General features: G+C 54.0%; 107 protein-coding genes, 4 tRNA genes, 2 other RNA genes, 1 pseudogene and 1 riboswitch (2 of these 115 cut by a window edge). Of the genes and pseudogenes, 70 read left to right on the top strand and 44 right to left on the bottom strand.

What is annotated here, in order from left to right; all coding sequences use genetic code 11:
• From ACZRKO_RS10680 to pnuC, 24 genes are all read left to right on the top strand, one after another.
• Positions 1–201: the final stretch of a succinate dehydrogenase iron-sulfur subunit gene (locus ACZRKO_RS10680; protein ID WP_140470472.1), read on the top strand. The gene continues 516 nt to the left of window position 1, outside the view; the window shows 201 of its 717 coding nt (coding positions 517–717); its start codon lies beyond the left edge, outside the window; the stop codon is at positions 199–201.
• A 333-nt stretch (positions 202–534) separates the two neighbouring features.
• Complete coding sequence (sucA, locus tag ACZRKO_RS10675; RefSeq protein WP_463737157.1) at positions 535–3342, top strand: 2-oxoglutarate dehydrogenase E1 component; 2808 nt, start codon at positions 535–537, stop codon at positions 3340–3342.
• 21 nt (positions 3343–3363) lie between these two features.
• Positions 3364–4599, top strand: coding sequence for a 2-oxoglutarate dehydrogenase complex dihydrolipoyllysine-residue succinyltransferase (odhB, locus tag ACZRKO_RS10670; RefSeq protein ID WP_463737156.1), 1236 nt, complete (start codon positions 3364–3366; stop codon positions 4597–4599).
• A 90-nt stretch (positions 4600–4689) separates the two neighbouring features.
• Positions 4690–5856 carry an ADP-forming succinate--CoA ligase subunit beta gene (gene sucC / locus ACZRKO_RS10665; protein WP_140470469.1) on the top strand — a complete coding sequence of 389 codons (1167 nt, stop codon included), beginning with the start codon at positions 4690–4692 and terminating at the stop codon, positions 5854–5856.
• Complete coding sequence (gene sucD / locus ACZRKO_RS10660) at positions 5856–6728, top strand: succinate--CoA ligase subunit alpha (RefSeq protein ID WP_463737155.1); 873 nt, start codon at positions 5856–5858, stop codon at positions 6726–6728. Before sucC ends, sucD begins: the two co-directional genes overlap by 1 nt.
• 710 nt (positions 6729–7438) lie before the next feature.
• Positions 7439–9007 carry a cytochrome ubiquinol oxidase subunit I gene (gene cydA, locus ACZRKO_RS10655; RefSeq protein WP_463737154.1) on the top strand — a complete coding sequence of 523 codons (1569 nt, stop codon included), beginning with the start codon at positions 7439–7441 and terminating at the stop codon, positions 9005–9007.
• Between the two features lie 14 nt (positions 9008–9021).
• The gene (gene cydB / locus ACZRKO_RS10650; protein WP_463737153.1) at positions 9022–10161 is read left to right on the top strand and encodes a cytochrome d ubiquinol oxidase subunit II; all 1140 of its coding nucleotides are present in this window, start codon (positions 9022–9024) and stop codon (positions 10159–10161) included.
• 27 nt (positions 10162–10188) lie between these two features.
• The gene (gene cydX, locus ACZRKO_RS10645; RefSeq protein WP_463737152.1) at positions 10189–10308 is read left to right on the top strand and encodes a cytochrome bd-I oxidase subunit CydX; all 120 of its coding nucleotides are present in this window, start codon (positions 10189–10191) and stop codon (positions 10306–10308) included.
• A complete protein-coding gene (ybgE, locus tag ACZRKO_RS10640) occupies positions 10308–10601 on the top strand; it encodes a cyd operon protein YbgE (protein WP_463737151.1) in 294 nt (97 codons plus the stop codon). The genes cydX and ybgE overlap by 1 nt, the downstream gene beginning before the upstream one ends.
• Positions 10602–10751: 150 nt before the next feature.
• On the top strand, positions 10752–11156 hold the full coding sequence (ybgC, locus tag ACZRKO_RS10635) for a tol-pal system-associated acyl-CoA thioesterase (RefSeq protein WP_463737150.1): 405 nt from the start codon (positions 10752–10754) through the stop codon (positions 11154–11156).
• On the top strand, positions 11153–11842 hold the full coding sequence (gene tolQ / locus ACZRKO_RS10630; RefSeq protein ID WP_463737149.1) for a Tol-Pal system protein TolQ: 690 nt from the start codon (positions 11153–11155) through the stop codon (positions 11840–11842). The genes ybgC and tolQ overlap by 4 nt, the downstream gene beginning before the upstream one ends.
• Positions 11843–11853: 11 nt before the next feature.
• Positions 11854–12285: a colicin uptake protein TolR gene (gene tolR, locus ACZRKO_RS10625; protein ID WP_140470461.1), complete on the top strand. Its 432-nt coding sequence runs from the start codon at positions 11854–11856 to the stop codon at positions 12283–12285.
• Positions 12286–12413: 128 nt separating this feature from the next.
• The gene (gene tolA / locus ACZRKO_RS10620) at positions 12414–13655 is read left to right on the top strand and encodes a cell envelope integrity protein TolA (RefSeq protein WP_463737148.1); all 1242 of its coding nucleotides are present in this window, start codon (positions 12414–12416) and stop codon (positions 13653–13655) included.
• Between the two features lie 132 nt (positions 13656–13787).
• Complete coding sequence (gene tolB, locus ACZRKO_RS10615) at positions 13788–15080, top strand: Tol-Pal system beta propeller repeat protein TolB (RefSeq protein ID WP_463737147.1); 1293 nt, start codon at positions 13788–13790, stop codon at positions 15078–15080.
• Positions 15081–15124: 44 nt separating this feature from the next.
• Positions 15125–15634, top strand: a complete 510-nt coding sequence (gene pal, locus ACZRKO_RS10610) for a peptidoglycan-associated lipoprotein Pal (protein ID WP_463737146.1) — start codon at positions 15125–15127, stop codon at positions 15632–15634.
• A gap of 9 nt (positions 15635–15643) precedes the next feature.
• Complete coding sequence (gene cpoB / locus ACZRKO_RS10605; RefSeq protein WP_463737145.1) at positions 15644–16441, top strand: cell division protein CpoB; 798 nt, start codon at positions 15644–15646, stop codon at positions 16439–16441.
• A gap of 181 nt (positions 16442–16622) precedes the next feature.
• Positions 16623–16698: transfer RNA gene (locus ACZRKO_RS10600), tRNA-Lys, on the top strand.
• A gap of 49 nt (positions 16699–16747) precedes the next feature.
• Positions 16748–16823, top strand: a tRNA-Lys gene (locus tag ACZRKO_RS10595).
• A 44-nt stretch (positions 16824–16867) separates the two neighbouring features.
• Positions 16868–16943, top strand: a tRNA-Lys gene (locus tag ACZRKO_RS10590).
• 13 nt (positions 16944–16956) lie between these two features.
• A non-coding RNA gene (locus tag ACZRKO_RS10585) (RtT sRNA) lies at positions 16957–17078 on the top strand.
• A gap of 57 nt (positions 17079–17135) precedes the next feature.
• Positions 17136–17211 (top strand) — tRNA-Lys (locus ACZRKO_RS10580).
• Between the two features lie 13 nt (positions 17212–17224).
• Positions 17225–17341, top strand: a non-coding RNA gene (locus tag ACZRKO_RS10575) — RtT sRNA.
• A gap of 244 nt (positions 17342–17585) precedes the next feature.
• Entirely contained in the window at positions 17586–18647 is a 1062-nt protein-coding gene (gene nadA / locus ACZRKO_RS10570) for a quinolinate synthase NadA (RefSeq protein WP_463737144.1), read from the top strand.
• Positions 18648–18697: 50 nt separating this feature from the next.
• Positions 18698–19420 carry a nicotinamide riboside transporter PnuC gene (gene pnuC, locus ACZRKO_RS10565; protein ID WP_463737143.1) on the top strand — a complete coding sequence of 241 codons (723 nt, stop codon included), beginning with the start codon at positions 18698–18700 and terminating at the stop codon, positions 19418–19420.
• A gap of 70 nt (positions 19421–19490) precedes the next feature.
• Here pnuC and zitB read toward each other — a convergent pair whose 3' ends face one another.
• The 4 genes from zitB to ACZRKO_RS10545 form a co-directional block, all read right to left on the bottom strand.
• Entirely contained in the window at positions 19491–20450 is a 960-nt protein-coding gene (zitB, locus tag ACZRKO_RS10560) for a CDF family zinc transporter ZitB (RefSeq protein ID WP_463737142.1), read from the bottom strand.
• Between the two features lie 12 nt (positions 20451–20462).
• Positions 20463–23663, bottom strand: coding sequence for an ATP-binding protein (locus ACZRKO_RS10555; protein ID WP_463737141.1), 3201 nt, complete (start codon positions 23661–23663; stop codon positions 20463–20465).
• On the bottom strand, positions 23660–24274 hold the full coding sequence (locus ACZRKO_RS10550) for a response regulator (RefSeq protein WP_463737140.1): 615 nt from the start codon (positions 24272–24274) through the stop codon (positions 23660–23662). Before ACZRKO_RS10550 ends, ACZRKO_RS10555 begins: the two co-directional genes overlap by 4 nt.
• A 142-nt stretch (positions 24275–24416) precedes the next feature.
• Positions 24417–24758 carry a protein YbgS gene (locus tag ACZRKO_RS10545; protein ID WP_463737139.1) on the bottom strand — a complete coding sequence of 114 codons (342 nt, stop codon included), beginning with the start codon at positions 24756–24758 and terminating at the stop codon, positions 24417–24419.
• Positions 24759–24981: 223 nt separating this feature from the next.
• Here ACZRKO_RS10545 and aroG point away from each other — a divergent pair, with 223 nt between their 5' ends.
• Entirely contained in the window at positions 24982–26034 is a 1053-nt protein-coding gene (gene aroG / locus ACZRKO_RS10540; protein WP_463737138.1) for a 3-deoxy-7-phosphoheptulonate synthase AroG, read from the top strand.
• Between the two features lie 49 nt (positions 26035–26083).
• On the opposite strand, the gene ACZRKO_RS10535 is transcribed toward aroG, so the two are convergent.
• The 9 genes from ACZRKO_RS10535 to modE all read right to left on the bottom strand — a co-directional run bounded on the left by ACZRKO_RS10535 (position 26084) and on the right by modE (position 36110).
• Positions 26084–27541, bottom strand: a complete 1458-nt coding sequence (locus tag ACZRKO_RS10535) for an MFS transporter (RefSeq protein WP_463737137.1) — start codon at positions 27539–27541, stop codon at positions 26084–26086.
• A gap of 115 nt (positions 27542–27656) precedes the next feature.
• Positions 27657–28409, bottom strand: a complete 753-nt coding sequence (gpmA, locus tag ACZRKO_RS10530) for a 2,3-diphosphoglycerate-dependent phosphoglycerate mutase (RefSeq protein WP_463737136.1) — start codon at positions 28407–28409, stop codon at positions 27657–27659.
• A gap of 153 nt (positions 28410–28562) precedes the next feature.
• A complete protein-coding gene (locus ACZRKO_RS10525) occupies positions 28563–28895 on the bottom strand; it encodes a PsiF family protein (protein WP_463737135.1) in 333 nt (110 codons plus the stop codon).
• 180 nt (positions 28896–29075) lie between these two features.
• A complete protein-coding gene (galM, locus tag ACZRKO_RS10520; protein ID WP_463737134.1) occupies positions 29076–30122 on the bottom strand; it encodes a galactose-1-epimerase in 1047 nt (348 codons plus the stop codon).
• A complete protein-coding gene (galK, locus tag ACZRKO_RS10515; RefSeq protein WP_463737133.1) occupies positions 30116–31267 on the bottom strand; it encodes a galactokinase in 1152 nt (383 codons plus the stop codon). The genes galM and galK overlap by 7 nt, the downstream gene beginning before the upstream one ends.
• Positions 31264–32313: a galactose-1-phosphate uridylyltransferase gene (gene galT, locus ACZRKO_RS10510; RefSeq protein ID WP_463737132.1), complete on the bottom strand. Its 1050-nt coding sequence runs from the start codon at positions 32311–32313 to the stop codon at positions 31264–31266. Before galT ends, galK begins: the two co-directional genes overlap by 4 nt.
• Before the next feature lie 33 nt (positions 32314–32346).
• Positions 32347–33363: a UDP-glucose 4-epimerase GalE gene (gene galE, locus ACZRKO_RS10505; protein WP_463737131.1), complete on the bottom strand. Its 1017-nt coding sequence runs from the start codon at positions 33361–33363 to the stop codon at positions 32347–32349.
• Positions 33364–33606: 243 nt separating this feature from the next.
• Positions 33607–35079 (bottom strand): molybdate ABC transporter ATP-binding protein ModF, encoded by a 1473-nt coding sequence (gene modF / locus ACZRKO_RS10500; protein ID WP_463737130.1) that lies wholly within the window; start codon positions 35077–35079, stop codon positions 33607–33609.
• 248 nt (positions 35080–35327) lie between these two features.
• The gene (modE, locus tag ACZRKO_RS10495; protein ID WP_463737129.1) at positions 35328–36110 is read right to left on the bottom strand and encodes a molybdenum-dependent transcriptional regulator; all 783 of its coding nucleotides are present in this window, start codon (positions 36108–36110) and stop codon (positions 35328–35330) included.
• Positions 36111–36301: 191 nt separating this feature from the next.
• Between modE and ACZRKO_RS10490 the strand changes: the two genes are divergently transcribed.
• The 4 genes from ACZRKO_RS10490 (at position 36302) to modC (ending at position 39381) form a co-directional block, all read left to right on the top strand.
• Positions 36302–36460, top strand: coding sequence for an AcrZ family multidrug efflux pump-associated protein (locus tag ACZRKO_RS10490; RefSeq protein WP_463737128.1), 159 nt, complete (start codon positions 36302–36304; stop codon positions 36458–36460).
• A gap of 171 nt (positions 36461–36631) precedes the next feature.
• Positions 36632–37405 (top strand): molybdate ABC transporter substrate-binding protein, encoded by a 774-nt coding sequence (gene modA / locus ACZRKO_RS10485; protein ID WP_463737127.1) that lies wholly within the window; start codon positions 36632–36634, stop codon positions 37403–37405.
• A 225-nt stretch (positions 37406–37630) separates the two neighbouring features.
• The gene (gene modB / locus ACZRKO_RS10480) at positions 37631–38320 is read left to right on the top strand and encodes a molybdate ABC transporter permease subunit (RefSeq protein WP_463737126.1); all 690 of its coding nucleotides are present in this window, start codon (positions 37631–37633) and stop codon (positions 38318–38320) included.
• Positions 38320–39381, top strand: coding sequence for a molybdenum ABC transporter ATP-binding protein ModC (gene modC / locus ACZRKO_RS10475; RefSeq protein WP_463737125.1), 1062 nt, complete (start codon positions 38320–38322; stop codon positions 39379–39381). Before modB ends, modC begins: the two co-directional genes overlap by 1 nt.
• Before the next feature lie 77 nt (positions 39382–39458).
• Here the strand turns inward: modC and ACZRKO_RS10470 are convergent, their stop codons facing one another.
• Positions 39459–40280 (bottom strand): pyridoxal phosphatase, encoded by an 822-nt coding sequence (locus ACZRKO_RS10470; protein WP_463737124.1) that lies wholly within the window; start codon positions 40278–40280, stop codon positions 39459–39461.
• A gap of 180 nt (positions 40281–40460) precedes the next feature.
• On the opposite strand from ACZRKO_RS10470, the gene pgl reads away from it, so the two are divergent.
• The gene (pgl, locus tag ACZRKO_RS10465) at positions 40461–41462 is read left to right on the top strand and encodes a 6-phosphogluconolactonase (RefSeq protein ID WP_463737123.1); all 1002 of its coding nucleotides are present in this window, start codon (positions 40461–40463) and stop codon (positions 41460–41462) included.
• A 220-nt stretch (positions 41463–41682) separates the two neighbouring features.
• On the top strand, positions 41683–43203 hold the full coding sequence (locus ACZRKO_RS10460; RefSeq protein ID WP_463737122.1) for a methyl-accepting chemotaxis protein: 1521 nt from the start codon (positions 41683–41685) through the stop codon (positions 43201–43203).
• An 81-nt stretch (positions 43204–43284) separates the two neighbouring features.
• On the opposite strand, the gene ACZRKO_RS10455 is transcribed toward ACZRKO_RS10460, so the two are convergent.
• From ACZRKO_RS10455 to ACZRKO_RS10430, 6 genes are all read right to left on the bottom strand, one after another.
• Complete coding sequence (locus ACZRKO_RS10455; RefSeq protein WP_463737121.1) at positions 43285–44595, bottom strand: putative acyl-CoA thioester hydrolase; 1311 nt, start codon at positions 44593–44595, stop codon at positions 43285–43287.
• A gap of 92 nt (positions 44596–44687) precedes the next feature.
• The gene (locus tag ACZRKO_RS10450) at positions 44688–45170 is read right to left on the bottom strand and encodes a kinase inhibitor (protein ID WP_463737120.1); all 483 of its coding nucleotides are present in this window, start codon (positions 45168–45170) and stop codon (positions 44688–44690) included.
• Positions 45171–45211: 41 nt separating this feature from the next.
• On the bottom strand, positions 45212–45907 hold the full coding sequence (locus ACZRKO_RS10445; protein ID WP_463737119.1) for a type 1 glutamine amidotransferase domain-containing protein: 696 nt from the start codon (positions 45905–45907) through the stop codon (positions 45212–45214).
• Between the two features lie 42 nt (positions 45908–45949).
• Complete coding sequence (locus ACZRKO_RS10440; RefSeq protein WP_463737118.1) at positions 45950–46993, bottom strand: NADP-dependent oxidoreductase; 1044 nt, start codon at positions 46991–46993, stop codon at positions 45950–45952.
• 184 nt (positions 46994–47177) lie between these two features.
• Positions 47178–47957 (bottom strand): ABC transporter substrate-binding protein, encoded by a 780-nt coding sequence (locus tag ACZRKO_RS10435; RefSeq protein WP_463737528.1) that lies wholly within the window; start codon positions 47955–47957, stop codon positions 47178–47180.
• A gap of 40 nt (positions 47958–47997) precedes the next feature.
• Complete coding sequence (locus ACZRKO_RS10430) at positions 47998–49152, bottom strand: methionine aminotransferase (RefSeq protein WP_463737117.1); 1155 nt, start codon at positions 49150–49152, stop codon at positions 47998–48000.
• A 148-nt stretch (positions 49153–49300) separates the two neighbouring features.
• On the opposite strand from ACZRKO_RS10430, the gene ACZRKO_RS10425 reads away from it, so the two are divergent.
• Positions 49301–50263 (top strand): LysR substrate-binding domain-containing protein, encoded by a 963-nt coding sequence (locus ACZRKO_RS10425; RefSeq protein WP_463737116.1) that lies wholly within the window; start codon positions 49301–49303, stop codon positions 50261–50263.
• On the opposite strand, the gene bioA is transcribed toward ACZRKO_RS10425, so the two are convergent.
• Positions 50260–51537 (bottom strand): adenosylmethionine--8-amino-7-oxononanoate transaminase, encoded by a 1278-nt coding sequence (bioA, locus tag ACZRKO_RS10420; RefSeq protein WP_463737115.1) that lies wholly within the window; start codon positions 51535–51537, stop codon positions 50260–50262. The genes ACZRKO_RS10425 and bioA overlap by 4 nt on opposite strands.
• Positions 51538–51653: 116 nt before the next feature.
• On the opposite strand from bioA, the gene bioB reads away from it, so the two are divergent.
• The 4 genes from bioB (at position 51654) to bioD (ending at position 55445) form a co-directional block, all read left to right on the top strand.
• A complete protein-coding gene (gene bioB, locus ACZRKO_RS10415) occupies positions 51654–52691 on the top strand; it encodes a biotin synthase BioB (RefSeq protein WP_463737114.1) in 1038 nt (345 codons plus the stop codon).
• A 3-nt stretch (positions 52692–52694) separates the two neighbouring features.
• Positions 52695–53846: an 8-amino-7-oxononanoate synthase gene (gene bioF / locus ACZRKO_RS10410; RefSeq protein ID WP_463737113.1), complete on the top strand. Its 1152-nt coding sequence runs from the start codon at positions 52695–52697 to the stop codon at positions 53844–53846.
• A complete protein-coding gene (gene bioC / locus ACZRKO_RS10405; protein ID WP_463737112.1) occupies positions 53830–54621 on the top strand; it encodes a malonyl-ACP O-methyltransferase BioC in 792 nt (263 codons plus the stop codon). The genes bioF and bioC overlap by 17 nt, the downstream gene beginning before the upstream one ends.
• A 143-nt stretch (positions 54622–54764) precedes the next feature.
• Positions 54765–55445: a dethiobiotin synthase gene (bioD, locus tag ACZRKO_RS10400; RefSeq protein WP_463737111.1), complete on the top strand. Its 681-nt coding sequence runs from the start codon at positions 54765–54767 to the stop codon at positions 55443–55445.
• On the opposite strand, the gene ACZRKO_RS10395 is transcribed toward bioD, so the two are convergent.
• Positions 55435–56145, bottom strand: a complete 711-nt coding sequence (locus tag ACZRKO_RS10395; protein ID WP_463737110.1) for an ABC transporter ATP-binding protein — start codon at positions 56143–56145, stop codon at positions 55435–55437. The two genes, bioD and ACZRKO_RS10395, sit on opposite strands and share 11 nt — an antisense overlap.
• Positions 56146–57125: 980 nt before the next feature.
• On the opposite strand from ACZRKO_RS10395, the gene uvrB reads away from it, so the two are divergent.
• Both uvrB and ACZRKO_RS10385 read left to right on the top strand, forming a co-directional pair.
• Positions 57126–59132, top strand: coding sequence for an excinuclease ABC subunit UvrB (uvrB, locus tag ACZRKO_RS10390; RefSeq protein WP_463737109.1), 2007 nt, complete (start codon positions 57126–57128; stop codon positions 59130–59132).
• A gap of 213 nt (positions 59133–59345) precedes the next feature.
• Complete coding sequence (locus tag ACZRKO_RS10385) at positions 59346–59720, top strand: VF530 family protein (RefSeq protein ID WP_463737108.1); 375 nt, start codon at positions 59346–59348, stop codon at positions 59718–59720.
• Here the strand turns inward: ACZRKO_RS10385 and yvcK are convergent.
• Positions 59717–60625 (bottom strand): uridine diphosphate-N-acetylglucosamine-binding protein YvcK, encoded by a 909-nt coding sequence (gene yvcK / locus ACZRKO_RS10380; protein WP_463737107.1) that lies wholly within the window; start codon positions 60623–60625, stop codon positions 59717–59719. The two genes, ACZRKO_RS10385 and yvcK, sit on opposite strands and share 4 nt — an antisense overlap.
• 314 nt (positions 60626–60939) lie before the next feature.
• A riboswitch (molybdenum cofactor riboswitch) is annotated at positions 60940–61080 on the top strand.
• Between yvcK and moaA the strand changes: the two genes are divergently transcribed.
• From moaA to ACZRKO_RS10350, 6 genes are all read left to right on the top strand, one after another.
• Positions 61070–62056, top strand: a complete 987-nt coding sequence (gene moaA, locus ACZRKO_RS10375; RefSeq protein ID WP_463737106.1) for a GTP 3',8-cyclase MoaA — start codon at positions 61070–61072, stop codon at positions 62054–62056. It overlaps the preceding riboswitch by 11 nt.
• Positions 62057–62114: 58 nt before the next feature.
• Positions 62115–62627: a molybdenum cofactor biosynthesis protein B gene (moaB, locus tag ACZRKO_RS10370; protein WP_463737105.1), complete on the top strand. Its 513-nt coding sequence runs from the start codon at positions 62115–62117 to the stop codon at positions 62625–62627.
• A gap of 7 nt (positions 62628–62634) precedes the next feature.
• Positions 62635–63114, top strand: coding sequence for a cyclic pyranopterin monophosphate synthase MoaC (moaC, locus tag ACZRKO_RS10365; RefSeq protein WP_463737104.1), 480 nt, complete (start codon positions 62635–62637; stop codon positions 63112–63114).
• The gene (gene moaD, locus ACZRKO_RS10360; protein WP_463737103.1) at positions 63111–63356 is read left to right on the top strand and encodes a molybdopterin synthase sulfur carrier subunit; all 246 of its coding nucleotides are present in this window, start codon (positions 63111–63113) and stop codon (positions 63354–63356) included. The genes moaC and moaD overlap by 4 nt, the downstream gene beginning before the upstream one ends.
• 1 nt (position 63357) lies before the next feature.
• Positions 63358–63810, top strand: coding sequence for a molybdopterin synthase catalytic subunit MoaE (moaE, locus tag ACZRKO_RS10355; RefSeq protein WP_463737102.1), 453 nt, complete (start codon positions 63358–63360; stop codon positions 63808–63810).
• A 119-nt stretch (positions 63811–63929) separates the two neighbouring features.
• The gene (locus ACZRKO_RS10350; RefSeq protein ID WP_463737101.1) at positions 63930–64640 is read left to right on the top strand and encodes a Bax inhibitor-1/YccA family protein; all 711 of its coding nucleotides are present in this window, start codon (positions 63930–63932) and stop codon (positions 64638–64640) included.
• 666 nt (positions 64641–65306) lie between these two features.
• Here ACZRKO_RS10350 and ACZRKO_RS10345 read toward each other — a convergent pair.
• On the bottom strand, positions 65307–66509 hold the full coding sequence (locus ACZRKO_RS10345; RefSeq protein ID WP_463737100.1) for a multidrug efflux MFS transporter: 1203 nt from the start codon (positions 66507–66509) through the stop codon (positions 65307–65309).
• 392 nt (positions 66510–66901) lie between these two features.
• Between ACZRKO_RS10345 and rhlE the strand changes: the two genes are divergently transcribed.
• Entirely contained in the window at positions 66902–68311 is a 1410-nt protein-coding gene (gene rhlE, locus ACZRKO_RS10340; protein ID WP_463737099.1) for an ATP-dependent RNA helicase RhlE, read from the top strand.
• 103 nt (positions 68312–68414) lie between these two features.
• On the opposite strand, the gene ACZRKO_RS10335 is transcribed toward rhlE, so the two are convergent.
• Complete coding sequence (locus ACZRKO_RS10335) at positions 68415–69080, bottom strand: helix-turn-helix transcriptional regulator (protein ID WP_463737098.1); 666 nt, start codon at positions 69078–69080, stop codon at positions 68415–68417.
• A 123-nt stretch (positions 69081–69203) separates the two neighbouring features.
• Between ACZRKO_RS10335 and ACZRKO_RS10330 the strand changes: the two genes are divergently transcribed.
• The 4 genes from ACZRKO_RS10330 (at position 69204) to pbpG (ending at position 73295) form a co-directional block, all read left to right on the top strand.
• Positions 69204–70640 carry an MFS transporter gene (locus ACZRKO_RS10330; RefSeq protein ID WP_463737097.1) on the top strand — a complete coding sequence of 479 codons (1437 nt, stop codon included), beginning with the start codon at positions 69204–69206 and terminating at the stop codon, positions 70638–70640.
• Between the two features lie 70 nt (positions 70641–70710).
• Complete coding sequence (gene dusC / locus ACZRKO_RS10325) at positions 70711–71640, top strand: tRNA dihydrouridine(16) synthase DusC (protein ID WP_463737096.1); 930 nt, start codon at positions 70711–70713, stop codon at positions 71638–71640.
• A 58-nt stretch (positions 71641–71698) separates the two neighbouring features.
• Positions 71699–72124, top strand: coding sequence for a VOC family protein (locus ACZRKO_RS10320; RefSeq protein ID WP_463737095.1), 426 nt, complete (start codon positions 71699–71701; stop codon positions 72122–72124).
• A gap of 229 nt (positions 72125–72353) precedes the next feature.
• Positions 72354–73295 (top strand): D-alanyl-D-alanine endopeptidase, encoded by a 942-nt coding sequence (gene pbpG / locus ACZRKO_RS10315; RefSeq protein ID WP_463737094.1) that lies wholly within the window; start codon positions 72354–72356, stop codon positions 73293–73295.
• Between the two features lie 129 nt (positions 73296–73424).
• Here pbpG and ACZRKO_RS10310 read toward each other — a convergent pair whose 3' ends face one another.
• Entirely contained in the window at positions 73425–73508 is an 84-nt protein-coding gene (locus ACZRKO_RS10310; protein ID WP_019105993.1) for a small membrane protein YohP, read from the bottom strand.
• Positions 73509–73585: 77 nt separating this feature from the next.
• Positions 73586–74260: an aspartate/glutamate racemase family protein gene (locus tag ACZRKO_RS10305; protein WP_463737093.1), complete on the bottom strand. Its 675-nt coding sequence runs from the start codon at positions 74258–74260 to the stop codon at positions 73586–73588.
• A 421-nt stretch (positions 74261–74681) separates the two neighbouring features.
• On the opposite strand from ACZRKO_RS10305, the gene ACZRKO_RS10300 reads away from it, so the two are divergent.
• The 4 genes from ACZRKO_RS10300 (at position 74682) to ACZRKO_RS10285 (ending at position 79339) form a co-directional block, all read left to right on the top strand.
• The gene (locus ACZRKO_RS10300) at positions 74682–75398 is read left to right on the top strand and encodes a gluconate 2-dehydrogenase subunit 3 family protein (RefSeq protein WP_463737092.1); all 717 of its coding nucleotides are present in this window, start codon (positions 74682–74684) and stop codon (positions 75396–75398) included.
• Between the two features lie 74 nt (positions 75399–75472).
• On the top strand, positions 75473–77245 hold the full coding sequence (locus ACZRKO_RS10295) for a GMC family oxidoreductase (protein WP_463737091.1): 1773 nt from the start codon (positions 75473–75475) through the stop codon (positions 77243–77245).
• Positions 77246–77247: 2 nt separating this feature from the next.
• Entirely contained in the window at positions 77248–78558 is a 1311-nt protein-coding gene (locus ACZRKO_RS10290) for a c-type cytochrome (protein ID WP_463737090.1), read from the top strand.
• 190 nt (positions 78559–78748) lie between these two features.
• Positions 78749–79339 (top strand): Yip1 family protein, encoded by a 591-nt coding sequence (locus ACZRKO_RS10285; protein WP_463737089.1) that lies wholly within the window; start codon positions 78749–78751, stop codon positions 79337–79339.
• Positions 79340–79395: 56 nt separating this feature from the next.
• Here the strand turns inward: ACZRKO_RS10285 and ACZRKO_RS10280 are convergent, their stop codons facing one another.
• The 4 genes from ACZRKO_RS10280 to rhaS (ACZRKO_RS10265) all read right to left on the bottom strand — a co-directional run bounded on the left by ACZRKO_RS10280 (position 79396) and on the right by rhaS (ACZRKO_RS10265) (position 83999).
• On the bottom strand, positions 79396–80340 hold the full coding sequence (locus tag ACZRKO_RS10280) for an ABC transporter permease (protein WP_463737527.1): 945 nt from the start codon (positions 80338–80340) through the stop codon (positions 79396–79398).
• Between the two features lie 74 nt (positions 80341–80414).
• Positions 80415–81428: an ABC transporter permease gene (locus tag ACZRKO_RS10275; RefSeq protein WP_463737526.1), complete on the bottom strand. Its 1014-nt coding sequence runs from the start codon at positions 81426–81428 to the stop codon at positions 80415–80417.
• A complete protein-coding gene (locus ACZRKO_RS10270) occupies positions 81425–82939 on the bottom strand; it encodes a sugar ABC transporter ATP-binding protein (RefSeq protein ID WP_463737088.1) in 1515 nt (504 codons plus the stop codon). Before ACZRKO_RS10270 ends, ACZRKO_RS10275 begins: the two co-directional genes overlap by 4 nt.
• Positions 82940–83006: 67 nt before the next feature.
• Positions 83007–83999, bottom strand: coding sequence for a rhamnose ABC transporter substrate-binding protein (gene rhaS, locus ACZRKO_RS10265; RefSeq protein WP_463737087.1), 993 nt, complete (start codon positions 83997–83999; stop codon positions 83007–83009).
• 400 nt (positions 84000–84399) lie between these two features.
• On the opposite strand from rhaS (ACZRKO_RS10265), the gene rhaS (ACZRKO_RS10260) reads away from it, so the two are divergent.
• Positions 84400–85218 (top strand): HTH-type transcriptional activator RhaS, encoded by an 819-nt coding sequence (gene rhaS / locus ACZRKO_RS10260; protein WP_463737086.1) that lies wholly within the window; start codon positions 84400–84402, stop codon positions 85216–85218.
• 210 nt (positions 85219–85428) lie between these two features.
• Complete coding sequence (aldA, locus tag ACZRKO_RS10255; protein WP_463737085.1) at positions 85429–86868, top strand: aldehyde dehydrogenase; 1440 nt, start codon at positions 85429–85431, stop codon at positions 86866–86868.
• 77 nt (positions 86869–86945) lie between these two features.
• Here the strand turns inward: aldA and ACZRKO_RS10250 are convergent, their stop codons facing one another.
• The gene (locus ACZRKO_RS10250; RefSeq protein WP_463737084.1) at positions 86946–87410 is read right to left on the bottom strand and encodes an acyltransferase; all 465 of its coding nucleotides are present in this window, start codon (positions 87408–87410) and stop codon (positions 86946–86948) included.
• Between the two features lie 166 nt (positions 87411–87576).
• Between ACZRKO_RS10250 and ACZRKO_RS10245 the strand changes: the two genes are divergently transcribed.
• Complete coding sequence (locus ACZRKO_RS10245; RefSeq protein WP_463737083.1) at positions 87577–88380, top strand: hypothetical protein; 804 nt, start codon at positions 87577–87579, stop codon at positions 88378–88380.
• Between the two features lie 129 nt (positions 88381–88509).
• Here the strand turns inward: ACZRKO_RS10245 and dld are convergent, their stop codons facing one another.
• Entirely contained in the window at positions 88510–90210 is a 1701-nt protein-coding gene (gene dld / locus ACZRKO_RS10240) for a D-lactate dehydrogenase (RefSeq protein ID WP_463737525.1), read from the bottom strand.
• Positions 90211–90375: 165 nt separating this feature from the next.
• Here dld and phnC point away from each other — a divergent pair, with 165 nt between their 5' ends.
• From phnC to phnE (ACZRKO_RS10220), 4 genes are all read left to right on the top strand, one after another.
• Positions 90376–91209, top strand: coding sequence for a phosphonate ABC transporter ATP-binding protein (gene phnC / locus ACZRKO_RS10235; RefSeq protein WP_463737082.1), 834 nt, complete (start codon positions 90376–90378; stop codon positions 91207–91209).
• An 87-nt stretch (positions 91210–91296) separates the two neighbouring features.
• Positions 91297–92229: a phosphonate ABC transporter substrate-binding protein gene (phnD, locus tag ACZRKO_RS10230; RefSeq protein ID WP_463737081.1), complete on the top strand. Its 933-nt coding sequence runs from the start codon at positions 91297–91299 to the stop codon at positions 92227–92229.
• Positions 92230–92380: 151 nt separating this feature from the next.
• The gene (gene phnE, locus ACZRKO_RS10225; protein WP_463737080.1) at positions 92381–93244 is read left to right on the top strand and encodes a phosphonate ABC transporter, permease protein PhnE; all 864 of its coding nucleotides are present in this window, start codon (positions 92381–92383) and stop codon (positions 93242–93244) included.
• Positions 93244–94164, top strand: a complete 921-nt coding sequence (gene phnE, locus ACZRKO_RS10220) for a phosphonate ABC transporter, permease protein PhnE (RefSeq protein ID WP_463737079.1) — start codon at positions 93244–93246, stop codon at positions 94162–94164. The genes phnE (ACZRKO_RS10225) and phnE (ACZRKO_RS10220) overlap by 1 nt, the downstream gene beginning before the upstream one ends.
• Positions 94165–94279: 115 nt before the next feature.
• On the opposite strand, the gene ACZRKO_RS10215 is transcribed toward phnE (ACZRKO_RS10220), so the two are convergent.
• Both ACZRKO_RS10215 and ACZRKO_RS10210 read right to left on the bottom strand, forming a co-directional pair.
• A complete protein-coding gene (locus ACZRKO_RS10215) occupies positions 94280–95401 on the bottom strand; it encodes a ribosomal protein uL16 3-hydroxylase (RefSeq protein WP_463737078.1) in 1122 nt (373 codons plus the stop codon).
• Between the two features lie 145 nt (positions 95402–95546).
• Positions 95547–96926, bottom strand: coding sequence for an NAD-dependent succinate-semialdehyde dehydrogenase (locus ACZRKO_RS10210; protein WP_463737077.1), 1380 nt, complete (start codon positions 96924–96926; stop codon positions 95547–95549).
• Positions 96927–97244: 318 nt separating this feature from the next.
• Here ACZRKO_RS10210 and ACZRKO_RS10205 point away from each other — a divergent pair, with 318 nt between their 5' ends.
• Both ACZRKO_RS10205 and ddlA read left to right on the top strand, forming a co-directional pair.
• Complete coding sequence (locus ACZRKO_RS10205) at positions 97245–97574, top strand: DHCW motif cupin fold protein (RefSeq protein WP_463737076.1); 330 nt, start codon at positions 97245–97247, stop codon at positions 97572–97574.
• A 65-nt stretch (positions 97575–97639) separates the two neighbouring features.
• On the top strand, positions 97640–98737 hold the full coding sequence (gene ddlA, locus ACZRKO_RS10200; RefSeq protein WP_463737075.1) for a D-alanine--D-alanine ligase: 1098 nt from the start codon (positions 97640–97642) through the stop codon (positions 98735–98737).
• Positions 98738–98868: 131 nt separating this feature from the next.
• Here ddlA and bhsA (ACZRKO_RS10195) read toward each other — a convergent pair whose 3' ends face one another.
• The 4 genes from bhsA (ACZRKO_RS10195) to ACZRKO_RS10180 all read right to left on the bottom strand — a co-directional run bounded on the left by bhsA (ACZRKO_RS10195) (position 98869) and on the right by ACZRKO_RS10180 (position 100626).
• The gene (gene bhsA / locus ACZRKO_RS10195; protein ID WP_463737074.1) at positions 98869–99126 is read right to left on the bottom strand and encodes a multiple stress resistance protein BhsA; all 258 of its coding nucleotides are present in this window, start codon (positions 99124–99126) and stop codon (positions 98869–98871) included.
• 140 nt (positions 99127–99266) lie between these two features.
• A complete protein-coding gene (bhsA, locus tag ACZRKO_RS10190; RefSeq protein ID WP_463737073.1) occupies positions 99267–99524 on the bottom strand; it encodes a multiple stress resistance protein BhsA in 258 nt (85 codons plus the stop codon).
• Between the two features lie 173 nt (positions 99525–99697).
• Entirely contained in the window at positions 99698–99955 is a 258-nt protein-coding gene (gene bhsA, locus ACZRKO_RS10185) for a multiple stress resistance protein BhsA (RefSeq protein WP_463737072.1), read from the bottom strand.
• Between the two features lie 416 nt (positions 99956–100371).
• Positions 100372–100626: a hypothetical protein gene (locus ACZRKO_RS10180; protein ID WP_463737071.1), complete on the bottom strand. Its 255-nt coding sequence runs from the start codon at positions 100624–100626 to the stop codon at positions 100372–100374.
• A gap of 178 nt (positions 100627–100804) precedes the next feature.
• Here ACZRKO_RS10180 and ACZRKO_RS10175 point away from each other — a divergent pair, with 178 nt between their 5' ends.
• Positions 100805–101464: a TetR/AcrR family transcriptional regulator gene (locus ACZRKO_RS10175; protein ID WP_463737070.1), complete on the top strand. Its 660-nt coding sequence runs from the start codon at positions 100805–100807 to the stop codon at positions 101462–101464.
• A 115-nt stretch (positions 101465–101579) separates the two neighbouring features.
• On the opposite strand, the gene abgT is transcribed toward ACZRKO_RS10175, so the two are convergent.
• The 3 genes from abgT to ACZRKO_RS10160 form a co-directional block, all read right to left on the bottom strand.
• On the bottom strand, positions 101580–103103 hold the full coding sequence (gene abgT / locus ACZRKO_RS10170) for a p-aminobenzoyl-glutamate transporter (protein ID WP_463737069.1): 1524 nt from the start codon (positions 103101–103103) through the stop codon (positions 101580–101582).
• A 105-nt stretch (positions 103104–103208) separates the two neighbouring features.
• On the bottom strand, positions 103209–104669 hold the full coding sequence (locus tag ACZRKO_RS10165) for a M20 family metallopeptidase (protein ID WP_463737068.1): 1461 nt from the start codon (positions 104667–104669) through the stop codon (positions 103209–103211).
• Positions 104669–105985 carry an amidohydrolase gene (locus ACZRKO_RS10160; RefSeq protein ID WP_463737067.1) on the bottom strand — a complete coding sequence of 439 codons (1317 nt, stop codon included), beginning with the start codon at positions 105983–105985 and terminating at the stop codon, positions 104669–104671. The genes ACZRKO_RS10165 and ACZRKO_RS10160 overlap by 1 nt, the downstream gene beginning before the upstream one ends.
• A gap of 270 nt (positions 105986–106255) precedes the next feature.
• Here ACZRKO_RS10160 and ACZRKO_RS10155 point away from each other — a divergent pair, with 270 nt between their 5' ends.
• On the top strand, positions 106256–107152 hold the full coding sequence (locus ACZRKO_RS10155) for a LysR family transcriptional regulator (protein ID WP_463737066.1): 897 nt from the start codon (positions 106256–106258) through the stop codon (positions 107150–107152).
• Positions 107153–107293: 141 nt separating this feature from the next.
• Positions 107294–108400 (top strand): suppressor of fused domain protein, encoded by a 1107-nt coding sequence (locus ACZRKO_RS10150; RefSeq protein WP_463737065.1) that lies wholly within the window; start codon positions 107294–107296, stop codon positions 108398–108400.
• Positions 108401–108575: 175 nt separating this feature from the next.
• Here ACZRKO_RS10150 and ACZRKO_RS10145 read toward each other — a convergent pair whose 3' ends face one another.
• Positions 108576–110048, bottom strand: a complete 1473-nt coding sequence (locus ACZRKO_RS10145) for an MFS transporter (RefSeq protein WP_463737064.1) — start codon at positions 110046–110048, stop codon at positions 108576–108578.
• 347 nt (positions 110049–110395) lie between these two features.
• Between ACZRKO_RS10145 and osmF the strand changes: the two genes are divergently transcribed.
• The 4 genes from osmF to ACZRKO_RS10125 all read left to right on the top strand — a co-directional run bounded on the left by osmF (position 110396) and on the right by ACZRKO_RS10125 (position 114282).
• The gene (gene osmF / locus ACZRKO_RS10140; protein WP_463737063.1) at positions 110396–111334 is read left to right on the top strand and encodes a glycine betaine ABC transporter substrate-binding protein OsmF; all 939 of its coding nucleotides are present in this window, start codon (positions 110396–110398) and stop codon (positions 111332–111334) included.
• A 91-nt stretch (positions 111335–111425) separates the two neighbouring features.
• Complete coding sequence (locus ACZRKO_RS10135) at positions 111426–112592, top strand: ABC transporter permease (RefSeq protein WP_463737062.1); 1167 nt, start codon at positions 111426–111428, stop codon at positions 112590–112592.
• A complete protein-coding gene (locus tag ACZRKO_RS10130) occupies positions 112589–113533 on the top strand; it encodes an ABC transporter ATP-binding protein (RefSeq protein ID WP_463737061.1) in 945 nt (314 codons plus the stop codon). The genes ACZRKO_RS10135 and ACZRKO_RS10130 overlap by 4 nt, the downstream gene beginning before the upstream one ends.
• Entirely contained in the window at positions 113530–114282 is a 753-nt protein-coding gene (locus ACZRKO_RS10125; protein WP_463737060.1) for an ABC transporter permease, read from the top strand. The genes ACZRKO_RS10130 and ACZRKO_RS10125 overlap by 4 nt, the downstream gene beginning before the upstream one ends.
• Before the next feature lie 115 nt (positions 114283–114397).
• Here the strand turns inward: ACZRKO_RS10125 and ACZRKO_RS10120 are convergent.
• A pseudogene (locus ACZRKO_RS10120) lies at positions 114398–114499 on the bottom strand (hypothetical protein); the annotation flags it as partial.
• Positions 114500–114724: 225 nt separating this feature from the next.
• On the opposite strand from ACZRKO_RS10120, the gene yedA reads away from it, so the two are divergent.
• A protein-coding gene (gene yedA / locus ACZRKO_RS10115; RefSeq protein ID WP_463737059.1) for a drug/metabolite exporter YedA crosses the window boundary here: on the top strand, positions 114725–114834 show its beginning. Its footprint extends 814 nt past the window's final position; the window shows 110 of its 924 coding nt (coding positions 1–110); its start codon is at positions 114725–114727; the stop codon falls past the right edge of the window.

The following is a 114834-nucleotide window of genomic DNA, read 5'->3' as shown; positions in this document are numbered from 1 at the left end:
GCCGGTTTACTGGCGGCCTACCGCTTCCTGATCGACAGCCGCGATACCGAAACTGAATCGCGCCTTGATGATCTGGACGACGCTTTCAGTGTATTCCGGTGCCACAGCATCATGAACTGTGTCAGCGTGTGTCCGAAGGGGTTGAACCCGACGAAAGCCATCGGCCATATCAAATCGATGCTGCTCCAGCGCGGTGCCTGAGTTCGAAAGCAGAGATATTCTAGCGGGAACAGGTGTTCCCGCTAGAATTAAGTGAGCTGTTGGTAACATATTCGCAACAAGGTGCAACAAAGTTGCTCCCAACTAGAGTAGGATAGCGTCAGGGAAGAAATAATAAGGTCAGAACCCGCAGGGTAGCGCCAAAAGCCAACATGTTATGCCATCAGCACGTTGTTTTTTGGAGGTTCCTTGATAGAGCCGCAGGCTCCAGACCAATGAACTGTTTTTGTATGGAAAACCGTCTTACCGCGGTGTATCACGGTCAATATTATTAACCACGGCGAAAACTAAAGCTTCAAAGCTTAAGGGATCACGATGCAGAACGGCGCAATGAAGGCCTGGCTGGATTCCTCCTATCTGGCGGGTGCAAACCAGTCTTACATAGAACAACTCTATGAAGACTACTTAACCGATCCTGGTTCCGTTGACGATAGCTGGCGTTCAATTTTTAAACAGCTTCCGACAGTGGGTGTTAAACCAGAGCAACTCCATTCTCAAACACGCGATTACTTCCGCCGTCTGGCGAAAGACGCATCACGGTATAACTCCGCCATCAGCGATCCGCAAACGGATGCCAAGCAAGTCAAGGTATTGCAGCTTATCAATGCCTTCCGCTTCCGTGGTCACCAGAATGCTAATCTCGATCCGCTCGGCTTGTGGAAACAAGACGACGTGGCGGATTTGGATCCTGCTTTCCACCATCTGACCGAAGCTGATTTCCAGGAAACCTTCAATGTCGGTTCTTTTGCCATAGGCAAAGAGACCATGCAGCTCGGCGAGCTGTATAAAGCACTGAAGCAAACCTATTGCGGTTCAATCGGTGCGGAGTACATGCACATCACCAATACCGATGAAAAACGCTGGATCCAACAGCGAATCGAATCCGTAGCGGGACGTGCCAATTTCACCGATACCGAGAAGAAAACGTTCCTGAAAGAGCTGACCGCAGCAGAAGGTCTGGAACGTTATCTCGGCGCGAAATTCCCGGGCGCCAAACGCTTCTCACTGGAAGGTGGTGATGCCCTGGTTCCGATGCTCAAAGATATGATCCGTCACGCCGGTAAAAACGGGACGCGTGAAGTGGTGCTGGGTATGGCGCACCGCGGGCGTTTAAACGTGCTGATCAACGTATTGGGTAAAAAACCGCAGGACCTGTTCGACGAGTTCTCCGGCAAGCATAAAGAACATCTGGGTACCGGTGATGTGAAATACCACATGGGCTACTCGTCTGATGTGGAAACCGAAGGCGGTATGGTTCACTTGGCGCTGGCGTTTAACCCGTCGCACCTTGAGATTGTAAGCCCGGTTGTTATCGGTTCTGTTCGTGCCCGTCGTGACCGTCTGGACGAAGCGCGCAGCAACATGGTGTTGCCAATCACCATTCATGGTGATGCGGCAATCACCGGGCAGGGCGTGGTTCAGGAAACCCTGAACATGTCGCTGGCACGGGGTTATGAAGTGGGCGGTACCGTGCGTATCGTCATTAATAACCAGGTCGGCTTCACAACCTCTAACCCGAAAGATGCGCGTTCAACCGAGTACTGTACTGACATCGCGAAAATGGTGCAGGCGCCGATTTTCCACGTCAATGCAGATGATCCGGAAGCGGTAGCTTTCGTGACCCGTCTGGCGCTGGATTTCCGCAACACCTTTAAACGTGACGTGATGATCGATCTGGTCTGTTACCGCCGCCACGGCCATAACGAGGCCGATGAGCCAAGTGCAACCCAGCCGCTGATGTACCAGAAAATCAAAAAGCATCCGACTCCGCGTAAACTCTATGCCGATATTCTGGCTGAACAGAATGTGGCGAATGCGGAAGATGCTACTGAGATGGTCAATCTGTACCGTGATGCGCTGGATGCCGGTGATTGCGTTGTTGAAGAATGGCGTGCGAACGACATGCATACCTTCACCTGGTCGCCGTACCTCAATCACGAATGGGATGAAGAGTACCCAAGCAAAGTTGAGCCGAAGCGTTTACAGGAACTGGCACGTCGCGTCAGCCACGTACCGGAAGCCATCGAAATGCAGGCCCGCGTTGCCAAGATTTACGCTGACCGTAATGAAATGGCCGAAGGCAACAAGAAGTTTGACTGGGGCGGCGCTGAAAACCTGGCCTACGCCACGCTGGTAGATGAAGGCATTCCGATTCGTCTGTCCGGTGAGGATATGGGGCGCGGTACTTTCTTCCACCGTCACGCTGTTGTCCACAACCAGAAAAACGGTTCGGTCTATGTGCCATTGTCGAACATTCACAACAGTCAGGGCATGTTTAATGTCTGGGACTCCGTGTTGTCCGAAGAGGCCGTTCTGGCGTTCGAATACGGTTATGCCACCGCAGAACCGCGCACCCTGACTATCTGGGAAGCGCAGTTTGGTGACTTCGCCAACGGCGCTCAGGTGGTTATCGACCAGTTCATCAGTTCCGGCGAGCAAAAATGGGGACGCATGTGTGGTCTGGTTATGCTGCTGCCACACGGTTATGAAGGGCAGGGGCCGGAGCACTCCTCCGCGCGTCTGGAGCGTTATCTGCAACTCTGCGCCGAGCAGAATATGCAGGTGTGCATCCCGTCTACCCCGGCGCAGGTGTACCACATGATTCGTCGTCAGGCACTGCGCGGTATGCGCCGTCCGCTGATTGTCATGTCACCGAAGTCTCTGTTGCGTCACCCTCTGGCGGTTTCTACGCTGGATGAGCTGGCCAACGGCAGCTTCTTGCCAGCGATTGGTGAAGTCGACGAACTGGATCCTAAACAGGTTAAGCGCGTCGTGATGTGTTCAGGCAAAGTCTATTATGACCTGCTGGAGCAACGTCGCAAAAACGAACAGACAGATGTGGCTATTGTTCGTATCGAACAGCTGTATCCGTTCCCGCACAAGGCCATTCAGGAAGTGCTTGAGAAGTTCTCACACGTTCATGATTTCGTCTGGTGTCAGGAAGAGCCGCTGAACCAGGGTGCATGGTACTGCAGCCAACACAATTTCCGTGAAGTGATTCCTTTCGGGGCTTCTTTACGTTACGCAGGACGTCCGGCGTCTGCCTCTCCGGCAGTGGGCTATATGTCTGTTCACCAGAAGCAGCAGCAAGATCTGGTTAATGATGCGTTGAACGTTAATTAACGATTTTAAGAAGGATTGAGAATGAGTAGCGTAGATATTTTGGTCCCTGACCTTCCTGAATCCGTTGCGGATGCGACGGTTGCCACCTGGCACAAAAAGCCTGGCGACAGTGTAGAGCGCGATGAAGTGCTGGTTGAGATCGAAACGGACAAAGTGGTGTTGGAAGTGCCGGCAAGCGAAGCCGGTATTCTGGACAGCATTCTGGAAGATGAAGGCGCGACCGTTATTTCACGCCAAATTTTGGCGCGTCTGCGTCCAGGCAACAGCACCGGCAAGCCAAGCCAGGAAAAGAACTCTGATAAAGAGTCTACCCCTTCTCAGCGCCACACTGCGGCACTGGAAGAAGAGAGCAGTGATGCACTCAGCCCGGCGATTCGCCGTCTGATCGCTGAACATTCTCTCGACGCCAGCGCCATTAAAGGCAGCGGTGTGGGTGGGCGTCTGACCCGCGAAGACATCGAAGCGCATATTGCCAAATCGGGCAAAGATGCCAAACCTGCGGCTGACGCGGCACCGGCTAAAGCGGTTACCGCTGCTGCTAGCCCGGCTATCGGCGCGCGCAGTGAAAAACGCGTTCCGATGACCCGTCTGCGCAAACGCGTGGCCGAGCGTCTGCTGGAAGCGAAAAACAGTACCGCCATGCTGACGACGTTCAACGAAATCAACATGAAGCCCATCATGGACATGCGTAAGCAGTACGGCGATGCGTTCGAAAAACGTCACGGTGTACGTCTGGGCTTTATGTCTTTCTACCTGAAAGCCGTAGTGGAAGCGCTGAAACGTTATCCGGAAGTGAACGCGTCTATTGATGGCGAAGATGTGGTGTATCACAACTACTTCGACGTCAGCATCGCGGTCTCTACTCCACGCGGTCTGGTTACGCCGGTTCTGCGCGATGTAGATACTTTGGGCATGGCCGACATTGAGAAGAACATTAAAGAGCTGGCAGTGAAAGGACGTGACGGCAAGCTGAAAGTTGAAGAGCTGACCGGCGGTAACTTCACCGTGACTAACGGCGGCGTATTTGGCTCGCTGATGTCCACGCCAATCATCAACCCACCACAGAGTGCGATCCTCGGCATGCATGCCATCAAAGATCGTCCGATGGCGGTGAACGGTCAGGTTGTTATCCTGCCGATGATGTATCTGGCACTCTCTTATGACCACCGCCTGGTTGACGGCCGTGAGTCTGTGGGCTTCCTGGTGACCATCAAAGAAATGCTGGAAGATCCGGCTCGTCTGCTGCTGGACGTTTAGTCCCGGCCCCGAGCAAAAGAGATCGTTAAAATCTGAGGCACGGTTCGCCGTGCCCAGATATGCCTTCCTACTAAGAATGGATAGAACATCATGAATTTACACGAGTATCAGGCGAAACAGCTATTCCTGCGCTACGGCCTGCCAGCGCCAACAGGTTTTGCCTGTTCCACTCCGCGTGAAGCGGAAGAAGCCGCATCGAAAATCGGTGCAGGTCCGTGGGTAGTAAAATGTCAGGTTCATGCCGGTGGCCGCGGTAAAGCGGGCGGCGTGAAAGTGGTTAAAAGCAAAGAAGAGATCCGTGCTTTTGCTGAAAACTGGTTGGGCAAGCGTCTGGTAACTTACCAGACAGATGCGCACGGCCAGCCGGTAAACCAGATCCTGGTTGAAGCAGCGACTGACATTGACAAAGAACTGTATCTCGGCGCTGTGGTTGACCGTAGCTCGCGTCGCGTCGTGTTTATGGCGTCTACTGAAGGCGGCGTGGAAATTGAAACAGTGGCGGAAGAAACCCCGCACCTGATCCACAAAGTGGCACTGGATCCCCTGACGGGGCCTCAGCCTTATCAGGGCCGTGAACTGGCTTTCAAACTAGGTCTGACCGGTAAGCAGGTTCAGCAGTTCACCAAAATCTTCATGGGTCTGGCCGCTATTTTCCTTGAGCGCGACCTGGCGATGATCGAAATTAACCCGTTGGTAGTGACGACAGCCGGTGACCTGATTTGCCTCGATGGCAAACTGGGTGCCGACGGCAACGCCCTGTTCCGTCAGCCAGAACTGCGCGAAATGCGCGACCACAGCCAGGAAGATGCCCGTGAATCTCAGGCGGCACAGTGGGAACTGAACTACGTTGCACTCGATGGCAACATTGGTTGCATGGTGAACGGTGCGGGTCTGGCGATGGGTACCATGGACATCGTTAAACTGCACGGCGGTGAACCGGCTAACTTCCTCGACGTTGGCGGCGGCGCAACCAAAGAACGCGTTACAGAAGCGTTCAAAATCATTCTGTCTGACGAAAAAGTGAAAGCGGTTTTCGTTAACATCTTTGGCGGCATCGTACGCTGCGACCTGATTGCCGACGGTATTATCGGCGCGGTAGCGGAAGTGGGCGTCAACGTACCAGTAGTGGTGCGTCTTGAAGGTAACAATGCCGAGCTGGGTGCCAAAAAACTGGCAGACAGTGGTTTGAATATCATTGCAGCGACCAGCCTGACCAATGCGGCTCAACAAGTCGTCGCGGCAGTGGAGGGGAAATAATGTCGATTTTAATCAACAAAAACACCAAAGTGATTTGCCAGGGTTTTACCGGCAGCCAGGGTACTTTCCACTCTGAACAAGCGATCGCCTACGGCACGCAAATGGTTGGCGGCGTTACGCCGGGCAAAGGCGGCACTCAGCATCTCGGCCTGCCTGTGTTCAACACCGTGCGTGAAGCGGTTGAAACCACCGGCGCAACGGCATCCGTGATTTATGTTCCAGCTCCTTTCTGTAAAGATTCGATCCTGGAAGCTATTGATGCTGGCATTAAGCTGATTATTTGCATCACAGAAGGTATCCCAACGCTGGATATGCTGATCGTGAAAGCCAAGCTTGAGCAAACTGACGTGGTGATGATCGGGCCAAACTGCCCGGGCGTTATCACCCCAGGCGAATGCAAAATCGGCATTATGCCAGGCCACATTCACAAGCCGGGCAAAGTGGGCATCGTTTCCCGCTCTGGTACCCTGACGTATGAAGCCGTTAAGCAGACGACAGACAACGGTTTCGGTCAGTCAAGCTGCGTCGGTATCGGCGGTGACCCAATCCCAGGCTCTAACTTCATCGATATCCTAAAGCTGTTCCAGGAAGACCCACAGACTGAAGTTATCGTGATGATTGGTGAGATCGGCGGTAATGCGGAAGAAGAAGCGGCGGCCTACATTAAAGCCCACGTGACGAAGCCGGTTGTCGGTTACATCGCGGGCGTTACGGCGCCAAAAGGCAAACGTATGGGCCATGCTGGCGCCATCATTGCCGGTGGCAAAGGCACGGCGGATGACAAGTTTGCTGCGCTTGAAGCGGCAGGCGTGAAAACCGTACGCAGCCTGGCTGATATCGGTGATGCTGTAAAAGCCGTTCTGCCACAATAAAATAACAGATCGTTATTTTTGCTTTTAAAGGTCACCTTCGGGTGGCCTTTTTTATTGCTGCTATAATATTTAACATTGCCACCTTTTAATCAAAATTTTTAACAGGCCATAAAGGTCACAAAGGAAATGGAAAGTTAATAATTAGATTTGCCACGTATCGATGGTGATATTAAATTCACTTTAAAGTCACAATAAATTAACATCGAGCACTTCAATAAAACCGTTTTAAACCAATAATTAACATTGTTTCGGATTTTTTTTAGAAAGCGTAAGAACAAGATAGAAATAAAGAGTGATATAGGCTTAAATTGCGGCAGATCAATTTCAGGGCATGATCATGATCTGGCTGCTAATTGACCTGTAGGTGGAAATCGGATTTCGGTCACGTAAAAACCTATTTATTGTGTGGGATTAGTGGCGTAACATTATGAACCTGTAACATGAGTATCCAAGAACAGGTCTAAGATTGTTAACTTTTCCCGGTCCTCACTACCGTTCGCTGCGGGTTGTCTTGCCGTTTTTCTGCGTCCGCGCGAAGTGAGGTTGGGTGTCAGGCGCATCATCTATTATTCATTGATAGAGGAATGCGTTTTAAGACAGGTTTTATTTGTTTAGCAGGTTTTTGAAAGTGGAAGTCATGAGGCGTTCCGGCAACCGGTTCGTCAGAGAGTCGCAAGTTGGAGTCTTCCTCCGAGGAGCAAGGGGTCAAGATGTTTGATATCGTTGAACTGTCGCGTTTACAGTTTGCTTTAACGGCCATGTACCATTTCCTGTTTGTCCCATTAACGCTTGGTATGGCGTTTCTGTTGGCAATTATGGAAACCGTTTATGTGCTTACCGGCAAACAAATCTATAAAGATATGACCAAATTCTGGGGCAAGTTATTTGCAGTTAACTTTGCTCTGGGTGTGGCCACAGGTTTGACCATGGAATTCCAATTCGGGACTAACTGGTCATATTTCTCACATTACGTCGGTGATATCTTTGGGGCCCCTCTGGCCATCGAAGGTTTGATGGCGTTCTTCCTGGAATCCACCTTAGTCGGCTTATTCTTCTTTGGTTGGGATCGTTTAACGAAAGTTCAGCACATGACGGTGACCTGGTTTGTTGCCCTGGGTTCTAATTTATCTGCACTTTGGATCCTGGTCGCCAACGGCTGGATGCAAAACCCGATTGCCTCGGACTTCAACTATGAAACCATGCGTATGGAAATGGTCAGCTTCTCCGAGCTGGTCCTTAACCCGGTTGCGCAGGTTAAATTCGTTCACACTGTGGCGGCAGGTTATGTCACTGGCGCGATGTTTATTCTGGCGATCAGCTCTTACTACCTACTGAAAGGGCGCGATGTTGGCTTTGCCAAACGTTCATTCGCCATTGCTGCAAGTTTCGGTCTGGCCGCTGTGTTGTCCGTTATCGTGCTGGGTGATGAATCCGGTTATGAAATGGGTGACGTACAGAAAACCAAACTGGCTGCTATTGAAGCTGAGTGGGATACCCAACCTGCACCGGCTAACTTCACGCTGATCGGCCTGCCAAATCAGGACAAAATGGAAAATGAATATTCCATTCAAATCCCATACCTGCTTGGTCTGATTGCTACCCGTTCGGTGGATACGCCAGTTACAGGTCTGAAAGATCTGATGGCGCAGCATGAAGTCCGTATCCGTAACGGTATGAAAGCTTACAACCTGCTGGAAGAGTTACGTTCAGGGAATACTGACCCTGTGGTTCGCAGTGACTTCGAAAAGGCTAAGCAAGATCTCGGCTACGGCATGTTGCTCAAACGCTATACGTCTAACGTCACCGACGCGACCGAAGCGCAAATCCAGCAGGCAACGAAAGATTCTATTCCTCGCGTTCTGCCACTGTACTTCGCCTTCCGTATCATGGTGGCCGCAGGCTTCCTGATGCTGGCGATCATTGGACTGTCATTCTTTGCGGTTCTTCGTGGCAAGATTGGTCAGAAACGCTGGTTACATCGTGCCGCACTCTGGGGACTACCATTGCCGTGGATTGCCATAGAAGCGGGCTGGTTTGTGGCGGAATACGGGCGTCAGCCTTGGGCGATTGGTGAAGTGTTACCGACTGCGGTGGCTAACTCATCACTGACGGCCGCTGACGTTCTGATGTCGATGGGGTTGATTTGCGGTCTGTACACCCTGTTCCTGGTCGCTGAAATGTTCCTGATGTTCAAGTTTGCCCGTCTGGGGCCAAGCAGCCTGAAAACTGGCCGCTATCACTTTGAACAACCTTCAGCGCCGCTTGAGCAAGCTCGGTAATAGGGAGTCCACATATGTTTGATTATGAAGTTTTACGGTTCATCTGGTGGGTATTGATCGGCGTCCTGTTTATCGGGTTCGCCGTCACCGATGGATTTGATATGGGCGTGGGTATCTTGCTGCGGATCATCGGTAAATCCGATACTGACCGCCGCGTGATGATCAACTCCATCGCCCCGCACTGGGACGGTAATCAGGTTTGGCTTATCACCGCAGGTGGCGCGCTGTTTGCCGCCTGGCCGATGGTCTATGCCGCTGCCTTCTCAGGCTTCTACGGCGCGATGATCCTGGTGCTGTGCGCCTTGTTCTTCCGTCCGTTAGGCTTTGACTACCGCTCAAAATTGGAAAGTCCACGCTGGCGTGGCATGTGGGACTGGGGCATCTTCATCGGTAGCTTCGTGCCTGCACTGGTGTTCGGTGTGGCGTTCGGTAACCTGCTGTTAGGCGTACCTTTCCACATCGATGAATACCTGCGCTTGTACTACACCGGCAGCCTGTTCCAGTTGCTCAATCCGTTTGGCCTGTTGGCCGGGATTGTCAGCCTGACCATGCTCATTACGCAGGGTGCAACTTACCTGCAAATGCGTACTACCGGTGAACTGCACCTGCGCAGCCGCGCTGCCTCGCAGATTTCTGCACTGGTGATGATGGTCTGCTTCCTGATTGCCGGCGTCTGGCTGGTCAAAGGGATCGATGGCTTCGTGGTGACCTCTGCTCTGGATACTGCAGGACAGTCTAACCCGCTGCGCAAAACGGTAGCGCATCAGGCTGGCGCGTGGTTGCTGAACTACAACAAAATGCCAGGCCTTTGGGCTGTTCCGGCATTGGGTGTGATTCTGCCGCTGCTGACTATCCTGTTCTCACGCATCAATAAAGGTGCACTGGCGTTTGTGTCATCTTCACTGACTATCGCCTGTGTGATCCTCACGGCCGGTATCACAATGTTCCCGTTCGTCATGCCATCAAGCACTACGCCTGATGTCAGCCTGACGATGTGGGACGCCACCTCCAGCCTGCTGACGTTGAAAGTGATGACCGTCGTGGCCTGTATCTTCGTGCCGATTATCCTGATCTACACCAGTTGGGCGTATTACAAGATGTTTGGTCGTCTCGACAAAACTTACATCGAAAACAACAAACACTCTTTGTACTAATCGTTCATCTGAACGGGAGATAACACTATGTGGTATTTTGCCTGGATACTTGGAACGTTGCTGGCTTGCTCGTTCGGCATCATCACGGCGCTGGCGTTCGAGAACGTTGAAGCGAACAAAGCTGCCGCAGAGAAAGATGGGCAATAATGAGTCTGCTTGCGGATAAATTATATGCCGTCACTGACAAGGGTCCCTTGCGGGCCCTTTCACTGGCAATGGCACTGGTACTGGCAGGTTGTGTATTCTGGCAACCTGCTCAGTTTGCGTCGTCAACCAGCAAGCTGGAAGTCTGGCATGGGATTATTCTGATTTGGGCCGTGTGCACCGGACTGATCCATGGTTTTGGATTTCGTCCTCACCGGTCTGTATGGAAAGCGTTATTTTCTCCCTTACCGGCGATGATTATCCTGCTCGCAGGCCTTCTTTACTTTTTTAGCTAGTTTGTTTATCTAATATTGATAGATATTTACACGACTTTTCCTATGGGCCATTCAGGCCCATAATTATTTGCATTCTCGTCTTGCAACCCATTCCCAACCAGAAAGCTCTTGCGTATAGTAGGCCCGTCAAATTGCATTACGGGATGTAGAGTGAGTAATTCGTTGTTCCGATGGCCGGTTCGTGTCTACTACGAGGACACAGACGCGGGAGGGGTGGTCTACCACGCCCGATACGTCGCCTTTTTTGAAAGGGCTCGCACAGAGATGTTGCGCCAACGCAATTTTCACCAGCAGCAGTTGCTGGCTGAACACGTCGCTTTTGCTGTCCGCCGCATGACGGTCGAATATTTGGCTCCGGCTCGTCTTGATGACCTGCTTGATGTCCAAAGTGAGATAACGTCTATCCGGGGGGCTTCTCTTACCTTTGCACAACGAATTCTTGATGCGAGTGGCAACGTTCTCTGTACTGCAGAGGTGTTAATTGCTTGTATCGATCCAAACCAAATGAAGCCTAAAGCGCTTCCTAAGTCTATTGTCGCGGAGTTTAAGCAGTGACTGACATGAACATGCTTGATTTGTTTTTAAAGGCCAGCATTCTGGTTAAGCTGATTATGCTTATTCTGGTGTGCTTCTCTGTCGCGTCTTGGGCGATCATCATTCAACGTACAAAAGTACTGAATGCCGCCACCCGTGAGGCAGAAGCCTTTGAAGATAAATTCTGGTCAGGTATTGAGCTTTCACGCCTCTACCAGGAAAGCCAGGGCCGCCGTGAAAACCTCACTGGCGCCGAACAGATCTTCCATTCAGGTTTCAAAGAGTTCGCTCGTTTGCACCGTGCAAACAGCCACGCGCCAGAGTCGGTTATTGAAGGCTCTTCCCGTGCAATGCGTATCTCTTTCAACCGTGAAATGGAATCTCTTGAAATGCACATTCCCTTCCTTGGTACCGTCGGTTCCATCAGCCCGTACATCGGTCTGTTTGGTACGGTCTGGGGGATCATGCACGCCTTCATCGGTTTGGGTTCTGTGAAACAGGCCACCTTACAGATGGTTGCACCCGGTATTGCCGAGGCATTGATTGCCACAGCAATCGGCCTTTTCGCCGCGATCCCTGCGGTTATGGCCTACAACCGTCTGAACCAGCGTGTGAACAAACTCGAACAAAATTACGATAACTTCATGGAAGAATTCACGGCTATCCTACACCGTCAGGCTTTCTCTCGCGAAAGCAGCAGTAACTAAAGGGGGATAGCATGGCTCGAGTTCGAGGTCGTCGTAACCGTCGCGAAGGTAAGTCGGAGATCAACATCGTTCCGTTGCTTGACGTGCTGTTGGTTCTGCTGCTGATTTTTATGGCGACAGCGCCGATCATTACGCAAAGCGTGGAAGTTGATCTTCCGGATGCGACAGACTCAAAAACAGTGTCCAGCGATGATAATCCGCCAGTCATTGTGGAAGTTTCCGGCGTAGGTCAATACACCATCGTGGTGGATCATCAGCGTATGGAACAGTTACCGGAACAGCAGGTTGTGGCGGAAGCCGCTAACCGTATCAAAGCGAATCCGAAGACAGTGTTCCTGATCGGCGGCGCAAAAGATGTGCCTTATGATGAAATCATCAAAGCACTGAATATGCTGCATCAGGCAGGTGTGAAATCTGTCGGCCTGATGACACAACCTATCTGACGATAGGCATTTGTAACACTTATTGGAAACCCGGCTTCTTCCTGGCCTGATAAAACGGTTATCTGCGTAGCGATAACCGGCTCTGAAGAAACTCGGGTTTTTGGCAATCCTGTGTTGGGAAATCTATTTTGGTAAAGGCAACTGCAACTGAACAAAACGCTAAGCTCAAACGCGCCGTTATTGTTTCGGTCGTTCTGCACGTCATCATTATAGCCCTGTTGATCTGGGGATCGCTGTCCGAAGACACCAGCATGAGTGGCGGTGGCGGCGGAAGTGATATCTCTGCTGTGATGGTAGATCCGAGTGCGGTGGTCGATCAGTACAACCGGCAACAGCAGCAATCGGCTGATGCTCAACGTGCCGCCCAATCGCGCCAGAAAAAGTCGGAACAGCAGGCTGAAGAACTTCAGCAGAAGCAGGCAGCAGAGCAGCAACGACTGAAAGAATTAGAGAAAGAGCGTTTGCAGGCGCAGGATGACGCCAAGCAGGCTCAGGAAGAAGCCAAGCAACAAAAACAAGTCGCCGATCAGCAAAAACAGGCGCAGGAACAACAGAAGCAAGCAGAAGACGCGGCAGCGAAAGCTAAAGCAGAGGCTGCGAAAGCTCAAGCTGATGCTGCTGCCAAGGCGAAAGCCGAAGCAGATAAAGCGGCGAAAACCGCCGCGGATGCTCAGAAAAAGGCTGCGACCGAAGCTAAGAAACAGGCTGAGGCCGAAGCTGCGGCTGCAGCCACGGCAGCTAAAAAACAAGCCGAAGCAGACGCGAAGAAAGAAGCGGCTGCTGAAGCGAAGAAACAAGCCGCCGCTGATGCCAAAGAAGCCGCCGCTGCGGCGGCTGCACAGGCTAAGGCTGATGCTGCCGCTGCGGCGGCTGCACAGGCTAAGGCTGATGCTGCCGCTGAGAAGAAAGCTGAAGCTGCCGCCGCTGCCAAAAAAGCTGCTGCGGATAAGAAAGCTGCAGCAGCCGCTGCGGCCAAGCAATCTGAATCGGTCGACGATCTCTTTGGGGGGCTTGCAGATTCTAAAAATGCTCCGAAAGGGGGCTCTGCGGGTGGTGCATCTGCTCCGGCAGGGAAAGGCACTCAGAAGAAAGCGGGCGCATCCGGTGCGGATATTGCTAACTACGGTAGCCAGATTAAGGCAGCCATTGAGAGTAAATTCTATGACGCGTCATCTTATGCAGGCAAAACCTGTACGTTACGCGTTAAAATGGCACCTGATGGTTTACTGATTGATGTGAAGGCGGAAGGCGGTGACCCTGCACTTTGCCAGGCAGCACTGGCTGCGGCAAGACAGGCGAAGTTCCCTAAACCTCCTTCAGAAGCGGTTTACGACGTGTTTAAGAATGCGCCATTAGACTTCAAGCCATAGTTATTGCTGAAAATAGTGAATTTTCAGACTTTTACTATGGTATGTAGGTTGAAATTCTAGTTTTGTGTGCGTTGGTTTGTTAAAATTCTGCTAAATTATCGCGGGCAGATTGGTCCAGATAAGGGAGATACAATGAAGCAGGCATTTCGAGTAGCGTTCGGCCTTTTGATACTGTGGGCATCTGTGTTACACGCAGAAGTTCGCATTGAAATTACCCAAGGGGTGGATTCCGCTCGCCCAATCGCAGTCGTCCCTTTTAAATGGGCTGGCCCAGGTGCTCCACCTGAAGATATTGGCGCCATTGTGGCAGCCGATTTACGTAACAGCGGTAAATTCAATCCGATTGATGCATCCCGTATGCCTCAGCAGCCGTCAAGTGCATCAGAAGTGACGCCTGCGGCCTGGACTGCACTGGGTATTGACGCGGTTGTCGTCGGTCAGGTTCAGCCAAGCGCGGATGGCAAATATTTGGTTTCTTACCAGTTAGTGGATACCGCCGGTTCTCCGGGTACCGTGCTGGCGCAAAACCAATACCAAATTACTAAGCAGTGGTTACGTTACTCCGCCCATACAGCCAGCGATGAAGTATTTGAAAAGCTGACCAGTATTAAAGGCGCGTTCCGTACCCGTATTGCTTATATCGTGCAGACTAACGGCGGCAAATTCCCGTATGAGCTGCGCGTTGCTGACTACGACGGCTACAACCAGTTTGTTGTACACCGTTCGCCTGAACCACTCATGTCTCCGGCATGGTCGCCAGACGGCAGCAAACTGGCTTACGTCACCTTTGAAAGCGGTCGTTCTGCACTGGTCGTTCAAACACTGGCTAATGGCGCGATCAAGCAAATTGCTTCGTTCCCACGTCATAACGGTGCGCCAGCCTTCTCACCAGACGGTAGCAAACTGGCCTTCGCGTTATCTAAAGGCGGCAGTCTGAACGTATATGTAATGAATCTGGGCTCTGGTCAAATCAGCCAGGTTACTGATGGACGTAGCAACAATACCGAACCAACCTGGTTCCCGGACAGCCAGAATCTGGCTTTCACCTCGGATCAGGGCGGTCGTCCTCAGTTGTATAAAGTGAATATTAATGGCGGTGCGCCTCAGCGTCTGACTTGGGAAGGTTCTCAGAATCAGGACTCTGATATAAGCACGGATGGTAAATTCTTGGTTATGGTAAGCACCAATGGTGGTTCCCAGCACATCGCCAAACAAGATCTGGAAACGGGAGCCGTTCAAGTTTTAACGGACACGTTCCTGGATGAGACGCCTAGTATCGCACCGAATGGCACCATGGTAATTTACAGCTCCTCTCAAGGACTGGGATCCGTGTTGCAGTTGGTCTCGACTGATGGGCGTTTCAAAGCGCGTCTTCCGGCAACTGATGGACAGGTAAAATTCCCTGCCTGGTCGCCGTACCTGTGATGCATATGTAACTATGTATGGCAAATTATAAAAGGATCAACGAGATGCAACTGAACAAAGTGCTTAAAGGGCTGCTGCTGGCTGTGCCTGTACTGGCTATCGCCGCGTGTAGTTCTCACAAAAGCGCAGACAATGGCCAATCTGGTATGGGCGCTGGCGCTAGCACTGGTGCAGAAAGCGGCAACATGTCTTCTGAAGAGCAAGCACGTCTGCAGATGCAAGAACTGCAAAAGAACAATATCGTTTACTTTGGCTTAGACAAGTACGATATCGCTTCTGACTTCGCTCAAATGCTGGACGCGCATGCAGCATTCCTGCGCAGTAACCCTTCATACAAAGTGACTGTTGAAGGTCATGCGGATGAACGTGGTACTCCGGAATACAACATCGCTCTGGGTGAGCGTCGTGCTACTGCAGTTAAAATGTACCTGCAAGGCAAAGGCGTTTCTGCTGACCAAATCTCTATCGTTTCTTACGGTAAAGAAAAACCAGCTGTACTGGGCCATGACGAAGCGGCTTACGCTAAAAACCGTCGTGCCGTACTGGTATACTAAGAGAGTCGCATGAGCAGTAACTTCAGAACTCACTTGTTGAGTCTGTCGTTACTGGTTGGCGTAGCGGTCCCATGGGCCGCTACTGCCCAAGCGCCAATCAGTGATGTCGGCTCAGGCTCGATTGAAGATCGAGTCACCTCTCTGGAGCGTATTTCTAACGCTCACAGCCAGTTATTAACTCAACTTCAGCAACAGCTCTCTGACTCCCAACGCGATATTGACTCTCTTCGAGGTCAAATTCAGGAAAACCAATATCAGTTAAGTCAGGTCGTTGATCGTCAAAAGCAAATCTATCAGCAGATGGACAGCCTTAGCAGCCAGGGTTCCGCGGGCAATGCGAATGCTGCCGCCTCAGGTGCTGCTGCCGGAGCTGCCGCTGGCGCGGCTACTGATTCATCCACCACAGCGCCTGCGCAGGCTCCTGCCAGCACGGGTGATGAAAACAGTGACTACAATGCTGCAGTTTCACTCGCTCTGGAAAAGAAACAGTATGATCAGGCTATTTCTGCCTTCCAGGCATTTATCAAGCAGTACCCAAAATCCACTTACTTGCCTAATGCCAACTACTGGTTAGGGCAGTTGTATTACAACAAAGGTAAGAAGGATGACGCTGCGTATTTTTATGCGGTTGTCGTGAAAAATTTTCCCAAATCTCCAAAAAGTTCGGACGCGATGTACAAGGTTGGGGTGATCATGCAAGAGAAAGGGCAGGTGGACAAAGCCAAAGCCGTCTATTCGCAGGTCGTAAAACAGTACCCCAATACCGATGCGGCCAAACAAGCTCAAAAACGTTTGTCTTCACAGTAATTCCTGTTCAGGCCCGGAAAACACCGATTTCGTCTGTTTTCTGGGCTTGAATGCGTGAAGAACAAGCAGTCGGATCGTTTTATTCAATTAAACGTTGCACTGAAAAGTTATATAAGTAATATATGCCGCCGTTGCCCAGGCAACTGTAAGACGTTAAAGCAGTGAGAGATTTAGCTTTTGCGGGCCGTTAGCTCAGTTGGTAGAGCAGTTGACTTTTAATCAATTGGTCGCTGGTTCGAATCCAGCACGGCCCACCACTCTTAGGTGGCACGCAAGCAAAGTAGAAAACATTGAGAAGTAGACCGTGGGCCGTTAGCTCAGTTGGTAGAGCAGTTGACTTTTAATCAATTGGTCGCTGGTTCGAATCCAGCACGGCCCACCACTTCTTAAGACTCATTGTTCGTCTGTAGTACCGCACCGTATTGCGGGCCGTTAGCTCAGTTGGTAGAGCAGTTGACTTTTAATCAATTGGTCGCTGGTTCGAATCCAGCACGGCCCACCACTCTTTGAATGGGATTACGGTAAAGCAGTGCAGGGTGAGAATCACGGGTTCGAGCCGAGCGAAGCGAGACGACAACGCGAATGCGTTGCCCGCAGGGTGAGGTCGAAGACCGAATCAATCCAGCACGGCCCACCACTTTTTGAGTGGTTTGTGGACTAAATCAGTCACAGTAGAAATATCGCGACATACCGCGGGCCGTTAGCTCAGTTGGTAGAGCAGTTGACTTTTAATCAATTGGTCGCTGGTTCGAATCCAGCACGGCCCACCACTTTTGAGCGGGACTCGCGGTAAAGCAGTGCAGGATGAGAACCACGGGTTCGAGCGAAGCGAGACGACAACGCAAACGCGTTGCCCGCAGGGTGAGGTCGAAGACCGAATCAATCCAGCACGGCCCACCACTTCTCTATATTGAGAAGCAGACTAAACGCCTCATGGCGTTTTTTTCGTTTATATCTCCTGAAAATCCATTCTACGGCCCTATCTTTTAAGTCCCTTAAACACTTTTCGTCTAAAGACTAAAATTTCAGCGACTTTTTCGTTCATCTGCGCTATTTTGTTTAGCATACAAAACAAACGGACGAATTTTCTCCGTTATGCTTCCTGAGTCCGGGCTGAGCCTCCGGCCACAAGAGATGATGAGCGATGAGCGAGACTTTAGATCTGAATGCAGCCGTGTATCCCTTTCCTCCTAAGCCGATCCCATTGAGCCAGGATGAAAAAGCGTTCTACAAAGCCAAAATCAAAACCCTGCTAAAGCAGCGCAATGCCGTGATGGTGGCGCACTATTACACCGACCCGGAAATTCAGGCGCTGACGGAAGAGACCGGCGGCTGCGTGGCGGACTCTCTGGAGATGGCGCGTTTCGGCAGTCAGCATCCGGCTTCAACACTGCTGGTCGCCGGCGTGCGCTTTATGGGGGAGACGGCCAAAATCCTCAGTCCTGAAAAAACCGTGCTCATGCCTACGCTCAATGCAGAATGCTCATTAGATCTGGGGTGCCCGGAGCAGGCATTCTCTGATTTTTGCGACAGCCATCCGGACCGCACCGTTGTGGTCTACGCTAATACTTCCGCTGCGGTGAAAGCACGCGCAGACTGGGTAGTCACGTCGAGTATTGCCGTCGAACTCATCGAACATCTCGATAGCCTGGGGCAGAAAATTCTCTGGGCACCGGACCGCCATTTAGGGAATTACGTCCGTAAGCAGACCGGCGCGGATATTCTCTGCTGGCAGGGCGCCTGTATCGTGCATGACGAATTTAAAACTCAGGCGCTGGAACGCATGAAAGCATTGTATCCGGATGCCGCCGTGCTGGTGCATCCGGAATCACCGCAGGCCATTGTCGATATGGCCGATGCCGTCGGTTCGACCAGCCAGCTGATTCAGGCGGCGAAAACCCTGCCAAACAGCAAACTGATTGTCGCCACCGATCGCGGTATCTTTTACAAAATGCAGCAGGCTGTACCGGACAAAGAGCTGTTCGAAGCGCCGACCGCGGGCGAGGGTGCCAGCTGCCGTACCTGCGCGCATTGCCCGTGGATGGCAATGAATGGTCTGAAGGCTATCGCTGAAGGCCTGGAGCTGGGTGGCGTTCAGCACGCAATAGAAGTGGATGAAGCGCTGCGAGTCAAATCGCTGATCCCATTGAACCGGATGCTGGAATTTGCCGCACAACTTAAATTGCGCGCGCAGGGTAAGGCGTAAACCGAGGGAGCACTGCTCCTGCCTGAATGATGCAACAGAAGGGAATCGTCATGGATTTTTTCAGTACCAGTAATATCTTGGTCCATATTCCGTTGGGTAAGGGCGGGTATGATCTCTCGTGGATTGAGGCGATTGGCACTCTGTTTGGCCTGTTGTGCATCTGGTACGCCAGCAAAGAGAAGATCATCAACTACCCGTTTGGCCTGATTAACGTCACGCTGTTCGCGATAATTTTCTTCCAGATCCAGCTTTACGCCAGCCTGTTGCTGCAAATATTCTTCTTTGCCGCCAACATTTACGGCTGGTATGCCTGGAGCCGTCAGACGGCAGACAAGCAGGCTGAATTGCAAATCCGCTGGCTGCCGCGTGGCAAGGCACTGGTGTGGGGTGTGGTTTGCGTCGCCGGTATCCTGTTGATGACCTTCAATATCGACCGGGTATTTGCTGCCCTGAGCCAAATTGCAGTGAATCTTATGCAGGCTTTTGGGCTGAATGTGCAGATGCCGGTGCTGCAACCGGACGCGTTCCCATTCTGGGACTCCTCCATGATGGTGCTGTCGATTATTGCGATGCTGCTGATGACCCGCAAATACGTGGAGAACTGGCTGGTGTGGGTGGTCATTGATGTGATCAGCGTGGCGATTTTTGCATATCAGGGTGTTTACGCCATGGCGCTGGAATATGTGTTGCTGACGCTGATTGCCCTGAACGGTTCCTGGCTGTGGATGAAGAGTGCAGCTGAGAACGGCTCTAAGCCTCTTCAGCGCGTTTAAAGCAGTGAGGAATAGGATTTATCGTAGCGCCTCCTTTATGGAGGCGCTGTGCGTTTGAGGGCCAAACAAATTAGTGGTGATGAGCGTGGCTGTGGTTGTGCCCGTGATGATCATGCCCGGCTTCTGCCGCACTGCTTTCGTTAATCAGGCAATCCGGAGTGCTGCACTCGCCGTATTCCATCTGAATGGTGGCGTGGCCGATGCGGTATTTATCCAGCAGATACTTTTGTATCCGGCCGAGTAGCGCATCATGGTCGTGCGGCGGTATAACCTGCACATGCAATGTCATCAGGCGTTGTTCGCCAATCTGCCATACATGAACGTGGTGTACGCTGCGCACTTCGGGGATGGTGACGGACAGGTCTTTTCGTAATTTATCAATATCCACCTCCTGCGGCGTGCCTTCGAGCAGCTCATGAAAACTCTCTTTCATTAAGCGCCATGCATTGTTCAGTACCAGACAGGAGACCAGCACCGACAGAATCGGGTCAATCGGCGTCCAGCCTGTCTTCATGATGATAAGCGCGGCCGCGACGGCTCCGATAGAACCCAGCAGGTCACCCATCACGTGAAGCGCCGCAGCGCGCACGTTGAGATTGGCTTTCTCTTCTCCCTGATGCAGTAACCAGAAGGAGAAAAGATTGGCGAACAGTCCGGCAATACCCACCACCAGCATGGTTCCGCCCATAACCGGTTGAGGGTTAACAAAGCGGGCGATCGCTTCCCAGACGATCAAAATAACGATAACCAACAGCGCAGCCGCATTCACAAACGCCGCCATGGTCGTCAGGCGCAGGTAGCCAAAGGTGTGGCTGGCGCTGGGTTTGCGTTTGGCAAAGTGTACCGCCAGCAGGGCGATGAGCAGCGCCGCGGCATCGGTAAGCATATGACCGGCATCGGCCAGCAGTGCGAGGGAGCCGGAGATCAAACCGCCAATGACCTCGACCACCATAAAGATCACGGTGATCAGAAATGCCAGCAGTAACCGGCGGCTATTTTTATCCTGGGGTAAAAATGACGAAGCTGACATACCTATCCTTATCTAAAGTGAAACCGGATGAAGCGCGCCGGATGCCATCTGACTGTTGAGCGTCGTCAGCAGATCCTGCGATAACCGGTGCATTCTATTATAGGCACCGTGTGAAATTCTGCCTTGCTGGCACTGTACGATAACCTCCTGACAAACTGCTGCCGGCGCCGGGTAACCGAGGATCAGCAGGCTGCCTTTGATACGATGAGCGGCATCTTTGAGCGTGTTGATATCTCCGCGCTGATAGGCCATTTCTGCATTCTGGTGATCTTCCATGAGCGTCTGTTGAAGTGTCTGTGTCAGGCGTGCGATCAGTTGCGGATCCTGATTACTGGTCTGCACGAGCCGATCCGGCAGATCACCAAAAGACGTGCAGGTGGGTAACAGCACACGACGAAGGTCATTGAGAGAAATTGGTTTGGTCAGGCAGTGTTCTACATTTAGGTGACTGAGTGGCAATTGGGTGAACTCCTGCACATCGGCGGAGCAAAGAATAATCTGGCTGCGCGTTTGTTGCGGATGCTGACGCTCATGGCGTCGTACCAGTTTGGCAAGCAGAAGACCGTCCGGGCGAGGCATATTGTAATCGATAAACAGTACCCCGAAAGGCGTTGTGGCATGGGCTTGCAGGAAAGCACGGCCATTATCGAAGACCGTGGCGTTGATACCGAACGAAGCAAGCTGGCGCTGCATTAACAGCAAATTGGTAGGATGATCGTCAATCACGGCTACATGCAATTCTGCTGCCACCGAAAGGTGCGGCTCAGATGGCGCGGTCAGCGCTGGCGTCCGGACCAGAGGTGCTGGCAGAACGACGCGAACCTCTGTGCCTTTATCGGGCTGAGAGTTTAGACAGAGTGTGCCTGCCATTTTCTCAACGATCTCTTTGCAAACGGAGAGCCCAAGGCCGCTGCCATGAACGGAAAACCGCTGCGCGCCCTGACCGCGATAGTAGGGTTCGAACAGTTTATCGATCTCATCGTGTTCAATCCCGCAGCCGGTATCACTGACCACAATGTCCAGCAATCCGCCACTCTTTGCCGCTTCCCGCCAACTGACGACGACGCTGATTTTCCCACGTGCCGTGAATTTAATGGCATTACCGATCAGATTATTCATCAGCTGCATTAGACGGTCGCCGTCGATCAACAGCATTTCCGGCAACGGCGTCAGGGATTTGACCTCAAAACTGACCGGCCTCAGGCCAATCAGCGGGGGGTACAGATGCCTCAGTTGTTCCAGCCAGCTAACCGGAGACAGGGGTTTGGGGGAAAGTGTCAGTGTACCGGTGTCGAGGCGGGCGTAGTCCTGCAAATCATTAAGCAGATTCATCAGTGATGAGGCCGAACTGTAGATCAGCGGCAAGTTCTCTCCAGGCGGTGTCTGGCGCTGAAGTTCCAGTTCCAGCAGACCGAGGATCGCATGCATTGGCGTGCGCAGTTCATGGCTGAGCGTTGCCAGAAATTGACTTTTATTACGGTTCGCCGTCTCGGCCTGCTGCCGCGCCAGTTCCAGCCGGTTTCTCTCATCCCGCTCTTTGCGTCGTTCACGACGTTGCAGCCACAGACGGCGCGCCAGAAGCAGCAGCAATATCAAAACAACCGCAGCCAGCAGACTCAGCAGCCAGGTGGTTTGCGGTTGCATGCGGTTATCGTTGACGGCGTCAATCAGGTTACGCCGGTCGCTGGTCCATTCATCACGCAGCGATTGTAAGGTCTGTGGCGGGATCTGTTGCAGATTTTTATCCAGAATCGACAACAGTAAAGGGGAGTGCAAACTCACGCCGAAGGAGATCGGATAAGAAACATTGTTGGCAGCAAAGGCCAGTTTTATAGCCCCGGCGTAGCGCGACAGGGAGATGAAATTGGCGGACACAATGTTATCCGCCAAGGCATCAATCTTACCGTTCGCCAGTGCATCGTACAGCGCCTGAGCGTCATTGAATTCCACACGCAGATCCCCGGCGGGGATGAGTGTTGTCGCCAGATCTCCACGCATCACGCCAATGCGTTTGCCTGCCAGATCCTGCCATGTGGAGACACTGTCGTTGTTCTGGCGAATATAAACACCCCACAGTGAACGGTGGAACGGCATACTGCTTCGGTAACGGTCGCGCGAATCTGGCGACAGCGGTAATACAGCGCGAAACAGCGCCTTCCCCTGACTGACCAGCGCGTCGGCCTGCTGCGGATCACGCGCCCACACCGGCTTAAACGTCAGGCCGGTATTCTGCGCAATGATATTAAGAATATCGACCACAAAGCCGTGTGGCTCACCGTCAGAGCCGCGGTAGACGAAGGGATAATTGTTCTCTGTCGCGGCATAGGGCACGCGGCGATGCAGACGAGCCCACTGTTCTTCGAGCGGGGTGAGCGAGGCATTACCTGCATCCAGATAGCGTGGAATCGGTTTGTTCCAGCGGCCCTGAAGCGTATTCATCACCCCCATCGGTGTGCCGGAGATCGTCTGATTCAGCACCCCGAGCAGGGTAGGATTATTACTGGCGAACACGAAAGAGAGGGTGCCGAAATCCAGCGCACTTTCAATGCGGTAAATCTGGCCGAGCTGCAGTTGATCAACGATAAAACTGGCACTGGCTTCATCAGCAATCAGATAATCACTTTTGCCGTTGAGCAGGGAGTAGATCGCCTGCAAATTATTGTCAAACAGATGAACGTCCGGGGTCAGCTTACGGATGCGCTCGTAGGCCTGCATACCGGTCATTTTGCTGATCGCTATCTGTGCATCGTGGGAATTCACCATAATCTGACGGTTATTCTGCCGGTTGCGCAGGACGCGTAGCGGGCTGATGTAATAAGGCTTGGACGCCCACATACCCGACGGCAGCGCACTGAGCGGGACACCGTAAAAGAGATCGATATCGCCCTGCGTCAGGGCATTTTGTAACGCAGCGAGGGAAGGGTAGCCGCGCAGATCGAGGGTAATGCCCGTGACCTGCTGCACATAGCTCAGATAATCTGCGTTCAGACCATAATAATCATTGTCGATCAGAATGTTATACGGGCTGGTATTGTCACTTAGAATACCGATACGCAGCGTTTTTCCGCGCCACGGGTTCTTCACGCCGCTGAGCAACACATCGGTGGGTAAACTCAGGTTATTCGCCAGATGCAGCGGGACAGGGGCCGCCAGAACGGGAACACCGGTCAGCAAAAAGATCAGTAGCCAGCAGGCGTGACACAGAGATTTCACTGCTGCAACTCTCTGTATACCGCCGCCAGTTCAAGCAGATTACTGGCACCGGTTTTTCGCAGAATACTGTTCTTGTGGGTGCTGACGGTTTTATTGCTGATATTCAGCATCTGGGCTATCTGCAAATTCGAGAGTCCCTGCGCCAGCAAACCGATCACCTGTAACTCTTTCGGGGTTAAGACCTGCGGTTCAGCGGACTCAGCCGGGGCCGCTTGAGGAAGCCATAACGGAAAGAAGCGGTCTCCCTGGCTGACGGCATCGACTGCGGCGACCAACCGGTCCATCGGCTGGCCTTTACTGACAAACCCGCAGGCTCCGCCATTTTGTGCCAGACGGGCGTAGACATCCTCTTCCTGCGCGGTGTAAATCACGATGTTCAGCGCAGGGTAGTGGCGCAGCATTCGTTTCATCAGTTGTAAGCCATCCACCTGTGGCAGACCAATGTCCAAAACCACCAGATGAAAAGCCCGCTCTGTCAGACACTGCATGGCCTGTACATCGTCGGCCACGCTGGTCAACTGCCACGAGTACGCTGATTTCTGCAATGCAGCCTCCAGCGCCACCTGAACTAAAGGGTGATCGTCGACCAGCAGCAGAGACAGTGTAGGCATGGGTTAATCAACGCTAAAAGATAAAAGAACTTTCAGCATAACTGAAGAGGGATCGCTTGCAAACGCCGAAGAAAAAGGGAGCCGAAGCTCCCCTTATGCATCTTATAGGCATTAATTCCGCTAACGAATATCGCGTGCGTTATTAGTTACCCGTTGCTTTGGACTGATTGGTTCCCGGAACCTGATCCGGACAGCGGCCGTCTTTACACATGGCTTTTTTGTGATCGACGGTTTTCTTGCTCATTTTGTGATGCGCTTTATCGGTGCTTTTATGGGCCTTTTTATGGACTTCATTCACCGGCTTATCCGTATCATTAATTTTGCTGTTATCGACACCATTCGGGGCAATTTTTTGAATGGAGCCCGGGCTGCTGGACTCATTCGCAGAACCGTTATTGGAACCCGCGTCAGTGCCCTCTGCAAACGCTGCACCACTACCTAACGTCATTGTTGCGGCAAGAATCATAATCGCAAGCTTGTTCATATCTTGTCTCTCCATCTTATGGTTGTGATATATCGTCGTTGTGTTGCTGTAGAAAATCTCTGTCTAAAGCCTAGCTGATGATTCGCCTGCTGCAATATTATTGAGACTATTCGTAAAGGCTTCGCAGGCTTAAAGTGCATTTACACCAGCGCGCAATGCGGCTAGATTGGACGCGTTCAGCATTTCGCTACGCCTTCATTTTGAAAGACCCAATGGAACAGTTATGAATTATCAAAACGACGATTTACGCATCAAAGAAATTCAGGAACTTTTGCCTCCGGTAGCGCTCCTGGAGAAATTCCCGGCGACCGACAAAGCAGCAAAAACAGTATCTCAGGCCCGTAATGCTATTCATAAGATACTGAAAGGAAACGATGATCGTTTACTCGTTGTCATTGGTCCCTGTTCAATTAATGATCCTAAAGCCGCGAAAGAGTACGCCGCCCGTTTGCTGACTATGCGCGAAGAGTTGCGTGGCGAACTGGAAATCGTCATGCGCGTATATTTTGAAAAACCGCGTACGACCGTGGGCTGGAAAGGGCTGATTAATGACCCGCATATGAACAATAGCTATCAGATTAATGATGGCCTGCGTATTGCACGCAAATTGTTGCTGGATATTAATGATTCAGGTTTACCGGCTGCCGGTGAATTCCTCGATATGATCACGCCGCAATATTTGGCCGATCTGATGAGCTGGGGCGCTATCGGTGCCCGTACGACGGAATCTCAGGTTCACCGCGAACTGGCTTCAGGTCTCTCCTGTCCAGTTGGCTTCAAAAACGGCACAGATGGCACCATTAAAGTGGCTATCGACGCCATTAACGCAGCCGGTGCGCCGCATTGCTTCCTGTCAGTCACCAAATGGGGCCACTCGGCGATTGTCAGCACCAGCGGCAACAACGACTGCCACATCATTTTGCGTGGTGGCAAAAAACCGAACTACAGCGCCGAAGATGTGAAAGAAGTGAAAGAAGGCCTGAAAAAAGGCGGTTTACCCGCGCAGATCATGATCGACTTCAGCCATGCCAACAGCAGCAAACAGTTCAAAAAACAGATGGAAGTCTGTACCGACGTTTGCGGTCAGCTGGCCAACGGTGAGCAGTCTATTATCGGCGTGATGGTAGAAAGCCATCTGGTCGAAGGCAATCAAAACCTCGACAGCGGCGAACCTCTGACTTACGGCCAGAGCGTGACCGATGCCTGCATCGGCTGGGAAGATACCGAAGTTCTGCTGCGTGAACTGGCCAATGCGGTCAAAGCACGTCGCGGTTAATCCGGCACAATAGAAACATGTTTACTGAGCCCCGTTGAACGGGGCTTTTTCATTTTTTGCTTTTGCGCGATACGGCAATACCCGCATCGGGTGCCAAACGGGCGATGTCGATCACCGCCAGCGCTGTCACCGCGGCAATAATCACAAATCCCAACCGGAAAGCGATACCCGGCACCGCCGTCAGCCCTGCTTCCAATGCGATAAATTCTCCCGCCCTGATACTGAGCGCACCGAGCGTGACACCAAGACCCGCCGCCAGCTGTAATGACGTACTGAATAAGGTATTGGCTGAACTCATTTCCGTGTCTGGCACTTCGGCAAAGGCCAGCGTGCTGATCCCGGTAAATTGCATTGAGCGGCACAGTCCGCCCCAGAAAAGCATCACCATTGTCAATATAACCGGACTGGAGGGCGTGAGAAAGGCGCATACCAGCAGGGAGAGGGCGCTGAGCAGCCCGTTGCCGATCAGTAGTTTTTTAAAGCCGAAATGGCGGATCAACGGCGTGGTGGCCGGTTTCATCATCAGATTGCCGGCGAACACGGCCAGCACCAGAATACCCGACTGAAAGGCATCCATCCCGAACCCAACCTGAAACATCAGCGGTAACATAAAAGGCACCGCGCTGATGGTAGTACGGAAAATAAACCCGCCGCGCATGGTGACCTTAAAGCTGTTCACCTTCAGCGAACCTAGCCGGATCATCGGGAAGCGGGCATCACGCAGATGCCTGACCGCCATCCACAGCGCGATACCGCCTGCGGCTAACAGCAGCAGCGCGTAAGTGAGATTAACCTGTTGCTGGCTGCACAGTTCAAGCCCGATCACTAAACACAGCATTGCCACACCCATGGCAATGAAGCCTTTAATGTCGAAGGGCTGCTTGGCCGCTGCGGTGGTATTGGGGATCAGCCGCCAGGCTAAGAGAATGGCCAACGCGCCCAGCGGAACATTAATGAAAAATATCCAGTGCCAGCTGGCATACGTGGTAATGAAGCCGCCAAGTGGTGGCCCGAGAATAGGCGCGACCAGCGCCGGCCAGGTCAGTGTGGCTATCGCCTTAATCAGCTGATCCTTCGAGGTACTGCGCAATACCGCCAGCCGTCCCACCGGCACCATCATTGCACCGCCGATGCCCTGAATAATGCGCATAATGACAAAATCAGTGACGCTGTTTGCGAGCCCGCAAAATAACGATGAGAGTGTGAAGATAAGCAAGGCTGCGCTGAAGACGTTTCGGGCACCGAAACGTTCAGCTATCCACCCACTGGCAGGGATAAGCACCGCCAGTGTCAGCAAATAGGCGCTGATGCCGATATTTAAATCCACCGCCGACACGCCAAACGACAACGCCATACTGGGTAAGGCCGTGGCAATGACGGTGCCGTCCAGAAACTCCATAAAAAAAGCCCCGGCCACCAGCAGTGCCATGGGGGAAATTCCGGCACTACGGTTGGAACTCTCTGCGGGCTGAGGGTTTTCTTCTGATTTGACGTCAGCGCGGGACATAACTCATTCCTGTAGGGATAAATATGCCCCTACTTTATCACTGAAAAACATAAAAAAAGGGACAGCTTTCGCTATCCCTTTTCTGTTTCTGCAATCAAATGCAGGCGTGACGAAATTACTTCGCTTTACCCTGGTTTGCTACGGCCGCGGCTTTCGCTGCGATTTCGTCGGCATTGCCCAGATAGTAACGTTTAATCGGTTTGAAGTTTTCGTCGAATTCGTAAACCAATGGCACACCGGTAGGAATGTTCAGTTCAAGAATTTCGTCTTCGCTCAGGTTATCCAGATATTTAACCAGCGCACGAAGGGAGTTGCCGTGTGCGGCGATGATCACGCGCTCACCGCTTTCGATACGTGGTTTGATAACGTCGGTCCAGAAAGGAATAACGCGGTCGATGGTCAGTGCCAGACTTTCCGTTGTTGGCAGTTCTGCCTGAGACAGTTTCGCGTAACGCGGATCGTGGCCCGGGAAGCGCTCGTCGGCGCGATCCAGTTCTGGCGGAGTCACGGCAAAGCCACGACGCCATTGTTTAACTTGCTCGTCACCGTATTTTGCTGCGGTTTCTGCTTTATCCAGACCCTGCAACGCGCCGTAATGACGTTCGTTCAGTTTCCAGGATTTCTCAACTGGCAGCCATGGCTGATCCAGTTCGTCCAGAACGCTCCACAAAGTATGGATGGCACGTTTCAGCACAGAGGTGTAAGCGAAGTCGAAATGGAAGCCTTCGTCTTTCAGCAACTGACCGGCAGCTTTCGCTTCGGTACGGCCTTTGTCAGACAAATCAACATCATGCCAACCGGTAAAACGGTTTTCTTTGTTCCACTCACTTTCGCCGTGTCTTACCAGAACCAGCTTGGTTACAGCCATAGCTAAACTCCTCAATTAACTGAATTTTCAATGATAACGCTTATCATTATATGGCCTGAGCGCCGCAGACGGCAATCTGATTGTGCGCTGCATTGCCGCCTGCGCCGCTCGAAGTCCCTTCACCATAGCGAATTTAAGAGTTCACTTCAGCCGTTAGCTGGCTTTTTTCAGACAGGTACTCATAAAGGTCTTACGGGCATCGCCTTTGAGATCCTTTTTCCCTGCATCGGCATTACAGGTTTTCATTTTGTTCTGCTGCTCGGTCATTTTCTGATCGGGTTTGGTTTCTGCTTTCAGGCAGTGACTCATAAAGGTTTTACGCTGATCACCTTTGAGCGCCTGGCTGGTGGCCTGTTGATTACAGTCAGTCATTTTTTGACGTTGGGCAGCCTGCGCCGCAGAAGGGGCTTTCGCAGTGTCGGCAGCCAGCGCCGAACCGCCGATGAATAACGTGGTCAGCAGAGGTAAAATCACGGTTAAACGCATAACAGATTCCTTATCAGACGTCCCATTGGCAGGACACTCCCTAAGAGTAGATGGAGTGACGTGCTTTAGCCTAAAAAAAGCGAAGGAGGATGAGTGAACGGTCACATTTCAGGGGGGTAAGCGGAATGGGGGCTGTTAAAACAGGGCCTTGCGGCCCCGCGGGGATCACATCACTTCAGCTTATAATGCGAAAAATTGATAAACCGTTTGTGAACGGTAGATCTGACCGGGTTTGATCCAGCAGCTTGGTTGTGGCCAGGTCGAGTGGTTCGGGCTGTCGGGCAGGAATTCACTCTCCAATGCGACGCCCTGATAGCTGGCATATTCGCCGCCGGTGCGGTTGGGGGTGCCGCCGAGGAAATTGCCGCTGTAAAGCTGGAGCGCCGGAGCGGTGGTAAACACGCTCATTTTCACTTTACCGTCCGCTGACCACAAATGCGCCGCCGGATGTTCGCCGCTGTTGCAGCCGCGGTTGAGCAAATAAGCGTGGTCGTAGCCTTTCACCCGCTGCTGATCGCGGTCGATGAGAAAGTCTTTGGCCAGTGTTTTTGGCACGTTGAAATTCATTCCAGTGTGTTCAACGGGCGTCGGGTCTGCGCAGGGAATACCGTCGCTGTCGATAGGCAGGAAACGGTCAGCAAACAGTTGCAGGGTCTGCTGGCGCGCATCTTTACCTTCACCGTCGAGATTAAAATAGGCGTGATTGGTCAGATTTACCGGGCAGAGCTTATCCACCGTGGCTTTATAGCGGATCTCCAGCCGGTTATCGTCCGTCAGCTGATACTGCACTTCAGCTGTCATATCACCCGGATAGCCTTGATCGCCATCTGGGGAAAACAGCTGGAAACTCACCTTCTTCGCGCTTTGCGACAGGATTTTCCAGCGCCGCGCGTGGAAACCCTCCGGCCCGCCGTGCAGCTGGTGCACGCCCTGATTGGCGACCAGCAGGTGCGGTTTGCAGTCGATCTGAAACTGCGAACGGGCAATGCGGTTGGCGTAACGCCCGACCGTGGCGCCGAGGTAGGCGCTCTGGTTGACGTAAGCCTGCGGATTTTCACAGCCCAGCAGCAGTTCGCGGGTTTCGCCATCAGCCAGCGGTAATTCCAGCGACAGCCAGGTGGCACCCCAGTCCATGAACGTGGCGGTGATTCCCGCTGCATTTTTCAGCGTGACCAGCGCGAAAGGTTCGCCGTCAGGGGCTAACAGCGTATTTTCCGGCTTCAGCATATGCCTGCTCCCTGCGAAGCGGTGCAGACATAAAATGTCTCTTTCAGGCCGGTTTGCGCCGGATACTCACGGGCAACAGTATCGCGTACTGCGTCCACCAGCTCAGCCGGGATCAGCGCCACGATGCACCCTCCAAAACCGCCGCCAGTCATACGCACGCCGCCTTTGTCGCCAATCACGCCTTTAACGATCTCAACCAGAGTATCAACAGGCGGAACGGTGATTTCGAAATCATCACGCATCGATGCATGGGACTCTGCCATCAGTTCGCCCATACGTTTCAGGTCGCCTGCGGCCAGCGCATCCGCAGCGGCCACCGTACGATCGTTCTCGGTGATAACGTGGCGGGCACGGCGGGAAACCACCGGATCCAGTTCGTCGGCAATCGAGAAGAACAGCGAAGGATCCACGTCGCGCAGCGCTTTGACCCCAAAGAAGCGGGCTGCGGTTTCGCACTGTTCACGGCGGGCGTTGTATTCGCTGTCGACCAGACCGCGTTTAACGTTGGAGTTGATAATAACCACGGCGGCGTTTTCCGGCATGGAGACCGCGCGGGTTTCCAGCGAGCGGCAGTCGATTAACAGCGCATGATCCTGTTTGCCGAGGGCGGAAATCAACTGATCCATGATCCCGCAGTTACAGCCAACAAACTGGTTTTCCGCTTCCTGACCATTCAGCGCCAGCGCCACGCCGTCGAGCGGCAGGTTATACAGGGATTTCAGTGCCTGCCCGACGGCCACTTCCAGCGATGCGGAAGAGCTCAGACCTGCGCCCTGTGGGACGTTACCGCTGACGACCATGTCGGCACCGGAGAAATCTTTATTGCGTTGCAGAAGGTGTTTCACCACGCCGCGTACATAATTAGCCCACGGATGGGTTTTGCTGCTGAGGATGGGTTCATCAAGAGAGAACACGTCCTCTTCATTGTCATAATCCGCCGCGATGATGCGGATCTGGCGGTCGTTGCGCTGAGCGCAGGCGATCACTGTTTCGTAGTCAATCGCGCAGGGCAGAACGAAGCCATCGTTATAATCGGTATGTTCGCCGATAAGATTGACGCGGCCCGGAGCTTTGATGGTGATGGTGGCCGGGTAGCCAAATTTCTGCTCAAAGATTTCCAGGGTTTTGTTTTTCAGTTTCATCATTTCACTCCGGCTTCACGATAATGAACATCACTCACCGCCCGCAGACGCTCGGCCGCTTGTTCCGCGGTCAGGTCGCGTTGGGTTTCAGCCAGCATTTCGTAGCCGACCATGAATTTACGTACCGACGCCGAACGTAACAGCGGCGGATAAAAATGTGCATGCAACTGCCAGTGGCTCTGGTCACCTTCCGTATAAGGCGCGCCGTGCCATCCCATCGAATAAGGGAACGAGCACTGGAACAGATTGTCGTAGCGGCTGGTCAGTTTTTTCAGCGCCAGCGCTAAATCAGTGCGCTGTGCGTCGCCAAGATCGGTGATGCGCTGAATATGGGCTTTCGGCAACAGCAGAGTTTCGAACGGCCACGCCGCCCAGTACGGGACCACGGCCAGCCAGTGCTCTGTTTCCACCACGGTACGGCTGCCGTCGGACAACTCGCGCTGTGCGTAATCGACCAGCATCGGCGAGCCCTGTTCCTGCAAATAAGTACGCTGCAAGCGATCTTCGCGTTCGGCTTCATTCGGCAGGAAGCTGTTGGCCCAGATCTGCCCATGAGGATGCGGATTCGAGCAACCCATTGCCGCGCCTTTGTTCTCAAATACCTGCACCCACGGGTAAGTTTTGCCCAAATCCGCGCTCTGTTCCTGCCAGGTTTTCACCACCTCTTCCAGCGCCGCGACGGAGAGCTGCGGCAATGTTTTACTGTGATCGGGCGAAAAACAGATCACGCGGCTGGTCCCGCGTGCGCTCTGAATTCGCATCAACGGATCGTGACTTTCGGGCGCGAAAGGCGTATCCGGCATCAGCGCGGCAAAATCATTGGTGAAGACGTGCGTGCCGGTGTAATCCGGATTCACGTCCCCGGTGACGCGGGTATTGCCCGGACAAAGAAAACAGTCGGGATCGTGCTGTGGCAGGGTCTCCTGCGACGGCGTTTCCTGCTGGCCCTGCCACGGACGCTTGGCCCGGTGCGGGCTGACCAGGATCCACTGGTCAGTCAACGGGTTATAGCGACGATGCGGATGATCGATCGGGTTGAATTCTGACATACCTCTTCCTTTATTCGGGCAGATATCTGGCGCTTAGTCCGGATACCCTTGTGGATTCTTCGACTGCCACAACCAGGTGTCGTTGGCCATATCTTCCAGCGTACGGCTGACGCGCCAGTTCAGTTCCTTGGCGGCTTTGGTTGGATCGGCCCAGTAAGCGGGCAGGTCACCGTCGCGGCGCGGGGCGAAATGGTACTTCACCGGTTTGCCACAGGCTTTGCTGAAGGCGTTCACCACTTCCAGCACGCTGTGTCCGTAACCGGCACCGAGGTTGTAAATGTGCACACCGGCTTTGTCGCTCAGTGTTTTCATCGCTGCGATGTGGCCGTCAGCCAGATCCACTACGTGGATGTAATCACGCACGCCAGTGCCATCCGGGGTCGGATAGTCATTGCCGAAAATGGATACCGACTCACGGCGGCCCACGGCAACCTGCGCGATAAACGGCATCAGGTTGTTTGGAACGCCCTGCGGGTCTTCGCCCATCAGGCCTGACGGATGCGCACCGACCGGGTTGAAATAGCGCAGCAGCGTCATGCTCCATTGCGGTTCGGCACGCTGCACGTCTTCGAGGATTTGTTCGACCATCAGCTTGCTGCGCCCGTAAGGGCTGGACGGATTACCGGTCGGGAAATCTTCGACATACGGGGTTTTCGGCTGATCGCCATAGACCGTCGCAGATGAGCTGAAAATAAAGTTCTTCACGTCAGCTGCGCGCATCGCTTCGAGCAGTACCAGAGTTCCGGTGACGTTGTTGTCGTAGTATTCCAGCGGCTTGGCGACGGACTCACCCACGGCTTTCCAGCCCGCAAAGTGGATCACGGAATGGATTTTGTGCTCGCTGAAAATCTGGTCGAGGATGGCGCGGTCACGTACATCACCTTCATAGAACAGCGGCGTTTTGCCTGACAGTGTGTTAATTCGCTCCAGCACGCTGGCTTTACTGTTATGAAGATTATCTAAAATGATGGGTGTATAACCCGCATCAATTAATTGCACGCAGGTATGGCTGCCAATGTAACCGCTACCACCAGTGACTAAGACGTACATAATTGCTCCTCGATTGTGAAGTAATGACAACAATATCACGCGGTATCGCTGAAAAAGGTGATCTGTGCCCAAGAATATGGAATCGCTTACATTGTTAGTTTACCACTGGCAGCAGGGTTAAGACAGTCAGGGCAGGGAGCGTTGGAGGAAGAGGAGAAGGCTGTCAGGCAAAGTGTGTAATCGATTACACGAAGAAGATATCTACGGAAATAAAGAACTATTTCCGTAGATTTTTTGAAATTCTTACTTCAGTTCATCCAGCTGATACCGGTAGATATCACCGTCCGGGATAAACGATAAACGGTGGGTGATGCACTCCGGCGCGTCCTCAGCGTGATGCGACACGAACAGCAACTGGGTATCTCCTTCGCCAATTAACACATCAACAAAGCGGCGTACCAGTTGGCGGTTGATCGGGTCCAGTCCCTGCAACGGTTCATCCAGAATAAGCAGAGCCGGGTGTTTTACCAGACCGCGGGCAATCAGCGCCAGACGTTGCTGCCCCCATGACAGGCTATGGAAAGGCGTATCTGCTTTATTGCCACCAAGACCGAGCAGCTCCAGCCACTGGCTGGTTAAAAAATACTGACGGTCGGAAACGGCCTGATAAATACCGATGGAGTCAAAGAAGCCCGAGGTAATGACATTGCGCACGCTGGAACTGACGCGGTAATCGAGATGCAGGCTGCTGCTGACGTAGCCGATGTGGCGTTTAATGTCCCAGATGGTTTCGCCACTGCCACGGCGGCGGCCAAACAGCGTCAGGTCATTACTGTACCCTTGAGCGTGGTCACCGGTGATAAGACTGAGTAACGTCGATTTCCCCGCGCCGTTTTCGCCGACAATCTGCCAGTGCTGGCCGGGGTCCACCTGCCAACTGAGATGATGCAAAATGGGGCGATCGTTATATTCCACCACGCCGTTGCGCAGCACGATAAGCGGGCCAGCAGCGGGAGGGCGGACGCGCTGGGTCGGATCTTCTGATTCGGGCAGCGCCATCCCTTTGAGATTTTCACTGTGCGCCAGTTGTGCCACCAGCGCCTGCGCCATCACGGTTTCACGCGGGCCAACCGTCGCCAGTGTGCAATCAGCCAGTACGCCCACATGCTGCACAAAGTCAGGAATATCATCGAAGCGGTTGAGCACCAGCACCACCGTTTGGCCCTGCTGCGACAGACCTGCCAGCAGTTCCGCCAACTGCGCGCGCGCATTGACATCCAGCCCGTCGAACGGCTCGTCCAGCACCAGCAGGTCGGGTTGTTGCATTAACACCTGACACAGCAGCGTTTTGCGGGTTTCACCGGTGGAGAGATATTTGAAGCGGCGATCGAGCAGTTTACTGATGCCAAATTGGGCGGCAAGCCGCGCACAGCGCTGGGGATCTTTGACCTGTTCCTGAATCATTTCAGCGGCGGTGCGGCCGGTGTCTTCTTCGCCGGGGCTGAGCAGGTCGGTGTTATTGCGCTGCCACTCTTCTTCCACCAGTTTCTGCAACTGTTCGAATGAGAGACGCACTGCGTTGTTGAAATCGCTGTGGCTTTCGCCCTTTAGCATCACCAGTTCGCCCGCCAGCGCACGGGCAAGGGCGGATTTCCCGCTGCCGTTTGAGCCGACAAAAGCCCAGCTTTCGCCCTGATTAATGCGTAATTCAGAAAGCTGAAGGGTGCGGGTGTCGCTCAGGCGGTAAACGCCTTGCGAGATAAACAACGATGCCATTTTATATCCCTTAATACCGCCATCTTGCACGTTGCCGCTGCGTTAGCTTCCTTTGCTCACCCTGGGAGCTTAGTGTACTAAGCTCCCAGGGATTCACTCAGTTCCCGCCTGGCTACACCGCGCAATATAGCGATATTGATGCGTTATATTATGAATTAAGGGATAAGCGCATCACTATGTGAAGTCAATTGACAATTCTGCAAACTGTCAAATCTCATTGTGCAAGATGCTGAATTAAAATCATTTTTCTAGCACAGCGTGGCGACGATCACCTTATCATCATCAAATCCGGCAAAGACATTTTGGCCTTCTTTCAGCGCCAGACGGGACACGTCGGCTTCGGCGACAGTGGCACATAAGGTTTCGCCGCCTTCCAGCGTCACCAGAACTTCGCTGTTGTCGCTACCGCGCTGAATGCTCAGCACGGTACCGGCCAGCGAGTTGTGCGTATTCACGGGCTGCGCGGTCAGTGTTATCCACGGCGCTTTGATCAGCACCAGCACCTCTTTACCCGGTGACAGTGTCAGACGATCGGCACTCTGTTGGGTGACGGCAGCCCGGATGCGGGTTTTGCCATCATTGAGTAATACCTCGATGTGCTGCTGGACTGCCTGATGGTCGCGCCCGACCACGTTGCCGAAGAACTGATTACGCGCGCTAGTTTGCAGTGAGAAACGGGAAATGGCGGCCAGCAGACTGTCGAGGGGCAACGTATCTTCTTTTAAGACGTCGAAGGCTTTCTGCTGAATTTGTGCAAGCAGGTCATACAGCTGAATCAGCCTGTCGCCGTAGTGAGTAATGATGGCTCCGCCACCGCCTTTGCCGCCGGTGCTGCGTTCCACCAGCGTCTGGTCCGCCAGCTGATTCATTTCGTTGATGGCATCCCAGGCACTTTTATAGCTGATACCCGCCAGCTTCGCGCCCTGACTGATAGAACCGGTCACTTTGATCTGCTTGAGCAATTCTATACGGCGCGGGTCGGCGAAAATTTTCTGCTGGAGTTTGAGCGTTAACAGGATTTCAGCTTGCATAACGGGCTTCCTTTAAAGGCGATTCCAGCATTGTCGCCGATCCGCGCAGTGACATAAACCACCTCGGGCGTTTTGCCCGGCGAAGTTGGTTAAAAGCTAAAGTAATCTCGTGTCGGGGCTGCTATTATCGCTGACAGGTATGTTTTATCACCGCCATTCAGGCGAGTGTCAGCCAGTTAAGTGAGGCTATCATGTTAGAACTTTTAGAAAGTTTAATTTTCGCTGCGATCATGGTTCCGGTTTTCATCGCGGTGATCTTAGGTCTGATTTGGGGAATGGGCTCAGTCTTTAACGTTATCTCTAACGTTGGCCACTCCAAAGAAAAACGCGAACAGCCGCAACAGCGTTAAAAAAGCGTCATCAGATTCAGAAGCCCGGCCCTTGCGCCGGGTTTTTTTATGGTCCAGATCAATAACCATTACGTTCTTCAAATTCCTGCCGACAAATCAGATGACAACCCCGGTTTCCGCGCTATATTAACGCCTATATAACGAGGCGCACTATCAATGGAGAGATTAAAAATGAAGACTTCTTGGGGCAAAATGTTGACCGCTACTGTGCTGGTCGCCGGCTTTACCGTTCAGGCACAGGCCGCAGATAAAATCACCGTCTTTGCAGCCGCGTCGCTGACCAATGCCATGCAGGACATTGCGTCGCAGTATCAGAAAGAGAAAGGCGTGCAGGTCGTTTCTTCGTTCGCCTCCTCCTCGACGCTGGCCCGCCAGATTGAGCAGGGCGCACCGGCCGACCTGTTTATTTCAGCCGATCAGCAATGGATGGATTACAGCATTAAGAAGCAGCAGATCGTGGAGAATACCCGCTACACGCTGCTCGGTAACGATCTGGTTCTGATAGCCGCGAAAGCCAGTAAAATCGACAACGTTGATATCAGCGACAAAACCGAATGGACCCAATTATTAGGCGACAGCCGTCTGGCCGTGGGGGATCCGGACCATGTACCGGCCGGGATTTATGCCAAGGAAGCGCTGCAAAAACTGGGTGCCTGGGCTACGCTTGAGCCGAAACTGGCCCGCGCCAGTGACGTTCGCGCCGCCATGGCTTTGGTTGAACGCGAAGAAGCCCCGCTGGGTATTGTTTACGGTTCCGATGCACTGGCCAGCCAGAAAGTGAAAGTGGTCGGTGTGTTCCCGGCTTCCAGTCACAAACCGGTCGAATATCCGATGGCGATTGTTAAAGGCCATGAGAATGCTGAAGTCACCGCGTTTTATGATTACCTGAAAACGTCTGCGGCCTCGGCCATCTTCAAACATTATGGCTTTACGCCACGCGGTTAATTCTGCTTTTTTCGCACTACTCCTAAAGTCATCCCAGCGGGGATGACTTTGTTTCGATCCCCGCGACAACATGCTGAAAATCAACGCGCTAAATTCTACTATTCGCTGGTAATACGCCAGTAAAGCCATAATGCTGTGCGCAGGCGCGTTGGTGATTAAAGGCTTTACGTTTTTTGCCGATATTTTATCTCTGGTGTCACATTAATTCAGGATTAACGAACCGACATGATGTTGAGTGAATATGAGTGGCAGGCGGTACTTCTTAGTTTGAAGGTCTCCAGCCTGGCCGTTGTGTGCAGTTTGCCACTGGGTATTCTGATGGCATGGATCCTGGTCCGCTGCCGTTTTCCGGGTAAGTCCCTTCTCGACAGTGTTATTCATTTGCCGCTGGTGCTTCCGCCGGTGGTGATTGGCTATCTGCTGCTGGTGGTGATGGGCAGGCGCGGCGTGGTCGGCGAATGGCTCTATAACTGGTTCGGATTCAGCTTCAGTTTCAGCTGGCATGGTGCCGTGCTGGCCTCGGCGGTGGTGGCTTTTCCACTGATGGTGCGGGCTATCCGCATGTCGTTGGAGGCGGTGGACACTAAACTTGAGCTGGCCGCCCGCACGCTCGGCGCGTCGCCGTGGCGGGTATTTTTCACCATTACGCTGCCGCTGTCGGTGCCGGGCATTATCGTCGGTATTGTGCTGGCGTTTGCCCGATCGCTGGGTGAGTTCGGCGCGACAATCACCTTTGTATCCAATATTCCCGGCGAAACCCGCACCATCCCGCTGGCAATGTATACCCTGATTGAAACGCCGGGGGCTGAAGGTGCCGCCGCCCGGCTGTGCGTGCTGGCCATTGTTCTCTCGCTGGCTTCACTGATGATTTCTGACTGGCTCGCCAAGCGCAGCCGTATCCGGCTGGGGGGCTAATGCTCGAACTCGATTTTAGCCAGCAACTTGGCGACCTGACCTTGCAGGTCAGCCAGAGCTTACCGGCTCAGGGCATTACGGCGATTTTCGGCCTATCCGGTGCCGGTAAAACGTCATTGATTAACGCCATCGGCGGCCTGACCCGCCCTGATTCCGGGCGCATTGCTCTCAACGACCGTCTGTTATCCGATGCAGAAAAAAACATTTTCCTGCCGCCGGAGAAGCGCCGTATCGGTTATGTCTTTCAGGATGCCCGGCTGTTTCCCCACTACCGCGTGCAGGGAAATCTGCAATACGGCATGGCGGCCTCGATGCGCGGGCAGTTTGACAATATTGTGGCGTTGCTGGGGATCGGCCCGCTGTTAAGCCGTTTCCCGCTGACGCTTTCCGGCGGTGAGAAACAGCGGGTGGCGATTGGCCGGGCATTGCTGACGGCGCCTGAGATCCTCCTGATGGACGAACCGCTGGCCGCGCTCGATTTACCCCGTAAACGCGAGCTGATGCCTTATCTGGAAAAACTGGCGAAAGAGGTCAGTATTCCGATCCTCTATGTCACACACAGTCTGGATGAAATTCTGCGACTGGCCGACAAGGTGCTGGTGCTGGATAACGGCAAAGTGCTGACGATGGGAGATCTGGAAACCGTTTGGGCCAGCAACATTATGCGACCGTGGTTGCCGCGTGAAGAGCAGAGCAGCGTACTGAATGTCAGCGTACTGGAACATCATCCGCGTTACGACATGACTGCGCTGGCGATTGGTGATCAGCGCCTGTGGATTGGCAAGGTCGATGCGCCTGCCGGTACGTTGATGCGCGTGCGGGTCAATGCCGCTGACGTCTCGCTTGTGCTGCAACCGACGGCTAACAACAGCAGCATTCGTAATATTCTTCCCGCCAAGGTTCTCGAGTGTCTGGAGATCGGCACACAGGTGGAAGTCAAACTGGCAATGGCCGACCACATTCTCTGGGCTCGCATAACGCCGTGGGCCCGTGATGAACTGATGGTGCGCCCCGGACAGTGGCTGTACGCGCAGATTAAGAGCGTGTCGTTGAGTCGCTAAAGCGTGTTGGTGGATGGGGTGTAGTGAGAAAAACAGGGCACGCGGGAACGTGCCCTGTGATGTGAGAGTGGGAAAACTTACGCCAGCACGCGCGTGCGGATCACTTCCGCGATACCCGGTTTTTCGTTGTCTTCAATCACCAGCGCGGCGCGCTGTTTGATGGCGTCATCGGCATTGCCCATCGCCACGCCTAAACCGACATTCTCCAGCATGCTCAGATCGTTGTAGTTATCCCCGAAGGCCACCACGTCTTGCATACTCATGCCCTGAGACTCCACCCACTCCTGCAGGCGACGGCCTTTGCTGTTACCGCCTTTCGCGATGTCCACCTGATCGTGCCATGACCATTCGCAGGCCAGACCCAGTTCATCTTCGGCCTGTTTGGCGAAGGCGCGCAGCGTATCGTGGTCAGCGTGCGAGGTGGCGAACTTCCATACGGAGTGCGCCTCGTCGGCCGCGTCACGCAGGCTGTTGACCTGCACAATGTTCGGGCGCTGGCCTTCGGGCAGGGTTTCGCCCCAGGCGATCGAACGGCTGACGTGACCGCTTGGCTGCTGGTAGAGCATCGCATCATCGACATACAACAGCCCGTGGATACCGTGATATTCAATCAAATCCACCACTTTTTTGGCTTTGATTTTATCCATCGGATCTGAGGTCAGGACTTTGCGCGCCTGATAGTCATACAGGTAGGTGCCGTTACAGCAGATGGCCGGGGTATCGAGTTGCAGCGCCTGATAAAACGGGTGAATCGCCACGTGATGGCGACCGGTCACCACGATAACCTGGATACCCTGAGCGCGGGCGTCGGCCAGCGCTGCCAGAGATTCAGGCAAGATACGTTTTTGGCGGTCCAGCAGGGTGCCGTCGAGGTCGAGAGCAATAACGCGAAAAGTCATAAGGAACCTATAAGAGGGTCAGAGGATCGAAGAAATTCTCGCCATATTACACCCTTAGGCGGAATGAGAGAACCTCGCCTCAGGCGCTAAACGCCGCGATCCTTCTCTGGGTTATCGTGTTAATCTGAACTACGCTTTAAAAAAACATAACGACTCATTGAGTGTTAATAAGGAGATGTGATGAAGCAAGTTGTCTACGTTGCCAGCCCTGATAGCCAGCAAATCCACGCTTTTCGTCTTGGCGAAACGGGTGAACTGAGCCTGCTGCAAACGGTTGATGTGCCGGGTCAGGTTCAGCCGATGGTGATTCATCCGGACGGCCACCGTCTGTATGTCGGTGTGCGCCCTGAGTTCGGTGTGCTGACTTACCGCATTGATCACGAAGGCAAACTGGAACAGGCCGCTATGGCGCCGCTGCCCGGCAGCCCGACGCATCTCGGAATCGATCTGCAGGGGCGTTTCCTGTTCTCGGCCTCCTACAGCTTTAACAACGTCAGCATTCATCCGATCAACGAAAAAGGTGAAGCGCTGTCACCGGCCCACGTGCTGGAAAATATTCAGGCGCCGCATTCGGCTAACATCGATCCGACTAACCAGTTGCTGATGATCCCGGCACTGAAAGAGGACCGCATTCGCCTGTTCGACTTCAGCCAGCAGGGTGAAGCCACGCCGCATCATCCGGATGCGTTGACGGTTGCCACCGGTGCAGGCCCACGCCATATGGCTTTCCACCCGAATCATCACTTTGCTTACTGCATCAATGAGCTCAACGGCAGCGTCGATGTGTACCAGAAAGAGGTAACCAGCGGTGAGTATCGTCATGTGCAATCGCTGGACATCATGCCGGCTGATTTCAAAGCGACCCGCTGGGCGGCAGATATTCACATCACGCCGGACGGTAAATTCCTCTACGCCTGTGACCGGACATCAAGCCTGATTTCTGTGCTGACGGTCTCTGCAGAAGGCAGCGAGCTGACGCTGGTGGGACATCACGCCACGCAGACTCAGCCACGTGGTTTCAATATTGACCATCAGGGGCGCTTTGTTATCACCGTGGGTCAAAAATCAGATGCCATTGAAGTGGCGAAGATTGATCAGACCAGCGGCGCGCTGACCACCCTGAATGAGTACCCGGTGGGCAAAGGCCCGATGTGGGTCTCGATTCTTGAACTGAAAAATTAACCCTGCTTATGGTTTGGTCTGCTGACTGGACATTACGCCGATGAAAAACTCGCCTCAGCCCTTATGGCTGGGGCTTTTTGTTTTTTGGCCCTTCGTGCCATTGATAAGAAATATCTCCATCTCCCTCTAAATATTGTGCCTACATTGTCGATAACTCTTCTCGTTATCTATATCACCCACGTGTTATTCACGTTTCAGGCTATAAAACAGGGAGAGCAGAATGAGTTTACCTTCAGGGATCACTGGTGTTTTCACCAATGCCAACATCGCCACCAAGCTTGCCGCAGGATTTACGCTGGTTCTGCTGCTCGGTTCTTCGATTGCCGCCTCAGGGATTTATCACCTGACCAGCATCAGCGAACGGGCAGAAAAAGCCACCTTGCTGAAAAGCGTTAACGACCTGCTGGGCGAAGCAAAATATACCCGTCTTTCTTACCTCGCCAACCATGAACAAAAATATGTCGAACAAAATCGGCAGGCGCTGAACAAACTGGAAGGCAAGCTGGAAGAGGTAGCATCCTATCACTGGCAACCGGTAGATCAGGCACAGGTCGATGCCATGCCGGGTAATGTGCAACGCTACCGCGAAAACTGGCAAAACACCCTTAACCCTCCTGCGGGCAGCAATGCGGAGCAAACCCGCGCAGCACTCGCTGCCGCCGGGCTGGCGCTGACCTCTGCCTCTGACCAACTGCTCGACCACGAGATGGCCTATACCCAGGACGAAGTGCGCCGCACCATCAAAGAGATGCTGCTGATCATTGCGGGCACGGTGGTCATTGGTGCGCTGATTTCATGGCGTATGACCCGGCAGATAACCCAGCCCCTGCGCCAGACGCTGGAGGTGGCGAAACGCATCGCCGCCGGGGATCTGACTGCACATATTGTCAGCCACAGCGGCGATGAAGTCGGTCAACTGACCCGCGCCGTGGAAGGTATGAACCAGAACCTGCGAGGGATCATCGGTAACATCCGCCACGGCGTGTTACAAGTGACACGGGCGTCAGGCGAGATCGCCGCAGGAAACATTGATCTGTCCGCGCGGACTGAGCAGCAGGCTTCAGCGCTGGGGCAGACAGCTGCCAGCATGGAGCAACTGACCGCGACGGTGAAACAAAATGCTGACAACGCCAACGAAGCCAGCAAACTGGCCTCGTCGGCGGCCGATACCGCCAGCCGCGGTGGGCAGATAGTGAGTGACGTGGTGGGGGTGATGAAAGACATTGCCGGGAGTTCAAAGCAGATTTCTGAAATCACCTCGGTGATTAACAGCATCGCTTTTCAGACCAATATTCTGGCGCTGAATGCAGCCGTAGAAGCGGCACGGGCCGGTGAGCAGGGGCGGGGTTTTGCCGTCGTCGCCAGTGAAGTGCGTAATCTGGCCCAGCGCAGCGGGCAGGCGGCCAAAGAGATCGAAACGCTGATTGGTCTGTCAGTCAGTAAGGTCAACAGCGGTTCGGCGCTGGTGGGAAAAGCGGGTGACACCATGCAGGAGATTGTCGATTCTGTCGGGCATGTGACGCACATCATTCATGAAATTGCGTCGGCTTCTGAGGAGCAAAGCCGCGGCATCAGCCAGATAGCGCTGGCGGTGGCGGAAATGGATACGGTCACTCAGCAGAACTCGGCGCTGGTACAGCAGTCGGCCAGTGCGGCCGCAGCCCTTGACCAGCAGGCGGTGAATTTGGAGGAGACGGTGGCTGTCTTCCGGCTGGGCAACGAAGCCCCGCAGCCTGCCTGACGCGTTATTCAGGACAGATCACAGGCAATAAAAAAGCCGCCGGGGTGAAATCCGGCGGCTTTTGCATGTCCAGACTGCGGCTTATTTTGCCGGAGGAGTCATGACGTTGTTGTACTGCCACAGGCGGTTGAAGTTGACGTCGTTCAGATCGCGCTGCTGCTTCTCATCTTTCGGTACATTGCCGGTGAAAGCACGACCGGAGAAGGCTGCATCACCCCATGGGTGCAGCTGGTTGTAACCGCTGTCGATCTGGCTGTCGCGGATGACTAACTGGCTGTTTGGTGTGGTCCCGGCAACATAACCGTTCTCAGCACCTTCATCCCAGGCGCGGCCCAGTTGGGCTTTCACGGCCTGACCTTCAAAACCACGGTCGGTGGTCAGTGTACTGTTCGTCACCAGGAAACCGTAAGGCACGTTGGCCGGGGTATTGGGTGCGAAGACGGAAGGCTGTTTCACGCCACGGCTGCTGACGGTGTGGAATTCAACGCGGTCAAACACGGCGCTTGAACGGCCTATGACGTAATCCACATCCCCTTCGATCAGGCTGTTCTGAACGTAAGCACGGCTGTAGCGCTGGTTGTCTGGCTGATTTTTCACGTTAGCGGTGGTCAGCATCAGGGTGTTCTGACGGCCAATCAGGCGCACGTTATCAAGCAGAATATTGTCGCCATCGGTGCGCAAGGCCACCGCAGCGTGGTCGCCCGCGTCAACGCTGTCGAGCGTGCTGTTGACGACGGTCAGGTTCTGCAATTGCAGACCGCTGCTTTGTGACCAGACGGTAGCTGTACAGCCAGCACCGATGGTGGCGGTTTGCTGAGTGGCACAGTTATTGAACATGTACCAGGCACGGGTACCCGGAATGAACTCGCCATTCGGGCTCAGCGTTGCGCGGTAAGCCGCCGGCGTTACTGATGCTTCCAGACCCTGCTGGATCACGACGTCGCCCGGATTGGTGCCTGCGCCGAACAGGGTGATCGGCGGTGCACCGGATGGAATGTAAACCGCGCCGGTATAAGTGCCCGGCAGGATTTTAATGAACACGCGCTCGCCGTGGTTACGCACGCGCAGCGCCGCTTCAATCGCTTGCTGAATATTGGTATATGCCGCGCCGTCGGTACCCATTTGCGGTCCGACCACGAAGTCTGTTTTCACATCGCTGGTGGCGATAAGTTTAGGGAACCAGCCCTGCTGCTGAACCTGCAGGGAACGGCCGCCAAAGGCCAGATACTGTTTGGTCGTAAAGTTTGCGGCTTCATCCGGGCTGAGGATGGGATCAACAGCGGTGCCCGGTGCGACCTGGCTGGAGAGGCCTTCGTGGCTGCTGCTACAGGCCGCCAAAACCAGACTGACGGACAACATGGCGCAGGCGCGCGACAGGGTGGAGATTTTCACTGGGTCTGACTCCTTGATAAACGACAAAAAGCGGCGGTCAGCAAGACTGACCACCGCGTTGCATTCTGACTGGCTCTTTTATACCACAGCAATCAGCTGTATATCACCGTGAGAGATGATTTACCGAGTGTATGGAAATGAATATTGAAGCCGAGGTAAGCCCCGCTGGCTTCTTCGTTGACCTCCAGCGTATCCACATCCAGCGCATACACCGTGAAATGATAACGATGACTTTCGCCTTGTGGCGGTGCCGCACCGCCGTAGCCGGCTTTGCCGAAGTCGGTGCGGGTTTGTACCGCACCGGACGGCAGGCCCGGTTTACCTGAGCCCGCACCTTGCGGTAACTCGCTTACGTCTGCTGGAATATTGGCGACACCCCAGTGCCACCAGCCGGAGCCGGTAGGGGCGTCCGGGTCATAACAAGTGATGGCAAAACTTTTGGTGCCGGCTGGTGCGCCACTCCAGGCTAGGTGCGGAGAGAGGTTATCGCCGCTGTAGCCCATGCCGTTGAACACCTGCGCCTGCGGCATCTTTTCGCCGTCTTTTAGATCATTGCTGGTTAATGTAAATACCATACAGCCCTCATCTTAATGTGATTGTTTTCAACGCATTTAGCTTATTTGATGACGTCGCCGCCGCCCAGCAATTTCAGCAGAGCCTGCGCAACGTTTGCAGATGATGCCGGGTTCTGGCCAGTAATGAGCTTACCGTCGGTGACAACATAAGGCCGCCAGTCGGCCGCTTTACTGTAATCGCCGCCGTTCTTTTTCAGCTCATCTTCCACCAGGAACGGAACAATATCGGTCAGGCCCACCGCGTCTTCCTCGCTGTTGCTAAAACCGGTTACGCGTTTGCCTTTCACCAGCGGCGTGCCGTCGGCCAGTTTGACATCCCTGAACACGCCGGGCGCATGGCACACGGCAGAAACAGGTTTACCTGCCGCCCAGAAATCTTCGATCAGTTTGACCGAGTGGGCATTTTCGGCGAGATCCCACAGCGGGCCGTGGCCGCCAGGATAAAATACTGCATCAAAATCTTCCGCTTTCACCTCTGACAGTTTGACGGTATGGGCCAGCGCATGTTGCGCGTTTTTATCCTGACGAAAACGATCGGTCGTTTCCGTCTGGGCATCTTTCTCATCACTTTTCGGATCTAACGGCGGCTGTCCACCTTTCGGCGAAGCCAGCGTCAGTTCGGCACCCGCATCCAGAAACTGATAATACGGAGCGGTGAACTCTTCCAGCCAGAAACCGGTTTTCTTCCCGGTGTCGCCGAGTTTATCGTGCGAGGTCAATACAATCAGTAATTTCATGTTATCTCCTGTGTGCCCGGAAACGTCCGGGCAAACGTGCAATTAACGGTTTTCTTTACCGACTTCTACCACCAACTTGCCGAAGTTTTTCCCTTCAAGCAGACCGATAAATGCCTGCGGTGCATTCTCCAGCCCCTGCACGATATCTTCGCGGAAATTCACTTTTCCGGCTTCAAACCATTCACTCATCTGTTTGGCGAATTCCGGGTAGCGGTGGCCGTAATCATCAAAAATGATGAAGCCCTGCATGCGAATCCGCTTTCTTAAAATCGTGCTGGCCAGCAGGGAGAGACGATCGTGCCCCTCTTTCAGACCGGTAGCGTTATATTGTGACACCAGCCCGCAGACCGGAATTCGCGCTTTGGTATTGAGCAGAGGCAGGACGGCGTCGAACACCGCGCCGCCGACATTCTCGAAATAGACGTCGATGCCGTCAGGGCAGGCCGCTTTAAGGCGCTTATCCAGATCCGCTGCGCGGTGATCCAGACACCCATCAAAGCCGAAATGCTCAACCGCGTAGCGGCATTTTTCCTCGCCACCGGCGATACCAATCACCTTACAGCCTTTGATTTTGGCGATCTGCCCGACCAGCGAACCGACCGGCCCGGTAGCAGCGGCGACCACGACGGTTTCACCGGGCTGTGGCTGGCCGATATCCAGCAGCCCCATAAATGCGGTGAAGCCCGGCATACCCAGCACACCCAGCGCGAGCGAAGGGTGTTTCAGCGCGGCGCCTTCCAGTTTTTTCACTACTTTGGCATCGGCAACGGCATAGTCCTGCCAGCCGGTGCTGGCAACTACCAGATCGCCCGGCGCGAAACCGGCGCTGTCAGAACTGACTACCTGCGACACCGCACCGCCGGTCATTACCTCACCAATTTGCACCGGTGCGGCATAGGAGGGTGCGTCGCTCATGCGCCCGCGCATGTATGGGTCAAGGGAGAGGTACAGCGTACGCAGTACCAACTGGCCCCCTTTGGCGGTGGGAACATCCTGTTTTTCCAGACGGAAGTTGTCTGCGGTCGGTGCGCCATGCGGGCGTGAAGCCAGCACAATGCGGCGATTTACGGATTGGCTCTGAGACATACAAACTCCTGCGTTGACGTGTATCCTGAGGCCACCATCGTTGGATGGAAACCTGTGTCATGGGGAATAAGTATAGGCGGCTAAGCGAATTGTGATCGACGCGGTTTATGCTTTGTGTGGCTAAGCTATGGAAATAAAAAGGGCCCGGCAAGCCGGACCCCAACGTTTCATTCAGTAGAAAGCGTTACTTCACTGTCACATCGATATCGCCGAAATATTTCTTCGACAGCTCTTTGACGACACCGTCCTGCTTGATTTTAGCGATAGCCACGTCCAGTTTCTCTTTGGTGGCGGTGTCGCCTTTGCGCAGGCCGAATGCGATGCCGCTGCCGAGGATTTTGTCATCACGAACTGCGTCACCCACGAAGGCATAATCTTTGCCATCCGGACGGTCAAGGAAACCTGTCTGGCCTGCCGGTGCCAGCACCAGCGTACCGTCAAGGCGGCCGGAGGAGAGATCCAGATATACCTGATTCTGATCCTGATACGAAACCACATCCACGCCTTTCGGCGCCCAGTGCGCCTGCGCGAAGCTCTCCTGAATAGACCCCTGCAACACGCCGATGTGCTTGCCTTTCAGTGATTCGACGGTCGGCAGCAGTTTGGACTCTTTTTTGGCAATCAGCTTGCTCGGAACGCGGTAAATCACGTTGGTGAAATCAATCGCCTGACGGCGTTTTTCGGTGACGTTCATGGCTGAGTTAATCGCGTCAAATTTACGCGCTTTTAACGCCGGGATAAGGCCATCGAAGGAAGTATCGAGCCATTCACATTTCAGCTTCGCGGCGGCGCACACGGCGTTACCGACATCAATATCGAAGCCCTGCAACTCGCCGCTCGCACTTTTGGATTCAAACGGCGGGTATTGTGCTTCCAGACCAAATTTCAGCGTTGAGCCGTCTGCCAGCGCAGAAAACGAAGCAACGGCACAACCTAACAGCAACGCGATGTTTAATTTTTTCATTGTCATTTTCACTTCTCCCGGTGGGTATCAAGTCAGACGCTTAGACGCCGCACAGACGGCGCGCGCCTTCATACAACGTATCGTTATCTTTGGCAAAGCTCAGGCGGATAAGCCCGGTCGGCGCGTTATGGCTATAAAATGCCGACAGCGGGATAGTGGCTATCTTATGATCACGGATCAAACTCAGGACAAACTCGTCATCGGTCAGCGAACTGAAGTGACTGAAGCGGGCCAGCATAAAGAAGCTGCCACGGCTCGGCAGCAGTTCAAAGCGTGAACTGCTCAGGGCGTTCGCCAGCAGGTCCCGTTTTTGCTGGTAAAAATCGGCCAGTCCCAGATAGCTCTGAGGGTCGGCCAGCGCTTCGGCAAATGCCACCTGCATTGGTGTGTCGGCTGAAAATACCATGAACTGATGTACTTTGCGGATCTCCTCCATCAGTTCAGCCGGCGCCAGACAATAACCCACGCGCCAGCCGGTGACGTGATAGGTTTTGCCGAATGAGGAGACAATCACGCTCCGCTCCGCCAGCAGCGGATGACAGGCCATGCTTTCATGGCGCTCACCGTCAAACACCACGTGTTCGTAGACTTCATCGGATAGGATCACGATATCGGTATCACGGGTCAGTGCCGTCAGGCGTTCGATGTCGTTGGCGGTAAAAATCGCGCCAGTCGGGTTGTGCGGACTGTTGATGATGATCATGCGCGTTTTGCTGTTAATCGCGCTGGCGACCTCGTCCCAGTCAATGCTGAAATCTTCCAACGACAGGCCAATGGCCACCGGCGTCGCGGCCTGTAAGCGGACAATCGGCGCATAACTGTCAAAGGCCGGTTCGAAGTAGATCACCTCGTCGCCCGGATGCACCAGCGCGCTGATGGCGGAGTAGAGTCCTTCGCTGGCGCTGGCGATCACGGTCACTTCGCTGTCGGCGTCGTAGTGACAGCCATAAAGCGCTTCCACTTTGGCCGACAGCGCATGACGCAGTGCCGCTACGCCGCTCATTGGTGCATATTGGTTATGACCATCGCGCATGGCTTTGCTGACGGCATCCACCAGCGACGGCTGGCAGGAGAAATTAGGGGCACCCTGCGATAAATTCAGTGCGTTATGCTCGGCGCTCAGCTGGCCAATCACGGTAAAAATAGTGGTGCCGACGTCAGGCAACTTAGATAAAGGAGAAAGGGCGCTTTTCATGACGAGCTCCAAAGGCAGACCGGAAATGAATAATTATTCGAAAACTATCGAATGATTAAGCATCAGAACATTTGTGCGGACAATGGAAAATTTGTCATACTCGCTATGATCACTCGTCATAGCGGGTGGCGGTTTTTGTGAGGTACCGATGGCCACTTCTCCCGATTTTTCATACCTGACGGCACTCGCTCTGCCTTCTCTTAACCTGTTGAAAACGTTCAGCGTAGTGGCGAAAACCCTCAACCTGACCCACGCCGCAGAGCTGTTGCACATCACGCAGGGGGCGGTGAGCCGCCAAATTACGGGGCTGGAAACGGCGCTGGGGTATCCGCTGTTTTTGCGTCAGGCCCGCGGGCTGACCCTGACACCGCGCGGTGCGCAGCTCTTACCGGCGGTGCAGCAGGCGCTGGAGCAGATGGGCGAAGCGCTCAGGCGTGTGGGTTCTCACCCCGATACATTACGGATCAAATGCCCGACCTGTTCAATGCGCTGGCTATTGCCGAGGGTGATTCAGCTTCAGAATGACCGGCCTGATATCCAGATAGAGCTGACCGCATCGATTGCCCACGGTGTGGATTTCAGCACAGAGCATTTCGACGCCGCCGTGGTCTTTGGGCGCGCGCCGGACTCACCGCGCCGTGCGCATCACTTGTTTGACGAAGTGCTGACGCCGGTCTGTACCCCTGATTTTTTGCCCCGCCGCAAAGGCCGTTTTGACCTTGCCGATCTGGCAGGGAAAACCCTGCTGCACCCCACGCGTGACCGTCGGGACTGGTTGCTCTGGTGGCGGGAGGCCGGGATGAAAGGGCTGCCATCGGCCAAATCGCAGCATTTCGATACGCTGGATCTGGCGATTAACTCGGCGTTGCAGGGGTACGGCGTGGCGATAGGCGACTTGACCTTAATAGAGGATGATTTGCAGGCCCGGCGTATCATTGCGCCATTCCCGCTGTGCGTCGCCAGCGGGGCTTCTTACACGCTGCTCTATCCGGATAACCCCACGCCTGCACTGCAAGTGGCGATCGATTATTTGAACGAGCAGGCCAGAGTCAGCCGGCAGAAACTCAGTGGGTTACTTTCCAGCTCTCACCATTTAGTGAGTGCTAATTAGTAAAGCGTCTCCAGCGCGCTGGCGATAGCGCTGGTCAGTGAAGTCAGTTGCGCCGGGGAGATAACGTACGGCGGCATCAGATAAATAAGCTTTCCGAACGGTCGGATCCACACGCCCTGACTGACGAAGTGTTTCTGCAACTGCGCCATATCCACCGGCTCACGCATCTCCACCACACCAATCGCGCCAAGTACGCGCACATCCGCTACGCCAGGGTGCGCGGCCAGCTGCATCAGTTCGCGTCTGAATTGCTGTTCAATGTTTGTTACCTGCGCCTGCCAGCGGTTTTCTGCCAGCAGGGCCAAGCTGGCATGAGCCACCGCACAGGCCAGCGGATTACCCATAAAGGTCGGGCCGTGCATGAAACATCCGGCTTCACCGTCGCTGATGGTGTCGGCGACGTGGCGGGTGGTGAGCGTAGCGGAGAGCGTCATATACCCGCCGGTCAGTGCTTTGCCGAGACAAAGAATATCCGGTGAAATGCCCGCGTGATCGCAGGCAAACAGTTTGCCGGTGCGGCCAAAGCCGGTGGCAATTTCATCGGCAATCAGGAGTACGCCGTAGTGGTCGCATAATTCGCGCACCCGTTTGAGATAGGTCGGATGATAAATCCGCATCCCGCCCGCGCCTTGCACCACCGGCTCTAAAATTACGGCCGCAATTTTGCGGTGATTCTCTTTCAGCATAGTGGCGAACGGGGCAATATCCACTTCATCCCACTCCTCGCCAAAACGGCTTTGCGGCGCGCTGGCAAACAGATGCTCCGGCAGATAGCCCTGATACAAACTGTGCATCGAGTTTTGCGGGTCGCACACCGACATCGCGCCGAAGGTGTCGCCGTGATAGCCATTGCGCAGTGTCAGCAGCGTCTGGCGCTTTTCGCCCCGTGCCTGCCAGTACTGCATCGCCATCTTCAGCGCCACTTCTACGGCCACCGATCCTGAGTCAGCCAGAAACACACACTCCAGCCCGGCAGGGGTCATCTGTACTAACTGACGCGACAGCGCGACCGCCGACGGATGGGTGATCCCGCCAAACATCACATGGGACATTTTGCCAATCTGCGCGATGGCTGCCTGATTGAGCGCCGGATGGTTGTAGCCATGGATTGCCGCCCACCACGATGACATACCGTCAATTAGCTGGCGACCATCCGCCAGTTGCAGTTCGACACCCTGCGCTGACTCAACCGCATAGCAGGGCAGCGGGCGGGTCATCGACGTGTAAGGGTGCCAGATGTGGCGCTGGTCAAAGTCGAGATCGGCGGGAGTCATTGCGATGTCCTTGATGAAATATGTAAACCAAAAAATAATTTTAACGTTGACGGTAAACTAAAACAAATAAAGAATGGTTGACGAATTGTAAGGTCAAACCTTTTTGGAGAAGTTGAATGACAACCCGTACCCACTGGACGCTGGAAAAAACGCAGGCGCTGTTCGATAAACCTTTTCTGGAGTTGATGTTCGACGCTCAGCAAATACACCGCCAGCACTTCGATCCGCGTCAGGTTCAGGTCAGCACGCTGTTGTCGATCAAAACGGGTGCCTGTCCGGAAGACTGCAAATATTGCCCGCAAAGTTCGCGCTACAAAACCGGGCTGGAAACCGAGCGTCTGATGGAAGTGAAACAGGTGCTGGAGTCCGCCCGCCAGGCCAAGGCCGCTGGTTCCACGCGTTTCTGCATGGGGGCGGCGTGGAAAAACCCGCACGACCGCGATATGCCTTACCTCGAGCAGATGGTGCAGGGCGTGAAAGAGCTGGGCATGGAAACCTGCATGACGCTCGGTACGCTCAATACTACACAGGCGCAGCGTCTGGCGTCGGCGGGTCTGGATTTCTATAACCATAACCTTGATACCTCGCCGGAATTTTACGGCAGCATTATCACCACCCGCAGCTATCAGGAACGTCTTGATACGTTGTCAGAAGTGCGCGGCGCGGGCATCAAAGTCTGTTCAGGCGGAATCGTGGGCCTTGGCGAAACGGTGAAAGACCGCGCCGGATTGCTGATGCAGCTGGCGAATCTGCCGGTCGCGCCGGAGAGCGTGCCGATCAACATGCTGGTGAAAGTGAAGGGCACGCCGCTGGCCGATAACGCCGACGTCGATCCTTTTGATTTCATCCGCACCATCGCCGTCGCGCGTATCATGATGCCAGCTTCCTACGTGCGCCTGTCCGCTGGCCGCGAGCAGATGAGTGAGCAGACGCAGGCCATGTGCTTTATGGCCGGTGCCAACTCGATCTTCTACGGCTGTAAACTGCTGACCACGCCGAACCCGGCAGAAGATAAAGACCTCATTCTCTTCGGCAAACTGGGCCTTAATCCGCAGGTGTTTGAAACCGAGATGGGTGATAACCAACAGCAGGAAGCGCTGGCCGAACAGCTGGTCCATGCCGACACCGCGCAATTTTACAATGCTGCCGTCTGAGCAATGAGCTGGCAAATCCGTATTAAAGAGGCGGTGGAAGCACGCAAGCAGGCAGCGGCGTTTCGCGTGCGCCAACCTAACGCAGGCGGCAGCGCACGCTGGCTGACGCAGGGCGAACGGCGCTGGCTGAACTTCTCCGGCAATGATTATCTGGGCCTCAGTCAGAACCTGAATGTGATCGCCGCCTGGCAGCAGGGCGCGGTGCGTTTTGGGGTGGGCAGCGGTGGCTCAGGGCATGTTACCGGCTACAGCGATGTTCACGCCGAATTCGAACAGCAACTGGCGCAATGGCTGGGATATCCGCGTGCATTGCTGTTTATCTCCGGTTTTGCGGCCAATCAGGCGATTCTTGCGGCGCTGATGCAGCAAGACGATCGCGTACTGGCCGACAAACTGAGCCACGCTTCATTACTGGAGGCGGCGGCACACGCGCCCTCTCAGCTAAGGCGTTTTCAGCACAATCAGCCGGATTCCCTGCAACGTCTGCTGGAAAAGCCGGTGGCCGGTGACACATTGGTGGTGACCGAAGGGGTGTTCAGCATGGACGGCGATGCCGCACCGCTTTGCTGTCTTCATCGTTTATCGCAGGCGCACGGCAGCTGGCTGATGGTCGATGATGCCCACGGTGTCGGCGTGCTCGGTGAGCAGGGGCGCGGCAGCTGCTGGCAGCAGAATGTACGGCCGGAACTGCTGGTGGTGACTTTTGGCAAAGCGTTCGGATGCAGCGGTGCTGCGGTGTTATGTGATGACGCCACCGCGGATTACCTGTTGCAGTTTGCCCGTCATCTGATTTACAGCACCGCCATGCCCGCCGCACAAGTTTGTGCCCTGCAGGCCAGCCTGCGCTGTATTCAGCAAGGCGACGACCTGCGTGATAAACTGGCGGCCAATATTGCCCGTTTCCGTGCAGGCGCTGCCGGTTTGCCTTATCAACTGACGGCTTCTGCCACGGCTATTCAGCCGCTGATTGTCGGTGAGAATCAGCCGACGTTGGATCTGGCGCAGCGGTTACGTGAGCGTGGTGTATGGGTCAGTGCGATCCGCCCGCCGACCGTTCCGCGGGGCAGCGCAAGACTGCGCATTACCCTGACGGCTGCCCATCGGCCCGAAGATATCGATTTTTTGCTGGAGTCCCTTCATGGGTGCAGTCACTGAATTAGTGAACAAACAAGCGGTGGCCGACGCGTTCAGCCGCGCCGCCGTCAGTTATGAAAGCGCCGCACAATTGCAGCGCGACGTGGGTGAACAACTTATTAGCATGGTGGCAGAGACTCATCAGGCCGCCGGTTTGTCCCTGCTCGACGCCGGTTGCGGCACCGGTTATTTCAGCCGCCGCTGGCGTGACATGGGCAAACAGGTCACCGCGCTGGACTTGTCCCAGGGCATGATCGACATGGCCCGCGCGCAGGATTCCGCCCACCATTATCTGCCAGGTGATATCGAACGTTTACCGCTGGACGATGGCGCGGTGGATATCTGTTTCAGCAATCTGGCCGTGCAGTGGTGTAATGCGCTGCCGCGCGCGCTCGAAGAGATGCACCGCGTCACGCGAGTTGGCGGGCTGGTGCTGTTCTCCACGCTGGCGGAAGGCTCGCTTGGCGAACTGGCTGCGGCCTGGATGAAAGTCGATGGTCGTCGTCACGTTAACCAGTTTCTGACGCCGGACAAAATCGCCGAAGCCTGTGCGCCGTATCGCCACGATGTGCAGTTCAGCCAGCACACTGTTCTGTTCCCTGATGCGATGTCGCTGATGCGTTCGCTCAAAGGTATCGGCGCGACGCACATCAAAAATGGCCGCCTCGGCGGGCTGGGCGGTCGTGACCGTCTGGCGTTGCTCGAAAAACACTACGCCCGTCAGGACGGCATGCTGCCGCTGACTTACAAGCTGGTGTATGGCGTCATCAATGTCGAAACATTAATCCCAAGATAAAACCCTGCGTCCTTGACGCTGTCTCTGCGTTAGCTGCGCGAGTTCACCCGAATCACTGACTGATGTCAGCTCATCGGGATTTACGCGCTGGCCGCCCTGATACAGCGCCAATGACGTTGGATTTCAGCAAGGGTCACAAGAAAATGAAAAAAACCTTCTTTATCACCGGCACCGATACCGAAGTCGGAAAAACCATCGCCACGACGGCCTTTTTGCAGGCTGCGGCGCGTGCCGGATTTTCTACCGCAGGGTATAAGCCGGTGGCCTCGGGCAGTGAAATGACGCCTGAGGGCGCGCGCAACAGTGATGCGCTGGCGTTACAGGCCAACAGCTCCGTGCGGCTTAGTTATGACGAAGTGAACCCGTGCACCTTTATTGAGCCGACGTCGCCGCATATTGTCAGCCAGCTCGAACAGCGCCCGATTGCGCTCGATACCCTGACCCGGGGGCTGCGACATCTCGAACCTAAAGTGGACTGGACGGTAGTGGAAGGGGCGGGAGGATGGTTTACGCCGCTTAACGAGCAGGAGACCTTTGCCGACTGGGTGACAGCGGAACAACTGCCGGTGATTTTAGTAGTGGGAATGCGGCTGGGATGTATTAACCATGCAGTACTCACCGCGCAGGCCATCGCACACAGCGGTTTGCGACTGGCGGGCTGGATAGCCAACGACGTACAGGAAACGGGGAAGCATCATCAGGCTTATCTGGCTACGCTCACGCGGTTGCTGCCTGCGCCACTGCTGGGCGAGATCCCGTTCCTCGGTACGGCGACCGGCGGAGATATCGGGCACTATCTGAATCTGGATGGCCTCACACCGTGAGGTGATCTTTTACCAGCCCGTCATCCAGTTCTGCCAGCGTGCCTTGCGCCACATTACGCCCGCCGTCGAGCAGGCAGAAGCGGTCAGCCACGGTGCGGATAAACGGCAGTTTATGACCGACCAGCAGTAGCGTCAGCCCCAGATCACGGTTCAGGCGGTGAATAATATTGCCCATGTTCGCCGCCATCGCCGGGCTGGTGTGCTCGGTTGGTTCATCGAGGATCAGCAGTTCGGGCTCCAGCACCAGTGCCCGGCTGATGGCCAGTTGCTGCTGCTGGCTTTCGTCGAGTTCACCGGCCTTATGTGCGCCTCTCTCTTTTAAATCCGGAAACAGCTCATAGACCTGCTCGGGTACCCGTCGGGTTTTATTGCGCCCGGCCATCATGGCAATTTGCAGATTCTCATTCACGCTCATTTGCGAAAAGATCTGACGGCCCTGTGGCACGTAGCCGATGCCCATCTGTGCCCGGCTTTCCACCGGTAAATTCAGCAGGCTCTGCGGCTCCTCATTGGCCGACTGCCAGGAGATGGTGCCGCTTTTCACCGGAAGATGGCCCATGATGCAGTTGACCAGCGTGGTTTTACCGACGCCGTTACGGCCGATAAGGCCGGTACACTGCCCGCGATACAGCTCCAGATTGATATCCCACAGGATATGGTTCTGGCCATAATATTGATTCACCGATTTAACACTTAACATCAGAGCGTCCTCCCTCTATCCCCCTGTCTCACTGGCTCTGTAATGCCGCTGGCAGTCGGGATGGTTAATGTACATTGACGGTCATTGTCATCTTTCTGACATTTGTATTGCGCTGTTAAGGTGGTGTCTTAGACGTTATGGATGTTGCAACTCTCAGGCCAAGTTTGGGGTCATACCTCCTAAAGAGTAAGTTGCGAGAATGTAAACAGCCCGGTAGCCAAAGCCGTGAACAAAATGTTAATCAGCGGTAATGAATCAGACAAATATCGGACCCTTAGGTGCACTTTGCCAGTGCCTGAAACGGTGATTTTGGTGCAATGCATCAGCGTGGCTAAAGCAAAAAAATCCTCGCGACATGCACTTTTTCATTTTGCAATATCTGCGACACAGGATATCTAGGCAAAATCGGCATATATAAAGAAGTAAAAATGGCTAAAAATAACTAAAAAACATCACACGCAGACCGCTGGAGATGAAAGGGCGATTTTTGGTAGGTCGCGCTGCGCGTGGCACGATGTGAGTTATCCACCATTCCTGTGGATAACCATGTGCATGAGCGTCGGGAAAGTTCCTGCAAGCGAGTCAGGACGCGGGCTGCACTCACTTTGTCTGGAATCGCCGCTTTTTTGATAAAAATATATATTTCAATAAGTTAACTAAAATCAAGCTTTGTCAAATCGCGTTATCCCGTCAGTGTCAATTTTCGTCAACCTGTGGTCAGAAAGTTAATTCGTGTTAATAACTGGGGATAAATGTTCTGCGATGGGGAAAATGTGGCTGAACTGAAAACCTAAAAAAGTGCAGAGAGGTAACATTTTCAAAGTCAGGATGTCAGGCCGTTAAAAAATGAACTGAACGTAGTCATTGGAAGCTGGTTTTATATCCAGTACTATATCGCTGGCAAAAATCGCGGAGTCTTCCATACTGAGTCTCCTTAGCCGGTGTTGTGTGTTCCTCCTCTTCAGTCAGGTAGCCCGTCAATGAGTAAAGTATTCAAACTGCATTCCGATTTTAAACCGTCAGGCGATCAGCCTGAGGCCATACGCGCACTGGAAGAGGGGCTGGAGAACGGGCTTGCACACCAGACGTTGCTCGGTGTCACCGGCTCAGGGAAGACGTTTACCGTCGCGAATGTGATTGCGGACCTCAACCGGCCAACCATGGTGCTGGCACCCAATAAGACGCTGGCTGCCCAACTCTATGGTGAGATGAAAGAGTTTTTCCCGGATAATGCCGTTGAATATTTTGTCTCCTATTACGATTACTATCAGCCGGAAGCCTATGTACCCAGTTCTGATACATTTATCGAAAAAGACGCCTCGATAAACGAACACATCGAACAAATGCGCCTTTCTGCCACTAAAGCCCTGCTGGAACGCCGTGATGTGATCGTTGTCGCGTCGGTTTCTGCTATCTACGGTCTGGGTGATCCGGACCTCTATCTGAAGATGATGTTGCATTTGACCAAGGGCATGATCATCGACCAGCGCGCGATTTTGCGCCGTCTGGCAGAACTGCAATATGCCCGCAACGATCAGGCTTTCCAGCGCAGTACGTTCCGCGTTCGTGGCGAAGTGATTGACGTCTTCCCGGCGGAGTCTGACGATCTGGCGCTGCGTATTGAGCTGTTTGACCAAGAGGTCGAACGCCTCTCGCTGTTTGATCCGCTGACCGGCCAGGTGCAGCATGAGATCCCGCGTTTTACCATCTACCCGAAAACCCACTACGTGACGCCGCGCGAACGTATTGTGCAGGCGATGGAAGAGATCAAAGTTGAACTGGCGGACCGGCGTAAAAACCTGCTCGACAATAACAAACTGCTGGAAGAGCAGCGCATCAGTCAGCGCACGCAGTTTGATCTCGAAATGATGAACGAACTCGGATATTGCTCCGGCATCGAAAACTACTCGCGCTACCTCTCAGGGCGCGGGCCGGGCGAGCCGCCTCCGACGCTGTTTGACTATCTGCCAGCCGACGGCCTGCTGATTGTTGACGAGTCCCACGTCACCATTCCGCAAATCGGCGGTATGTACAAAGGTGACCGTTCGCGCAAAGAGACGCTGGTGGAGTACGGTTTCCGCCTGCCTTCCGCACTCGATAACCGCCCGATGCGCTTTGAAGAGTTCGAAGCCGCTGCGCCGCAAAGTATTTATGTTTCCGCCACGCCGGGCACGTATGAAATGGAAAAATCCGGCGGTGACGTGGTCGAACAAGTGGTACGTCCGACCGGTCTGCTGGATCCGCTGATTGAAGTGCGTCCGGTGGGCACGCAGGTCGACGATTTGCTGTCAGAGATCCGCAAACGCGTCGAAGTGAACGAGCGTGTGCTGGTCACCACGCTCACCAAGCGTATGGCTGAGGATTTGACGGAGTATCTGGAGGAACACGGCGAGAAGGTGCGTTACCTTCACTCTGACATTGATACCGTCGAGCGTGTGGAGATCATTCGTGATTTACGCCTCGGTGAGTTCGACGTGCTGGTCGGTATCAACTTACTGCGCGAAGGGCTGGATATGCCGGAAGTGTCGCTGGTGGCGATCCTCGATGCAGACAAAGAGGGTTTCCTGCGTTCCGAGCGTTCACTGATTCAGACCATCGGCCGTGCGGCGCGTAACCTCAATGGCAAAGCCATTCTTTATGGCGACAGAATTACCAAATCGATGGCGAAAGCGATTGAAGAGACCGAGCGTCGTCGCGCTAAGCAGGAACTCTATAATACCGAGCATGGTATTACGCCGATGGGTCTTAACAAGAAGATCTCCGATATCCTGCAACTCGGCCAGCCGAAGACCAAGAAAAACAAAGACAAACGTGATGCGGCGGCGTCAGAAACCGTCAAGCTGCTCACGCCGAAAGCGCTGGACCAGCGTATTAAAGAGCTGGAAAGTAAGATGTATGCGCACGCGCAGAATCTGGAGTTCGAAGAGGCGGCCAGTACGCGTGATGAGTTGCATGCGTTGAGAGCGCAATTTATCGCTCTCTCCTGATCCCCTTCATCTTTCATGTTGCAGCGGTGTTGGCTTCCCTCGCGAACCCCAGTCACTTAGTTAGCTACGTTCCTGAGGATTCGCTCGGTTGCCGCCTTGCTGCACCATAAAATTTATCGGGGATACCTGCTGTGGAATAATTAAGGCGCGCTGCGCTGGCATGGAAAAAATGCTAGACTGCGCGCCCGTTAAAAACGACTTGCGAGCGAGCCAATGACTGACACCCCTCCCCAGAAACCTGCTGCGGCAAAAGATCCTCTGCACGGCATCACGCTGGAAGCGCTGCTGACGACGCTGGTCGATAATTTTGGCTGGCCTGCTCTGGCGTCGCAGGTGAATATCAACTGCTTCAAGAGTGACCCAAGCATCAAGTCCAGCCTGAAGTTTCTGCGTCGCACACCGTGGGCGCGCAAAGAAGTGGAAACGCTGTATCTGGACTTTGTCGAAGGTCATTTACGCCCGGACATGACGCGCAGCAAACGCCGCACGCCATTGTCAGAACAGAAACCGCAAAAACCGAAAGTCAGCACGGCTAAACCCGCTGCGGACAGCCCGTGGAACAACCATCCGCTGACGAAAAAATCTTAAATCATCCGCTGCAACGCTTCTTCTAACGCTTTTCGAAGTAACTCGCGGTCATGACGATAAGGGATATCACTGGCTTCGAGAGTGGTTTGAATGATCAACCTCTCACTGGCGTCGTCGATATTCACTTTAGGCCCGACGATCGCGGCATCAACGGCGCGGCGTCCGATCTGTTGCTCGATCAGTGAAAGCTTGTCATGCAGCGTCAGTGACGCGGCCGCGACGCTTAACTCTTTTCCCAGATTGCCGATGTAAACGATGTGCGCCCGGCTGCGGCGCAGCGCCTGCGTCAGGTCTTTCATCAGCAACAACGGCATCAGGCTGGTATAGAAACTGCCGGGGCCAATCAGCACCAGATCGGCTTCTTTGATAGCGAGGATCGCTTCACGCGTCGCTGTGACCTGCGGTACCAGCATCAACTCACGCGGGATTTGCGTCAGCTTGTCGACATTCACTTCGCCATGAACCCACTCGCCGCTGGTATCGAGCGCCGCCAGATCGACCGGATCTTCGGACATCGGGATCAGTTCGGCGTCGACTTTGAGCAAGCTGCGCACCAGATTGATGGCTTCCAGCGGGCGCACGCTCAGGTGGTCAAGTGCGCGGAGCATCAGGTTACCGAGATTGTGCCCGGCCAGCTCGCCATTGCCGCCGAAGCGGTATTCGAACATCGCCGACGCTACGCTCGGCTCGGTGATCAGCTGGTTCAGACAGTTGCGCGTATCGCCCCAGGCGATGCCACCTTCGGAGCTGCGGATACGGCCGGTTGAGCCACCGTTATCGGTGGTGGTGACGATACCGGTCAGGCGTGAACCCAGAGCAGAGAGAGCGGACATCACGCGTCCGAGGCCATGTCCTCCGCCCAGTGCCACTACGCGGTCGAGGTCAGCTAACGTACGATTGCGCATAAAAATCCTTAAAACTGTCCAGAGAATTGTCAAATCTGCCTTCAGCGTGGCAGTTAAAGAGGCTTGGTCATAAGAATCATCGCATGCCAGCAAGTTGATTTTACCGAATTTTGCAACAAGGTGTTATCCCCCGGAAGCCTGAAAAAACGCAGAATCCCTTATAAAAAAAGACGTTTCTTGTCGCGATCTGCGGCGTACGGGTGGCGAAAAAGCGTTATGTATCAAAATGCACAACGAAAACCGCCTTGGTGATCTGCCTTTCCGGGCGTTAGAATAGCGGCTGTAACCCGTGTTTTTTCGCCTGTTTTATCGTCGAAAAGATCAAACTCCTAGCCCTGAACCCTAAGTTGTTCGCCAAGAACGATATGGTTTCCTGGCCGTGGCTCAGCCACCAGGGTGCGAGGCAGAAATGCCTGCATCTCCCGTATTTGGAAAGGTGTTAAGGTGCTTCAGCTTACCGATGCTTTTGCGCGCAAGTTCTATTACTTGCGGCTATCTATTACCGATGTGTGCAATTTCCGTTGCACCTATTGCCTGCCTGACGGCTATAAACCGCAGGGGCACAGCAATAAAAGTTTCCTGTCGCTGGATGAAATCCGGCGTGTCAGCCGTGCGTTCGCTCATCTTGGAACGGAAAAAGTGCGCCTGACCGGCGGGGAGCCCTCGCTGCGCCGCGACTTCTGCGAAATCATTGCCGCTGTCCGCGAAAACCCCACCATCAAAACACTAGCCGTCACCACCAACGGCTACCGCATGGCGCGTGACGTAGCCAAATGGCGCGACGCAGGTCTGAACGCGATTAACGTCAGCGTCGACAGCCTCGATGCCCGCCAGTTCCACGCCATTACCGGCCAGGATAAATTCCACGATGTGATGAGCGGCATCGATGCGGCTTTTGAAGCGGGGTTCAGCAAGGTGAAAGTCAACGCCGTGCTGATGCGAGACGTCAATCACGCCAGCCTGAATACTTTCCTCGCTTGGATCAAAAACCGTCCAATCCAGCTACGCTTTATTGAACTGATGGAAACCGGTGACGGCGGATCCTTGTTCCGCAAACACCACGTTTCCGGCGACGTACTGCGTCAGCAACTGATCGCGCAGGGCTGGCAGCTTCAGATCCGCGCCCGCAGCGATGGTCCGGCACAGGTGTTCAGCCACGCTGATTATGTCGGTGAAATAGGCCTTATCATGCCGTATGAAAAAGAGTTCTGTGCCAGCTGCAATCGTCTGCGCGTTTCGGCCACCGGCAACCTGCATCTGTGCCTGTTCGGTGAAGACGGTATTCCGCTGCGTGATCTGCTGGCGGATGATATGCAACAGGATGACCTGATGACACGTATTCAGGGCGGCCTGCGTCATAAAAAACAGACCCATTTCCTGCATGAGGGCAACACCGGGCTGACCCAGAATCTGTCGTTTATTGGCGGGTGATTTCCCCTCCCAATAACGCAAAAATGTGGTGGTTGACGTAAGTTCAAGGAGCAACAAGATGAGCAAGGCCAGCAAAGATTTTCTTCCCCTGAATCTTACCGTTCTTACGGTCTCAGACAGCCGGGGTGAAGCCGAAGATACATCAGGACATTATCTGAAAGAAGCGGCCCTCGAAGCAGGGCACCGCGTCACCGCCCAGACGATCGTCAAAGACAATCTGTATAAAATTCGCGCCGTGGTCTCCGGCTGGATAGCCGATGACGCCATTCAAGCGATCCTTATCAACGGTGGCACCGGTTTTACCCATTACGATAATACTCCCGAGGCGCTTAAGCCGCTGTTTGATCGTGAAATCGAAGGCTTCGGTGAACTGTTTCGTATGGTGTCCTTTGAAGAGATCGGCACCTCGACCATTCAGTCGCGCGCGCTGGCCGGAATGGCAAATCAGACGGTGATCTTTGCCATGCCGGGTTCTACCCGCGCCTGCCGTACTGCCTGGGAACACATTATTGAAGCCCAGCTCGATGCCCGCAACGGCCCGTGTAACTTCACTCCTCACGTCAAGAAATAAGCCCGCTATGTCTACTTTTACTCATATTAATGCTTCCGGTGATGCCCACATGGTGGATGTCTCCGCGAAAGCTGAAACTGTGCGCGAAGCCCGCGCCGAAGCCTTTGTGAGCATGGCGGCGGAAACGCTGGCGATGATCGTCAACGGCAATCACCATAAAGGCGACGTGTTTGCCACGGCGCGGATCGCCGGCATTCAGGCAGCGAAAAAGACCTGGGATCTGATCCCGCTGTGTCATCCGCTGCTGCTGACCAAAGTCGAAGTGAATTTGCAGGCAGAACCGGAGCATAACCGCGTACGCATTGAGTCGCGCTGCCGTCTGAGTGGCAAAACCGGCGTTGAGATGGAAGCCCTGACGGCGGCGTCGGTCGCGGCACTGACCATTTATGACATGTGCAAAGCGGTGCAAAAAGACATGGTGATTGGCCCGATCCGCCTGCTGGAAAAGTCCGGTGGAAAGTCCGGTGACTTTAAGGCGGTCCCATGATTGAGATCTTATTCTTTGCCCAAGTGCGTGAACTGATTGGCGTAAGCTCACTGCAACTGCCCGCCGGGTTTGGCGACGTCGAAGCGCTGCGTCAGGCGTTGTGTGAACGCGGTGACCGCTGGGCGCTGGCGCTTGAGTCCGGAAAATTGCTGGTAGCGGTCAATCAGACGCTGGTCGATACCGCTCACCCGGTGAACGCCGGTGATGAAGTGGCTTTCTTCCCGCCCGTCACCGGAGGCTGAGATGGACCTGACTAAAATTGTGGTCGATGCCTCGCCCTTTAATGTCGGCGACGAGTATCAGTGGCTGGCGCAATCTGACGCCGACGGCGCCGTGGTGACCTTTACTGGTAAAGTACGCAATCATAATCTCGGTGATAACGTCAGTGCACTGACGCTGGAGCACTATCCCGGTATGACTGAAAAGGCCTTGGCGGAGATCGTGGCGGATGCCCGTACACGCTGGCCGTTACAGAGGGTTTCGGTCTATCACCGCATTGGCGCGATGTATCCCGGTGATGAAATTGTGTTTGTGGGTGTCACCAGCGCACACCGTGGTATGGCGTTCGACGCGACCGAATTCATCATGGATTATCTCAAAACCCGCGCACCTTTCTGGAAGCGCGAAGCGACAGAACAGGGCGACCGCTGGGTCGATGCCCGCGACAGTGATAAAGACGCGGCAAAGCGCTGGTAAACTGCAACTAAACCTTACGCTTAGCAACCGCGCAAAGCGGAGAATTTGTGGTAATGTTATCCAACAGGTGGCCTGTTTAATGGCCTAATTTTTAGTCCTCCATGCAAGAGGTAATCATCATGGATCGATATCCACGCAGTAACGGCTCGATTGTTGAACGTGCTAACACTGGCATTCAGGCTTATATGGCGCAGGTCTATGGTTGGATGACCTGTGGCCTGTTATTAACCGCATTCGTTGCTTGGTATGCCTCGCGCTCCCCGGCGATCCTCGGCTTTATCTTCTCCAGCCAGATCACCTTCTTTGGCCTGATTATCGCGCAGCTGGCACTGGTGTTCGTGATTTCCGGCATGGTTAACCGCCTGAGCGGCACCGTTGCCACCGGCCTGTTTATGCTCTACTCGGCGCTGACAGGGCTTACGCTTTCCAGCATTTTCATTGTTTACACCGGTTCATCGATTGCCAGCACCTTTGTGGTAGCCGGCGGAATGTTCGGTGCGATGAGCGTGTTCGGTTACACCACTAAACGCGACCTGAGCAAAATGGGCAGCCTGCTGTTCATGGCGCTGATTGGTATTGTGCTGGCCTCCGTGGTTAACATCTGGCTGAAAAGCTCGGCGCTGATGTGGGCTGTGACTTACATCGGTGTTGTGGTCTTCGTCGGCCTGACCGCGTATGACACGCAAAAGCTGAAAAACATGGGTGAGCAACTGAATGTTGATGACCGAGATAACTTCCGTAAATACTCGATTGTCGGCGCGCTGACGCTGTATTTAGACTTCATCAACCTGTTCCTGATGTTGTTGCGGATTTTCGGCAACCGCAGATAAGGTTTGGGTTTTTTATTGCAAATGAGGGGCGCTGAAAAGCGCCTCTTTTTTTAATTCAAATTCAAGGTCGTGGGCGTCGGCCCACACCGACCAAAGGCCGGCAGTCGCTCGGGCCTTTGGAATCCGAGCTTTTTTAACTGCGCGCTTCGCATGTCACAATGGCCGTGTTTCAGTGGCTTCAGTTCACACCGCAAAATGTCAGCGCTTAGGCGCTGCCTTCGCTACGGGTTTCGAGACTTAGGTCTCGAACCACTTGCTCAGTGCCATTTTTGAACGCGGTCTATTGGCTATGTAAATCAAAACACGCTTTGGTTGGGAGGGTGTTTGGCAAAAAACACCGCGTTGGTTGTAATACTCCACTCCAACCCTCCCCTTCGCAGGGGGGAAGCAGAATAACTTTCGTTTTAAATGCCAGTGTGCCGCGTTCAAAACGACGTCGAGTGAGCGGTGAGAAACGGCGAGAGTATTTTTTCGAGCTGGTCCGAACCGGAAATGAGAGCACCGCGCAGCGGCGGAGTTTGCGGCTATAGCAGAAATACCTGAAACACGTCCGTCCCAACCAGCGCAGCAACGGAGTTAAAAAACGCGGGATTGGTAAGGGGATTCGTTTAAGTCCCCTTACCTCGGTGTGGGCCGACGCCCACGACTTTGACCTTATATTTGAAATTAAAATCTCGACTGGCGTGTCGGCACACGCCTAAAACTCCATGCTACCTGTATCAGGTTGAACAGCACTAAGACCGCGGTCACGAGGAACACCCACCGAAAGCCCATTATGGCCGAAACGCCGGAGCCGAGCAGGGGGCCTATCACGTTACCCATGTACATAAACGACTGGTTGTAGCCAAAGATGCGGCCAGTGGTCTGGTCACTGCTGTATTTCACCAGCAGGGCTTGTATCGCAGGCATTAACGCACCGTCACAGAAGCCGAGCATAAAGCGCAGAATACCGAGTTGTACTGGCGTGCTGATCGTCGACATCAAACAGAACAAGACAAAACACAGCACTAATGCGGCGATGAGAATGCGGTGCGCGCCGATGCGGTCGCCGAGTTTACCAAGCTTCGGCGCTGACATGAGCGCCGACACGCCGGGCACGGCGGCGATCACCCCACTGATAAAGGCAATATTGCTGGTATCCGACGATAAATCACGAATGAACAACGTGAGGATCGGGCTTATTGAACCGTTAGCCAGCTGCACCATCATGGTGGTGACGAACAGACTTAAAATCAGCCACGGATAGGGCAGAGACGTGAAAACCGCTTTACCGCTCAGGCGGTTGGCTTTGGTTATCGGCACGACGCGTTCTTTAATCAGAAAGAAAGTGATCAGGAAACTGATAAACAACATTCCGCTGGTGACGAAAAACACGGTGCGTAATCCGAGATGGTCGGCCATAAAACCGCCCAGCAACGGGCCGATGATGACACCGGAAACCTGCCCAGTGGAGAGCGTACCCAGCGCCCAACCGCTTTTGTCGCGCGGCACCTGCGAGGCGACCAGCGCCATGGCATTGGGAATATACCCGGACGTCAGCCCCATCAGGGTGCGCAGGATGAACAGCTGCCAGACGTTGGTGGCAAAACCCTGCAACATCATGACAATCGCCATACCGAGCGCGGCGCGCAGCAGCATCAGCTTACGGCCTTTGCGGTCGGCCAGGCTGCCCCACAACGGCGCGACCACGGCTGACACCAGGAACGTTCCGCTAAACACCAGACCCGACCACAAACTGAGTGACGCGTGGTCAGTGACGCCGAGTTGTTCGATATAAAGAGGCAGGAAGGGCAGGATTTGGCTCATCGCCATGCCGGTGAAAAAACACCCGAGCCAGACGGAGATTAGATTGAGTTTCCAGGTTTCCATTGTGCTGCGGGGTTGCCTTAATAAAAGAGTGTGAACTACGTCAAGCATAGCAAGTCAGGTGCCGCAAAGGGCCGCAAAAAGTGGTAAGGAAAGACTTCTGCGCTAATTTGCTGTCCTGTATCAGGCTTTTTAGCTATCGCCGCAGAAAATGCCGTAGCCTTTGAAAGCACAACAGTTAATTCCTTATACTTGCGTCGAAAACATCAGGTTACACCGCCGTTTTGGATATAATTTCGCGCAGCCGGCCGTATTGTGTTAAAATCGCCGCAACTGGCGCACTGCAGTTTGTGCCGAATCCTCGTGGTAATGCCTCATTTGCCTCGTCTGATCATCCACTCTTGAAACTGCACCGAACCCCGTTCGGGTTAGAGTGGACTGGAGCTTTTCCTTATATGTCATTTGATTCTCTCGGCTTAAGTGCCGAAATTTTGCGTGCTGTTGAAGAACAGGGCTATCGTGAGCCTACGCCTATTCAGAGCCAGGCTATTCCTGTTGTTCTGCAAGGCCGTGACCTGATGGCGAGTGCGCAGACCGGTACCGGTAAAACCGCTGGTTTCACCCTGCCGCTGCTTAACATGCTCAGCCATTCCAACGCGCAATTCAAAGGACGTCGCCCTGTTCGTGCGCTGATCCTGACCCCGACCCGTGAACTGGCGGCGCAGATTGGCGAAAACGTACAGTCTTACAGCAAATACCTGACCCTGCGTTCACTGGTCGTATTTGGTGGCGTAAGCATTAACCCGCAGATGATGAAATTGCGCGCAGGCGTAGATGTGCTGATCGCGACCCCAGGTCGCCTTCTGGACTTAGAACATCAAAACGCGGTGGATTTATCCAAAGTTGAAATTCTGGTGCTGGACGAAGCTGACCGCATGCTGGACATGGGCTTCATCCACGACATCCGTCGCGTTCTGGCGAAACTGCCAGCCAAGCGCCAGAACCTGCTGTTCTCAGCGACTTTCTCTGATGAAATCAAAGGCCTGGCCAGCAAATTGCTGACTAACCCGGCTTCTGTTGAAGTGGCGCGTCGTAATACCGCATCTGAGCAGATCGAACAAAGCGTGCATTTCGTTGATAAGAAACGCAAAAGAGAACTGCTGTCTCAGATGATTGGCGAAGGTGACTGGAAACAGGTGCTGGTCTTTACCCGTACTAAACACGGCGCAAACCATCTGGCAGAACAGTTGAATAAGGATGGCATCACTGCTTCCGCGATTCACGGCAACAAAAGTCAGGGCGCACGTACCCGTGCACTGGCCGACTTCAAAGACGGCGGCGTTCGCGTGCTGGTTGCAACCGACATCGCCGCGCGTGGTCTGGATATCGACCAGTTGCCACACGTGGTGAACTACGAGTTGCCGAACGTGCCTGAAGATTACGTTCACCGTATTGGCCGTACCGGCCGCGCGGAATCCACCGGTGAAGCGATTTCTCTGGTGTGTGTTGATGAACATAAACTGCTGCGTGATATCGAGCGTTTGCTCAAGCGTGAAGTGCCACGCATCGCGTTGCCAGGTTACGAGCCAGACCCAACCATCAAAGCTGAGCCGATCATCAATGGTCGTCAGGGCAGCGGCGGCGGTCGTGGTGCTCCGCGTCAGGGCGGCGGTCAGCGTTCTGGTTCTGGTTCAGGTGCTCCACGCTCAGGCGCACCGCGCTCTGCAGGCGGCGGCCAGCGCAGTGGCAACGGCGGCGGTGAAAACCGTGGTTCGGGCGAAGGCCGTCCTGCGGCCCGTCCTTCCCGCGCAGCGAATGCCGGTCAGCGTCGTTCAGGCCCTCCGGGTGGCAGCCGTAACTCGTAATCCTTCAGGCGAAGCTATTTCGTTCTGATCCCTTTCTTAGTGACTAAGAAAGTAAACCGCCTCATTGCAGGCGGTTTTTTTTGTCTGTTATTTAAGAAAAGTGTCACAACCAGATGCGGTATGCGCAGCGGCGCGCGCCCTGTAAAATATGCTCGGTACGCTCCACGTTGGCTTCCAGTGTGGCGCTGAACACGTCGCGTTCGGCGCGGCAAAATCCCTGGCAGGTGGCGGCGGCGGCACAAATCGGGCAATGGTTTTCTACCAGCAAAAAGCTGCCATCCTCTTCCTGTTGCCAGTCCGCCATATACCCTTCGCGGGTGCGGATCGCTGTCAGCCGTTGCAGGCGTTCCTGTAAGGTATCTGCACCGGTCATGGCTTTTTGGTAAGCATCGCGGGTCTGCGCTTCGCGCCTGGAAATCAGTTTATCCAGCGCTTTTTCCCCTAGTGAAGAGCGGATCAACGTCAGCAACTGGACGGTCAGATCGGCATGGGCATCCGGAAAGCGCGCATGCCCCTGAGCAGTCAGTTGCCAGAACTGCGCCGGGCGGCCCACGCCTTGTGAAACAGACCTCGCCTCAACCAGCCCCTCTTTTGCCAGTTTGACGAACTGCTGGCGCGCCGCCTCGCCGGTGGTGCCGAGAATGTTACCGGCGTCACTGGCCTGCAATTCTCCACGGGTTTTGAGCAGCAACAGCAGGCGTTCAGCTACGCTTTGTTTCATCCCGGCTGGATTTTCACTTCCTGAGTTTTCCAAGTCAGTGCTTGACATATTGCCTCATCAGGTTCTAGATTACGGGACGGATTATTATTCCAAGTTATTTCTTGTTTAATATTACCACAATACAGACGTACTTCAATAAGGTGCGCTGGAACAATCCAAAGGGATGCAGAGATGTCAGAAAACGAAAGCGGCTGGAGCGGTTTATTCAGCGCCGAAAACCGCGGCAGTGCAGTGGCGCTCAGCGCAGGCGTAGCGCTGTATGCGACCAACAGTTATATCGTTATCACGATTTTACCTTCGGTGGTGCAGGATATCGGCGGCCTCGCGTGGTACGCCTGGAACATGACGCTGTTTGTGGTCAGCTCGATCCTCGGCTCAGCGCTGTCGGCACGCCTGATGCGTAAGGCTGGGCCGCGCGGCAGTTATCTGACGGCCACCGGCATTTTCATGGCCGGTGCCGCACTGTGCGCCGTCGCGCCGAGTATGCAGGTTCTGCTGTTGGGCAGAGCGATTCAGGGCTTAGGCGGTGGTTTCCTGTTCGCGCTTTCGTACGCGATGATCAATCTGGTATTTAAAGAATCGCTGTGGCCGCGTGCGATGGCCCTGATTTCAGCCATGTGGGGTATTGCGACCTTAGTCGGCCCGGCGATTGGCGGCATTTTTGCTGAACTTCATGCCTGGCGTTACGCCTTCGGCCTGCTGGTGCCGGTGACGATGTTGTTCGGTGTATTGGTCTGGCGCACGTTACCGGCGCAACAGGCAAAACCGCAGGCGGCAGAACCGCTGCCGTTTGTTCAACTGGCTTTACTGACAGGTTCGGTGCTGGTGGTCTCAGCCGGTAGTTTATCAACCCACGGCTGGGTGAATCTTGGCGGCATTGTAGTGGCCCTTCTGATGGTGATGATTCTGCGCCGGCGCGAGTTCAGCTCGAAAATACGTCTGCTGCCGCGTAATTCGTTATCCCTCTCTTCGCCGCTGTGCTGGCTGTATATGACGATGGCGCTGCTGATGATTGGTCTGGGGTGCGAAATCTACGTTCCGTATATGCTGCAACACCTGCACGGGCAGACGCCGCTCGCCGCGGGTTACATTACCGCCGCCGCCGCCGCAGGCTGGACGCTGAGCGAAATGACCAGCGCCGGCTGGACCGGGCGTCGGGCCAATCAGGCGATTGTCTCCGGCCCGGTGATCCTGGCGGTGGGACTGCTGTTAATGCTGATTTCCATCCCCGTGGTGTTTGGCCCGCCGTGGTTCAATCTGAGCGGCATTGTGCTGGGGTTGACGCTGGCAGGTTTTGGGATCGGGCTTGGCTGGCCGCATCTGCTGACCCGCGTGTTGCAGCAGGCCGATGAGCAGGAAAAAGAGACCGCGGGTGCTTCTATTACGTTGGTGCAATCTTTCGCTGCTGCGCTGGGGGCGGCGCTGGCAGGCACTATCGCCAATCTGGCGGGTGTGAATGGTGGCGGAACTGATGCCGCCAGCAACGCCGCCTTCTGGCTGTTTGTGGCCTTCATTATCCCGTCTGCTCTGGGCATTTTCACCGCCTGGCGTTCGGTGAGTCAGCGCCGTTTGTCGCACCCGGATCGGCTGGCGTGCAGCAAAGGATAACAACGTAGCTATAGCCATAGCAGGGCGTTCACCCGTATCATTGCCCGTCATTTTTTAAGGGTTGAACGTCATGCGTGTATTACTGGCTCCGATGGAAGGCGTACTGGATCCTTTGGTCAGGGAACTTCTGACCGAAGTGAATGATTACGACTTATGCATCACTGAGTTTTTGCGTGTGGTTAATCAGCTGCTGCCCGTCAAATCCTTCCATCGTCTCTGCCCCGAACTGCTGAATCAGAGCCGCACGCCTTCCGGCACGCGGGTGAGAGTCCAATTGCTCGGTCAATATCCGCAGTGGCTGGCGGAAAACGCCGCGCTTGCCGTGGCGCTGGGCTCTTACGGCGTCGATCTCAACTGCGGTTGCCCGTCCAAAACGGTCAACGGCAGCGGCGGCGGGGCGACACTGCTCAAAGATCCGGAACTGATTTATCAGGGGGCCAAAGCCATGCGTGAGGCAGTCCCGGCCGGAATGCCGGTGACGGTTAAAGTGCGGCTGGGCTGGGATTCTCTGGCGAAGAGTTTTGAAATTGCCGATGCGGTACAGCAGGCCGGTGCCACCGAATTAACGGTGCATGGCCGTACCAAAGAGGACGGGTATAAAGCCGAGCGTATTAACTGGGAGGCCATCGGTGAAATCCGCCAACGCCTGACTATCCCGGTGATCGCCAACGGCGAGATCTGGGACTACGCCAGTGCGCAGGCCTGTATGCAGGTGACCGGCTGTGATTCGGTGATGATCGGGCGCGGTGCACTGAACATTCCTAACCTCAGCCGGGTAGTGAAATACAACGAGCCGCGCATGCCGTGGCCGGATGTGATGACACTGCTAAAAAAATACACCCATCTGGAAAAGCAGGGCGACACCGGGTTGTATCACGTCGCCCGTATCAAACAGTGGCTGGGATATCTGCGCAAAGAGTACGACGAAGCCACGGAATTATTTAGTGAAGTGCGCGTGCTGCAAACATCGAAAGAGATCGCCGAACGCATTAACCGCTGATCGTTTTCCCTGATTTCTTCATGCGCGGCTTCATGTACAACGCAAATGGAGAAATATCATGGATAACAAAGATACCGGTCTGACCCACATCGCCTTTTCAGTCAAAGATCTTGATGCCAGTCTGGCTTTCTATGAAAAATTTGCTGACATGAAAGTGATCCACCGGCGCGGAGAGCGTGGTACGGATGCAAGACCGGTAGCCTGGATAAGCGACCTGACCCGTCATTTCGCCATCGTGCTGGTAGAAAACCCGGATTCTGCGGACACCAGACTTGGTCCTTTCGGACACCTCGGTGTCGCCTGTAAATCAAAAGAAGAGATGGACGCCAAACTGGCGCTTGCACGCACCGACGGCGTTTTGCGCAAAGAACCCACAGAAAGCGGCCCGCCGGTAGGCTATTGGGCATTCCTGGATGATCCTGACGGCAATACTTTCGAGCTCTCTTACGGGCAGGAAATCGGTTATCAGATAGAAAATAATTAAACGCTTTTTTCGCTTCAAACGCCGCAGTGACGTTCTGCGGCTTATTTCATCAATGCCCCCTGCAAGTGTTTACTTACTCGCCAAGCCACGGCACCCGTGAGGTTGTGACAGACTTTGTGACAAATGGCTGCAAAAAATCCGAGTGTCATCCCGCGTTACCTCCCTTATAATTCCTCCGCAGTCCCGATGCTCCATTTCCATTGATGACAACCTTTTTAAATACAGAGCAATGCATGTGAAAATCCGTCTTTTGGTTCTGAGCCTGTTGGCTTTCAATGCAGGCATGATGTCTGTCTCAACCGCCACGGCTGGCGAAAAACATGCGCCCGTTGTCGCGCCTATTGTGCAAATTGCTTCCGGCAGTGCCATGGTGGTTGATTTAAAATCCCACGAAGTGATTTATTCCCGAAATCCCGATCAGGTACGGCCGATCGCCTCTCTGACAAAACTGATGACGGCGATGGTGACGCTGGATGCCAAGCTGCCGCTGGACGAAGTCATTTCAGTGGATATCCATAACACCAGCGAAATGCGCGGCGTCTTCTCCCGCGTGAAAGTGAACAGTGAAATTACCCGTAAACAAATGATCCAGCTGGCGCTGATGTCGTCTGAAAACCGTGCTGCTGCCAGCCTGGCCGCGCATTATCCCGGCGGATATGACGCTTTTATTCGTGCGATGAACGCCAAAGCTAAACAGCTCGGAATGACGCAAACCCGCTACGTGGAACCTACGGGGCTCTCGCCGCGTAACGTTTCTACAGCGCGTGACTTGACCCGCCTGCTGCTGGCCTCACAGAAATATCCGCTGATTGGCGAGCTGAGCACGACATCGGAAAAAACCGCTGTTTTTGCCCATCCGGCCTATGCATTACCTTTTCGAAATACTAACCATCTGATTATGAACCCGAGCTGGAATATTCAGCTGACCAAAACCGGTTATACCGATGACGCAGGCCACTGTCTGGCGATGCGCGCCACTATCAATGGCAAACCGGTAACGCTGGTGGTGATGGACGCTTTTGGTAAATATACCGCGTTCGCGGATGCCAACCGTCTGCGCACCTGGATGGAAACCGGTAAAACGGTCCCTGTGCCGCAAATCGCCAAGACTTACCGTAAGACCAAAGACCAACAACGCACTCAGCCAAATATCGAACAGGCTGACGATTAACGTTATTAAACGCCCGGCTTTGCTAAGCCACATAAAAATGGCGCTGCATGATGCAGCGCCATTTTTGTTTGTGTCTCGCGTTTGTATTTCCCGTTCGTTATTGGCGATAAGGAACGGGCAGGAGAGACGTTAGAAAATCAGTTTAAATACGCCCGTCAGCGTCAACAGGCCGACGATAAAGATAATGGCGATGATCCAGAGAATAATTTTCATACTCAGTCCCTCAGCAGTGTGATGTACGCAGTGATCATCGCTAAGCCGATGATATCCTTCACTGAGTATAGACAATGTCAGGAATTCTGCTGTAACCCCGCCTCATACTGTTTCTTGCGCAGATGCTCGATGGCGACACGAAGCCCGCAGCGCGGGCTGGTCAATGGCGCGCCAAACTGCGTGAGACTCGCGGCTCCGGCCATTGATGCCTGCGCTAAAGCCACTTTATCTACGCCCTGCTGGAAGGCCCTGTCAGCGGCGGCCGCCACGTTCTGCACATAGCCTGCGGCATCACCTGCCATGAATTTTTTCCAGGCCCCTTCTACCAGAACAAACTCAACTTCCGCCTGCGGATGACGGCTGACGCGCTCAAACAACTGTTTCGTCGGTTGCAGGGTGGTTTCCACCGCGTAGAGCACCCGGGTTTTGCCCGCTTTGGCCATAGCTTGCGTCGCTAAGGCTTCATCCACCCGCCAGACCGGCACCGCTGAACGGGTTGCTGCATCCGCAGCTGCCGGACCGAGTGTTGAACAGGTCAGCAGGACCAGATCGGCGGTTTTTGCCAGTTCAGTCAGGGCGTCACAGGCTTGCTGCTGGATGTCCGGGGTCAGTTGTCCGGCGGCGGTGACGGCGCTGAGCAAATCAGGGCGGGGGTGATGCGATAGCGTATCCGGTGTCAGGCCCAATTCTTCGGCAGCAGCATCGAATACAGCGATGTTACTGTCGGCGGTATGTAAGCAGGCAATGCGCAAAATAGCTCCAGGATGATTGAGGGCAGGATCACAGGTTAATGCTTTTCGCCTCCCGTGGTGGATATTTTTGCGCCTGCGTGCGGTGCCGATAACACGGTGTTTATTCATATATTAAATGAATGTATTGTCTGGTTCGTTATCGAAGCTGCGAATGACAAGGAATCTGCCACAGGGACGGTAGGAAATGGACTGCATAGACCGAAATCTCGACTTCCTCCTGTAAAAAATTGTTAATTACTGTTTTATATTAATTCGGTGATGGCAAGTACATGATTTTTATTTATTTTTATGTGTACCATTTGGTACGAAAAATAATACTTTTTCCTAACATCTTCGTATAATCCTCTTCACAAATTGCGTGATCCAACCTTGGGATCGCGCCGTTCGTCACTTTGCAATGTGCGTCTACAGGAGAATTAACGTGAAACGCAGACACTTTCTGACCTCGATGGCGGTGCTGTTATTCAGTACCGCGTTGAAGGTAAAAGCCAAAATTATCTCCGGCGGTATGCCGTGGATAATCCACGCAGTGCGGCCGCCGACGCCGGTGGTGGCCGGTGAATGGACATTTTTCTCGCCAGAAGAAGTCAGTCTGGTGGAGGCGATTGCTGACCGCATTATCCCCGCTGATGACCTGAGTATTGGCGGTAAAGAGGCCGGTTGTGCGCTGTTTCTGGACCGCCAGCTGAGCGGTGACTACGGCAACGCAGTCACCGTATACCGTCTGGGCCCGGTGGTTTCCGGCACGCCGTCACAGGGACCACAGTTCAGTGACACCCCGGCGCAGCGCTACAAGCTGGGTCTGGCGTCGATCAATGAAGTCTCTAAAGCCAGGAACAGCGGTAAAACCTTTGCCGACCTTAGCGTCGAAAAACAGGATGATTTGCTGCGTAAGATTGAGTCCGGTGAGTTTGCCCTGCCGGGGATCGACGGTCAGTTGTTCTTCAATATGCTGGTGCAAAACATGCGCGAAGGTTTCTTCTCCGACCCGCTGTACGGCGGCAACAAAGACATGGCCAGCTGGAAAATGCTCGGATTCCCCGGCGCGCGTTATGACTTTCGCGACGTGATTGACCGTCGCGGTGAGGATCTGCATATCCAGCCCGTCAGCATGTTAAGCACCTTCCCGAAATCATAAGCAAGACCGGTAATTCAACGGCCAGTGATTTGGGGACTGTTAATTTTTGAGCAAGCATTTATGAGCACAACATTATGAATAAAATCAGAGAAAAGGCTGACGTAGTGATCGTTGGTCTCGGTTGGGCCGGTTCGCTGATGGCAAACGAGCTGACCCTGGCAGGGCTGAACGTGGTGGCGATTGAACGTGGTTCATGGCGTGATACCAGCAGCGACTTCCCAACGACCATCGATACCGACGAGCTGCGTTTTGTCAGCCGCCGCGCCATCATGCAACCCCCTGCCGTCGAGACCCTGACGTTTCGCAACAACCCGATCCAGCAGGCACTGCCGCTGCGCGAGTGGAATACCTACCAGTTCGGTATGAACGTGGGCGGTGCGGGTACGCACTGGAATGGCATGACCTGGCGTTTCCTGCCGTATGACCTGCAAAGCTACAGCCAGACTGTCGAGCGCTACGGCAAAGGTAAGTTTCTTGACGGGATGCAGGTGCAGGACTGGGGCGTGACCTACGCCGACATCGAGCCTTTTTACGATAAATTTGAGCGCTATGCCGGGACATCCGGGAAAGCGGGCAATATCAAGGGCGAAAAAATCGAGGGCGGAAACGTATTTGAAGGCCCGCGCAGTCGTGATTATCCGCTGCCACCACTCAAACGCACCCAGCTCTCTATGATGTTCGATAAAACTACCCGTGAGATGGGTTACCACCCGTTTGCCGTTCCGGCAGGCAACACCTCGGGGGCCTATACTAATCCGCTCGGCATCAATATGGCACCTTGTACTTACTGCGGCTACTGTGAGTTTTTCGGTTGCGGCAACTGGTCGAAAAGCAGCCCGAATGCCTGTATTTTGCCTGCTCTGGTACAGCGTCCTAACTTCTCGGTGATCACCGAATCTGAAGTGCTGCGCGTGAATCTCTCGGCGGATAAAAAAACGGCGACCGGTGTGGCCTTTATCGACAGCACCGGCGACGTGTGGGAACAACCGGCTGATATCGTGGTGATTTCCGCCTACCAGATGGACAACGTGCGCCTGATGCTGTTGTCCGGCATCGGTAAACCTTACGACCATAAAACCGGCGAAGGCGTGGTGGGGCGCAATTATGCCTACCAGACTGTCTCCGGTGCCGGCATGTTCTTTGAGAATGAAATGATGAATCCGTTCATCGGTGCCGGTGCGCTGGCGCAGGCGATCGATGACTTCAACGGGGACAACTTCGACCATACCCACCACGATTTTATCGGTGGGGGCGTGGCACTGGTGCACTCTACCAACGGGCGTCCTATCGGCCAGTCCAATAACGTGCCGCCGGGAACCCCGCGCTGGGGCTCGGACTGGAAAAAAGCCGCCAAAGAGAGCTACCAGAACTACAACAATATCTATTGTATGGGTAACAGCTACCCGCACCGCGACGTCTTCCTGGATCTCGACCCCGAGTACAAAGACCGCCACGGTCAGCCGCTGTTGCGCGTCACGTTCGACTGGATCGAAAACGATAAGCGTTCCGCGAAATTCATGGCCGACCGCTCAGTGGAAATTGCTCACGCAATGGGCGCGAAGACCGTGGTGCGCCAAGAACCGACCACCAAACCGTTCTCGCCAATGGATAATCTCTCCTCGCACACCACCGGGGGGGCGTGCATGGGCGATGACCCGAAAACCAGTGCGGTAAACCGTTACCTGCAGTGCTGGGATGTGCACAACACCTTCGTGTGCGGTGCATCGGCATTCGCCAATAACGGCGGGTATAACCCGACCGGCACCGTGGGCGCATTGACGTTGTGGGCGGCTGAGGCGATCAAAACTCAGTATTTGAAAGCACCTGGTCCGCTGGTGAGGGTCTGAACATGAGCGTGAAGAAAACAGTCGCATGCGTTGTCGGCATTGCGGTGATCGCAGGGCTGGGTTTTGTCGGGTATAAAACCTGGCATAACGCGCACCAGACCTATACGTTCCAGGCGCCGCCCGCTGCTGACATGGCCGGTAAAACGGCCATCGAGCGTGGTAAATATCTGGCTCAGGCTGGGGATTGCGTGGCCTGTCATACCGCACCGGGCGGTAAAGCCTTTGCCGGTGGGTTAGGCTTGGCAACGCCATTTGGTACTATTTATGCCACCAATATTACGCCGGACAAGCAGACCGGTATTGGTGGCTGGACCGATGAGCAGTTTATGGAGGCGGTTCGCAACGGCAAAGGTATTGAAGGTCAGAATCTCTATCCGGCCATGCCTTATAACGTCTATGCCAAAGTCAGCGATGCCGACCTGAAAGACATCAAAGCCTATCTGGACAGCGTCCCTGCGGTGCATTACGACGGGCCGAAAACCGACCTGCCGTTCCCGTATAATATTCGTCTGATGATGTTTGGCTGGAACCTGCTTTTCCTTGATACCGCGCCGTTCAAAGCGGATCCTCAACAAACAGCCGAATGGAACCGTGGCGCGTATCTGGTCGAAGGATTAGGCCACTGCACCTCCTGCCATACGGCGAAAAACCTGCTGGGTGGCGATGATTTTGGTGTTCATTTACAGGGCGGGGAATTGCAGGGCTGGTACGCGCCAGAGATCACCGGCAACACCCGTCAGGGTATTGGTGCGTGGCGCAACGAGGAAGTGGTGCAGTACCTGAAAACCGGCGCTAACGCCCGCGCCGTGGCTTCCGGCCCGATGGCGGAAGCGGTCGAAAATTCCCTGCAACATCTGAATGTCTCTGATCTGAAAGCCATTGCGGTCTACCTGAAGAGCCTGCCGGGCAGTAAGGATGAGACAAAACCGCTCACCGGGGCCAGCGACGTGATGACCCGCGGCCAGCAGGTTTATGCCGACAACTGCGCCGCCTGCCACCAGAATTCCGGAGACGGCGTGGCCAATATGGTCCCTGCGCTGAAGGGCAATAACGGTGTCCAGGCGACGGTGCCAACCAACATCCTGCATGTACTGATGACCGGTGCCAAAGGTGCGGTCACGGCCAGTAATCCGACCGGTGCTGCCATGCCGGAGTTTGGCTGGAAACTGAATGACCAGCAGATGTCGGATGTGAGTACCTACATCCGCAATGCCTGGGGTAATCAGGCGTCAGCGGCCAGCGAAGGGGAGGTGTCGAAAGCCCGGCAGTCGCTGAACGGGGAAAAAGCATTGCACAATCCGCAGCGGAATTAAACGTTACCTGCACTGTCTTGTTCAGGGCCCCGTCAGGGGCCTTTTTTATAAATGCAGACTTTATGTGGCGAACTATAATAAGTTCAGGCCGCCACCTTCTTTATGCCCCCGACACGCTGTGTCCCATGGCATCCCGGAAGGACATTTCACCCGCGCCGCTGGCGGCTTTCGGCGTTTATGGGGGTGTACTATGGTCAATCATGTCTGGGGACTGATGTCCCATCCCGGTCCGGAACTGCAACGTATCCAGCGTGAACGGGAAACCGTCTCACATCTCTATTATCATCACGTATTGTTGTTGGCGCTGATCCCGGTGGTGTGCTCTTTTATCGGTACCACGCAGCTGGGATGGAATTTTGGTGACGGTCAGAACCTGATGGTCTCCATGTTCACCGCAGCCTACATTGCCGTTATTTTTTACGTCATGATGCTGGGAGCCGTGGCGCTGATGGGGCGAATCATCTACTGGATGGCTCGCCGTTATGACAGCCGCCCGACGCTCAACAACTGCATCGTTTTCGCCGGTTATGTCGCAACCCCGATGTTCCTGAGCGGCATTGTTGCGCTCTACCCAATGGTCTGGCTCTGTCTGTTTGTTGGTCTGATCGGCCTGTGTTACAGCGGATATCTGCTCTATCTCGGTATTCCTAACTTCCTCAATATCGACCACCGCGAAGGTTTCCTGTTCTCCAGTTCTACCTTGGCGATGGGGGTTCTGGTGTTGGAGTTACTGCTTGCCCTGACAGTGCTGATGTGGGGTTACGGAACGAAGCTTTTTTGATCTGCCCTGAAGTCATTTGACCTGAAAACCCCCGCCTGAAAACGGGGGTTTTACTTTCACTGTGCCGCCTTATTTCCGCGTGCTAACACCCTCCGGTACAGCACCGGCAGTGAAATCACTACGATCAGCATGGCACCGACAATGACCGACATCACAATGCCTGGCACGTTAAGCAGGCTCAGGCCGAAGGTCAGCAGACCCATCAGAAACGCGGCGATGATAACACCGGTCATACTGCCGGAGCCGCCAAGAACACTGACACCGCCGAGTACGGCCATGGTGATCACGCTCAACTCCCAGCCGAGGGCCAGCGTCGGGCGCGTACTCCCCAGACGCGATGTCAGCAGCACCGCCGCCAAACCGGACATCACGCCGACCAGCACAAACAGCGTCAGGTTGTGGCGTTTGACGTTAATCCCCGAATACCACGCCGCGACCGGATTATTACCGATGGCATAGGTGCGACGGCCAAAGTTGGTTTTGTGCAGCAAGAAGTAAAACACCGCACCGAGCACCAGGAAGAGCGCGAATTCAAACGACAGCGGCCCCCAGATGTACCCTTGTCCAAACCAGGCGAAGCTGTCCGGATACTGGTTCAGTGACTTGTCCCCCAGCAGCACATAAGTGATGCCACGGAACAGACTCATGGTCCCGATGGTGATGACGATTGACGACAGATTCAGGCGAGTTACCAGCAGTCCATTGATCAGCCCGCACAGCAACCCGACGCTCAGCCCCACGCCGACCAGCGCCGGCGTTGGGAATCCGGCTTGCGCGCAGAAACCCATGATGGTTGAACTCAGTGCCATCGTCGATGCCACCGATAAATCGATTTCGCGCGCGATGATCAGCATCGCCATCGGCAGCACGATGATGGCTTTTTCCGTAAAGTTGAACGTGGCGTCTGAGAGATTCCAGATATTGAGGAAGTAGGGCGAGGCGAGGGCGCCCGCCACAAACACCAGCAGCGTTACCAGCAGTAAAAAACCTTCCCAACACATCAGGCGGCGCAGGAAAGGTGTTACTGCCAGCGCCGAGTTTTGGTTTACCGTAGTCGGTGACGTTAAGGTCTTATTCATGATCTGGCCTCTGTTTCAGGTCGCACAGCGTGAACCGAAGAAGTGTGGCGTAAAATCAGCCGTCCTTTCCTTTTATTCGCGCGTTCGTTGAGGATCACCGCAATCACAATCACGCCGCCGGAAATCGCCATCTGCCAGAATGGCGAGACTTCGATCACCGGCAGGGCATTATTGATGACGCCGAGGAACAACGCCCCCAGCAGGCAGCCCACGACAGAACCGATGCCGCCCATGGTGCTTATCCCGCCGATGACGCAGGCGGCCACAATCTGTAATTCAAAGCCGTTGGCGACGTCAACGTAGGCAACCGCGAAGCGTGAAATCCACAGATACCCGCAGAATCCGGCCAGTGCGCCGGAGAGGCAGAAGCTGACGAACTGCATTTTGCCCGCATTGATACCGGTGTAATACGCCGCCGTTGCGTTGCCGCCTGCGGTATATAACGCACGTCCGGTGCGGCTGTAACGCAGGAAGTATGCCACCAGAATCAGCGCGGCAATCGCGCACCAGCCGAGCAGCGGCAGGCCGATAAACGTTGCGCGCGGCAGGCTAAGGAAATCGGGGCTCATCTGATGGGCGTTGATCCAGCCGCCGTTGGTGAGCAGGAAAATAATGCCGCGGTAAATGCTCATCGTGCCGAGTGTGACCACAATCGGCGGGATGCCCACTTTCCACACCAGCAAACCATTTATCGCCCCCATAACCAGGCCCAGCACAGTTGCCAGCAGCACCAACGACCACACCGGAATATCCGGATGATGGAAATTAATCAGTGCGACAATCATGCCGGTCAGCGCCAGATTGGCTGCCATCGACAAATCAATGCCTTTGGTCAGCAACACCATCATCTGGCCGAGCGCCAGAATGATCAGAATCGAGGTGTCATTGAACATCTCCAGCAGGTTGCCCAAACCCAGAAACTCGGGTGAACGTGCGCCGACGCCGAACACCATCAGGACAATCACCACCGCCAGCAGCAGCTCGCGGTACTTCAGCAGATTTTTCATTATGCAGCCTCCCGTGACACACCGCTGGCGGCGCTGACAATCACCTCTGCCGTGGCTTCGCCCGCGTTGAATTCAGCGACCATCAGACCTTCGTGCATCACGATGATCCGGTCCGCCATGCCCATCACTTCGGGCAACTCTGACGACACCATAATCACCGCCAGCCCGCGCCCGACCAGTTCGGACATAAACTGATGCACTGCTGCTTTAGAGCCGATATCAATGCCTTTGGTCGGTTCATCCAGAATGATGATGTCCGGTTTGGTCGCCAGCCATTTGGCGATAACCACTTTCTGCTGATTGCCGCCGGACAGCGTGCCGACCGGTTGTTTCCAGCTTGAAGCTTTGACCTGCAACCGTTTGGCGTAGTCATCGGCCAGTGCCCACTCTTTTTTGTCATTAAGCACGCCGCGCGGATTGAGCTGGCTGAGCTGCGGCAGGCTGATGTTCTGGCTGATGGGCAAATCAATGATCGCGCCCTGTTTCTGCCGCTCTTCCGGCACATACACGATGCCTGCACGTATAGCCTGCGAAGGGCGTGAGAAATGGTGTTCTTTGCCATGAATAAAAATTTTTCCTCCCCCCGGCTGCGTGACGCCAAACAGCGCCTGCATCAGCTCGGTCCGGCCTGCGCCGACCAGCCCGTAAAAACCCAGGATTTCACCTTTGCGCAGCGAGAAATTGATCCCGGAAAATTCGGTCGGATGGCTGAGATCCTGCACTTCCAGCACCGTTTCGCCCGGCTCACATTGCACTTTCGGGTAGGCCTGGCTGACTGCGCGGCCCACCATCATCGTCACCATGCTTTGTTCGCTGATGTCATTAATTTTGCCGGAGCCGACGTAGCTGCCGTCGCGCAGTACGGTGTAGTAATCGGAAATCGCGAAGATCTCGTCGAACTTATGCGAGATAAACAGGATGGCTTTGCCCTCAGCTTTCAGGCGTTCGACAATCTGATAAAACTCGGTGATTTCATGCTGAGAGAGCGCGGCGGTAGGCTCGTCGAGGATCACCACCTGGGCATCGAACGACAGTGCGCGGGCAATCGCCACCATGTGACGCTGCGCGATGCTCAGCTCTTTGAGCGTGGCGTGTGGGTCGATATTCACTTCCAGCCGCGTCAGGATAGCGCGCGCCTGCTGATGCATCGCAGGCCAGTTCAAGCGTTTAAAGATTCCCGCATAAACGTAGTGGCCGACAAAGATATTTTCGGTGACGGAGAGCTCGTCAAACAGCACGGTTTCCTGATGAATGGCGGTAATGCCAATCTTGTGCGCAGATTCCGGATTAGGCAGTTTGATCGGAATGGCTTTATAGCGTAGTTCGCCTTCTTCCGGCTGGTAAATACCGGTCATGACTTTCACCAGCGTTGATTTACCTGCGCCGTTTTCGCCAATCAGGGCCGTGACTTTTCCCGGATACAAATCCAGATGGACGTTATTTAACGCCCTGACACCCGGAAAGACTTTGCTGATGCCCTGTAATGACAAAAGCGGCGTTGTGGAGTCATTCATACCATTCCCCTGTCTGGCAAAATACAACAAAACGGCCAACCGGCACGCCGGTCAGCCGCATTCAGGATCAGAATATTTTAGAGAATTTGTCGATGTTGCTGGCGTCGTAAATGAAAGGTTCGGCCATCGCGCCGCTGCCGTCAGCATCCAGTTTCACCTTGCCTAAACGGCCCATACTGGCTTCAGTTTTTGTGGCGGTGCCTTTGACCAGATCATAGGCCAGATAGGTGGCGGCGTAGCCGAGATCAATCGGATTCCAGATAGCAAAGCTTTTGGTCGCACCAGATTTGATGGCCCCGGCCATTTCAGACGGCAGCCCCAGGCCGGTCACGTACACTTTGCCGATTTTACCCTGATCTTTTACCGCCTGCGCTGCCGCCACAATGCCGACGGATGACGGGGAGATAATCACTTTCAGATCCGGGTAGGATTTCAGCAGGCCGATGGTTTCACGGTAGCTTTTATCTGACAGATCATCGCCATAGGCCACGGTGACCAGATTGACCGAAGGGTACTTTGGCAACACCTTTTTCATTTCGGCAATCCACAGATTCTGGTTGGTGGAAGTGGGGGTTGCGCTCAGGATCGCGACATCGCCTTTTTCCACGTTCAGCGCTTTCAGCGCATCGGCGGCAAGTTTGACGTTGGTTTCGCCAATCAGCGCATTATTGGACGGATTGAGATGGATCTGGCGGCCATCTTTAGCCACCCCGGAATCCCATGACACCACTTTAATGCCGCGCTGCATGGCTTTTTTCAGCACAGGTACCAGCGCGTCGGGGTCATTGGCGGAGACGGCAATCGCATCGACGCCCTGAGCAATCAGGCCGTTTAGCACCTCAATCTGCGCCTCGGCGGTAGTGGTGGTAGGCCCGGTGTAAATCACTTTTACATCGCCCAGTTCTTTAGCGGCCTGCTGCGCGCCGACGTTAGCCGCTTCAAAAAATCCGTTGCCCAGCGATTTTGCGACCAAAGCAATTTTCACTTCTGCAGATGCCGCGCCTGCCAGCAGGATGCTGCTCGCCATCAGGGTGAGGCTCAGTACGTGTTTTAATTTCATTCTTGGCACTCCATATAAGTCCGCAAAAAGTTTAACGACCAAAAGTTGCCGACGCGCCAGGCGCATGATCACGACTTTAGGAGGTTGCTGACAGGCTGACCTTTCCGCGAGTGCCAGTTACGGGCCAATAATGGCAAAGACACAAAGGTATAAGAGAACAATCTCACAAATTGATAACAATTTTTTATCAGACTGGCGAATCGGGCAGAAACACACAGGGTTTTTCTCAAATAAATTCGCACGCTTTTGGGGGGGGATGTGGCGAATTACGCAGAATCATGCCGAATTGAAAGGGGAAGTAGAGGTTTTGTTCAAAAGCGATTGGCCGATCACAGTTTCAGCCCGATGACTGCATCTGTGGCGACTAAGATATTACAATAATGTTAATCAGGAGTCGGAAATGACCGTGTTACGCAGTAGTGATTATTTCCCCTCAGGAGATTTTCCGATCGCCATTGAGCCGCGTCATCCCCACGATACCTTTCCTGAGCACCATCATCTGGATTTCAACGAAATTGTGCTGGTCGAGCAGGGCACTGGTACGCATGTCTTTAACGATAAACCTCTGATCCTCAGCGCAGGCAGCGTCTGTTTTGTTCGTTACCGCGATCACCATCTGTATGAAAACACTGATAATCTGCACCTCACTAACGTCCTGTACCGCCGCCCGGAGGCCTTCCGCTTTCTTAACGGCATCAACGATTTGCTGCCAAAGGAAGTCGAAGGGATTTATCCGGCGCACTGGCGCATTAATCCAGGGCAGATAATGCAGGCCAAAACGCTGATTGATCTGCTGGCGCGCAAACCAACCAATCAGTTGCCGGAATCTCAGGCCCAGCAGGAGCTCTATTTTATGCAGCTTCTGCTGTTGCTGCGTAAAGGCAGCCGCGATGTGGGGTATGGCGGGCAGGGCGGCGACCTGAATAATTTGCTGGACTGGATGAACGAACATTACGATGAAGAGATCGACTGGACGGTACTGGCCGAAAAGTTCTCCATGTCACTGCGCACCTTACACCGGCAGATGAAACAACAAACGGGCTGTACGCCGCTTAATTATCTCAACCGTCTGCGCCTGCTCAATGCGCGTAATATGCTGCGCTTTGGCGACAGCTCCATCACCGAAATCGCCCATCAGTGCGGTTTCTGCGACAGTAACCATTTCTCGACGCTGTTTAAGCGCGAGTTTGGGTACGCTCCCCGAACTCTCCGTCAGTAAATACTCTGTATATTTTGAACTTCCTTAATTTGCAAAAACGTTATGTCGGTCAGGCCGACCATGACTTTTTTGCCATTTACCGGCGTTAACTGGCACTCATGGAAAGGTAAAAATCCGGTGGATAGAACAGGCTGTTAAAACTTCACAAAAAAGAGCTGTTTTATTAACAATTTATTCATCACCTCTATCCGGATTTTGGAGACTTCTTACATGAGCACCATTCAGAAACGTATGTATATCAACGGTGAATTTGTTGAAAACACCGGCGGGAAGTGGATTGACGTTATGAATCCGGCAACAGAACAGCGGATTTCGCAGATCCCCGAAGGCACGGCACAAGATGCCAGAAAAGCCATTGATGCCGCCGAAGCAGCGCAGCCGGGCTGGGAAGCATTACCAGCCGTTGAACGCGGTGTATGGCTGCATAAAATTGCCGCCGGTATTCGTGAGCGCGAAGCTGAGCTGACTGAAACCATTATTGCCGAAGGCGGAAAAACCTACGGTCTGGCGCAGACCGAAGTGCTGTTCACCGCTGATTACCTTGATTACATGGCGGAGTGGGCGCGTCGTTATGAAGGGGAAATCATTCAGAGTGATCGGCCTAACGAGAATATTTTTGTATTCCGCAAAGCCATTGGCGTGACCACGGGCATTCTGCCGTGGAACTTCCCGTTCTTCCTGATTGCGCGTAAAGCGGCACCGGCGCTGATCACCGGCAACACTATTGTTATCAAGCCAAGCGAAATCACACCCAATAACGCGGTGCTCTTCGCGGAAATCATTCATAAAATCGGCCTGCCAAAAGGCGTGCTGAATATCGTGACCGGCTACGGCCCGACGGTCGGCCAGGAGCTGGCGGGTAATCCAAAAGTGGGTATGGTCAGCTTGACCGGCAGCGTCGCCGCCGGGATAGCCACCATGACCGCCGCCGCGCAGAATGTCACCAAAGTGTCGCTGGAACTGGGCGGTAAAGCGCCAGCCATCGTGATGAATGATGCGGATTTGGATCTGGCTGTCAAAGCGATTGTCAGCTCGCGCATTATTAATACCGGGCAGGTGTGTAACTGCGCCGAACGTGTCTATGTGCAGGAAGGTGTGTACGACGAATTTGTTTCGCGTATCAGCGAAGCGATGAAGCAGGTGACCTTTGGCAACACCGCCGAGAAAAAAGAGCTGGATATGGGGCCGCTGATCAGCGTCGCTGCGTTGCAACGCGTGGAAGACAAAGTGGCTAAAGCCGTATCGCAGGGCGCAAAAGTGCTGTTGGGCGGTAAGCGTGCAGAGGGTACCGGCTTCTTCTATCCCCCGACGCTGCTGGTGGACGTGAAGCAGGAGATGCCGATCATGCACGAAGAGGTGTTTGGTCCGGTACTGCCGGTCGCCGTATTCAAGACGCTGGATGAAGCCATTACAATGGCTAACGACAGCGAATATGGCCTGACGTCATCCATCTACACCAGCAATATCAATACCGCGATGAAAGCGCTGAAACAGCTGAAGTTCGGTGAAACCTACATCAACCGTGAAAACTTTGAAGCGATGCAGGGCTTCCATGCGGGCTGGCGTAAGTCTGGCGTCGGCGGTGCCGATGGTAAACATGGCCTGCAGGAATACCTGCAAACGCACGTCGCCTACCTGCAATTTCATTAATATCATTCGTCAGAAAAGCCGGAGCCGGGCAAGCTTGACGCCGGCTTTTCTTTTGGCATCTGAGGAAGGCGGCTTTTTTATGCAGGCAATTCCCGCAACCATCGGGCGGGGTTTCCCGCATACACGCCTTTCTCTGTAATATCCTTGGTCACCACGCTGCCTGCGCCAATGACCGTGTCATCACAAATTGAAACAGCCAGAATACAGGCACCACTGCCGATGCAGACATTGTTACCCAGGGTGATCCTTGCCCATGTACGACGGTCAGTATTGGGTTTTCCTGTCTGAAACATGTCATTAGCGAACATCACGCCGTGGCCAATAAAGCAGTTTTCACCGAGGGTGACGTATTCGCAGATAAAGCTGTGTGACTGAATTTTTGTTCCGCTGCCAATCACCGTATTGGCCTGAATTTCTACAAAGGGGCCGACAAACACGCCGTCACCCAGGGTGCAGCCGTAAACATTAGCGGGTTCATAAATCACAACATCCTTGCCAGTAATTACATCCCTTATCTGCACATGGTGCAATTTGTCGTGCATTTCTTTTCTCCCATCAGAAAGATACAGAACAATGGTATTGCACATTATTGGAAATGTGCCGATGAGCTTGAGTCTTTAAAATCCAGCGTAATTGGTAACCTATTGTAGGATCCGTAGCGTAAAATACGATCGGTAGCTCACTCAAGAATGATAAGGAAGATGTGTAATGATGGACACGGATGTAAAAGTCAGTGAGGTAAAACCTATTCCCAAACCCTGCAATCAGCTGATCAAAAATGCATGGTCAGCCGCGTTGGTCTCGGGGCTGATCACCGTCGCGCTGGATGCCTATTTCTGGATTGATGGTGTCCGATCGGTACTGGTGTATTTAAACCTGATTTATGTTCTCGTAAGTTGCGGTCTGGCGTACGGAATATACCGGCGGAGCCGCATTTGCGCAGTTTTCATGCTTTTGCTGTTTATCCTGGATAAGGCGTTTGCACCCATGGTGTACAACAGCGGAAGCATCGTCTTTTTCCTCCTGTTTATCATGTGTTTCTCTGCCGGGGTGGTCGGTACGTTCTGGTATCACTCAGGAGCTGAATCTCAGGAAGTCAGTACAAAGAAACTCACGTTATGCACGCTAGCCTGTGCAGCCATTGCGATAGGTATTGTTGCAGGTGTGAAGTTCCTTTCCGCCGACTCACCTCAGAAAGCATGGGGTGATTTCCATCGCGAGCTTGATAAGGAATACGCACAGGGGAGCCTGCCGGTCAGGCTGGATTATTATACGGTTCTGCAGTCGGCAGAGATGGCTGATAAAACGCTTATTTATACCTATGCGATCGAAAACACCAATCTTGCCACTATTAGCGATTCTCAACTTGAGACCCAGAGTCGGTCTATCTTCACCCGAGCTTACTGTAGTGGCAATATGGTGCAGAAATACGGTTTGATAGTGGAGTATGTATATACGCAAGGGCTCAGTGAAAAAACATACTCCTATAATAAAAAGGATTGCGTTGGGTAATGGCTGACGTTATTTAAAATGGTTTGTAGATAAATATGAGTGTTAAAAAATCTAAACAGTCAGACGGATATCAAAATAATTGATAGAAACGGCCCGGCTTGTAAAAGCGGCGGCGCCGTTTTTTCTCCTTTATTCTCCCCGCCAGTTCTTCAGCTTACTCGTCTTACCAATCCCCGGATTAAAACTGTTGGTCGGGTCGGCTTGCTGGTAGAAGGCTTTCATGTGCGGCTTGGCGATATACAGATGCCCGACGTTATGCTCGGCGGGGTATTCGGCCCCTTTTGCATCGAGAATTTCCAGCATCTGATGTTTCAGTTTTTTGCTGTTCGCCCCTTTTTTGACGATGTAATCCTGATGGAAAACGTGGCACATGAAGTGGCCATAATAGAGTTTTGCTACCAGCTGATTATCGATTTCCGGAGGCAGGGTTTCGAACCACTCTTGGTCGTTACGGCGCAGGGCGATGTCCAGCGCGAGAATATCTTCCACCTCTTTTTCATGCACCGCGTGATAGCGCACCGCAGCACCAGCGGCGGCAAAGCGATGCAGGAAAGCTTTTTTCCCTTCGTCATCAGAACAGACAAAAAAGTCGCCTTCGTTTTCTGTAAAGAAGCGGGTGAGGAAGGTCTGCGCTTCACCGATCCCTTCGCCGGACATTTTTAATAACAGATGATGCTCATAGCGGTCGCGGTATTTTTTCATCCGCGGCGGCAGATGGTTGGGCAGCGCTTTACTGATGCACTGCATCACACGGTCGCTGAAGTTTTTCGGCAGAAACGGCACTTTACTGATGTGGGCGTCAAACTTGCCTTTGGCGCTGAACATATCCGGCATTTTGTCGGTGCCGAGTTTGTCGATCATCATGAAGGTGTCTTTGCCATAGACTTCGGTGATGTCGAAAATGTCGCGGTGCATATATTCACCGGCCACGGGCAGGTTTTTGAAATCCCGCAGGATCTGACGGCGTAGCTCGGTCAGCACGGCGGTGCTGTTGGTGCCGATGTAAAAGACCTGCTGCTGACTCTCAGCCGGGAAGGTGTCGAGACGCACGGCGAAGACGGCCAGTTTCCCGGCACAGCCGGACGCTTCGAACAGGCGGCGCTGATCGGCATTAAAACGCGATGGAGTGTCGGCTTCGACGTCACGCACCCGTTCGGCGTAGTCATGGTCAGAGGCTTTGCGCTGGTCGTGGCTGATTTCTTCGTCTTTGAAATGGCCTTTTTCAAGGCGCGTGAGCATCTCTTCCGGTGTGTCGCCGAGCGCGATCCCCAGATGGTTCACCAGTTGCAGTTCACCCTGAGCATCGATTTGCGCATACAGCGCCATTTCGGTATAGGCCGGGCCGCGCTTCACCAGTGAACCGCCGGAGTTATTGCAGATGCCGCCGACAACCGATGCGCCGATGCACGAAGAACCGATGACGGAATGGGGTTCACGCCCGTAAGGTTTAAGGATTTTTTCCAGCTTATATAAGGTGCTGCCGGGGAAACCAATCACCTGATTACCGCCGTCGAGCAGCTCGATGTGGTCGAGCTTAAGGGTGCTGAAAATCACAATGTCGCGGTCGTAATCGTCGCCGCTCGGCGTCGAACCTTCGGTCAGACCGGTATTGGCGGCCTGCATGATGACAATTTTGTCGGCGTCAACGCAGGCTTTCAGCAGTTGCCACTGTTGCAGCAGAGTCTGCGGAAACACCACCGCCAGCGCTTTACCGCCGCCGGAGCGAAATCCTTTACGGTAACGTTCTGTATTGCTGTCGCCCGTTAAGACGTGACGGCTACCGGCAATCTCTTTCAGACGCGAAATCAGCCCCTGATTGTCCTGATGCATGCTCATTTCTTCTCCTTCAGTTTATCGACCCGACTCCATCATAGACGCAAATGCCGCCGAAGGCAGGGAGGCGCGTCACCGGACGGCCATTAAAGCATCATCAATGTGTCATAAAACTCGCGCTTAATGATTGCCAGAATCTGTAAGCAACCGAGAGACAGCACCATGGCGCAAGCTCAACTTAAGCTGGCACAGGCTGAATATCCTCAGGCCCGGCCACAGCAACAGAACAAAGTACTCGACGTGAAAGGGCTGGTGAAATCCTATAAATCCGGCCAGCGCGTACTAAATGACATCAGCTTTGACCTGCATGCCGGCGAATTTGTCGCCGTGATTGGCCGTTCTGGTGCCGGAAAGTCGACCCTGCTGCACGTACTGAACGGCACTATTCCGTTGTCTGACGGCAGTGTGGTGTGTCACTACGAAAACGGTGAGCAGCAACAACTGGCCGGGCTGACCGGCAAGTCACTGCGCCGCTGGCGTGCGGGCTGCGGCATGATTTTTCAGGACTTCTGCCTGGTGCCGCGCCTTGACGTGCTGACCAACGTACTGCTTGGCCGCCTCAGCCAGACGTCGACCTTTAAATCCTTCTTCAACCAGTTCGATGACGAAGACCGCGCCCGCGCGATCTCGTTGCTCGAATGGTTACATATGCTGCCGCATGCGTTGCAGCGCGCCGAGAATCTTTCCGGCGGCCAGATGCAGCGCGTGGCAATCTGCCGTGCACTGATGCAGAACCCGAAAATCCTGCTGGCCGATGAGCCGGTGGCGTCGCTCGATCCGAAAAATACCCTGCGCATTATGAATGCGCTGAAAAAAGTCAGCGAAGAGAATATCGCCGTCATGGTTAACCTGCATTCGGTCGAACTGGTTAAAGACTTTTGTACCCGGGTGATTGGCATTGCCAAGGGCCAGATCATTTTTGATGGTCATCCGGATCAATTAAATGACGACATTCTTCACCAGTTATATGGGGAAGAGGGTGAATTACAGAATTAGTGTTGTTTGTCACAATAAATAATCTCGTGAAGTTATTTGGATTTACTTATCTCAACTTTCTCTACGTCTATAAAGGGTCATGACTACATGAAGAACTTATTACGTCTGGCGGTACTGGTCGCGGGTACATTCACCGCAATGCACAGCATGGCAGAAGATGCACCGAAAGAGTTAAATCTGGGTATATTAGGTGGGCAGAATGCCACGCAGCAAATCGGCGATAATCAGTGTGTAAAAGATTTTTTCGATAAAGAATTAAACGTCGATACCAAATTACGTAACTCTTCAGATTACTCTGGTGTTATTCAGGGCCTGCTGGGCGGGAAAATCGACATGGTATTAAGTATGTCACCCTCCTCTTTTGCCTCGGTGTATATTAATAATCCGAAAGCTGTGGATATTGTCGGTATTACTATTGATGACACCGATCAGTCCCGCGGTTATCACTCGGTAGTCGTTGTAAAAGCCGACAGCCCGTATAAGAAGCTCTCTGATCTGAAAGGCAAGGCGTTTGGTTTTGCCGATCCGGATTCCACCTCGGGTTATTTGATCCCGAACCAGACCTTCAAGAAAGAGTTTGGCGGCAATACTGACAATAAATACAACAACTTCTTCTCCAGCGTCACCTTCTCCGGTGGTCATGAGCAGGATATCCTCGGCGTGCTCAACGGCCAGTTTGACGGTGCAGTAACCTGGGCCTCGATGATTGGTGACCGCGAAACCGGTTATACCTCCGGTGCCTTCAACCGCATGATCCGTATGGACCAGCCGGACCTGATGAAGAAAATCCGTATCATTTGGGAATCGCCTTTAATTCCTAATGGCCCGATTTTAGTGCGCAGCGATTTACCGGCTGATTTCAAAGCGAAGCTGGTCAGCGCGATTAAGAAATTGGATAAAGACGATCACGCCTGCTGGATTAAAGCCGCTGGCGGTAAAATGCATATTGGCGACACGACGCTGGCTGAATATCAACAGATTATAGATATGAAACGAGAGCTCACCAAGGGTTCGCGCTAATAGGTTATTTTACTTGCCACTTTGAATGCGGGCAGTGCTCGGACGCCTCACGTACTCTATGTACGCTCCGGGTCCTGCGCGCTGGCCGCATCCAAATTGCCTGCGCCTATTACGTTGTGTTATTATATTTAAAGAAAACCGGAACGCTATTTTGAATAAAGATTTCAATCGTTATTACCAGCAAATACGCGGTAAGCAAAAGCGTGAGGCATTGGTCTGGTCGGGGCTGATGTTGGTGCTTTATTTGTGGTCAGGCAATGTGTCTGAACTTAATCTGAAGACGGTATTTCTTTCGGCGCCTCATTTCTTTGATTATATCGGTGAAACTGTGCCGGTCTTGCACTGGTCATTATTGTTTGCGGATGGTCATACTGAAGGCTCTCTGGCCTATTGGGGATACCGGCTCAATATTCAGTTGCCGCTGATTTGGGAAACTATTCAGCTGGCGCTTTCATCGACGATTTTATCGACCGCGCTGGCCACGCTGCTGGCGTTTATGGCGGCCAATAATACCGATTCGCCAAAATGGCTGAAGCTCAGTATCCGCACCTTCGTCGCCTTTCTGCGCACCATGCCGGAACTGGCCTGGGCGGTGATGTGCGTTATGGCGTTTGGTATCGGCGCGATACCGGGCTTTATCGCCCTGACGTTGCATACCGTTGGCAGCCTGACCAAACTATTTTATGAATCGATTGAAACGGCATCGGACAAACCGGTGCGCGGCCTGAAGTCCTGTGGCGCGGGGCGTTTGCAACGTATGCGTTTCGCCATCTGGCCACAGGTCAAACCTATCTTCCTCTCGTACAGTTTTATGCGCCTTGAAATCAACTTCCGTCAGTCTACGATCCTCGGGCTGGTTGGCGCGGGCGGTATCGGCCAGGAGCTGATGACCTCGATCAAACTCGACCGTTATGACCAGGTGAGTATGACGCTACTGCTGATCATTCTGGTGGTTTCGATTATGGATTTTTTATCGGGAAAACTGCGTAAGCGCGCAGTAGAGGGTACGTTCTGATGCTGACTGAAGCACTGGCGCCGTCGGCAATTGCTGGCATCAAGCGCGATCATCCTACGCTGTTCTCAGCCCAGCGCCGCTACCTGCGCTATCTCGGCATCTTCGCTGTGCTGATCACGCTCTATTATCTCTATTTTTTCACGTACTACGGTATTCCGTGGGACGCCGTCGTACGCGGCACCAGTCAGGTGGGGCGCTATTTTCTGCGTATGTTCGTCTGGCATAACTTCTCGCAGTGGCCGCTGATGTACTACTTTGGGCAGATTGCCATGACGCTGGCAATTGTCTTTGCAGGGACCATTACGGCGTCATTTCTGGCGTTGCCGCTGTCATTTCTGGCAGCGCGTAATGTGATGTCAACGCCGCTGCTACGCCCGGTTTCTCTGGTGGTTCGCCGCCTGTTGGACGTGCTGCGCGGGCTGGATATGGCGATCTGGGGGCTGATTTTTGTGCGCGCCGTCGGCATGGGGCCGCTGGCCGGGGTGCTGGCGATTATCATGCAGGATATGGGGTTGCTGGGTAAGCTCTACGCCGAAGGACACGAGGCGGTGGAGCGTTCGCCAAGCCGCGGCCTGCGGGCGCTGGGCGCCAATCCGCTGCAAACGCATCGCTTCGGGATCTTCACGCAATCCTTCCCGACTTTTTTGGCGCTGTCGCTTTACCAGATTGAGTCCAACACCCGTTCTGCGGCGGTGCTGGGTTTTGTCGGTGCGGGCGGGATTGGTCTGGTGTACGCCGAAAATATGCGACTGTGGAACTGGGATGTGGTGATGTTTATCACCCTGATTCTTGTGGTGATCGTGATGGCGATGGATAAGATCTCATCGATTCTGCGCGCCAAATATATTCATGGCGAAGATATCGATCTCTTTGAGCCGCCGCGCAAACCCAAAACACCGGTTAAGCTTTATCGTCCATAAAACATATCGCCCATAAAATATATCGCCCTTAAGACTCTTTTCTTACTGACATAAAAAAGGCGGCCCATGTAAATGGATGCCGCCTTTTTAATCCCTTCGCCGTCAAACGGCTTGGTTATTCGTCGAAATACCAGTAACCCTGATTAACCAGATCGGTGAATACCACGACAAACTCCGGATCCTGCAGCGCATTACCCAGCTCTTTCTTGCCGATCAGAGTGTAACGACACAGGGCATCCGCCGCATGAGGGTTGGATGTCTCCAGCGGTTCACTGTTAACGAAGAAGCGCTCACCCACATTCAGCACGCGCAGACCGCTCAGGCGGGTCAGGCTGTCGCCCTGCATCAGCGCATCAACGATTTCCTGCGCTTCATACGGAGGCTCGGCCGGTGCGATATCCAGTTCGTGGCGCGGCGTGGTCGCAAAACGGCCAAACCACTGCTTGAAATCTTCCGGCTTGTCGATCAACTGGTGCATCATGGCGCGCACGCGCTCCATCTCATACTCTTCAACTTTGCCCACGTGGTCACGCAGCGTCAGGTCTGGATCGCTGTAGTGTTCGCCGCCAAGATCGTTTTCCAGCGCGTAATCGGCAAAGCTGCTGATTAAGTCCCGGCTGTTCGGCCCACGGAAACCCACGGAATAGTTGAAGGCCTCGGTGTGCGTGATGCCGTCATGCGGAAAACCTGGCGGAATGTAGAGAATGTCACCCGGTTCAAGGTCTTCGTCGATAATTGGCGTGAACGGCTCGACGTGCAGTAATGCCGGATGCGGACAGAATTGTTTGAGCGGCAATTTATCCCCGACGCGCCAGCGGCGGCTGCCCATCCCCTGAATAATAAACACGTCGTACTGGTCGATATGCGGGCCAACGCCGCCGCCGGGTACGGAGTAGGAGATCATCAGATCATCTAAGCGCCAGTCTGGCAGTACGCGGAAAGGGCATACCAGTTCAGCAGAAGGCGCATGCCAGTGGTTGACGGCCTGCGCCAGCAGTGACCAGCCGGTTTCACCGAGATTATCGAAATGCTCGAACGGCCCGTTGCTGGCCTGCCATTGACCGTTCTTATGGCTGACCAAACGGCTGTCGATTTCTGGCTCCATCGCCAGCCCCGCCAGTTCGTCCGGCGTAATCGGGTCGATAAAATCAATGAACGCTTTTTTTAAGACAACAGGTCGTTTCTGCCAGTACTTCTCTAAGAATTCTTGCCAGTCCAGATTGAGTTCATAAGCCATGTTGAGTTACCCGTGGGAAGACAAACGGCCATGATTATAAAGAAGGGCAGACAACTACCGTATTGTCATGCATCAAGGGAATATTAAAGACAGCAGGAGGGAGATAAGTTTCCCTCTCCGCAAGAAGAGGGAATAACACAAGGCTTTAAGCCTTCGCGGCCAGCACGACCAGTTTCTGGTTCACAAACTCTTTGATGCCTAAATCAGACAGCTCGCGGCCAAAGCCTGAACGCTTCACGCCACCAAACGGCAGCTCCGGCGCGGTGCCGGTCGGCGAGTTGACGTACAACATACCGGTTTCAATTTTGGTCGCCAGCTTGCGGGCACGCTTCATATCTTTGGTGAACAGCGCGCCGCCCAGACCGTAATTGGAGTCGTTGGCCAGTTTCACCAGTTCTTCATCATTTTTCACCACGTAAACCTGCGCAACCGGGCCGAAAAACTCTTCGAAATAGGCCGGATTGTCGCGGGTAATGTGGGTCAGAATGGTCGCCTCATAGAAGTTACCCGGATTACCTGACACCGCTTTGCCCCCGACATGGACTTTCGCGCCATTTTTCACTGCCTGTTCGACCTGTTTGGTCAGGGTTTTCAGGGCATCTGCGGACGACAGCGGGCCAAGCGTGGTGCTGGCATCAAGCGGGTCACCGATTTTCAGCGCGTTAAAATGTTCGGTGAATTTTTTCAGGAACTCGTCCGCCACTTTTTCATGAATGATGAAACGCTTGGCGGCGGTACAGACCTGACCCGCATTTGAGATGCGGGCCTCGGCCCCGGCTTTGGCGGCGTGGTCAATATCGGCATCTTCCAGAACGGCGAAGATGTCATTACCGCCCAGCTCCAGCGTGGATTTCTTCAGTTTACTGGCGGCTTTAGCGGCCACCACGGCCCCGGCTTTTTCCGAACCGGTCAGTGCAACGCCCTGTACGCGGTCATCCTCAATGATATTCGCCACCTGATCCTGAGAGATAAACAGGTTGGTATAAGCACCTTTCGGACCACCGGCTTCGGCCACCAGTTTCTCGAAGGTTTCCGCGCAGTGCGGAACGATACCGGCATGTTTGACGATAACGCTGTTACCGGCGGCGAGGTTTGGTGCCAGCACGCGCATCAACTGATAGAACGGGAAGTTCCAGGGTTCAACGGCCATGATCACACCAATCGGGCTGTGCTCGACCCAGGCTTCACCGAGGCTGGATTTATACGGCACAGGTTTAAGAAATGCTTCGGCGTTGTCCGCATAATATTGGGCAATTTCAGCGCACAGCTTCACTTCGCCACGGCTCTGCTCAATCAGTTTACCCATTTCGACACTGACGATTTTCGCCAGCTCTTCGACGCGGGAGGACATCAGTTCCGACAATTTATGCAGTACTTTTAAGCGCTGTTGCATGTCTCCCTGACCCCAGTCAGACTTATAAAGGGCATGTGCCGCATCCAGCGCCTGTTCAACCTGCTGGTCATTATGTGTTTGATATTCTTTGATAAGCTTGTTGTTGAAAGGATTGATCGTTTGATAAGGCATGAAGTGCTCCTTGTTTATGACTGATTTTGAAACTGTCTTAAGCTTAGTCGAAGAAATGAGACATCCGTCGCAGAGTCACCTTTCGCAACACTCCCTTTTGGTCATTTTACGCCGGATTGTCTGAGCCCCCGCCGTGGCTGGGCTGTAGCACCGCGTTCGGATAAATCGGCTTTACTCAACTTTTCATCTTCAGGCTTGCAATCTGTTTTCAGCGGTTGTTTTCAGAAATCATCATGTATTCAGGGAACAGTGATTGATTAAAACGACGCTCACTTTTATGCTGGATTTCCTTTGTAAATAGCACAAACAGAGAGACGTATGAAGATTGCTGATATCCCTTTTTGCACCACCGACTGGAGCCAGATAATGCCGACGGAACATGCCGGTGAAACCGGGATGGCGCTGTGGCGTACTCAGCATTTTGGTGAGATCCGTGTGCGTATTGTTGAGTATTCGGCGGGATATCTGGCTGACCACTGGTGCAGTAAAGGCCACGTGTTGTTCTGTCTGGAAGGCGAGTTACAGACCCGGCTGGACGATGGGCGGACTTTCACCCTGACGCCGGGCATGAGTTATCAGGTGGCCGATGGTGCCGAAGCGCATCAGTCTTCCACGGTTAAAGGCGCGAAACTTTTTGTTGTGGACTGAATTTCCTTGCTGAACAGGAAGGGCGTTTTACAACGGTACTGGTTTTTGATTTCAAGGAGTCGTGGGTGAGTAAATTACGCGTAGGCATCATTTTTGGCGGTAAGTCGGCAGAGCATGAAGTTTCACTGCAGTCGGCAAAGAACATCGTTGATGCCATTGATAAAAATCGCTTTGATGTAACGCTTCTGGGCATTGATAAAAAAGGCGAGTGGCATATTAATGATGCCAGCAACTATCTCATTAATGCGGAAAATCCGTCGCTGATTGCCCTGAATCGCTCGAATAATCAGGTCGCGCTGATCCCCGGCCAGACGGAAAATCAGCTGATTGAAACCGGCAGCGCAAGCGCGCTTTCCCAACTCGACGTTATTTTCCCTATTGTTCATGGAACACTCGGCGAAGATGGCTCGTTGCAGGGTTTGCTGCGCATGGCGAACATGCCGTTTGTAGGCTCAGGCGTTTTAGGTTCAGCGGTCAGCATGGATAAAGACGTGACCAAGCGTCTGCTGCGCGATGCGGGGCTGAAAATTGCGCCTTTCGTCAGTGTGACGCGCACCAACCGCCATCTGCATACCTTTGAAAAAGTGTCTCAGACTCTCGGCCTGCCGCTGTTTATCAAACCGGCCAATCAGGGATCTTCCGTGGGTGTCAGTAAAGTTATCCATGAAGCCGGATTTATCAAGGCATTGGATTTGGCGTTCGATTTCGACCACAAAGTGCTGGTGGAATCTGCGATTGCAGGGCGCGAAATTGAGTGTGCGGTATTAGGCAATAGCCATCCACAGGCCAGCGTCTGCGGGGAAGTGATCCTACAGGACGAGTTCTACTCCTACGATACGAAGTACATCAACGAGCAGGGCGCTTCAGTCGCAGTTCCGGCAGATTTACCGCAGGAAACCCATGACCGGATCCGCGCTATTGCTTTGCAGGCATTTGAAGTGCTGGAGTGTCGGGGGATGGCGCGTGTTGACGTGTTCCTGACGGCACAGGGTGAGGTGGTGATCAACGAAATCAATACACTGCCTGGTTTCACCAACATCAGCATGTACCCGAAATTATGGGCCGCCAGCGGTCTGGGCTACAGTGAACTGATCACTAAATTGCTGGAACTGGCGCTCGAACAGCATCAGCAGGATAGTCAGTTAAAAAGTACCGCACACTGATATTTCGTGACAGTCGCGCAAAAGGCAGGGAGAGCTCCCTGCCTTTTTTATTTGCCTGTCAGCTCTAAATCGCAGACACGAAAAAGGCGGCAAACGCCGCCTCTTCTGCATACTGCTGTCGAACTCAGAACTTATTTGTACAGTTCAGCAGTACCGTACAAACGGTTGTCGCCGGAAGCAGAGATGATGCGGTATGAACTTGCACCATTAGCTTCAGCTTTAGCCGCCAGTTTATTTTCCAGGCTGCTCAGGTTCGAACCGGCCTGCGCACTTATCACACCGATCGCTTGTGAGTTAGCCGGTGCAGACTGAACTTGGGTAGCTGCTATGCTGGTGAATGAAGCGGTAGCCAGTGCGATTGCTGCGAGGGTCATTGTCAGGTTTTTCATAATATTTGTCCTATTGTCGTGTGATGGGCTTCGCAGGGGGGCGGTGCTGTTTGCAGCACTCGATCTTCAGGTGCAAAGCCACTCTTCAGTTTTTCTGTCCGATACCTTTTAAAACTCAATCTTAAGGGGTCTTAAGGCTGTTATTTATACAGCTCAGCAGTACCGTAAAGACGGTTGTCGCCGGAAGCGGAGATGATGCGGTATGAGCTTGCACCGTTGGCTTCAGCTTTAGCGGCCAGTTTATTTTCCAGGCTGCTCAGGTTCGAACCGGCCTGCGCGCTAATCACACCGATGGCTTGCGAATTAGCTGGAGCAGACTGTACTTGTGTCGCGGCAAGCGTAGAGAAAGAAGCGGTAGCCAGTGCGATTGCTGCGAATGTCATAGCGATGTTTTTCATGATATTTACCTTTTTAACTTCTTTGTTAGTCTGCGCATCAGCAGGTGATGAATCGGTCATACGTTTTGTTTAACGTTCGATAATTAAATCTTAGACCTGGATCACATTCTGTGCAATCTATTTGTTTATTAATCGTTAACTAATTGTGCGGTCGTCTTTTGACGTCATCGCTATTATTTGTACAGCTCAGCAGTTCCGTGCAGGTAGTTGTCACCTGAAGCACCGATAATGCGGTAAGACGTTGCTCCTGCTTCGGTGGCTTTCGCATTCAGTTCACGCTGCAGGCTGGAAAGGTCATTACCTGAATTGGCGCTGATAACACCGATTTTCTGTTGGTTAGCAGGCGCTGAATCAACCAGCGTAGCGGCCATTGAAGAGAAAGAAACGGTAGCCAGTGCAAGTGCTGCGAGAGTCATTTTTACGTTTTTCATGATGTCAGTTCCTGTTCGTTAATCTAGAGAAGTCTGGTTCGGATTCGGTCAACGTTATTAGTTAACGTTCGATAAGTTAATGTTAGCGACTGATTGATTCCTGTGCAAGATGTTTTTTTAATAACCGTTAACTAATTGTGCTGTGAATCAGATCACGTTTATCGCTGCATATGTAATATTTTTGTTAAAAATGATCGCAATAAAAATTAATTAGTGATCGATAAACAAATAATAGTGCGATTTTATAACACTATCAAGAATTATTTAATGAGTGATAATTTAATGGTTGGCGTGGAGCACTGAGGGTGTTAAAACCGTAGGGGTTGTTTGCCTATAGATAGAGAGCGCAAAAAAGTAAGGCGACATCATGTCGCCTCGCTCTTTGTCCTGCGGGAGCAGGATTCAGATCAACTCCCTTAATAGTAAACAGGAGGATGATTGGCTGAACCGGCTGGGGCAGATGGCATGGTCGGAGAAGTTGGAATGCGTTGCTGTGAGGACTTGCCGTTTACATAACGGCCCGGATGACAAAAGTTGCTGTCTCCGGTCACATTGACCATGGCGACTTCCTGACTCTGGGTCGGCATCATGATAACCTGCTGTGCGGCAACATTGGCAACCGGGACAGCGGTTAATGCCATAACTGCAAGAAGGATTTTAAGATTACGCATGATGTGTTGTCCTGGGATACTTAGCTGATAACAGCGTCTGACTTGCGGCTGGGAGTGATTTACTTATCGCTCGATAATTAAATGATAATCTCTGCTGGACTTGTGCGCAACTATTTTTAATAATGATCGTTAAATTATTTAAACAACCAGAACCACTAGGGTGATGGAAGGAGGGTGTATGAGCACTGAACAGACGGCTTTGGTCCGGAAAAGTCGCGGTCGCCCAAAACAGTTCGATCGTGGAACTGCTCTGAGCAAGGCCCTGAATTTATTCTGGCGTCATGGCTACGAGGCCACTTCATTAGCGGATTTGGTCGAAGCCACCGGTGCGAAAGCCCCAACCTTATATGCCGAATTTGGTAACAAAGAAGGGTTATTCCGCGCAGCCGTTGAACATTATCTGGCAACCTTTTACGAAAAGAGTTTCTGTCTGCTGAGCAGAACAGATTTGTCCGTCGAGCAGGCTATCGAGCAGTATCTGCGTACCACTGCGGAGCTGTTTACCGACTGCGATACCCCAAGCGGCTGTTTCATGGTGAGCGCTTCTTCCGGGATGTCATCTTCATCGCAGGACATCGCGGAAATGCTGCGCGGCCGCCATCTTTCGCAGGAACGCACATTGCTGGAGTATTTCGAAATGAAGAAACTCAGTAATGAAGTCCCACAGACCACAGACAGCGCCCTGCTGGCCAAATATCTGGCCTGTACCATCCAGGGGATGTCCGTGCAGGCACGCGACGGCGCCAGTACTGAACAACTTCACCGCCTGATTGATCTGGTGATGGTTCTGTGGCCTGAACTGAACAAGGCCACCGCCGCGAAACCGCTCGCGCACTAGCATTCACAGACTTAGATTTTTGACGTCATTGACGATGTAAAACAACGCCCGATGCTGATTACCAGCACCGGGCGTTTTACTTTATGCCGGATAACTTTCCCTGATTTCTTGTGATTTAGCTATGCGGATAGATACCTGGCCCGATGGGCAGGCCCAGTAAATACCAGCCCACCAGCATCAGTAACCACACCACGAAGAACACAATCGGATACGGCAACACCAGCGAATAATAGGTGCCAAGCTTCGCATCTTTGTTATAGCGCTGGAGGAATCCGAGGAACAGCGGTACGAACGGTGACATCGGAGCCAGCGGGATGACAGCTGAATCCGCGATACGGAACACAATCTGTGCGAAGGCCGGGTGGAAGCCCAGCAGCATAAACATCGGTACAAATATCGGTGCGAGTATTGACCAGATGGCCGATCCGCTGGCGATAAACATGCATAAAAAAGCTGACAGGAAAATCAGCCCGAGGAACGCCGGAATACCGGTCATACCGAGGTTTTCCAGCACGTCGGTCAGCCCGATAGCCATAAACTTCCCCATATTGCTCCAGTTAAAAAACGCCACAAACTGGGACAGCGGGAACACCATCACGATAAAACCGGCCATGGCTTTCATCGGATCAACCAGCAGATCCGGGATATCGCTCTGCGTGCGGATCTGCTTTGTGACAATGCCGTAGGGAATGGAAATCACAAAAAAGAACAAAATGATCAGCGGCACTATGCCCTTAATAAAAGGGGAGGGGATGACTGTATCAAGATGCGGATCACGCAGCGGGGCACCGTGCGGGATGACTAAAAAGGCGATCAGACCGATGAACACCAGTGCCGCAATTCCGCTGGCGACCAGCCCGCGGTTTTGCAGCGGCGTCAGGCTTTGCAACTTCTCATTGCGCTCGCCCTGATACGGTGGCAGACGCGGTTCAACAAATTTGTCTGTCAGTAACGCACCCACAATCGTCAGCAAAACCACGGATGCTGCCATGAAATACCAGTTGTCGATCACGCTGACCTGCACCGCCGGGTCGATGACTTTCGCCGCCTCGGTGCTCAGGCCGGAGAGCAGCACGTCGGTGGTGACAATCAGCAGATTGGCGGTAAACCCGCAGCCGACGCCCGCAATGGCCGCCAGCAGACCCGCGACCGGATGTCTCCCGACGGCCAGAAACATCAGCGCCCCCAGCGGAGGCATAACGACCAGAGCGGCGTCGGAGGAGATGTGGCTGAAAAAGGCGATGAAAATCACCAAATAACTGGCATAGCGTGCGCTGACCCGCGATGCCATTTTCACCATCAAACTCTGCAACAGGCCGACGCGCTCGGCCAGACCGGCACCAATCACCAGCGCCAGAATTGAACCGAGCGGTGTGAAACCGCTGAAGTTTTTAATGACGTTGGGCAAAATCCACTGAAAACCTTCCACGCTCAGCAGGTTTTTAACGTGGATCACTTCCCCGTTGGCCGGATTTACCGCTGTGATATTCAGCCATGAAATCACGGCGCTCGACACCATCAGCACCCCGATCAGATAAACAAACAGCAGAAACGGATTGGGAACCTTATTACCGACGCGCTCTACCCATTGGAAAAAACCGCCCGGACTGCGCCCGGCATCCTGTGTTTCTACGCTCATAAATTACCCTCATTGGCGGGCTTTTTAGCCCTTTCATTTTTGCCGCCTCGCCGTGCCGGAACGGGGCGCGACGGGCGGCGTTTTTTGCTATCGGGTACTTCAGATTCAGGCGGTTTTCAACGGTGACGGTTTAACGCCCGCAGGTATCGGGCAGACGTAAGGACGCCGTGCCCGCAGTGCATCGCGCTCCTGCTGACAGGCCGCCAGTAAATCCGGATTGCCAAACAGTTCCAGCGCCGTGGCGGACATCACTTTAGACGCCAGACACATGCCTTTGTGGGCAATGGAGGTACGGCCCTGCGAGACAATCTGCCAGGTATGCAGCGGCGAGCCGATAGCGAAGCACGGGCTGAAGCACTGCGCCGTCGGCACCAGCCAGCTGACATCGCCGACGTCGGTTGAGCCGTAAAGCATATTTCCATTGGGTGAGTAGGGCGCAACGGCGTCAGTCAGCGGGCGGTCGCGCAGGGTTTCAGCGAACGCCACGGCATCGGGGCCGCCGGTGCGGGACATATTCAGCAGGTTACTGTCGATGTCCTGAGGTGTCAGTGTGGCGTGAATGGCGGCAGCAAACTGTTGTTCTTCGGCAGTATAAGTGGGTGTGCCAAAAGCCTGCACGTACTGGTACATGGCGTTTTCCAGCGTGCGGTTGGGTACGTAATTCGAACAAGCCTTATCAAAGCGCATGGTCATGGTGGTGCCGGTCATCAGCGCGGCACCTTTGGCGATATTCCCCACACGTTCGAAGATGGCCTGCGCCTGATCCATCTCGGGGGCGCGTACCAGATACAACACGTCTGCGTCGGCCTGCACCACGTTCGGTGAAATGCCCCCCGCGTTGGTGATGGCGTAATGCAGGCGCGCTTCCTGCACAATATGTTCACGCAGAAAGTTCGCGCCGGTGTTCATCAGCGTCACCGCATCCAGTGCGCTGCGGCCCAGATGCGGTGCTGCGGCAGCGTGCGAGGCCACGCCTTTAAAGCTAAATGAGGCCTGAATATTGGCCAGCGTCTGGTTGCTGAACATGCCGCTGAAGGTTTCCGGGTGCCAGGTCAGGGCGGCGTCCACATCATCAAACAGCCCTTCGCGCGCCATAAAGGTTTTACCCGACCCGCCTTCTTCGCCGGGGCAGCCGTAAAAACGCACGGTACCGGCGATTTGTTCATGCTCCATCCAGGCTTTCACCGCCAGCGCACCGCCGAGGGCAGCTGTACCCAGCAGATTGTGACCGCAACCGTGTCCGTTGCCGTTTTCAACCAGCGGCTGCGGGAAGTCGCACCCCGCCTGCTGGCTTAGCCCTGCGAGAGCGTCGAACTCACCGAGCAGGGCGATCACTGGTTTGCCGTTGCCGAAACTGGCAATAAAGGCCGTTGCCATGCCGCCGACGCCGCGCTCTACCGAAAAGCCGGACTGTTCAAGCTGGTCTGCCAGCAGGGCAGATGAGTGCGATTCCGCAAAGCGCGTTTCCGGATGGTCCCAGATTTCGTCGCTGATTTTCGCCAACGCAGGTTGCTGGTTATCGATAAAGTCGTTGATAAAATTGACGATAGAAGTAGATTGCGTCATCAGTTCTGCTCCCGGAAAGAGGCGATGTTCAGCGCCAGCGCCGCCAGGGTTTTTATGCCCTGCGACATGACCTTTTCGTCGAAGTCGAATTTCTCGTTGTGGTGCCCGGCGCTGAGATCGGTGCCGAAAATCACGTATGAAGCCTCGCCGCCGCGGGATTTCACCCGTTCCATCATATAGGTCGCGTCTTCGGAACCCGCTGCGCCCTCTTCGCGGTCAATGATCTGTTCAAATTCCCCGAGTTTTTCTGCCTGACGGTGTATGTATTGCACCCAGTCCGGCGTCGGCGTGCTGCTTTGTGCGGCACCCATCAGTTTGATGTCGAACTCCACCTGATGCATTTCTGCGGCGCCCGAAATCACTTTCAGCGCCTGCTGATAAACAAAATCATTCACGGCGTTGGTGGAGCCGCGCGTTTCGACTTTCATGGTAGCCGACGACGGGATAACGTTGCGCCCGGTGCCAGCCTGTAACACGCCGACGTTTATCCGTGAGCTGCCGCCGCTGTGGCGGGGAATAGCGTGTAAACCGAGTGTGGCCTGCGCCGCCGCCAGCAGGGCGTTGCGGCCTTCTTCCGGTTTGCCACCGGCATGAGACGCCACACCTTTAAAGCTGACGTCAATCTTGGTGGTAGCCATAAATGTATCAGCGCCGCAGACCAGATGATTGGCCGGGACGCCGGTGCCGATATGCACGGCGGTGAAGAAATCCACGTCATCTACTACACCCGCATCGACCATCGACTTCGCGCCGCGCGTGCCCTCTTCGGCAGGCTGGAAGATCAGTTTGATGGTGCCGCACAGCTGGTCACGCACCTGCATCAGCAGTTCAGCAAGGCCGAGGCCAATGGTGGTGTGACCGTCGTGGCCGCAGGCGTGCATCATGCCGTGGTTAGCAGAGGCAAAACCCTCACGGAACGGGCGGTGTTCCTCTTGCAGCGTTTCGTTCAAATCCAGCGCGTCCATGTCTACGCGAAAACCCATCACAGGACCGGGACGACCAGTCTCCAGCGTGGCGACAATGCCGGTAAACCCGCCGGAAAAATGCGGCATCCAGCGTGCGATGGCACCCTGTTCCAGCGCACGCTGCTCCTGTTCTGCCAGCACCTGCGGCGAGGGCAGCCCCATGCGGGAATCCGCCTTGATCACCTGCTGGCCCAGTTTGAGTTGATAACCCAATTGCTCCAGTTTTTCGGCGACCAGCGTGGAGGTACGAAACTCCAGCCAGCCTGATTCCGCGTACTTATGCAGGTCACGGCGGCGGGTTTGTAACTCAGGGAACAGTTTCTCTACGCGTTCAGAAATCTCATTGCTCATCTCGGACTCTCTTGTTAGCGGGAAAAGGTAAAACGGTGATACAGGTAACAACGGCGACGTTTGGCACTTCCACGGCGCGCGAAAGACAATGAATCTGTTTGGAAGGAATGCGCACCGGCAAGCGCCGGGCTGAAGAGGAAATGGCGATATCTGAGCATCGCGGCTGGACCTTTTGGGATCCTTATAATCATTTGAATGTACACAAAGCAATCAGGGCATATAAGATGCCAAAATCTTCTTGATGATAATCAGGGGTTATCAATCAGCCTTATGCCATCACAAATAAAAATGCATCAACTGCGGGCTTTTGTGGCCGTTGCACGTCAGGGGAGTATCCGCGCCGCCGGGCGGGTGCTGAATTTGTCGCAACCGGCATTAACAAAATCAATAAAAGAGCTGGAGGAGAGTCTGGGCGCGCGGCTGTTTGTGCGCAGGCGACAGGGGGTGACGCTGACCGACTGCGGCGACGCCTTTTTTAAGCGTGCAAGCCTGATTTTAGAAGAGTTACGCGTGGCGCAGGAGGATATCTCCCAGCGGCTGGGAGGTACCAGCGGGCGAGTGAATATCGGCGTCGGTGCCAGCATTGCGCGCACCATCATGCCGATAGTGATTGACCGTTTTCACCGCGAGTTCCCCAATGTCAAAGTACGCATTGCTGAAGGGCAACTGGTGTCGATGATCCCCGAACTGCGTCAGGGTGAACTGGATTTCACCGTCAACACTTACTATCAGGGGCCGTTTGATAACGAACTGTTATATGAAAAACTGATGGATAAAGAGTACCGGGTGATGGCGCGCCGTGGACATCCGCTCGCCCATGCCCGTTCAATGCAGGAGCTGCGGGACTGCGACTGGACCATGCCCACGCCGCGCGGCAGTTATTACAAGCTGCTCAGTGAGGTGTTTAATGAAATGGAGGTTGAGCCTGACATCAGCGTGATATGCGAGACCTTTATGTCCTGCACCAGCCTGATTGCCAATACGGATTTTCTCAGCGTGCTGTCGGTTGACATGATTAATGATCCGGTGATCGGCCAGAGTCTGGTGGCGCTGGATCTGGATTTGCCGCTGCCCAAGGCTACCTTTTATCTGATCCAGCGGCGCGACACCACGCTGACGCCGATGGCTGCGCATCTGGCCCAGCTGTTTCGGCTTTACTGCCGTTAGGATATATTGACGAAAAAAGCAGCTTATCGGCGGGTTTTTGGGATTTTTGGACGTTATCTCAACGTGATAACCGTTCTACACTGACTGGAAAGCGACCCAGACGCTTCATATTCCAATTGAGGCCCAACCCGCAGAGGTTTTATGCGCCAGTCAGACATTCTCGTTGAAGTCAGTAACGACAAACAGACCCTGACCGCGCTGGTCGAGCAGGACGACCGCGTGGCTTATTTTTATATTTACGCACGCGAAGATTTCCGTGACCGTTTCCCGCGTATGCGGGCCTGCTGGATCCGCAACCTGTCTCCGGCGCCTTTACAAGACGATCAGCACGCCATGGAAAACGGTCAGGCGCCGATGCTGGCGGCGCAATACTGCCGCAGCCTTGAGGCCGAGGCACCGCTCAATCCCGCGCAAATCCAGATTTTGTGGAATGAAAGCGATGACGGTGCCGCACTCTGGTATCAGGGATTGCTGCTGGCGGTGATCCCCGGCTGGAGCCTGTATATCGACCACGCGGTCTGTTATTCCGCCGGTTGCATCAAACAGAACCCGCTGACGTTTCCGCTGGGTTCCGCGTCCACCAATACCCAATACGAACTTGCCGACAAAACCCGTCAGTTCTGGCGCGACTGGCAGCAGGAAGAGCAAAATCCCTGGCCGAAAATCCAGCGGAAATTTCTCGACCGTTATGAAGAGCGCTTTGGTCCATCAGTGAAATATTACGGTATTGATCAAGGCAACTGGCCGCCGATGGCGATTTCCCAGCACGAAGATGATGAGAATTATTACTTCTTCACGCTGGGTATGAGCATCCGGCCTATGCCGCAAATTGACATCATTTTTAACGATGAAGCCCGGGAGCACCGCCGTATTGAGCTGGCCTTCGCCGTCGGTAAAGAGTACGTGAATGAAGAGAACGCGGTGCAGATGGCCAGCGCGCTTTCAGGGTATGCGCAGCTGCCATGGACCACGCTGAACTGGCTGGGGGAAGGGCATACGCTGATTTCACCCATGGCGCCTCTCGGCTACGAAGGGCACGTGGTCTCCTCCGCGCTCTGTTCACCATCGAGCAAAGTCTCGTTGCCGGACAACTACGGTGATCCGGTAAACCTGTTCTGGATAAGCCCGATTTTCACCACAGAACGGGAACTTGCCCTTTCGCAGCCTAACGGAGGATTCAATCTGGTGGCCGCGATGATCGAGCAGGGAGCGCGCCATGTGTTTGCGCCGCGTTCACCGGTAATTTAGGCTGCCGCCTAAACCTGCTTTTAAATCTTCAACTTCAAGGTCAAAACCTTGGGTTGCCACCCAAACTGGCCCAGAAGGGCCGCGCCTATGGCCTTTCTGGGCCAGTTTGGGCAGCAGGCTCACGGTGTTGATTTTGAATTAGCCCCCACCGGCGAGGTGATAAAACCAATCAGGTTTATCCCTGAAAGTCCTCTGAGTCCACATCATACCCTGACGGTTCCCACCGGATCGCTGTCAGCACGATTAACCCCGCCAGCGGTGCGAGCGCGATCACCCAAAATACACCGGTGCCTAAAGCGGCAGCCAGCACCGGGAAGAGGAACAGGGATACGGTGGAACTGCTGCGCATCAGGGTTTGGTTGAAGCCGACGCCCATGCCGCGTAGCGACGTAGGGTAGCTCAGCGATGCGAAGGTCATGGTATGTGAACCCGGCCCGAAGCCCTGACCGAACAGGAATAACGCCAGCATCGCGATGGAGATCGCTGCTTCGCCACCGTCCGCCGGGCGGCCGACAAGCGCGAGGCCAACCATCGCGACGAGCTGACAGGCGTAACCGGCGTAAGTCATTTTCCATGCGCCAAAGTGAGACACGTAACGCACCGCAAGCAGCCCGCCGACAAAAGCGAAACAGAGATTCAGCCCGAGTGAGAACAGAATGGTGCTGATCATCGATTGTTGCAGGAAACTCGACAGGATCACCGGCAGGCCAAAGGCCACGGCGTTATAAGCGAAAGAGGAGGCCACGGCGGTGACGGTCGCCAGCACGGTGCGGCGCAGATAAACCCCCTGCAACAGTGTTCCATAGTTGCGCCATGCGGCTTTGCGTACTTTGACGGCTGGCGTCAGGTCGGCGTCGTCAGCCACCACTGCATTGATGTTGTAAGACTTACGCAAAATCGCGGCGGCGCTTTGCAGGTCACCCTGATTCGCTGCCCATACCGGGGATTCATTCATGTATCGGTGACGGATAAGAATAATCAGAATGGCCGGAACCGCGCCGAAACCAAGGATCAAACGCCACAGCCAGTCGGTGTGGGTGGCCGGTAACACCGCGTACAGCAACAGAACGAGCAGATAGGAAATACTGATAGCCGCATACCAGGTCGGGCACCACATTGCGACGCGTGAGGCTTTATTACCGCGACCGGAAAGTTTGGAAAACTCCGCCAGAAACGCCATCGCCACCGGCAAATCAATCCCAACGCCTAAACCCATCACAAAACGTGAACCGCCGAGCACCCATTCGTTGGGCGCAAAAGCACAGGCCAGAGCGGCGAAAACGAAGAAGAACATGTCGGCCATAAATACGCGATAACGGCCAATTTTATCTGTCAGATAGCCACCGAACAGCGCGCCAATGATTGCGCCGAAGGTGATGGCGGAAGCCACCATACCCGTGCCTGAGGGTGTCAGGCCGAATTCACGGGTGATGTCTTTCATGCCGAATGCCAGTGCGCCGAGGTCGTAAGCGTCGAGGAAAACGCCGCCGAGAGCGATTGCAATCACGATGCGCGCATCGCTGAGTTTGGCCGCGCCGCGGTTAACTAACTGGGTGATATCTGAAGCGGAACGGATGAGGACCGGCGCTTCACTGACTGAACTTGTATTCCCTGACGCGGCGTGAGCGGCCGCAAATGACTCTGACATAATGTTATTTACGCTTTTTGACAAAAAACCAGCATAGAAGGCGCGTGACCCTCGTCACAACTGAATTTTATTCATGATGTAAATGAATTAGTTATAACTTAAAAGAATTTCATCTGAGCAGCGCCCGAGTCTGTGTGGCTTTGCCCTGTTACTTTAGCAATCGGATAGCAAAGCTATTCACAAATAAGCTATTTACCCTGAATGTGGGTGCTGCTGTTATGGCCCGCCGTTTTGTCCCGGTCGGCAAAATTGGTCTATCCTTGATTACACGCGTTTTTTAGACGAAATGATGATGTTGGTGGCATTTAAAGCCTTAACGTAAAAGTAACCCGATAAGAGGAAATAACATGGCTTATATGACAGGGCGTATGCGTGGGATCGCGGCAGCAGTGGCGCTGACGGTGGTTTCTGCGATGAGTTTCTCTGCCCAAGCGGCGGACAATGTGCGTGTCGGATCAAAAATTGATACCGAAGGATCGCTGCTGGGTAACCTGATCATTCAGGTGCTGGAGGCCAACGGCATCAAGACCACCAACAAACTGCAACTGGGGAATACCAAGGTGCTGCGCGGGGCGATCACCGCCGGTGAAATTGATATCTATCCGGAATATACCGGCAACGGGGCGTTTTTCTTCTCTGATGAAAAAGATCCGGTCTGGAAAGAGGCTAAAGCCGGTTATGAGAAAGTGAAAAAGCTCGACTACGACCAGAACAAAATCGTCTGGCTGGACGCGTCACCTGCCAATAACACCTGGACCATTGCGGTGCGTCAAGATGTGGCAACGGCCAACCATCTGCAAACCCTCGACGATCTCGGTAAGTGGATCAATGGCGGCGGTGATTTCAAACTGGCAGCTTCGGCAGAATTTATCGAACGCCCGGATGCCTTACCGGCGTTTGAAAATGCCTACGGCTTTAAGCTGAAACAGAATCAGCTGTTGTCGCTGGCGGGCGGTGATACGGCGGTGACCATCAAAGCCGCGGCGGAAAAAACCTCCGGTGTGAACGCGGCGATGGCCTACGGCACTGACGGCCCGGTAGCGGCACTGGGTCTGCAAACGCTGTCGGATCCGAAAGGTGTGCAACCGATTTACGCGCCTGCGCCGATCATTCGTGAATCCGTGCTGAAAGCGCACCCGAATATTCCTGCACTGCTGAAACCGGTGTTTGATTCACTCGATGGCCCGACGCTACAAAAACTCAACGCGAAAATTGCCGTAGGTGGCATGGATGCGAAGAAAGTGGCGGCGAAATATTTGCAGGAAAAAGGCTTCGTGAAAAAATAAGCGCTGCCATGATGGCAGAATAATGACTCAGGCCCGCAATGCTGGTGATGACCGGTAGCGCGGGCCGATTTTTTAGCTTCAGGTGATTTTTTTGACCCAGGACTTCGTTAAAAACCGCGTGTTACTGACGCTGGTGATCCTCCTTATTGCTACCGGTTCTGGCCTGGCATTTCTCAGCCATGCGCCCAACCGGCTGGTGTCAGGGCAGGGCATTTCGCTCTTCAGTCTACTCAACTGGCCGGGTGCGCTGTTGCTGCTGCCGGTCGTCTTGCTGCTGCTGTTTTCATTTCTCCCCCCTTCGCGCCGCAATACGTTGCTGGTCGCGCTGCTGGCAGAAGTGCTGCTATTTGGAATGACGGCGCTGGCCGGGCATACGGCCGTGACACTCACCGGCGGTGACGAAGAGAGTCTGGCGCGGACTTCGTTTGGCGGCGGCTTCTGGGCCTGCGCAGCACTCTCCCTGCTGATTGCCTCCGACGCCATCTCCCGTTTTACGCTCAATCATACCTGGCGCATTTTGCTGAATTTACAGGTGATCGTGCCTATCGTTTTGCTGATCGGCAGCGGCCAGCTCAGCGAACTGTCGTTGCTTAAAGAGTATGACAACCGTTCGGACGTATTTAACGATGCTCTGTGGCAGCATTTGGGCATTTTGTTCGGCACGCTGGTACCGGCGGTGCTGCTGGGTCTGCCGCTTGGCCTGATCTGTCACCGTTCGGTGCGCTGGCAGACACCCATTCTTTCTGTGCTCAATATCATTCAGACCGTACCGTCGATTGCCCTGTTTGGCCTGTTGCTGGCACCGCTGGCGGGGCTGGCGAAAGCCCTGCCTTGGCTGGCAGATCACGGTATCAGCGGTATCGGGCTGGCGCCGGCCATTATTGCGCTGGTGCTTTACTCTCTGCTGCCGCTGGTGCGCAGTGTGATCGCCGGGCTGGATTCTGTCTCCTCCGGCGTAATTGAGTCGGCGCGTGGCATGGGCATGAACCGGATGCAGGTATTTTATAAAGTGCAGATGCCGATTGCCCTGCCGGTGATCTTGACCGGTGTGCGCATCGTGGCGGTGCAAACCGTCGGCATGGCGGTGGTTGCGGCGCTGATTGGCGCGGGCGGTCTCGGCGCGATTATGTTCCAGGGGCTGCTCAGCAGCGCGCTGGATCTGGTGCTGCTTGGGGTGATCCCGGTGGTGCTGATGGCGGTGATTGTCGATGGCATCTTTAAATTTTTAGTCTCAATGTTGGAAACCTCACGCAGATGATTCATTTCAAGCAGGTAAGCAAACACTTTGCCGGAAAAGCGGTCGTCCGCGACCTGACGCTGGAGATGGCCAAAGGCGAGTTTACGGTGCTGATTGGCACCTCCGGTTCGGGGAAATCCACCACCCTGAAGATGATTAACCGGCTGGTAGAGCACGACCAGGGGCAAATTACCTTTGCCGGTGAACCGATAGAAAAATTCCGTGCGCAGGATCTGCGCCGTCGCATGGGCTATGCCATTCAGTCCATCGGCCTGTTCCCGCACTGGACGGTGGAAGAGAACATCGCCACCGTGCCGCAGTTGCTCAAATGGCCGAAGGCGAAAATCCGCGACCGCGTAACGGAGTTGATGGAGTTGCTGCATCTGGACCCCCTGCAGTTTCGCAAACGCTATCCGCATCAACTTTCAGGCGGGCAACAGCAGCGGGTCGGAGTGGCACGTGCACTGGCCTCTGACCCAGAAGTGCTGCTGATGGATGAGCCTTTTGGTGCCCTCGATCCCGTCACCCGCGCCACGCTGCAACAGGAAGTGGCGCGTATTCACCAGCTGACCAACCGCACCATTGTGCTGGTGACGCATGATATTGATGAGGCGCTGAGCCTGGCGGACCGCATCGTGTTATTGAACGAAGGACAGGTGGTTCAGCAGGGGACGCCGCTGGAAATGCTGACCAAACCCGCGACGCCGTTTGTGCGAGATTTCTTTGGCCGCAGCGATATGGGTATCAAACTGCTGTCACTCGGGCTGGTGGGGGAACGTACAAGGCGCGGTGAAACGTTCGCCGGATCGCATGAGCCGATAGCCGCGTCGATGACATTACGTGAAGCGTTGTCGGTATTTGTCGCGCGTCATACAGAGCAGCTTCCGGTAGTCGATGAAAGCGGACAACTGCTTGGCGTGCTGCATTTCGCCGATCTGGTGGTTGAAAGGAGTGACGTATGACGCTGCGCTGGCTCAAAGATCCGCTGCCCTGGGTGACGCTGCTTCTGCTCGCGCTGGTGTTTGGCATGACGTCTCTTGGCGGCTTTTTTCACTGGCTGTTTCCGGGGCTGGACCGTCCGGTGTATCAGCAGGAAAGTTTTGCGTCACTGGTGCTGGCTCACTTGATTCTGGTGGGTGTCTCCAGCCTGATTGCGGTGATCGTTGGCGTGGCGGCAGGCGTTGGTGTGACGCGCCGCGCGGGGAAAGAGTTCCGTTCGCTGGTGGAAACCATTGTGGCGATGGGGCAGACGTTTCCGCCGGTCGCGGTACTGGCGGTGGCGGTTCCGGTGATGGGGTTTAGCGAAAAACCGGCCATTATCGCGCTGGTGCTTTACGGCTTACTGCCGATATTACAAGGCACCATTGCGGGGATCGAATCCGTGCCTGCTTCCGCGCGGGAAATCGCACAGGGTGTGGGCATGAGCCGCTGGCAAATCCTCACCAAAGTCGAAATGCCGCTGGCGGCACCGGTGATCGTCGCAGGTATCCGCACCTCGGTCATCATCAATATTGGTACCGCCGCGATTGCCTCGACCGTGGGCACCCAGAGCCTTGGCTCACCGATTATCATCGGCCTGAGCGGGTTTAACACGGCGTATGTGTTGCAGGGCGCGGTGATTGTGGCGCTGCTGGCGATCATCGTGGATATGGCGTTTGAACGCTGGAGCCGTTATTTACAAGGCTGGCAGATATCACCGTCGCAGGAGTAGCCGGGTTTACGCGGGGGGAAAGGGCGGAAAAGAAAACGCGCCGTCAGGACGCGTTCTGAGTTGCCGGAGCCGGGGTGACGGCAGGCGCTGTGCTGGTATCTGGCGCTTTATCTTCCTGAATCACCACTGCATAACCCGCGACCATCACGCCGCCGATGGCACCGATCGCCATCAGGCCGAACAGGGCGATAAGACATTTTTTGCCGAACGTATTCATCATAGAGCCTCTTCAATAATTGCGCGGAATTATAAGTCGTTTGACCCTCCCTGCAACAGTCTATTCATGCGAAGTCCCCTGTCTGTTTATGTTTGCACTGCAAATCGACATATTAAGAAACTTTTTAGCAACATTTTGATGCAATAGCACAGATTCACTTGCCGGGCTGATAAGCAATAGCGTTAACTGTTGGCCTTCGAATTTATGCTTAAAAGTGCCTCGACCATGACCCGTTCCGCCGCCCGTTCTTTGCTGCCGTTAATCGGCGCGCTTTTTGCGCTCTATTTCATCTGGGGTTCTACCTATTTTGTTATCCGCGTTGGCGTGGAAAGCTG

The organism is Ewingella sp. C233 (assembly GCF_055407225.1).
This window is presented reverse-complemented; position numbering and strand designations above follow the sequence as displayed.

Excerpts from the sequence above, each read along its gene's own strand:
- ACZRKO_RS10295 (WP_463737091.1), top strand. The coding sequence starts at position 75,473 with ATGAATAAAATCAGAGAAAAGGCTGACGTAGTGATCGTTGGTCTCGGT.
- nadA (WP_463737144.1), top strand. The coding sequence starts at position 17,586 with ATGAGCGAGACTTTAGATCTGAATGCAGCCGTGTATCCCTTTCCTCCT.
- ACZRKO_RS10460 (WP_463737122.1), top strand. The coding sequence starts at position 41,683 with ATGAGTTTACCTTCAGGGATCACTGGTGTTTTCACCAATGCCAACATC.
- bioC (WP_463737112.1), top strand. The coding sequence starts at position 53,830 with ATGGGTGCAGTCACTGAATTAGTGAACAAACAAGCGGTGGCCGACGCG.
- ACZRKO_RS10450 (WP_463737120.1), bottom strand. The coding sequence starts at position 45,170 with ATGGTATTTACATTAACCAGCAATGATCTAAAAGACGGCGAAAAGATG.
- sucA (WP_463737157.1), top strand. The coding sequence starts at position 535 with ATGCAGAACGGCGCAATGAAGGCCTGGCTGGATTCCTCCTATCTGGCG.
- ACZRKO_RS10285 (WP_463737089.1), top strand. The coding sequence starts at position 78,749 with ATGGTCAATCATGTCTGGGGACTGATGTCCCATCCCGGTCCGGAACTG.
- ACZRKO_RS10430 (WP_463737117.1), bottom strand. The coding sequence starts at position 49,152 with ATGAAAAGCGCCCTTTCTCCTTTATCTAAGTTGCCTGACGTCGGCACC.
- rhaS (WP_463737086.1), top strand. The coding sequence starts at position 84,400 with ATGACCGTGTTACGCAGTAGTGATTATTTCCCCTCAGGAGATTTTCCG.
- cydA (WP_463737154.1), top strand. The coding sequence starts at position 7,439 with ATGTTTGATATCGTTGAACTGTCGCGTTTACAGTTTGCTTTAACGGCC.
- ACZRKO_RS10490 (WP_463737128.1), top strand. The coding sequence starts at position 36,302 with ATGTTAGAACTTTTAGAAAGTTTAATTTTCGCTGCGATCATGGTTCCG.
- ACZRKO_RS10165 (WP_463737068.1), bottom strand. The coding sequence starts at position 104,669 with ATGACGCAATCTACTTCTATCGTCAATTTTATCAACGACTTTATCGAT.
- modB (WP_463737126.1), top strand. The coding sequence starts at position 37,631 with ATGATGTTGAGTGAATATGAGTGGCAGGCGGTACTTCTTAGTTTGAAG.
- yvcK (WP_463737107.1), bottom strand. The coding sequence starts at position 60,625 with ATGCGCAATCGTACGTTAGCTGACCTCGACCGCGTAGTGGCACTGGGC.
- ACZRKO_RS10345 (WP_463737100.1), bottom strand. The coding sequence starts at position 66,509 with ATGGAAACCTGGAAACTCAATCTAATCTCCGTCTGGCTCGGGTGTTTT.
- moaB (WP_463737105.1), top strand. The coding sequence starts at position 62,115 with ATGAGCAAGGCCAGCAAAGATTTTCTTCCCCTGAATCTTACCGTTCTT.
- ACZRKO_RS10215 (WP_463737078.1), bottom strand. The coding sequence starts at position 95,401 with ATGGCTTATGAACTCAATCTGGACTGGCAAGAATTCTTAGAGAAGTAC.
- cpoB (WP_463737145.1), top strand. The coding sequence starts at position 15,644 with ATGAGCAGTAACTTCAGAACTCACTTGTTGAGTCTGTCGTTACTGGTT.
- abgT (WP_463737069.1), bottom strand. The coding sequence starts at position 103,103 with ATGAGCGTAGAAACACAGGATGCCGGGCGCAGTCCGGGCGGTTTTTTC.
- ACZRKO_RS10310 (WP_019105993.1), bottom strand. The coding sequence starts at position 73,508 with ATGAAAATTATTCTCTGGATCATCGCCATTATCTTTATCGTCGGCCTG.
- dusC (WP_463737096.1), top strand. The coding sequence starts at position 70,711 with ATGCGTGTATTACTGGCTCCGATGGAAGGCGTACTGGATCCTTTGGTC.
- bhsA (WP_463737074.1), bottom strand. The coding sequence starts at position 99,126 with ATGAAAAACCTGACAATGACCCTCGCAGCAATCGCACTGGCTACCGCT.
- pgl (WP_463737123.1), top strand. The coding sequence starts at position 40,461 with ATGAAGCAAGTTGTCTACGTTGCCAGCCCTGATAGCCAGCAAATCCAC.
- cydX (WP_463737152.1), top strand. The coding sequence starts at position 10,189 with ATGTGGTATTTTGCCTGGATACTTGGAACGTTGCTGGCTTGCTCGTTC.
- moaC (WP_463737104.1), top strand. The coding sequence starts at position 62,635 with ATGTCTACTTTTACTCATATTAATGCTTCCGGTGATGCCCACATGGTG.
- modC (WP_463737125.1), top strand. The coding sequence starts at position 38,320 with ATGCTCGAACTCGATTTTAGCCAGCAACTTGGCGACCTGACCTTGCAG.
- uvrB (WP_463737109.1), top strand. The coding sequence starts at position 57,126 with ATGAGTAAAGTATTCAAACTGCATTCCGATTTTAAACCGTCAGGCGAT.
- ACZRKO_RS10435 (WP_463737528.1), bottom strand. The coding sequence starts at position 47,957 with ATGAAAAAATTAAACATCGCGTTGCTGTTAGGTTGTGCCGTTGCTTCG.
- galT (WP_463737132.1), bottom strand. The coding sequence starts at position 32,313 with ATGTCAGAATTCAACCCGATCGATCATCCGCATCGTCGCTATAACCCG.
- modF (WP_463737130.1), bottom strand. The coding sequence starts at position 35,079 with ATGGCATCGTTGTTTATCTCGCAAGGCGTTTACCGCCTGAGCGACACC.
- ACZRKO_RS10205 (WP_463737076.1), top strand. The coding sequence starts at position 97,245 with ATGAAGATTGCTGATATCCCTTTTTGCACCACCGACTGGAGCCAGATA.
- tolB (WP_463737147.1), top strand. The coding sequence starts at position 13,788 with ATGAAGCAGGCATTTCGAGTAGCGTTCGGCCTTTTGATACTGTGGGCA.
- ACZRKO_RS10280 (WP_463737527.1), bottom strand. The coding sequence starts at position 80,340 with ATGTGTTGGGAAGGTTTTTTACTGCTGGTAACGCTGCTGGTGTTTGTG.
- ACZRKO_RS10130 (WP_463737061.1), top strand. The coding sequence starts at position 112,589 with ATGATTCATTTCAAGCAGGTAAGCAAACACTTTGCCGGAAAAGCGGTC.
- ACZRKO_RS10395 (WP_463737110.1), bottom strand. The coding sequence starts at position 56,145 with ATGTTAAGTGTTAAATCGGTGAATCAATATTATGGCCAGAACCATATC.
- bioF (WP_463737113.1), top strand. The coding sequence starts at position 52,695 with ATGAGCTGGCAAATCCGTATTAAAGAGGCGGTGGAAGCACGCAAGCAG.
- ACZRKO_RS10155 (WP_463737066.1), top strand. The coding sequence starts at position 106,256 with ATGCCATCACAAATAAAAATGCATCAACTGCGGGCTTTTGTGGCCGTT.
- ACZRKO_RS10125 (WP_463737060.1), top strand. The coding sequence starts at position 113,530 with ATGACGCTGCGCTGGCTCAAAGATCCGCTGCCCTGGGTGACGCTGCTT.
- ACZRKO_RS10245 (WP_463737083.1), top strand. The coding sequence starts at position 87,577 with ATGATGGACACGGATGTAAAAGTCAGTGAGGTAAAACCTATTCCCAAA.
- gpmA (WP_463737136.1), bottom strand. The coding sequence starts at position 28,409 with ATGGCTGTAACCAAGCTGGTTCTGGTAAGACACGGCGAAAGTGAGTGG.
- ACZRKO_RS10150 (WP_463737065.1), top strand. The coding sequence starts at position 107,294 with ATGCGCCAGTCAGACATTCTCGTTGAAGTCAGTAACGACAAACAGACC.
- modE (WP_463737129.1), bottom strand. The coding sequence starts at position 36,110 with ATGCAAGCTGAAATCCTGTTAACGCTCAAACTCCAGCAGAAAATTTTC.
- ACZRKO_RS10445 (WP_463737119.1), bottom strand. The coding sequence starts at position 45,907 with ATGAAATTACTGATTGTATTGACCTCGCACGATAAACTCGGCGACACC.
- ACZRKO_RS10550 (WP_463737140.1), bottom strand. The coding sequence starts at position 24,274 with ATGCCTACACTGTCTCTGCTGCTGGTCGACGATCACCCTTTAGTTCAG.
- ACZRKO_RS10210 (WP_463737077.1), bottom strand. The coding sequence starts at position 96,926 with ATGCCTTATCAAACGATCAATCCTTTCAACAACAAGCTTATCAAAGAA.
- pbpG (WP_463737094.1), top strand. The coding sequence starts at position 72,354 with ATGCATGTGAAAATCCGTCTTTTGGTTCTGAGCCTGTTGGCTTTCAAT.
- moaE (WP_463737102.1), top strand. The coding sequence starts at position 63,358 with ATGGACCTGACTAAAATTGTGGTCGATGCCTCGCCCTTTAATGTCGGC.
- aroG (WP_463737138.1), top strand. The coding sequence starts at position 24,982 with ATGAATTATCAAAACGACGATTTACGCATCAAAGAAATTCAGGAACTT.
- ACZRKO_RS10320 (WP_463737095.1), top strand. The coding sequence starts at position 71,699 with ATGGATAACAAAGATACCGGTCTGACCCACATCGCCTTTTCAGTCAAA.
- ACZRKO_RS10145 (WP_463737064.1), bottom strand. The coding sequence starts at position 110,048 with ATGTCAGAGTCATTTGCGGCCGCTCACGCCGCGTCAGGGAATACAAGT.
- ACZRKO_RS10470 (WP_463737124.1), bottom strand. The coding sequence starts at position 40,280 with ATGACTTTTCGCGTTATTGCTCTCGACCTCGACGGCACCCTGCTGGAC.
- bhsA (WP_463737073.1), bottom strand. The coding sequence starts at position 99,524 with ATGAAAAACATCGCTATGACATTCGCAGCAATCGCACTGGCTACCGCT.
- dld (WP_463737525.1), bottom strand. The coding sequence starts at position 90,210 with ATGCATCAGGACAATCAGGGGCTGATTTCGCGTCTGAAAGAGATTGCC.
- ACZRKO_RS10175 (WP_463737070.1), top strand. The coding sequence starts at position 100,805 with ATGAGCACTGAACAGACGGCTTTGGTCCGGAAAAGTCGCGGTCGCCCA.
- zitB (WP_463737142.1), bottom strand. The coding sequence starts at position 20,450 with ATGTCAGCTTCGTCATTTTTACCCCAGGATAAAAATAGCCGCCGGTTA.
- odhB (WP_463737156.1), top strand. The coding sequence starts at position 3,364 with ATGAGTAGCGTAGATATTTTGGTCCCTGACCTTCCTGAATCCGTTGCG.
- ybgE (WP_463737151.1), top strand. The coding sequence starts at position 10,308 with ATGAGTCTGCTTGCGGATAAATTATATGCCGTCACTGACAAGGGTCCC.
- ACZRKO_RS10440 (WP_463737118.1), bottom strand. The coding sequence starts at position 46,993 with ATGTCTCAGAGCCAATCCGTAAATCGCCGCATTGTGCTGGCTTCACGC.
- ACZRKO_RS10290 (WP_463737090.1), top strand. The coding sequence starts at position 77,248 with ATGAGCGTGAAGAAAACAGTCGCATGCGTTGTCGGCATTGCGGTGATC.
- sucD (WP_463737155.1), top strand. The coding sequence starts at position 5,856 with ATGTCGATTTTAATCAACAAAAACACCAAAGTGATTTGCCAGGGTTTT.
- galM (WP_463737134.1), bottom strand. The coding sequence starts at position 30,122 with ATGCTGAAGCCGGAAAATACGCTGTTAGCCCCTGACGGCGAACCTTTC.
- ACZRKO_RS10545 (WP_463737139.1), bottom strand. The coding sequence starts at position 24,758 with ATGAACAAGCTTGCGATTATGATTCTTGCCGCAACAATGACGTTAGGT.
- ACZRKO_RS10350 (WP_463737101.1), top strand. The coding sequence starts at position 63,930 with ATGGATCGATATCCACGCAGTAACGGCTCGATTGTTGAACGTGCTAAC.
- bhsA (WP_463737072.1), bottom strand. The coding sequence starts at position 99,955 with ATGAAAAACGTAAAAATGACTCTCGCAGCACTTGCACTGGCTACCGTT.
- bioD (WP_463737111.1), top strand. The coding sequence starts at position 54,765 with ATGAAAAAAACCTTCTTTATCACCGGCACCGATACCGAAGTCGGAAAA.
- ACZRKO_RS10160 (WP_463737067.1), bottom strand. The coding sequence starts at position 105,985 with ATGAGCAATGAGATTTCTGAACGCGTAGAGAAACTGTTCCCTGAGTTA.
- ACZRKO_RS10535 (WP_463737137.1), bottom strand. The coding sequence starts at position 27,541 with ATGTCCCGCGCTGACGTCAAATCAGAAGAAAACCCTCAGCCCGCAGAG.
- pnuC (WP_463737143.1), top strand. The coding sequence starts at position 18,698 with ATGGATTTTTTCAGTACCAGTAATATCTTGGTCCATATTCCGTTGGGT.
- aldA (WP_463737085.1), top strand. The coding sequence starts at position 85,429 with ATGAGCACCATTCAGAAACGTATGTATATCAACGGTGAATTTGTTGAA.
- galE (WP_463737131.1), bottom strand. The coding sequence starts at position 33,363 with ATGTACGTCTTAGTCACTGGTGGTAGCGGTTACATTGGCAGCCATACC.
- bioB (WP_463737114.1), top strand. The coding sequence starts at position 51,654 with ATGACAACCCGTACCCACTGGACGCTGGAAAAAACGCAGGCGCTGTTC.
- tolR (WP_140470461.1), top strand. The coding sequence starts at position 11,854 with ATGGCTCGAGTTCGAGGTCGTCGTAACCGTCGCGAAGGTAAGTCGGAG.
- phnD (WP_463737081.1), top strand. The coding sequence starts at position 91,297 with ATGAAGAACTTATTACGTCTGGCGGTACTGGTCGCGGGTACATTCACC.
- ACZRKO_RS10180 (WP_463737071.1), bottom strand. The coding sequence starts at position 100,626 with ATGCGTAATCTTAAAATCCTTCTTGCAGTTATGGCATTAACCGCTGTC.
- ACZRKO_RS10335 (WP_463737098.1), bottom strand. The coding sequence starts at position 69,080 with ATGTCAAGCACTGACTTGGAAAACTCAGGAAGTGAAAATCCAGCCGGG.
- bioA (WP_463737115.1), bottom strand. The coding sequence starts at position 51,537 with ATGACTCCCGCCGATCTCGACTTTGACCAGCGCCACATCTGGCACCCT.
- rhlE (WP_463737099.1), top strand. The coding sequence starts at position 66,902 with ATGTCATTTGATTCTCTCGGCTTAAGTGCCGAAATTTTGCGTGCTGTT.
- osmF (WP_463737063.1), top strand. The coding sequence starts at position 110,396 with ATGGCTTATATGACAGGGCGTATGCGTGGGATCGCGGCAGCAGTGGCG.
- phnC (WP_463737082.1), top strand. The coding sequence starts at position 90,376 with ATGGCGCAAGCTCAACTTAAGCTGGCACAGGCTGAATATCCTCAGGCC.
- ACZRKO_RS10330 (WP_463737097.1), top strand. The coding sequence starts at position 69,204 with ATGTCAGAAAACGAAAGCGGCTGGAGCGGTTTATTCAGCGCCGAAAAC.
- ACZRKO_RS10425 (WP_463737116.1), top strand. The coding sequence starts at position 49,301 with ATGGCCACTTCTCCCGATTTTTCATACCTGACGGCACTCGCTCTGCCT.
- pal (WP_463737146.1), top strand. The coding sequence starts at position 15,125 with ATGCAACTGAACAAAGTGCTTAAAGGGCTGCTGCTGGCTGTGCCTGTA.
- rhaS (WP_463737087.1), bottom strand. The coding sequence starts at position 83,999 with ATGAAATTAAAACACGTACTGAGCCTCACCCTGATGGCGAGCAGCATC.
- ACZRKO_RS10525 (WP_463737135.1), bottom strand. The coding sequence starts at position 28,895 with ATGCGTTTAACCGTGATTTTACCTCTGCTGACCACGTTATTCATCGGC.
- sucC (WP_140470469.1), top strand. The coding sequence starts at position 4,690 with ATGAATTTACACGAGTATCAGGCGAAACAGCTATTCCTGCGCTACGGC.
- cydB (WP_463737153.1), top strand. The coding sequence starts at position 9,022 with ATGTTTGATTATGAAGTTTTACGGTTCATCTGGTGGGTATTGATCGGC.
- ACZRKO_RS10250 (WP_463737084.1), bottom strand. The coding sequence starts at position 87,410 with ATGCACGACAAATTGCACCATGTGCAGATAAGGGATGTAATTACTGGC.
- ACZRKO_RS10270 (WP_463737088.1), bottom strand. The coding sequence starts at position 82,939 with ATGAATGACTCCACAACGCCGCTTTTGTCATTACAGGGCATCAGCAAA.
- moaD (WP_463737103.1), top strand. The coding sequence starts at position 63,111 with ATGATTGAGATCTTATTCTTTGCCCAAGTGCGTGAACTGATTGGCGTA.
- modA (WP_463737127.1), top strand. The coding sequence starts at position 36,632 with ATGAAGACTTCTTGGGGCAAAATGTTGACCGCTACTGTGCTGGTCGCC.
- galK (WP_463737133.1), bottom strand. The coding sequence starts at position 31,267 with ATGATGAAACTGAAAAACAAAACCCTGGAAATCTTTGAGCAGAAATTT.
- phnE (WP_463737079.1), top strand. The coding sequence starts at position 93,244 with ATGCTGACTGAAGCACTGGCGCCGTCGGCAATTGCTGGCATCAAGCGC.
- ACZRKO_RS10385 (WP_463737108.1), top strand. The coding sequence starts at position 59,346 with ATGACTGACACCCCTCCCCAGAAACCTGCTGCGGCAAAAGATCCTCTG.